Below are 111,657 nucleotides of genomic sequence, written 5' to 3'. Positions count from 1 at the left end.
CTGACCGACAAGATCAACGCCGAACGCGCCGAGCGCGGCGAAGCCCCGCTGTCGGAAGACACCGGCGGCCGTCCGAAGCGTGAAGGCGGCGGCGACCGCGATCGCGGCCGCAGCCGCCGGTAAGACCCGGCGTCAGTGACGGAATGAACGAGGGCCCCGGTGGAAACGCCGGGGCCCTTTTTCCTGCCCGCACCGGCGGCGCGCCGGTTGCGCAGGCGCCCGACCCGTCCGGGCGGAATAACCGGCCGCGCGCATTCCCCCTTGGAAACGCCACGATCCCGCGCTAAGTCTCTCGTGTCTCCCACCCAAAACGCACGCCTCGAACCGATCCGGTTCCTGCTTCGCGCGCGCTCAGGGCAGTGACGGTCGGGCCGGTCGCCCGTCGGACCACGGGGGCGACACCGGATTTCCGACACATCGTCAGCGGGGAAGGGCCCCGAACGAGCGGAAGACGAAACCCCAGGACGGATACCGAGCCAGACGCCCGGTCCGCCCCCACCATCAAGGCACGGTAGCGTCCGATGAGAGATTTCAAGGGCATGAAGCGTCAGCGCGGACGCAACAGGAAGCCCGGCGGCGGCAATAACAACGCCAACGCCACAAACCCGAACCGTTCCTGGGACTCGCAAGGTCCCGAGAACATCAAGGTCCGCGGCAACGCCCAGACCGTCTACGAGCGCTATATGCAGCTGGCGCGCGACGCCTCGGCCGGCGGCGACCGCGTTCTGGCCGAGAACTACACCCAGCACGCCGAACACTATTTCCGCGTCCTGCGCGCCCTGCAGCCACAGCGCTCGGTCTCCGAGATCGCGCAGCGCGAACTGGCCGGCCAAGGCTTCGACATCGATTTCGAGGACGAATCCGGCGCCCAGGCCGCCGCCATCATGGCCGCCCAGCAGGCCGAGACCGACCGGATCGCCCAGCAGGAGGCCCGCCAGCGCGAGGCCGAGGAACGCCAGAACGACCGCCAGGGCGACCAGCCGCGCCGCGAATGGCGCGACCGCGACGATCGCGAGCCGCGTGAACCCCGCGAACCGCGCGCCGAGGGCGCCGCTCCGGCCGCCGAGGGCGAAATCCGCGAAGGCGGCCGCCGTGAAACCCGCCGCGAGCGCTGGGAGCGCCGCCGCGAGGAACGCAACCGCCGCTTCGAGGGCGAAGAGGGCGAAGGCGCCGCGAACGCCGAAGCCGCCGCCGAGGTCCGCGAGGAACAGCCCGCTTTCGAACGCGAGCCCGAGGCCGCCGCCCCGGAACGCACCCGCGAGCGTCCGGCCCGTCGTCCGCGCCGCGAGGAGACCGAGGACGAGGCTCCGTCCGCCCTGCCCGGCTTCCTGACCCGTTCGGCCGCGCCCGTCGCCGCCGCCGCGCCGTCGGAGCCTGTCGAGGCCGCCGGCGACGAGGCCCCGGCCCCGAAGCGCCCCCGCGCGCCGCGTCGCAAGGCCGAGGCCCCCGCCGACGAGGGCTGAGCCCTTCGGACGACTGCGCCCCGCAGGGGAACGGCGGCTCGCCGAACCCCGGCGTCAGGCGAGGAAGCTTGACGTCGGCGACGCATACTGGCCCTTAAAGGCGGTCCGGGTATCGAGGACGTCCATGCTTCGTCTGTTCCGTCTTTCGGTGATCGTCTCCGTCGCCGCCGCCGTGCTGGCGGCGTGCGCATCGACGCCCCCGCCGCCCCCGCCTCCGCCGCCGCCGATCGCCACGCCGGGCGGCTCGACCGAGGGCGTGCTGCGCGACTGGCGCAGCATCATCACCCGCTTCGACCGCGACCGTTACAATCGCCGCGACGCCGCCTGGACGCTGGCCCTGCAACAGGCCCGGCGTCAGCCAGGCTCGGGCGACCTGCGCCCGCTCGGCGACCTGATCGTGCCCGGCGCCCAGCGCCCGCTGGTGACGCCGCCGCCCGGCGACTACCGCTGCCGCACCGTCAAACTCGGCTCCCAGGGGGGCGAGGAAGGACTGGGCTATGTCGTTTACGGCTGGTTCGCGTGCCGCATCGAGCAGACGCCGAACGGACTGAAATTCACCAAGCTGACCGGCAGCCAGCGGCCGTCGGGCCTGCTGTTCCCCGAGAACGAGCGTCAGATGGTGATGCTGGGCTCCATGGCCCTGGCGTCCGAACCGGCCGCCAACTCCTACGGCCAGCGCCCGGACCGCGATCTGGTCGCCGTGCTGGAGCGGATCGGCGAGCGGCGCTGGCGGCTGGTGATCCCGTGGCCGCAGAACGAGTCCAATCTGGACCTGATCGAACTGGTTCCCGCCGCCCCGCGGTGAACCCGAACGGGTTCCGACCGTTGGGATGGGCTCAGTCTTGTGGAGCCTTGCCGATGCGGACCCTGACCGCCGTCGCCGCCCTCGCGGCCCTTCTGTCCGCCTGTGGCGCGCCGACGCCGTCGCCCGAAGAGTCCGGCGGCGCCGTCGACCCGACGACGACCACTCCGACGCCCGAAGCGGCGGGCACGCCTCCGTCCGGAATGCCGACGCCGACCGCGCCGCCCGCCGCCGGCGAGCAGGGCGGTTCCAGCGACTGGCGCACGGTGGCCAATGCCGACGACGCCTCCCGGCTCGGGCGACTGGATCAGGCGTGGCGTCTCGGCCGGGCAGAGGCCGAGGACAAGGGCTTCGCCGAGAAGGTCGAGGCCCTCGGGCCGCTGGTCGATCCGAACGCCGGTCAGGCCGGACGCCTGCAGCCCGCGCCGGGGACCTATCGCTGCCGCAGCATCAAGCTGGGCTCGCACGACAATGCCGGCCTCGCCTATGTGGAATACCCCTGGTTCCGCTGCACCATCGAGCTGACGCCGGGCGGCGACCTGATCCTGACCAAGACGACGGGCTCGCAACGTACGCGCGGCCTGCTTTATCCGGACACGGATCGTCGCCTGGTCTTCATCGGCGCCCAGGCCCTCGGCGCGGATGAGACGAGCTATCCCGCGTACGGCGCCCAGCCGGTCCGCGACCAGGTCGGCGTCTTCGAACGCATCGGCCCGGAACGCTGGCGCCTGGCCATCCCCTGGCCGAAGGTGGAGTCGAAGCTGGAGATCCTCGAACTGGTGAAGTGAGGCTGGTCAGAAGGGGAGGAAAGCCTCTCCTTCCGGCCTCAGACCTTCGTCAGGCGCAGGTCGTGGAAGTCGTAGCTGAAGTCCGCGTCCGGGCTGACCGCCTTCATGGTCGCCGAAACCGGCGCGCCGTTCTCCAGCACGAAGGTGATGAACGTGTCCTCTTCCCGCCGGTCGGTGAAGCGCGTCCGCATGGTTTCGCCGTCGAAGGCTTCCAGCGGGCCGCTCAGCGACGGGGTGCGGGAGAAGGCCAGCCACAGGCCGGTCTTGCGGTTGCGGCCGCGGCCCGTCGCGCGGGTCTCGATGACGATGTCGCCGTACCAGGGATCGCGCCAGGCGCCGGCGTAGGCCTCGAGCGGCAGGGACGGCGGGGCGCCGGCGGCCTGTTTGGCGTCGATCTCGGCAGCGGCCTTCAGCGAGTCCGCATTTCCTTCCGTGGTCAGACGAACGGCGTCGGCGACCCAGTCGAAGCCGTCCTTGCCCATGACGATGTCGGCGATGCCGCTGCGCAGGGCGCGGGTCAGCTGGCTTTCCTCGGCATTGGTGAAATAGCTGAAGCCGGCGTTGCGTCCGGGCAGCAGCACCGTGCCCGAGAGGAAGCCCGGGGCCCCGCCGCCGTGGGTGATGAAGCGCTCGCCGCGATAGTCCTGCACCTGCCAGCCGGTGGCGTAGGTGGCGGCGATGGCGCGGCCCGGCAGCTCCGCCGTCGGCCCGGCCGAGTTGGAGATGATGATGTTGGGCTTCCACATCTCGTTGGCGCGCGCCTCGGACCACAGGCGGGTGCCGTCGGGCAGTTGTCCCTTGGCCAGCTGGACGGCGATCCATTTCGACCAGTCGACGGGGTTGGTGACGAAGCCGCCCGCGGCGCCGGCCGCGGCCCAGTCCCAGACCTCCTGGATCGACTGGCCGATGGTCTGCATCTCGCCCTGGTAGCGCAGCGGCGGCCCGATGCGGCCGTGCGGCAGGGCCGAGGTCGCCGGGTCGGCGGCGGTCATCAGCGGCAGGGTCTCGGTCATGCCCAGCTTGTCGAGGATGCGGGTCTGGACGAACTGCTCCCACGGCATGCCCGAGGCGGCGGCGACGACCTCGCCGGCGACCACGAACATCAGGTTGCAGTAGTTGTAGGTGGTGCGGAACTGACCCGCGATCGGCACATGCGGCACCGCCTCCATGATCTGCGCGCGCGTGCGGTCGCTGTTGGGCCAGAACAGAAGGTCGCCGGCGCCGAGGCCGAAGCCGATGCGGTGGCTGACCAGGTCGCGCACTGTGACCATGTCGTTCAGCTCGGGCTTCGACAGGCTGAAGCCGGGCAAGTACGTGCGCACCGGCTCGTCCCACTTCACCTTGCCCTCGTCGATGAGGATGGCCAGGGCGGCGCAGGTGACGGCCTTGGTGTTCGAGGCGATGGCGAAGCGGGTGTGCTCGTCGATCAGCGCCTTGTCGCCCTTCTTCCGCACGCCGTAGCCGCGGGTCAGCACGGCCTGGCCGTCCTTGACCAGGGCCACCGAAACGGCCGGCTGATCCGGGAAGGCGGCCATGGCGCGCTTCACGAAGGCGTCGACCTGGTCGGCCAGGGAGCCGCTGTCGTTCGCAGGGGTCTGCGCCCGGGCGATCGACGGCAGGGCGGCGGCGCCGGCGACAGACGAAACCAGCGCGCTGCGGCGCGTGAGGCGGATGGACATGGAGACGCTCCCGACGAACTTGCGGGGCGGACGCTAGCCCGGAGCGCGCCCGTCGTCATCCCCTGGGCGGGGGACGCAGACGGATGTTTGGGCGATGTCCAGAGAAGGCGACCAAAAAGTGACCGTCACTGTAGAAACTGTAATGAAATGAAGAAGATGTAACTCGGCCCGCGCCGTACGGCCTGTTAGCTGGACGGTTCGGGGGAACGGCAGCGCTTCCCTCATGCTGACCGGTGGGGGCCATGCCGAACCTGAAACTCATCCTGCTCGCAGGCGTCGCCCTGACGCTGCCCGCCGGCGCCGCGGCCGCCCAGACGCAGCCCGCCCCCACGCAGCCTCCGGCCCAGCCCGCACGGCCGGCCGGGACGGAGGAAGCGCCCGCCGCCCTGGAAGAGGTGGTGGTGCAGAGCCGCGCGACGGACATCCGCACCTCGATCGACTCGACCAGCTACAGCCTGAAGGATGACCTGCAGGCCCAGACCGGCACCCTTGCCGACGCCCTGCGCAACGTGCCCTCGGTGGACGTCGACCCCCAGGGCAATGTCTCGCTGCGCGGCGACGGCAACGTCACCATCCTGGTCGACGGCCGTCCGTCCGGCGTCTTCTCCGGCGAGAGCCGGGCCCAGGCGGTGCTGTCCCTGCCCGCCGACCAGTACAGCCGCATCGAGGTGATGACGAACCCGTCGGCGGCCTACAGCCCCGAAGGCTCGGGCGGCGTCATCAACCTGATCTCCAAACCCAACGCCGCCAAGGCCGGCGCCGTCTCCACCGGCTCGGTGCGCGCCAACGTCGGCGGCGGGGGCCGCTGGAACCTGGGCCTCAACGGCTCGACGACGCGGGGCGACCTGACCCTGTCCGGCGACGTCGGCACGCGTCACGACCTGGCCCGGCAGACCTTCGACCGGGTGCGCGAACAGCTGAACCCCGTCACCGGCGACCTCATCAGCACCACGCACCAGACCCAGGACGTCGACGGCGACTCCGACGTCCATTTCGGCCGACTGAACGCCGAATACCGCCTGACCGAACAGGTCCAGCTGACCGGCGAAATCCGCGGCAATCTGATCGACACCGGCGGCCGCGGGCTGGAGGTCTACGACACCACCGACGCGGCGGGCGCGCCCGTCAGCCTCTACACCCGCGACGGCGGCTTCGGCTTCGAGGGCGACAATCTCGGCGCCACCGCCCGCATCCTGCGCCGCTTCGGCGGCGAGCAGGGCCACGACTGGACCACCGAGCTGCGGGTCGACCGCAATCGCGGCCATTTCTCGATGGATTCCGCCTACGACTACGATCTGCCTGTCGCGCCGGCGGCGTTCGAGACGATCGACAACCGCAACCGGCTGATCCTGACCGGCTTCTCCAGCGCCTACGTCCGGCCGATGCCCGACGCCGGCAAGCTGCGCACCGGCTATGAGCTGGAAATCCGCGACTCGGCCTTCGACAACGCCGCCAGCCGCGGCCCCTCCCCCGACGCCCTGGTGCCGGACCCCTTCGTGACCAACCGGTTCGAGGTCTTCCAGCAGGTCCACGCCGGCTACATCACGTATGAGCGGCCGTGGGGCGACCTGTCGGCCCAGTTCGGCCTGCGTCTCGAATACGCCGATGTCGAGATGAACCAGGTCACCACCGACATCCTGACCAGCCAGCACTATTTCCGCGCCTATCCGACCCTGCACGTCAGCTACCAGCTGACCGAGGCCGAGCTGGTCCGCGGCAGCTACAGCCGGCGCATCCAGCGCCCGGTGCCCTTCCTGCTGAACCCGTTCACCAGCTACCAGGACCCGCTGAACCTGCGCTCGGGCAACCCGGACCTGGAGCCGCAGGAGACCGACGCCTTCGAGCTGATGTGGCAAAAGCGCGCCGGCCAGACCTTCTACCAGGCCACCGCCTACTACCGCGACACGCAGAAGGCCTTCACCGAAGTCGCCACCGACATCGGCGGCGGCGTGCTGCTGACCCGGCCCGAGAACCTCGGCTCGCGCCGCGACTACGGCGTCGAAGTGGTGGCCAACGGCAAGCTGCACGAGACCCTGCGCTACAACGCCAGCCTCAACCTGTTCCGCCAGGAGATCGACGCCGCCGGCATTCCGGGCGGCCAGGATCGCTCGGGCACGGTGATCACCGGCCGCGCCACCCTGAACTGGCAGCCGACGCCCGAGGACTTCGTCCAGCTGTCCGGCCTGTACCAGGGCGACCAGCTGCTGGCCCAGGGCGAGCGCGAGGCCGGCGGCATGCTGAACCTCGGCTATCGCCGCAAGCTCAGCGAGACCCTGGCCTTCCAGCTGACCGTGCGCGACCTGCTGGACGACTTCGGCGACGTCACCACCTACGACACCCCGACCTTCACGGACCGCACCGAGCGCACCTTCGGCGGCCGCGCCTGGTACGTCGGCCTGACGTACAGCTTCGGCGGCGGCCCGCGCCGTCAGCAGGATCCGCAGTTCGACTTCTCGGCGCCCCAGACGGGCGGCTGATCAGCCCAGCCGCCGGCTGACCTCGGCCCGCTCGGCCGGCGTCAGGTCCAGGACGGCGGCGGCGCGGTATTTCTCCAGCGCCTCGCGCTGCTTTCCGGTCGCCTCCAGCGCCCGGCCCCAGGCCAGTTGCAACCCGCCCCAGCGCGGCGCGCGTTCGGCCGCGGCGCGATATTTGCGGATCGCCCCGCGAGGGTCGCCGCCGGCGGCCAGGGCGTCGCCCTCGAACTTCAGCGGATCGGCCCAGCGCGGGGCCCTTTTCGCCGCCTGACGGAACAGGGCGATCGCGCCGGCCCGGTCGCCGCGCCGCAGCTTCGCCTCGCCCCAGGCCTGTTCGGCGCGCGGCAGCGACGGCCCCATCCGCACGGCGCGGGCGAACCAGCGATCCGCCCCCGCGCGGTCGCCGCGCAGTTCCGCGATCTTCCCCCGCGCAATGGCGCAGCGGTAGCAGTCCGCCCCGGGCGTCGAGAGCAACTGCTCCACCGCCGCCCCATCCATTCGCGCCAGCACCGGCGCCAGGTCGATGGACCAATAGGCCACGCTGCCGGCGCCTACGGCGTGCCAAGCATGGCGATCACCTCGGCGCCGAGACGCTGGACCGCCGCGGCGTCGCCCCGCTCAGAGGCCTCGACGAAATCGATGAGCAGGGCGGCCTGCGGAATCGCCCGAGAGGTCCCGTCGATCGGCGCCCGCGCCCGGCGCGCGCCGCTCACGTCATGCAGCCTGAGCCGGGCCTCCGCCGCGTAGTAGTGGGCGTTGACGCCGTTGTTCGCGTAGTCCGGCAGGCCGGTCATGATCGTCGCCTCCGCGGCGGCGGTGGCGAAGTCGCCTGTGGCCTCCGCGATGGAGGAGCGCACATTGTGCAGCACCTGTCCCTGCGACGCCTCCGTCACCCTGGGATCGCGCCGGCGCATCGCCCGCTCGGTCAGCCGGTTTTCCGCCAGCAAGTCCTCGTCGCGGCCCATTGCGAGGAGGGAGTCGCTCACGTTCCAGCGCGCCTTGTGGAAGGTGGGATCCAACTCCAGCGCCTGCCGGGCGAGGGTCTCGCCCAGAGCCGGATCGTTGGCGTCCAGCGCGTTCACGGCCTGCCCCACCAGCGCCCACAGCCGCTCGGTCCTGTCCGTGGACGCCGCCAGTTCGGCGAGAACCGGTGCGTCCATCCCGTTGCCCCTTCGGCTCACCCAGACGGCGTAACGGTAGGGTTGGGACTGCCGGTAGGCGGCCTCGGCCGACTGGTCCAGCAGCCGGTTCAGATCGGACTCCGGGCCGCTGACGGTGACCCCTGGCTGAGATCCGACCCGCACGGTGATCGCCAGCCCGTCGGCGGTGCGCACGACATCGCCGGTCAGTCGCGTCTCACGGCCCAGGCCGGCGCGCAGGGCGCCCCAGAGCTCGCCCGCCGACATGCCGGTCTGGGGCACCTCGACGGCCAGGTCGTCGCCCCAGTTGTTGCTGTAGCTGCTGGGCGCGCGCGAGCTGTCGGTCGCCGCCTGCATGGCGCTGAGCCGGTCCAGCAGCCGCGCCGCCAGCACCGATCCGTCCATCCCCTGCGCCGCCATCTCCGGCGGCACGCCCAGCGGCTCGACCACCAGCCCCTGCGCATTGCGCGCCGCCAGCAGCACCGCGCCCGCGCCCAGCACCAGCAGCATCACCGCCGCCGCCAGGGTCATGTCGCGCACCGCCTTGATGCGGTTCCTGAAGCGTTCGTTGCGGGCGAGGCCGATCTGCTCCTCGGCCAGGCGGATATGACTTTCCAGCAGCCGCCGGGCCGCGCCTTCTGGCGGCGCGCCCGTGGCCTCGGCCTCCATCGCGATCTCCACCGCGTCCGGCGTCGTCGGCTCGTCGCCGGCCGATCCCGCGCGCGTTTGCGCCTCTTCGAGCATGCTGTCCCCCGCAGTCCCGGCGGGAAACTGCCATGCTCCGGCGTCGATGAACATCGTTCACATGCAGTACGTCTTGCGGCCCCGGCCCTGTGCGCCCACCTCCCTCGCAACCGGACGGCGCGTTGCTTGCTTGTGAGGATGCAACCGTCCGCATTCCGCCTCATCAGGGGAAAGCATGAACCTCGATCTCTATTCCGACCGCGCCAAACAGGCGGTGCAGTCCGCCCAGTCGCTGGCGCTCGCCCGCCGTCATCAGCAGTTCGCGCCCGAGCATCTTCTGAAGGTGCTGCTGGAGGAGCGCGACGGCCTGGCGCGCAATCTGATCACCGCCGCCGGGGGCGACGCCGCGAAGGCGGAGACCGCGGTCGAGACCGCGCTGAAGAAGCGCGCCCAGGTCTCGGGCGGCTCCGGCCAGCTCTACCTGGACGGCGACACCGCCCGCGTCTTCGCCGCCGCCGAGGAGGCCTCGAAGAAGGCCGGCGACGCCTTCGTCACGACCGAGCGACTGCTGTCGGCGATCGCCCGCGAGGGCGGGGTCGCGGCCGAGGTGCTGAAGTCGGTCGGCGTGACCGCCGACAAGCTGGACGCCGCCATCAACGAGGTCCGCAAGGGCAAGACCGCCGACAGCGCCGCGGCGGAAGACGCCTATGACGCCCTGAAACGCTACGCCCGCGACCTGACCCAGGCCGCCGCCGACGGCAAGATCGATCCGGTCATCGGCCGCGACGAGGAGATCCGCCGCACCATCCAGGTGCTGGCCCGCCGCACCAAGAACAACCCCGTCCTGATCGGCGAGCCCGGCGTCGGCAAGACCGCCATCGTCGAGGGCCTGGCCCTGCGCATCGTCAACGGCGACGTGCCGGAAAGCCTGCGCGAGAAGAAGGTCATGGCGCTGGACATGGGCAGCCTGATCGCCGGCGCGAAATACCGCGGCGAGTTCGAGGAGCGGCTCAAGGCCGTGCTGAACGAGGTCTCGGCGGCCGAGGGCGGCATCATCCTGTTCATCGACGAGATGCACACCCTGGTCGGCGCCGGCAAAGGCGACGGGGCCATGGACGCCTCCAACCTGCTCAAGCCCGCCCTGGCCCGCGGCGAGCTGCACTGCGTCGGCGCCACCACGCTGGACGAGTACCGCAAGCACGTCGAGAAGGACGCGGCCCTGGCCCGCCGCTTCCAGCCGGTCTTCGTCGAGGAGCCGTCGGTGGAGGACACGGTGTCGATCCTCCGTGGACTGAAGGAGAAGTACGAGGTCCACCATGGGGTGCGCATCTCGGACTCGGCCATCGTCGCCGCCGCCACCCTGTCCAACCGCTACATCACCGACCGCTTCCTGCCCGACAAGGCCATCGACCTGATCGACGAGGCCGCCAGCCGCGTGCGCATGGCCGTCGACAGCAAGCCCGAGGCGCTGGACGAGATCGACCGCCGCCTGGTGCAGCTGAAGATCGAGCGCGAGGCGCTGAAGAAGGAGACGGACAACGCCTCGCAGCTGCGTCTCGACAAGCTCGAGGACGAGATCGCCGACCTGGAGGGCCAGTCGGACGACCTGACCGCCCGCTGGAAGTCGGAGAAGGAGAAGGTCGGCCAGGGCGCGCAACTGCGCGAGACGCTGGACCGCCTGCGCGCCGAACTGGCCGCCGCCCAGCGCGCCGGAGACCTGGGCCGCGCGTCCGAGATCGCCTACGGCCAGATCCCGCAGATCGAGCGCCAGCTGGCCGAGGCCGAGGCGGCCGAAAAGGACCCCGCCAAGGCGGGTCCGCTGACGCCCGAAGTCGTCGACGCCGAACAGATCGCCCAGGTCGTCAGCCGCTGGACCGGCGTGCCGGTCGACAAGATGCTGGAGGGCGAGCGCGAGAAGCTGCTCAAGATGGAGGACGCCCTGCGCGGTCGCGTGGTCGGCCAGGACGAGGCCCTGACCGCCGTCGCCGATGCGGTGCGCCGCGCCCGCGCCGGCCTGAACGACCCCAACCGCCCGCTCGGCTCCTTCCTGTTCCTCGGGCCCACGGGCGTCGGCAAGACCGAGCTGACCAAGGCCCTGGCCGAGTTCCTGTTCGACGACGAGCACGCCATCACCCGCCTCGACATGAGCGAGTATATGGAGAAGCACTCGGTCAGCCGCCTCATCGGCGCCCCTCCGGGCTACGTCGGTTATGACGAGGGCGGCGCCCTGACCGAGGCCGTCCGCCGGCGGCCCTACCAGGTCGTGCTGTTTGACGAGGTCGAGAAGGCCCACCCGGACGTCTTCAACGTCCTGCTCCAGGTGCTGGACGACGGCCGCCTGACCGACGGCCAGGGCCGCACCATCGACTTCCGCAACACCCTGATCATCATGACCAGCAATCTGGGTTCGGAGTATCTCGCCAGCCAGGGCGAGGGCGACGACGTCGAGACTGTGCGCCCCATGGTCATGGAGTCGGTCCGCGCGCACTTCCGCCCCGAGTTCCTGAACCGCATCGACGAGATCATCCTGTTCCGCCGCCTCGGCCGCGACCAGATGTCGGGCATCGTCCGCATCCAGCTGTCGCGGTTCGAGAAGCTGCTGGCCGACCGCCGCCTCACCCTCTCGCTCGACGACAGCGCCGCCGCCTGGCTGGCCGACAAGGGCTACGACCCGGTCTACGGGGCGCGGCCGCTGAAGCGGGTGATCCAGAAGGAGCTGGTCGACCCGATCGCGCGGAAGCTTCTGGCGGGCGAGATCGAGGACGGGAGCGTGATCGCCGTGTCAGCGGGGGCGGACGGGCTCAGCATAGGCAAAGCCCAGGTTCACTAGCCTCTCCCTGCTATCGTCATTCCGGGCGAAGGCGCGCGTCCGCGCGCCGGAGACCCGGAACAGGGCGGCGCCGTAGCGTAGCGGAGGCGACATGGATCCCCACCTGCGCCCGTGACAGCTTCGCGCTCCCGCGCGCCGCCATGTTCCGGGTCTCCGCTGCGCTGCGCCCGGAATGACGAAAGCGAAAAAAGCGCATAGGTTGTGCGGATGGAGACCCATCGCACCTTCATCGCCACCTACATCATGGCCAATGGCCGGAACGGCGCGACGTATCTGGGGATGACGTCGAACCTGACTGCGCGCGTGTGGAAGCACAAGACAGGGGCTTTTGAAGGCCACTCGAAGGCCAAGGGCTGCACCCGCCTCGTCTGGTTCCAGCGCTTCGCCTGGGTCACCGAGGCGATCCGGCGCGAGAAGCAGATCAAGAAATGGCTGCGCGACTGGAAGTTGAAGCTGATCGAGGACGCTAACCCCGACTGGCTCGATCTCGCCGCGGACTGGTACCCGGTCAACGACCCCGACTGGACCCCGCCGCCCGAGGTGGACTAGTTGAAGAACCGCCACCCGGCCCATGCCAGCAGCGCGCCTATCGACAGCGCGAAGAAGGCCAGGTTGATACGGATGTCCCACCGGGCCCGGGGCAGGGTGTGTTCCGGGTAGTCCACCGGCCACCACCGGGTCCGCGCGGCCTCAGTGAGCATGGCCAGGGTCACCGGAATGCGCGTGACCCGCTGGTTCGGCGGCTTGAAGAACACGCCGCCGAAGTTCTGTCCTTCCTCTTCGTGGTGGAAGTACCAGAGGTAGTTCGCGGCATCGACGCCGAACCGGTCGACGAACGCGTCCATGAACTCGGAGGCGTCATCGCCAGTGATGCCAAGCACATCGAACAGGTCGACGTCGTCCGCCAGAGGCGGCGTCGCCCCCCGGAAGTCTTCGACAAATGCCAGCACGGCGTCGCGCATCGCGCTCATGGCGATAGTTCAGTCCGCCCCCAACACCGGCATCACCTCCACCCCGTCGCAGGGGAAGATCGTCATGTGCGGGTGGCCTTCGAACAGCTTCACGGCCGCCTCGTGGGACTCCGCGCGGACGACCATGAAGACGGTCAGCAGGTTGACGACGTCGGTCACCTCGCCCGCCGCCGAGATGCGCTTCGTGAAGCCCAGCGGGCCGCCCTGGTGGACGATGACGTCGCGGTGGGCCTCGTCCCAGGCGAGGACCGCCGGGATGCCGATCGCCTGTTTCGCCGCCTTCTCCGCCTCGGTCAGCGCGTACCAGGCCTGCCATTGCGGGCCGGTCTTGTCGCTGGTGAAGACCGCCAGGTAGTGGCCGTCGGTGCTCATGCGGTTCTCCCGGGTGCAGGCGGAGGATAGGCCCGGCCGGGAGAGCGCGTCCAGGCGCCCTTCCTTTCGTCATCCCGGCGAAGGCCGGGACCCAGCGGCGCCGAAGCGCAGCGGAGGCGAAACCCCACACGCCGGCGCTTCCGACAGCTTCGCGCTCGCGCGCGCGCCGCTGGGTCCCGGGGTTCGCTGCGCGCCCCCGGGATGACGAAAGCATGGAGAAGCCGCTAACCTGCGCCCATGTGCGCCTCCTTCCAGGCCCGGTTCAACGTCACCCAGCTGGTGAAGGTGTTCGCCGATGCGCGGGCGCCGTTGCTGTTCGAGGGCGGGCTGCCGAACATCGAGCCGGTGGACGAGGTGCGGCCGACCGATCCGGCGCGGGCGGTGCGCGCGCTCGCCGGCGATCAGGCGGAGCTGGCGCAGATGCGGTTCGGGTTTCCGCCGCCGGCGCCGAAACGTCCGCCGGTGATCAATTTCCGCAGCGAGGGGCGGCGCTTCTCGAACGGGCCGAACGGCGGGCGCTGCCTGGTGCCGGTGTCCGGCTTCTACGAGTTCACCGGCGACAAATATCCCAAGACGCGCTGGCTGCTGTCAGGCGTGGACCAGCCCTTCCTGGCGCTGGCGGCGATCTGGCGGGCGGGGGCGGACGGGGCGCCGGACGCCTTTTCCCTGCTGACGGCCGAGCCGGGGCCGGACGTGGCGCCGTATCACGATCGCGGGGTGCTGCCGCTGGCGCCCGATCTGTGGGCCGACTGGCTGTTCGACCGACGCCCGGCGGAGGAGCTGCTGGCCCCGCCGCCCGCGGGCGTGCTGAAGGCCGAGGCGGCGCCCCGGCCCTGAGGTCTACATCTTGGGGATCGGATTGGTGCGCGGGTCGGGGCCGTTGGTGACGACGCGGTCACGGTCGGACAGGTCCTTGACCACGATGACGTTTTCGAAGCCCGCCGCCTCGAACAGCGCCTTGACCTGCGGGCCCTGGTCCCAGCCGATCTCGACCGCGAAGGTGCCGCCGGGCTTGAGGATGCGCATGATCTCGGGGGCCAGTTCGCGATAGGCCTCCAGCCCGTCCGGGCCGCCGTCGAGGGCCAGGTGCGGGTCGTGGTCGCGGACCTCGGGATCCAGGCCGGGGATGTCGCCGGACGGGATGTAGGGCGGGTTGGAGACGACCAGGTCGAAGCTGTGCTCGCCGAAGCCGGCGGCCCATTCGGTGCGGATGAAGTCGCAGCGGTTGTCGAGGTCGAGGTTGGCGGCGTTCTCGCGCGCCACGGCCAGGGCCTCGGTCGAGACGTCGGTGCCGACGCCGCGGGCGCCGGCCCGCTCGGCCAAGGTGGCCAGCAGGATGGCGCCCGAACCGGTGCCGAGGTCGATCAGGGTGAAGGCCTGGTGCGGCTGGAAGGCCAGCATGACGACGTCGAGGATGGTCTCGGTGTCCGGGCGGGGGCTGAGCACGTCGGGGGTGACGTTCAGCATGATCTTCCAGAAGCCCTTGCGGCCGAGGATGCGCGACACCGGCTCGCGCTTCAGGCGGCGGTCGATATAGCCGTCCAGCAGGGCCTGCTGGTCGGGGGTCACGACGCGGTATGGGTCGGCCAGGATGTCGGTGCGCGAACAGCCGGCGGCGACCTCCAGCAGCAGGCGGGCGTCGATCGACGGGCTGTCGATGCGACCGTCCTTGAGCCGGGCCTGCGCGGCCTTCCAGGCGGTGAGCAGGGTCGGGGCGGCGGGGGCGGCTTCGGTCATGGCCCCCGATTGGCGCGCCCGGCCGAGGATTTCAAGCGCCGCGGCGCCGGAACGTCCCGCCAGCGCAGCCGTTCTGGCGCGGATGCAACGACAGTCGGGACATCGGGGCGGTATCGGCCTGCGCGGGGTGATGGGCGCCGTCGCGGCGGGTCTGGCCGCGGGCGCGGCCGGGGCCCACCTGGTCTATCGCCACGGCCACAAATACGGGCTGGAGCTGCGCCGCCCGCGCCCTGAGCCTTCGCCGCCGCACATCCCCACGCCCGCGGATTTCGAGGCGAAGGAGCCCGGCCGCGGCCGCACCGCCCAACGCCCCGAGCAGATTCCGCACAAGGGCTGGACCGACATCTTCTGGCGCTGGGGCGCGTCCTATTTCGGCGACCGGGTGGGCTTCATTTCCGGCGGGGTGACCTTCTTCGTCCTGCTGTCCCTGTTTCCGACCCTGGCCGCCTTCGTCACCGTCTATGGGCTGTTCGCCGATCCGAACCAGGCGGTGGAGCGGCTGTATTTCCTCTATTCGGTCATGCCCCAGGGGGTGGCCGAGTTCCTGTCGGGCGAAATGCAGCGCCTGGCCGAGAACTCGAACTCGCAGCTGACCTTCACCCTGTTCTGGACCGTGCTGCTGTCGCTGTGGACCGCCAGCGGGGCGGTGAAGGTGCTCTTCTACGGGCTGAACATCGCCTACCACGAGGTCGAGAAGCGCCACATCGTGAAGTACAACCTGATGTGCCTGGCCATCACCCTGGCGGGCCTGGTGGCGGTCGGGATGTCGGGCGTGCTGGTGGTCGGCGTGCCTCTGGTTCTGGGCGTGCTGGGCGTCGGCGCCGAGTTCGCCCACCTGGCGCCGCTGCGCTGGCCCCTGCTGCTGGTGGTTTATGGCGCGACGCTCACGCTGGTCTATCGCATCGGGCCCTGCCGTCAGAAGGCGCGCTGGCGGTGGCTGACGCCGGGCGCGATCGCCGCATCGCTGATGAGCCTGGGGCTGTCGCTGTTCTTCAGCTGGTACCTGCAGACCTTCGTCCGCACCGCCTCCTACGGCCCGCTGGCGGCGATGATGGGCTTCCTGCTGTGGACCTGGCTGAGCGTGCAGATCATCCTGATGGGCGCCGAGCTGAACGCCGAGATCGAGCACCAGACGGCCATCGACACCACCACCGGCGAACCCTTGCCGATCGGCGAGCGCGGCGCCGTGGTGGCCGACACCGTGGGTCCGAGACGCGGCAACCCCGCGGCCCTGGCCTTCACCCTGAAGCACGCCGAAGCCCTGTCGGACCGGCTGCTGAGGCGGAAGATCAGGCCGCCGGAGAGCTGACGCGAATTTCCCCTCGCCTCCCCTGCGACATTTTGGCATGTACCGCGACAGGGGGAGACACCAGTCCATGTTCGTTCGTCTTTTCGCCGCGCTCGCCGCGGCGCTTTCGCTGTTCGCCGTCACGCCTGCGCTGGCGTCGCCCGCCGCCGAGGCGCCCACGCCGGAACAGGCCGAGCGCCTTCAGCAGCTGCAGGCCATCGTCGACAGCCTGCACCCGCAATACGACACGGTCGTCGTGCGTCAGGCCGACGTCACGCTGAACCTGGGCAAGGCGTACTATTTCCTGAACGCGGAAGAGGCGAAGCGCGTCCTGACCGAGGGCTGGGGCAACCCCGCCGACAGCGTCACGGACGTGATCGGGATGATCTTCCCGGCCGACAAGCTGTTCGTCGACGACACCTGGGGCGCGGTGCTGACCTATTCGGCCGACGGCTACGTCTCGGACGCCGACGCCAACAAGATCAAGCCGGACGAACTGCTGACCCAGCTGCGTCAGGGCGAGGACCAGGACAACGCCGCGCGCCGCGAGGCCGGTTTTTCGACCATCCATCTGGTCGGCTGGGCGCAGCCGCCCGCCTATGACGCGCAGAAGCACAATCTGATCTGGGCCAAGGAGCTGTCGTTCAGCGACGCCGGCGGCGCCCCGAACACCCTGAACTACGACGTCCGCGTGCTGGGCCGTCGCGGCGTGTTCAGCATGAACCTGGTGACCGGCATGGAGCACCTGGAGGCGACCCGCGCCGACGCCAACCGCCTGATGGCCACCGCCACCTTCAACGAAGGCGCGCGCTACACCGACTTCAAGGAGGGCGTCGACAAGAAGGCGGCCTATGGCGTGGCCGGGCTGATCGCCGGCGGCGCCGTGCTGGCCGTGGCCAAGAAGGCCGGCATCCTCGGCATCCTGTTCCTGATCCTGAAGAAGGGCGGCGTCTTCCTGATCGCCGGCGCCGGCGCGGCCTTCGCCTGGCTGCGCAACATGTTCGCGGGCAAGAAGGGCGGCGAGTTCCGCACCGCCTCGGCGCGCGTCGCTCCGGCCACGGTCGACGCCGAGCCGGACCCCGGCCTGGCCCCGATCGTCCAGGACGAGACGCCGCCGTCGACGGACGAGCGCGACAAGCCGCTCTAGATCGAAATCAGACGATCAGCCCGTCCCTGCAATGCGGGGACGGTTCGGGGCCTAGCCGAACTCGGCTTCCAGATCGGCCAGGCGGGCGGCCTGATCCTCGGCGATCAGGGCGTTCAGCAGCGGGTCGATGTCGCCTTCGAGGATCTGCGGCAGGCTGTGCAGGGTCAGGCCGATGCGGTGGTCGGTCACCCGGCCCTGCGGGAAGTTGTAGGTGCGGATACGCTCCGACCGGTCGCCCGAGCCGACCTGCGACTTGCGGGCGTCCGAACGCGCGAGATCCTTGGCCTGGCGCTGCATGTCGTACAGGCGGACGCGCAGGTTCTTCATCGCCTTGTCGCGGTTCACGTGCTGCGACTTCTCGGACGAGGTCACCACGATCCCCGACGGGAAGTGAGTGATGCGCACCGCGGAGTCCGTCTTGTTGACGTGCTGGCCGCCCGAGCCGGAGGCGCGGAAGGTGTCGATGCGGATGTCCTTGTCCTGGATGTCGATCTCGACGTCCTCGACCTCGGGCAGGACGGCGACCGTGGCGGCCGAGGTGTGGATGCGTCCGCCGGCCTCGGTGGTCGGCACGCGCTGGACGCGGTGGACGCCGGATTCGAACTTCAGGCGGCCGAAGACGCCGTCGCCGGTGACGGTGGCGATGATTTCCTTGTAGCCGCCGGCGTCGCCCTCGGTGGCGCTGTCGACCTCGACCCGCCAGCCGCGCGTGGAGGCGTAGCGCGAGTACATGCGGAACAGGTCGCCGGCGAACAGGGCGGCCTCGTCGCCGCCGGTGCCGGCGCGCACTTCGAGCACGGCGGAGGCGTTCTCGTCGGCGTCGCGGGGGGCCAGCAGCAGGGCGACCTCGCGCTCCATGTCCGGCAGGCGCTCCTTGAGGTCCTGCAGCTCGTCGGCGGCCATCTCGGCCATCTCGGGATCGGCGGCCATGGCCTCCAGATCGACCATCTCGGCGCGGGTGCGGGCCAGCGCCATGACGGCGTCGGCGACCGGCTTCATCTCGGCGTGCTCTTTCGACAGGCGCACGATCTCGGCGCCGTCGCTGGCCGCGCCCATGCGCGCCTCCACCTGGTGGAAGCGGTCGAGCACCTGATCGAGCCGGGCCTGCGGAAGTCTCACGTCGAACAGCTTTCAATTGCGGGAGCGGTCCTTACCCCGCCGCGCGCATCCCTGTCGATGAGCGGGGCCGCGGGCCGCTTTCCGGAGACCGTAACCTTCGGGCATCACGGCCAAAAATGTCGGTCGGGGAACGCAACCCCAGGCATGCCTCCACTGGACATTGGCCCCGCTATTGGAGTAGTCACGAAATCGTGTCCGGGTGTTTCGGACCATTCCTTTTGGGGGGAACCATTATGAAGAAGTCCATCGCGGCCGCGCTTTGCGCGTCGCTCGCCCTTGCTGCGTGCGCCTCGAGCCCGGAAAGCATTGAAGCCACCTACATCTCGCCGGCGACCTACGGCTCGCTGGACTGCGCCCAACTGGAGCAGGAACTGATCCGCGTCGGCAACCGCGTGAACGTGGTCACCGGCCGCCAGCGCAGCCAGGCGCAGAACGACGCCATGGTGATGGGCGTCGGCCTGGTCCTGTTCTGGCCCGCCCTGTTCTTCCTGAAGGGCAATGGCGGCGCGACCGAGCTCGGCCAACTGAAGGGCGAATATGACGCCCTGCACGCCAACGCGACGGAAAAGCGTTGCGGCTTCGAAGCTCGCACCGCCTCCTAAGCGGCGACTGACTAGCTAGATCCAAGGGGCGACGGTCGAGAGGCCGTCGCCCTACGGCGTTCTGGACCCTGAAAAATGCGACGGCTCGCCGGTCGCTATGCTCAGGCCGGACGCGTATCCGCGAAGCTGGCGCGAGCCTCCAGCCCGTCGCGCAGGGCGACCAGCCCCGGACGACCCGTCGCCCAGTCGTAATCGGGATGACGGAAGCCGATCCAGGTCACGGCCACGCCGGCGGTGATCGTCCCCACATTCAGATCGTCGGCGCTGAGCCCTTCGGCCTCCAGCGCATCCAGCGCACGACCCATGTTTTCGGTCCAGCGGGCCATCCATGAGGGCGAGCGCTCGGTCTCGGGCCGGCGCTTCTCCAGCAGCAGTTTCACGCCCATCTCCAGCGCGCCGTTGGCCATGGTCTCGATGCGGCGCACCCGCAGCCGCTCCGCGCCGTCCGCCGGGAGCAGGCGCGCGCCGGCGCCGAGGGTGTCGAGGTATTCGCAGATCACCGGGCTGTCGTTGATGGGCCGGCCGTCCTCGGCGATCAGAGTCGGCACCTGGACCACCGGGTTGGACGACAGCAGCTCGGGCGCATTAGCGTAGGGATCGACCGCGATCTCCTCGATCCGTCCGGCCAGCCCCTTCTCGCGGGCGACGATCCGGCATTTGCGGGCGTAGGGCGAAGGCGTGGTGATGTAGAGCTTCATGGAGCGGTCGGACCCGGGGCGACGCAGCGCTTGTCGCGCAACAGGGTCCATTCATCGCATTGGCGGCCGTCCGTGAAGACGCAAACGCCGTATTCGTCGCCGCTGGCGCTGCGGCGGACCTGGTGCGATCCGCCCTGGTTCACGCAGTTGACCGAGGCCGGGTTGGCCATGCCGAGGTTGGGTCGGGTTTCGGGCTCTGTCGCCGGCGCCGCGCAGGCGGCCAACACGAAAAGCAGCACTGGCAGGCAAGCGTTTCGAACCCGGGCCATCGGCCTTCCCCCTATTCCGCGGCGGTGCGCACCGCCTCTTGCGCCGCCCGCGCCGCTTCCAGCTCGGCGGCCTTGCGTTCGACCTGTTGGACGATCTCGTCGATCATCCCCTCATTGGCCTGTTTGTGGGCGATCTTGCCGTTCAGATAGACCATGCCGGCGCCCTTGCCGCCACCGGTGAAACCGACGTCGGTGTAGAGCGCCTCGCCCGGGCCGTTGACGACGCAGCCGATGATCGACAGCGACATCGGCGTGGTCACGTGGGCCAGCTTCTCCTCGAGGATGCCGACCGTCTCGATGACGTTGAAGCCCTGCCGCGCGCACGACGGACAGGCGATGATGTTCACGCCGCGATGGCGCAGGCCCAGCGACTTGAGAATGTCGAAGCCGACCTTGATCTCCTCGACCGGATCGGCGGCCAGCGACACGCGGATGGTGTCGCCGATGCCGGCCCACAGCATCGAGCCCATGCCGATGGCCGACTTGATCGTGCCGGTGCGCAGCGGCCCCGCCTCGGTGACGCCCAGGTGCAGCGGGCAGTCGATGGCCTCGGCCAGCTGCTGGTAGGCGGCCACGGTCAGGAAGGGGTCGGACGCCTTCACCGAGATCTTGAACTCGTGGAAGTCGTTGTCCTGGAGGATGCGGGCGTGGTTCAGCGCGCTCTCGACCATGGCGTCGGGACAGGGCTCGCCGTATTTCTCCAGCAGCTCCTTCTCGAGGCTGCCGGCATTGACGCCGATGCGCATGGAGCAGCCGTGGTCGCGGGCGGCCTGGATGACTTCGCGGACGCGGTCCGGCGAGCCGATATTGCCCGGATTGATGCGCAGACAGGCGGCGCCGGCCTGGGCGGCCTCGATGCCGCGCTTGTAGTGGAAGTGAATGTCCGCAACGAGCGGCACCTTGGCCTCGCGGGCTATGGTGCGGAAGGCGGCGGTGGAGTCCTCGTCGGGGCACGACACCCGCACGATGTCGGCGCCGGCCTCTTCCAGCTGGCGGATCTGGTCGATGGTCGCGGCCGCGTCGCTGGTCGGCGTATTGGTCATCGACTGGACGCTGATCGGCGCATCGCCGCCCACGGCGACGTTTCCGACCATGATCTGGCGGCTCTTGCGGCGCTCGATGTGGCGCCACGGGCGGACGTGGGTGTGATCCATGCTCATGCGAGGCGGAACATAGGCTCAGGATTGCGGCATGGCCACGACACGCGTCGTCGCGGCGTCGCTATTGCGGGGTCTGAAGCGAAACCGGCTGGAGCTGGGCCTGGGCGTTGGCCGCCTGGGCCTGAACCTGGGCCTGCGCCTGGGCGGCGGCCTGGCGTGCGGCGGCTTCGGTGCGGGCCGTGACCTCGGCCGCGGCCTGACGGGCCAGGGCCTGAGCGCGCTGGTTCAGCTGGACCAGCGAGGTCTGGGCCGCCAGCAGCGGACCGCCGTGCTCGCCGTTCAGATAGACGTCGAAGGCGGTGACGTCCTGAACGTCGACCACGGCCGCCACGCCCAGAGGGGCGCGCCAGGCGTCGCCGGCCGCCAGCTGGCGGGCGAACAGCACGCGGCCGTCGGCCATGCGCACGATCAGATAGGCCGACTTCTTCGCCTGCAGCACGACCTGCGAGGCGTTGGCCGACTCGCCGTAGATGGCGCCGCGCGGGTTGAAGGCCTTGGCCACCGGCGTCGCCGCAGCCGCTGCGGCGGCCATCGCCTCGGGCGAGGTCGGGTCGACGCCGGTCAGTTCGGTTTCGAGGCCCGGGGTGACGTAGAGGGCAGGCACGGTCTGGTCCGGCGGGGCCGGACGGGGCGCGGTCAGACGCATCGAAGCCTGCTGGCCGGGCACGGTGCCCAGACGCCAGCTCTCCGGCACCTCGGCGATGTCGGACGGTTGCGGCGCGCGCATCAGGCTGACGCGCTGGAAGACGTTCCAGCCGACCACGGCCACGACCAGCGCCAGGCAGGCGGCGATCAGGCGGGGCGAATAGCGCTTCACCTCCTCGAAGGCGACGCCGACCGGCGGCTGCAGCGGCACGGAGGGATCCGGGCTTTCGCGCTTGAACCGCTCGACCGCCAGCTGCTCGTCCAGGCCCAGGGCCGAGGCGTAGGCGCGGACATAGCCGATCGAGAAGACGCGGTTGGGCAGGACCGAGAAATCGTTCTGTTCGAGGGCGACCAGATAGCGCGAGGGCACGCGGGTCACGCTGGACAGCTCGGCCAGCGAGCGGCCGGACAGTTCGCGGGCTTCCCGCAGTCCGTCGCCCAGAGTCGATGCTTCCGTGATGGACGGGACGACGTCCCTCCAGTCGGCTTGCGATCCAAACTCTCCCGGGCCCTTGCCCGTATGCAGCGCCATAACGCCCGACCCCACGCTCGGCGACACGGAACTCCCGCCCGCCGTACTCGAACCCGGCCCCTGTATCATATCGGGATGACAGTCAGGGCCCGCCCCTGGGGCCCCATCGAATTCACCCTGTGGATAACTCATAAGGGTCGACCGATCAATGATTTGTTAAGCACCTCGGCCGTTCCGGCCCGGCACAGATCAGATCGCGACGTTCAACTTTCGGGCCAGGGTCTCGAGCTCGCCCCGGATGGAGGCGGAGGAGGATCCCAGCAGGTTCGCCATGCCCCGCCGGGCCGCGGCCAGATCGGCGGACAGGATCATGCGCTTGACCGGCCCGACGCCCCCGGCCGGGGCCGACAGGCGGGTGAAGCCCAGCGTCAGCAGGGCGAAGGCCTCCAGCGGCCGGCCCGCCAGCTCGCCGCAGACCGAGACCGGCGTGCCGGTGTCGGCGCATTTGCGCTGGATCTCGGCCAGGGCCCGCAGCGCCGGCGGCGACATCGGGTCGTAGCGATCCGAGACCAGCGGGTTCGTGCGGTCGGCGGCGAACATGTACTGGAACAGGTCATTGGTGCCGATCGAGACGAAGTCCGTCAGCGGCAGCAGGGCGTCGAGGTGCCACAGCAGGCTGGGGCATTCGATCATCGCCCCGACGCGCAGCAGGGCGGGAAGCTCGCGGCCGCGCCGCTTGGCCCAGGCGCATTCGACGTCGACCAGTTCGCGGGCGGCGCGGAACTCGTCGACCGTGGCGATCATCGGGAACATGACGCGCAGCTCGCGCCCGGCGGCGGCGGTCAGCAGGGCGCGCAGCTGAAGCCGCAGCAGGCCCGGCCGGTCGAGGCCCAGACGGATGGCGCGGCGCCCCAGGGCCGGGTTCTCCTCCCGCTCGGTCGTCTCGAGATAGGGCAGCACCTTGTCGCCGCCGATATCCAGGGTGCGGAAGGTGACCGGCCGGGTCCCGGCGGTGTCCAGCACCAGCTTGTAGAGGGCGGTCTGGCTGTCGAGACGCGGCAGCTCCTCCGAGACCATGAACTGGAACTCGGTGCGGAACAGGCCGATGCCCTCGGCCCCCGTCGCGTCCAGGTTCTCGAGATCGACGGCGAGGCCGGCGTTGGTGTGCAGGGTGATGCGCTGGCCGTCGGCGGTGATGGCGGGCGTGTCGCGCAGCTTGGCGAACTCGGCCTGGCGGTGGCTGCGCACCTCCATCCGCGACTGCACCGCCGACAGCATGTCGGGGCGCGGGCGCAGATAGGCCTCGCCAGTCTCGCCGTCGACGATGACCAGGTCGCCCTCGGACAGGCGGTCGCGCAGCCCCATAAGGCGGCCGACGCAGGGGATCTGCAGGGCGCGGGCGACGATGGCGGCGTGGCTGGCGGCCGAGCCTTCTTCCAGCAGCAGGCCGCGGATCTTGTGGCGCGGATACTCCAGCAGGTCGGCGGGGCCCAGGTTACGGGCGACCAGGATGGAGTCGGGCGGCAGGTCGCGCTCGCCCGGGCTGTCGCCGGCCAGAACCCGCAACAGGCGGTTGGCCAGGTCCTCGAAGTCGTGCAGCCGCTCCTTGATGTAGGGGTCGCGCGCCTTGGCGAAGCGGGCGCGGTGTTCGTTGCGGACGCGGTCGACGGCGGCTTCGGCCGTCAGGCCGGTGCGCACGGCCTCCTCCAGCGACCGGTTCCAGCCCCGGTCGTCGGCGAACATGCGGTAGGTTTCCAGCACCTCGAACGACTGGCCCGCCAGCTTGCCCTGCCCGCCTTCCAGCATGGCGTCGATGTTGGCCTTCAGCCCGATCAGGGCCTCGCGCAGACGGATCTCCTCGACCTGCTGGTTCTCGGCCAGCAGGTTTTCCGGCGGGACGGGGGCCTCGTGCAGGACGACGTGGCCATACGCCAGCCCTTCGGCGAAGGCTTGGCCCTTGAGACGTTCCGGTCGGTGGGGCGCGACCTCGATGTCGCGCAGCTCTTCCTGACCCAGCAGTTCGCCGGAGGCCACGGTCTCGGCCAGCACCATGGCGATGGTCTGGATGTCCTCGACCTCTTCCTCGTCGTAGCGCCGCTCGGAGCGGTTCTGGACGACCAGCACGCCGATGGCGCGGCCGCCGCGCAGCAGGGGGGCGCCGAGGAAGGCGTGGTACGGGTCTTCACCGGTTTCCGGGCGGTACGAGAAGCTGGGGTGCGACGGCGCGTCCGACAGGCTGATCGGGGCGGCCGAGCGGGCCACCTCGCCGACCAGGCCCTCGCCCGGACGCAGGCGGGTCTTGTGCACGGCCTCGGGCTTCAGGCCCTGGGTGGCGAACAGTTCGAGGTCGCCGGACGCCCGGCGCAGGTAGATGGAGCACACTTCGGCGACCATCGACTGGGCGATGATCCTGACAACGGTGTCCAGCCGATCCTGGGCCGGCGACGCTCCCGCCATAGCCTCGCGGATCTGGCGAAGGAGGTTACGCGGCCCCCTCGTCGTCAATCCGCCAACCGGCATGCCCCCTCCCGTTTCGAGCGCCCAATGTGGGTGCTGCCAAGCTTACAATCTAGACCGCTTCCAATCCGTAAGCCGAATGAAGCGCACGAACGGCCAGTTCCGCATAGGCCGCATCGATCAGCACGCTGATCTTGATCTCGGATGTCGAGATGGCCTGGAACTTCACGCCCTTGTCCGCCAGGGCCTTGAACATGGTCTGTGCGACGCCCGCATGACTGCGCATGCCGACCCCGACGACCGAGACCTTGGCCACGTCCTCGTCGACGCGCAGCTCCTCGAAACCGATCTCGGCTTGCGCGCCGCGCATCAACTCGGCGGCGCGGGCGGCGTCGCGACGGCCGGTGGTGAAGGTCAGGTTGACCGCCCCCTCGGTGCGCGCCTGCGACTGGACGATCATGTCCACGTTGACGTTGGCGTCGGCCAGCCGGGTGAAGACGTCGGCGGGCGCCTCGACCCGGTCGGACAGGCCCAGCAGGGTGATGCGGGCTTCGTCGCGGCTCATGGTCACGCCGGACACGATGCGTTTTTCCACGATTTCCTCCTCGTCGCAGATCAGGGTGCCGGACTTGACGGGCAGCACGCCGTTCTCGTCGGGTTCGATAAAGCTGGACAGGACCCGGACCGGGACCTGTTTCGCCATGGCCAGTTCGACCGAGCGCGTCTGCAGCACCTTGGCGCCCAGCGACGCCATCTCCAGCATCTCCTCGTAGGAGACCTTTTCGAGGCGGCGGGCGCGGGATTCGATGCGCGGGTCGGTCGTGTAGACGCCGTCGACGTCCGTATAGATATCGCAGGGGCACTCCAGCGCCGCCGCCACGGCTACCGCCGAGGTGTCGGAGCCGCCGCGGCCCAGGGTGGTGATGCGGCCGTCGCGGGTGACGCCCTGGAAGCCGGGGACCACGGCGATCTCGCCCTTGTCCAGCGCGGCGCCCAGCACCTCGCCCGGCACGTCCTCGATGCGGGCGCGGCCGTGGGCGTCGTCGGTCAGGATCGGAATCTGCCAACCCATCCAGCTGCGCGCGTTCAGACCCATGTTGCGGAGCGTCAGCGCCAGCAGGCCGGCGGTGACCTGTTCGCCCGAGGCGACGACGACGTCGTATTCGTCGTCCGACATCTCGATGCCCTGGGCGGGTCGACCGGCGCCGTCGGTCCAGGCGACCAGCTCATTGGTCTTGCCGGCCATGGCCGAGACGACGACGGCGACCTTCCTGCCGGCCTGCGCTTCGGCGGCGACGATGCGGGCTGCGCGCCGGATGCGTTCGAGGTCCCCCATAGAGGTGCCTCCGAACTTCATCACCAGTCGATCTGACTCTGGCCGCGTCATCCTGGCAGAAGGCTCCGTCTTGCGTGAAAGGGCGCAGCGGTTCATCGCTTGCGCCCATGGTCGCTTCTAACGGCACGGTATCGGCGCGGGAACCCCAAAGCGCCGGGGAATTCAACGATCAGGCGGCGGGACCGTCGATCGACCCCGCGGACGTGGCCCGCTTCTCGGCCCAGGCGGCCGAATGGTGGGACGCGAAGGGTCCGTTCGCCCCCCTGCATCGCTTCAATCCGGCGCGCCTGACCTTCGTGCGGGACCGCGCCGCCGAACGCTTCGGGCGCGACCCGAAGACCCGCGCCGCCTTCGAGGGCCTGACACTATTGGATGTCGGCTGCGGCGGCGGGCTGATCGCCGAGCCGATGCGGCGCCTGGGCTTCGCCGTCACCGCCGTCGACGCCTCCAGCGAGAACATCGGCACCGCCCGCGCCCATGCGCAGCAGCAGGGCCTGGACATCGCCTACCGCGCCGCCACCGTCGAACAGCTGGAGGCCGAAGGGGCCGGGCCGTACGACGTCGTGCTGACGATGGAAGTGATCGAGCACGTCGCCGATCCGGAGGCCTTCGTGCGCGCCTGTTCGCGGCTGGTGAAGCCCGGCGGCATGATGATCGTCGCCACCCTGAACCGCACCCTGAAGGCGCTGGCGCTGGGCAAGTTCGCCGCCGAGTACGTGCTGCGCTGGGTCCCGGCCGGCACCCACGACTGGCGCCAGTTCATCAAGCCCGACGAACTGCGCCTGATGCTGTCGCACGAGCCCGTGGCGGTCACCGGCCCCTACGGCCTGGCCTACGATCCGCTGTCTGACCGCTGGTCGGAAGGCTCTGACGCCGATATCAACTACATGATGATCGCCACGCGGGACTGATCCCGGACCGGGCGACGGAGAATTCCTGCTTCCATGTTCGCCATGCTTTTCGCCGGCCTGCTGGCCACCACGCCCGCTTCCGCCCCCGCGCCGCAGGCCGCGGCCGAACCGGCCACCGCCACGCGCGGCGCCGCCGGCGTCTGCATCCGCTGGTCCCGCAACCGCCAGTCGCGCGTCGCCGAGGCGGTGATCGCCAAATCGTCCGGCAACGCCGATTTCGACTCCATGATCACCCGCACCATCCCGTCGTGGGACTGGCCGGTGGGCGTCGACAACTATCGCGGCGAATGGGTCGGCATCTGGATGGCGCTCGGCGGCGCGCAAAGCCCGAACGAGCCCCTGCCCGACTGTTCGCACCTGCGCGACCGCGCCTGGGCCCCGGCCCCCGCTGCGACTACGCCAGCGGCCTGATCATGTAACGCGCGTCGGGGCCGTAGCTGGCGAGCTTCGCCGACATCCCCGGCGCGTCCGACACCGTGAAGCCGTGCCCTTCCCAGAAGCGCACGGCGTCATTGACCGCGACCAGGGCCAGGGCGGGCCAGCCGGCGGCCCGCGCCTGATCGGCCAGGGCCTCCACGATCGGCTTCGACGCGCCCGAGCCCCGCGCATCGGGATGGATGGCGAGGTCGTGCAGATACATGACCGCCGCGTCGTCCGGGATCGCCTCGATCAGGGTGTTCAGCGCCGGAGCGGAACCCGCGCTCCACGGATAGGCCACCAGATAGCCCAGCGGCCGGTCGTCGGCGCCGGCCAGGACGAAACAGCCGGGGGCGTTCAGGGCCAGACGGTTCTCGAAACAGTCGCGACCCTCGAAATGCTCGGGGAACCCGATGACGGCGATGTCAGCGACGGCGTCCAGATCGGCCGGCGTCATCGCCCGCCAGGTCAGGTCGGGCAGCGGGCGTTCAGTTCGGCCTTCCGGTAGCGCCATTCCATATCCTGCGGCTGGCCGTTCATCTGGCCGTCGATACGGGCGGTCAGGCGGTCTCCGTCGAGGGTGTACGTGATCCGCTGCGGGAAGTCGTTCTCCGGATTGACGAAGACGGCGCGCGTGGCGGTCACCTCGGTCGCCGGGAAGATCACCGGCGGCTGGCCGCCCGGCTGGGCGAAATAGGCGACGCCGCCCTCGTGCGGGGCGATGCGGAACATCTCGAAGCTGGCGCGGCCGCCGGCCAGGGTCATGCCGTGGCCGGCCAACAGGCCGCCGCGCGGATCGCTCCAGGTCTCGGACACCTCCTGGCCGTCCTCGCAGGTCAGCCAGTAGCCGCTGAACCAGGACAGGTCGGCGGCGGTCGGTTCGGCCAGGGCCGCGGCGGCGGCGAGTGCGGCGATGATCGGCATGTCGGATCCCCTCGGTGACCCCGCATGTCTAGGCCGGGACGGTGTCGCCCGGCTTGTAGGATTGCGACGCCATCAGCCGGGCCAGCTCCACCTGCTCGCGCGCCCATTCGGTGGCGGTGCAGCCGAGGAAGCGGCGGAAATCGCGCGCCATCTGCGGCTGGTCGAAATAGCCGGCGTCCAGACCGGCGCGCAGCCAGGCCCCGGCCTCCGGATCGGCGACCTGGGCGGCGTTGTTGAACACGCGGCGGAAGCGGAAGACCGAGCGGAGGGTCTGGGGCGGCACGCCGACGCGGTCGTGGAAGGCCCGCTGCAGGGCGCGCCGTTCGGCGGAGTTGCGGGCCGCACCCGGTTCGGCGGCCGCGGCGGCTTCGACTTCGGCGCGGACGACGGGATCGAGGGTCCAGGCGCGGGCGGCCGTCTGCAGCCAGTCGAGGATGGAGGGGACGTCCCAGGTCAGGCCGGCCGGGATCAGGTCCGACGCGTCGAGCGCCCGGTCGGTCGCTTCGGCCAGGGGACGCCCGAGGAAACCGCGCGCGCCGTCGGGCTGGAAGCGCACCGCGATCAGATCGACCGGACCGGTGGGTCGCAGCGCCAGCGGCCGGGTCAGCTGGCCGGCGAAGACGATGTTCGGCTGGGTCCGCCAGGCACCGTCGGGGCACAGCTCCTCGTAGGGTTCGCCGGATTCGAACACCAGTTCGGGACAGCCGTCCGGAGCGATGCGCTGCACCGCGCCCGAGGGGGCCGGCGCGACATAGGTCCAGATCACCCGGACGAAGGGCTTGAGCGCCTCCGGCGGCTCGATCTCCTCGTAGCGATCCTCCCCCGACACGCCCGGCGCCTAGTTCATCTTGGCCGGATCGGGCGGCAGCGACGGCAGCGGCGAGCAGGGGACGCCGTCGTCCTTCAGCTTCTTCACATCGGCGGGCGTGGCCTCGCCGTAGATCTCGCGCTTCTCGGAGCGGCCCTCGTGGATGTCGCGGGCCTCGCGGGCGAAGGCGTCGCCGACGTAGTCGAAATTCTGCTCGACGTGGGACCGAACCTCGCGGGCCATCTGCGTCATCATCGTCTGCATCTTCGCCGCCATGTCCGGCGCGGCGGACTTCTTCGTCCCGGCCACGGCGGGGGCCATGATCTGCTTGCGGACGGCGGTCGAGCCGCACATCGGGCATTCCACCAGACCGCGGCCGGCCTGGTCGTCATAGTCGGACGACGATCCGAACCACGCCTCGAAGCCGTGGTCGTGCTCGCAGGTCAGGGCGTAGCGGATCATGACGGCAGCACGAATTCGCGGTCGTGGGTCAGCTGCGGCACCGCATTGCGGGCGCGGGCGACCGCGTCGAAATCCAGGGTGGCGAACAGGACGCCGGGTTCGTCATTGTCGAGGTTGGCGATCACCTCGCCCCAGGGCGCGACCACGGTCGAACGGCCCCAGGTGCGGCGGCCGTCCTCGTGCGTACCGGCCTGCGCCGGAGCCAGAACATAGGCGCCGGTCTCGATGGCCCGGGCGCGCAGCAGGGTCTCCCAGTGCGCCTCGCCGGTCGGCACGGTGAAGGCGGCGGGGACGGAGATCATCACCGCTCCGGCCTTCGCCAGCGCCCGATGCAGCTGCGGGAAGCGGATGTCGTAGCAGATGGTCAGGCCGAGCTTGCCCCACGGCGTGTCGGCGATCACGGCGCCATCGCCCGGCCGGATCGAGGCGCTCTCGCGCCAGCGCTCACCCGTCGGCAGGTCGACGTCATAGACGTGCAGCTTGTCGTAGGTCGCAGCGACCTCGCCCGCGTCGTCGATCAGGATCGAGCGGTTGGCGGCGCGGTCGTCGCCGTCGTGGCCCGACTTCACGATGGCCGAGCCGATCAGCAGCCAGACGCCCAGCTCCCTGGCCAGGCCGCGCAGCTTCTGCACGACCTCGTCGGCGTCGGCCGTGGTCAACACGGCGTCGCGCTTCGCCCGGTCCTGGATGAGGAAATTGGTGGCCTCGGGCGTCAGGATCAGCTTCGCCCCGCCCGCCGCAGCCTCGCGGATCAGCGGCTCGACATGGGCGAACGCCGCCGCCGGCGAGGCCGGGGTGCGGGTCTGGATCAGGGCGATCGGCAGGGTGGTCATCAGGCCTCGAGCAATGGGTCCAGCTCGCCCTTGCGGTCAAGCGCATGCAGGTCGTCGGAACCGCCGACGTGTTTTCCGTCGATGAAGATCTGCGGGAAGGTCATGCGGCCGTTGGAACGCTGGATCATCTCCTGCTTCTTCGCCGGATCGGCCGAGGCGACGATCTCGACGAATTCCACGCCCTTGCGCTCCAGCAGGTCCTTGGCGGCGTAGCAGTAGCCGCAGCCCGGCTTGGTGTAGATGACGACTTCGGCCAACACATAATCTCCGTACACGGGCCAGAAACGGCGGCCCTCAACTCATTTAGTGATTTCGCGCGCCGTGCGCACCCGGGCGACGATCGCCAGGTCCACGGCGCGGGCGCCGGCCTCGATCAACGCGCGGGCGCAGGCCTCGGCGGTGGCGCCCGTGGTCAACACGTCGTCGACCAGAAGGATGCGGCGGCCCTTGATCCGCCGACGGCCCGCCTCGGTGACGGCGAAGGCCTTCTTCACGTTCAGCCGACGCCCCCGCGCCGACTTGCCGCCCTGGGAGGTGGTGTGGGTCTGTCGGACCAGGGCGTCAGGCAGATAGTCGAGGTCGGCGTCGCGGGCCAGCGGCCGGGCGATCTCGGCGGCCTGGTTGAAGCGGCGCGACAGCAGGCGGAAGCGGTGCAGCGGTACGGGCACGATGGCGTCCGCCTCCGCCAGCAGCGGCGCGGCCGAGCGACTGACCCAGCGGGCGAACAGGGGCGCGAACGGCTGGTGGTCGCCGTGTTTGAACTTCAGGATCAGGCCGCGCGACGCCTCGTCGTAGACACAGGCGGCCCTCGCCCGGGCGAAGGCGTAGGGCTGGGCCATGCAGGCGGCGCAGCGGTCGGAGGCGAAGGCCCCGCCGTCCATCTCGAACCCCGCCCCGCAGCCGTCGCAGACCGGATCCTCGAGAAAGACGACGCGGCTCCAGGCGTCCGCCGTCAGGCCGGCGGCGGCGGTCGCCTCCGGACTGTCGTGGGCCAGCGGCGGCAGCAGCAGATCGACCACGCCGCGCGCCAGAGTCCATCCCAGCGAACGTCCAACGCCGGTCGCGGCTTCCCATCGCTCGCGCCAGACCCCATCCTGAAGGCTCATGTCCCCCTCCTCCGGTCCCCCCGTCATCTTCGACAGCCAGCGCCGTACGGCAAGGCTTGAGCGCAGCGAAAAACGTTTCGCCGGCGCCGACTTCCTGCACGCGCGGGCGGCGCAGAACGCCGTCGACAGCTTGGACGCCCTGGTCCGCGAGTGGCCGGAGGTCGCGGACCTGTCCGCCCATCCGGGCCCGTTCGCAACCGCCCTGGCCGACAGCGACGCCGCCGCGCGCGTCGGTCCGGTGAAGACCGTCGGCGGTCGCGGCGAGCGCGCGGGGCCCGGCAACGCGCCGCTGGCCCTGCCCGACCAGTCCCAGGACCTGATCGTCAGCCTGATGAGCCTGCACTGGGCCAACGACCTGCCCGGCGCCCTGACCCAGATCCGCCGCGCCCTGAAGCCGGACGGCCTGTTCGTCGGCACCCTGCTGGGCGCCGGCACGCTGAAGGAGCTGCGCGCCGTCCTGACCGAGGCCGAGCTGGAGCAGCGCGGCGGGGCCCAGGCGCGGGTGTCGCCCTTCGCCGACGGCTTCGACGGCGCCGCCCTGCTGCAGCGCGCGGGCTTCGCCCTGCCGGTGTCGGACGTGGACCGGCTGACGGTGCGCTATCCGGACCTGTTCGCCCTGATCCGCGACCTGCGCGCCATGGGCGAGACCAATGTGCTGACCGGCGCCGGCCGCCCCCTGACGCGCGGCATCGTCGCCCGCGCGGCGCAGCTCTATGCGGAAAAGTTCGGCGAGCCGGACGGCCGCATCCCGGCGACCTTCGAGATCGTGCATCTGGCCGGCTGGGCCCCGCACGAAAGCCAGCAGAAGCCCCTGCCCCGCGGCTCTGCGAAGATGCGGCTGGCGGATGCGCTCGGCGTGAAGGAGCAGACGGGGGAGGAGTGAGCCCTAGCCGCCCATCGCGCTGTTGATCGCGGTCATCGCCTTCTGGAACAGGCCGTTCGTCGCGTCGCCGAAGGCGGTCAGCGAGCCGAGGATGGCCAGGAATATCAGGGCGATGATCAGGCCGTATTCGATCGCGGTCGCGCCGTCCTCGTCGTCCCGGAAGCGGGTCAGGAAACGTCCCATCGGCGCGGCCTTCGGCTAGAGCAGGTCGCGCAGCCAGGCGACCAGGGGTTCGTCGGCCGGGGGCATGGGATAGTCCGACAACTGGTTCGGCCGCACCCACTTCAGCGCCGAATGCTCGTGCGCCTGAACCACCCCTGACCAACGGCGGCACAGGTACAGTGGCATCAACAGGTGAAAGGACTCGTAAGCGTGACTGGTAAACACGAACGGGGCCAGGCAGGCCTCGTTCACATCGATGCCCAGCTCTTCCTTCAGCTCACGGATCAGGGCCTGTTCCGGACGTTCGCCGGGATCGACCTTGCCGCCCGGAAACTCCCACAGCCCGGCCAGCTGCTTGCCCTCGGGCCGCTGCGCGATGAGCACGCGGCCGTCGGTGTCGATGAGGGCGACGGCGACGACGAGGACGGTCTTCAGCGGCTCGCTCACGAGCGATAGTCGCCGTTGATCTCGACGTAGCGCTTGGTCAGGTCGCAGGTCCACACGGTGGCCGAGGCCCGGCCGGAGCCGACGTCGACGGTGATGTCGATCTCGGGCCGCTTCATGTAGGCGCTCATCTTCGCCTCGTCGTAGGCCGGCGACGGGGCGCCGTCGATGGCGGCGACGTGCGGGCCGAATTTGATCATCAGACGATCGCGGTCGACGGCTTCCTCGGTCTTGCCGACGGCCATGACCACGCGGCCCCAGTTGGCGTCCTCGCCGGCGAGGGCGGTCTTCACCAGCGGACTGTCGGCGATCGACTTGGCCAGTTTGCGGGCCGAGGCGGGCGAGGCCGCGCCGTCGACGGTGACACGGACGAATTTGGTCGCCCCCTCGCCGTCGCGGACCAGCTGGTGGGCGAGGTCCAGCATGACCCTGTCCAGCGCCTCGCCGAAGGCCTTCAGGCGACGGTCGCCGACCCGGCCGATGCGCGGCGCGCCGGACGTGCCAGTGGCGAACAGCAGGCAGGTGTCGTTGGTCGAGGTGTCGCCGTCGACCGTCACGCTGTTGAAGGTCGTGCGCACATGCAGACCCAACAGGGCCTGCAGCACGTTCGGATGGATGTTCGCGTCGGTGACGATGAAGGCCAGCATGGTCGCCATGTCGGGCGCGATCATGCCCGAGCCCTTGGCGATGCCGGCGATGCGCACCTTGTGCCCGTCGATCTCGCACTCGGCGTACGAGCCCTTGGGGAAGGTGTCGGTGGTCATGATCGCCGACCCGGCCGCGGCCCAGTTGTCGGCGTCCAGACGGGCCTCGATGTCCGGCAGGCGGGCGGCGATCTTGCGGTCGTCCAGCACCACGCCGATCACCCCGGTCGAGGCCAGCATGACGTCGCGCTGGCGGCAGCCGAAGCGTTTGGCGACCTCGGAAGCCGTGCGGCGGGCCGCGTCGGCCCCGGCCTTGCCGGTGAAGGCGTTGGCGCAGCCGGCGTTGACCACCAGGGCGCGGACGTCCCGGCCGCCGTCCTCGGCGCCCAGATGGCGCTTGCACCAGTCGACCGGCGCCGAGCCGACCTTGTGGCGCGTGAACACCCCGGCGCAGCTGGTGCCGCGCGCGAAGCTGAACACCACAAGGTCCTCGCGCTCGTGCTTGTAGAAGCCGGCGCGGCCGGTCGCGATCTCGACTCCGCCGATGGGCGGAATGGTCGGGAAGGGCACGGCCAGCGGCGACACCTGCAGGCCCGGCTTTCCGGGCGCGGCGGGCGCGGGCGTCTTCGGCGGCGTGGTGGCGCGCTTCAGCGCGGTCGCCAGCGGGTCCAGCGCCTTTTCGATAGCCTGTTCGATCTTCTGGCCGGTCGATCCCCGGCCGGGGGCGGGCGTCTTGCTCATGGGGCTTTCTTGGGCGCGGGGGCGGCGGTGGCGGACGGCGCGGGAGCCGGCGCCGCGGGGGCGGCCGGGCGCGGCGCGGACGCCGGTTCGGGCGAGTTCGCGCCCTCCGAACCCAGAAGCACCTCGACCTTCGCCTTGCCGCGCAGGTTCTCAAGCAACTCCCGCACGCCTTCATAGGTCAGGTAACGGACGATCTGCGGCCGCGCCTGCTCCAGCGTCGGCGGGGTTTCGCGGCGTCGGTCCTCGACACGCAGCACGGCCCAGCCGCCTTCGGTCTGGAACGGACCGACGGTCGAACCGGCGGGACGGTCGCGAAGGGCGTTGCTGTAGGCCTGCGGCATGACGTCCAGCGTCGAATAGCCGAGGTCGCCGCCGGAGAAGCGGGTCGCCTCGTCGATCGACCGCTCCATGGCCACGGCCTCGAAGGCGGCGCCCTGGTTCAGAATGCCGACCACGGCGTCGGCCTCGGCCTTGGTGCGCGACAGGATCAGGCGGGTGCGGATTTCCTCGGACGTCCGGGCGAGGCGCAGTTGCTCCTGGTACAGGGTCTCGACCGCGCGGTCGTTGATGGTGTTGTTGACCTGGGCCTCGACCAGCATGTCGCCGAGGATGCGTTCGCGGGTCGCCTCAAGCCGGCGCTGGGCCAGCGGCGAGTTGTCCAGACCACGGCGCTCGGCCTCGGCGGCCAGCAGCTTCTGGTCGATGACCTCTTCCAGCACGCGGCGGAACAGGTCGGACGAGACGTCCAGCGGCTCGCCCTCGCCGACCAGGCCCTGCGCCACCGCCTCGCGCTTCACGTCGGAGGCCCAGATGGTGTCGTCCTGGACCCGGGCCACGGCGCGATCGCCGGCCTCGGGCGGACGGTCGTCGCCCCCGCCGCGGCCGCAGGCGGCGACGGTCAGCGCAAGCGCCATCACGACGGGAAACAGGACGCGGGAAGGCCTCATGCAGGCGCGCTCCGTCTGCGGGCGGCAATAGCCCTCGCGTTGACAGGGATAAGGCCGGTGCTTAAGTCCCGGCTGCGCCCAAGTCGAGGGGTTTTCGAACGTTCGCGCGGCCCCACGCAACGTGCCTGTAAAAGGCGCTTCGGGCCGCCGTCGCCGAGGCCCCTCTGCGGCGTCAGACCGCCGCCCCTCCGGGACCTCGTACCAGAGCCATTTGTCGCTCGCCCGCCTTCGGATTTTCCATGCTCGGCATCGCCAAGAAGATTTTCGGCTCTTCCAATGACCGCAAGGTCAAGGACTTCATGGGCCGCGTTCAGAAGATCAACGCGCTGGAGGCGAAATACTCCGCCCTGTCCGACGACGAACTGCGGATGATGACCGAGGCGTTCCGCGACCGGCTCGCCGGCGGCGAAACGCTCGACAAGATCATGAACGAGGCCTTCGCCGTCGCCCGCGAGGCCTCGAAGCGCGTTCTGGGCCAGCGCCAGTACGACGTGCAGCTGACCGGCGGCATGATCCTGCATGACGGCGGCATCGCCGAGATGCGGACCGGCGAAGGCAAGACCCTGGTCGCCGTGGCCCCGGTGTATCTGAACGCCCTGCTCGGCAAGGGCGTGCACGTCATCACCGTCAACGACTACCTCGCCCGCCGCGACGCCGAATGGATGGGCCGCGTCTATCGCTTCCTCGGCCTGGACGTCGGCGTGATCGTCAACGGCCTGTCGCAGGGCCAGCGTCAGGCCGCCTACGCCGCCGACATCACCTACGGCACCAACAACGAGTTCGGCTTCGACTATCTGCGCGACAACCTGGTCTACGACCGGCGCGAGATGGTGCAGCGTCCGCACCACTTCGCCATCGTCGACGAGGTCGACTCCATCCTGGTCGACGAAGCCCGCACCCCGCTGATCATCTCGGGCCCGACCGAGGACCGTTCGGACCTGTATGTGACGGTCGATGCGATCATCAAGGAACTGGTCCAGGACAAGTCGACCTTCGACCTCGACGAGAAGCAGCGCCAGGCCCTGCTGACCGAGGAAGGCTCGGAGAAGATCGAACAGATCATGGAAGAGCGCGGCCTGTTCGCCGCCGACACCACCGGCCTGTACGACGCGGCCAACATCACCCTGGTGCACCACATCAACCAGGCTCTGCGCGCCAACACCCTGTACCTCAAGGACAAGGACTACATCATCAAGGCCGGCGAGGTGATGCTCATCGATGAGTTCACCGGCCGCATGATGCAGGGCCGCCGCCTGTCGGAAGGCCTCCACCAGGCCATCGAGGCCAAGGAAGGCGTCAAGATCCAGCCCGAGAACCAGACCCTGGCCTCGGTGACCATCCAGAACTATTTCCGCCTCTACGAGAAGCTGTCCGGCATGACCGGCACGGCCGCGACCGAGGCCCAGGAATTCCTCGACATCTACAAGATGGATGTCCTCGAGGTGCCGACCAACCGTCCGATCCAGCGCATCGACCACGATGACGAGATCTTCCGCACCGAGGCCGAGAAGAACGTCGCCATCGCCGACCTGATCGCCGAGTGCCACGTGAAGGGTCAGCCGATCCTCGTCGGCACCGTCTCGATCGAAAAGTCCGAGACCCTGTCCGAGCTGCTCAAGGTTCACCCCTATGAGGTCAAGCTGAAGACCCTGAAGCCCCAGCACGCCCATCTGCTGGACCAGGTGAAGAGCGAGGACCCGAAGGCCCGCGCCGCGGCGAAGAAGGCCTATCAGGCGCTCAAGGACGAAGACTTCGACATCGACATCCGCAGCGGCAAGGGCATCCCGCACAGCGTGCTGAACGCCCGCCAGCACGAGCAGGAAGCCTATATCGTCGCCGACGCAGGCCTGCCGGGCGCGGTGACCATCGCCACCAACATGGCCGGCCGCGGCACCGACATCCAGCTGGGCGGCAACCTGGAAATGCGCCTGCAGAAGTGGCGTCAGGAATTGCGCAACATGGCGCAGGAAGTGACCCCCGAGATGGAGGCCGCCGAGGAAGCCCGTCTGAAGGCCGACATCGCCGTCCAGAAGGACATCTCGCTGACCGCCGGCGGTCTGTTCGTGCTCGGCACCGAGCGCCACGAAAGCCGCCGTATCGACAACCAGCTGCGCGGCCGTACCGGCCGTCAGGGCGACCCGGGCGTGTCGAAATTCTTCCTGTCGTGCGAGGACGACCTCCTGCGCATCTTCGCCGGCGACCGTCTGGACGCCATCATGCGCAGCTTCGGCGTGGCCGAGGGCGAGGCGATCTCGCACCCCTGGCTGAACCGCGCCGTCGAGACCGCCCAGAAGCGCGTCGAGACCCGCAACTACGACATCCGCAAGAACCTGCTGAAGTACGACGACGTCGTGAACGACCAGCGCAAGGCCGTGTTCGAGCAGCGCCAGGAGTTCATGGACGCCACGGACCTGTCGGAGCTGGTCAACGAGTTCCGCGCCGACGTGATCTCCGACCTCGTCGAAAAGCACATGCCGCCCAAGGCCTACGCCGAGCAGTGGGACATCGAGGGTCTGGACGAGAAGGTCCGCTCGACCCTCGGCCTCGAACTGCCGCTGGCGGACTGGGCCGCCGAGGAAGGCGTGTCGAACGAGGAGATCGAGGAGCGCATCAACCTCGCCGCCGACGCCCGCGTCGCCGAGCGTCTGGAGATGGTCGGCCCCGAGCAGATCCGGAACCTCGAAAAGCAGTTCATGCTGCAGATGATCGACATGCAGTGGCGCGAGCACCTGGTGCACCTCGACCACCTGCGCGGCGTCATCGGCCTGCGCGGCTACGGCCAGCGCGATCCGCTGAACGAGTACAAGACCGAGGCCTTCAACCTGTTCGAGACGCTGCTCTATGAGCTGCGCCACAACGTCACCCGCTGGCTGATGACCGTCGAGTTCCGCTTCCAGGACGCGGCCCCGCCGCCGATGGAGATGCCCGAGTTCCAGGAAATCCACCTGAACCCCGGCACCGGCGAGAACGAGATGGCCAACCCCTCGGCCCAGCTGCCGGAAGGCATGCTGCAGGGCGAGGATCGCGCCCGCCTGCCGGTCGAGGCCCTGCCGGTCGGCTGGGAGCGCACGCCGCGCAACTCGGACTGCCCTTGCGGTTCCGGCCGCAAGTTCAAGCACTGCCACGGAAGCCTGGTCTAAGGGCGCTAACGCTCACGACGCGGTTGCTCGCTGCTTGAGCGCGACCGCGCTGAACCTCCAAGCTCTTTGCTTGAGCGTGGGTTGGCTGACGGCTAGGACCGGCGGTGTCGTATCACCGCCGGGAGTTTCCGATGGCCGCTCGCAAGGATCTGTTCTCCCGCGCCCTGTCGCTGGATCCCGAACGGCTGCATTTCGCGGCGCATAGCCATCACCTGTGGCCGGACGCCTCGTTCGACGGCCAGGTGCGGGCCTGGGTCGAGGCGAACCAGTTCGCCGACCGCAAATGGGATCTGATCTTCGGCGACGCCGTGCCCGAGGCGCAGAAGCACGTCGCGAAGGAACTGAACCTGCCGTCGCCCGACACGGTGGTGTTCGCCCCCAACACCCACGACTTCCTGCTGCGCATCTTCTCCGGCTTCGAGAAGAAGCCCGTCCGCATCCTGTCCACCGACGGCGAGTTTCACTCGTTCCGCCGCCAGGGCGAGCGCTGGGAAGAGGCCGGAGAGGCGGTCGTCACGCGCATCCCGCTGCATCCGTTCGAGACCTTCAACGAGCGCTTCGTCGAGGCCGCCCGCGCGGGCGACTTCGATCTGATCGTCATCAGCCAGATCTTCTTCAAGACCGGCCAGGTGTTCGACCGCGTCGAGGATCTGGCCGCCCTGGCCGACCCGCAGGGCCCGTGGGTGGTGGTCGACGGCTACCACAGCTTCATGGCCGTCCCGACCGACCTGTCGGCGGTGGCGGACCGCATCTTCTACGTCACCGGCGGCTACAAATACGCCATGAGCGGCGAGGGCTGCGGCATCCTGCATGCGCCGGACGGTTTCTGCCCCCGCCCCGTCTCGACCGGCTGGTTCGCCGAGTTCGGCAATCTGACCGGGCCGCCCAACGGCGTGCAGTACCGCGCCGACGCCGGCCGCTTCTGGGGCGCCACCTTCGAGGCCACGCCGGTCTACCGCTTCAACGGCGTGCGCCGGATGCTGGACGAGGCGGGGATCTCCACCGCCGACATCGCCGACCACGCGCGCGGCCTGATGCGCCGCTTCCAGGACGCCGTCGCCGCGGGCGAGGCCGGCAAGCTGGGCGAGGCCGAACTGCTGAACCCGGTCACCAACGAGCCGAACCGCGCCCGCTACCTCGCCTTCCGGCACAAGGACGCCCAGGCCTGGCGCAAGCGGCTGATCGACGCCAACGTGGTCACCGACGTGCGCGACGACACCATCCGCTTCGGCTTCGGTCTGTACCAGGACGACGCCGACCTCGATCGCCTGATCGAGATCTGCGACCGGATCCTGTGATCTAGAAGAAGGTGGTCTCGGCGCTCTGCGTCGCCTCGGGCGCCTTGCGCGGCGCAGCGGGGCGGGTCGAGGTCGGTCGGGGCGCTTCGGTCCCGGGCTCCGTCGCCGGGGCGGCCGTATCGACCACGCCTTCCGGCGGGGTGGCGGCCGCGGGCGGGCCCAGCACCGGATAGGGCAGCGCCGCCTCCGCCGCATCGGCCGGGAAGCCCTGTTCGGGATTCACCGCAGCCGGTGCGATCTGGTCCGGCGCGTCCAGGTCGTCGCGGATGAAGGTCCACGACCGTTTGTCCGAACAGGCGCAGGCCTTCATGAAGCCCTCGCGATCGCGCCAGATGATCAGCGGATACTGGATCTGCAGGCCGGCGTCGCCGAGGTTCCGGGACAGGGCGGCGACGAACTCGCGCCCCGCATCGACCACCGCCGCGCGCGCCAGATTGCCGTCCGCCGCCGGAATGCCCGCCGCCGTCCAGTTGCGCACCGGGGTGGCGGTCCAGCGCTGGTAAAGGGTCCAGTCGCGCGTCAGCCACAGGTCGGCGACGGTGGCCCGTTCGGCGGCGGTCGACTGGGCCAGGCCCTCGCGATCCGGACGGGCGAAGACGATGATCCGCACCTCGACGCCCGCGGCGCGCAGCTTGGGCGCTTCCTCGCGCTCGTAGTTCTGCATCGCCTGGGAGTCGCGATAGCCGATGACGTAAAGCGGCTCGCCCCCGCCGCCGGCCGAGATCCACGAGCTCTCGTCCAACAGCCGCTGGATCTCCGCCTGGTTGCGGGTCACCGTCACCGGCTGGAACCGGGCGTGGAAATTCCAGTACGCCCAGTAGCCTCCGCCGGCGATGACGAGGCCGATCACGGCCGCCAGGGCCGACCAGACGAAAAAGCGACGCATTCGGGGGGCGCTCCAGCTTCACTGTTCGCGGAGGTTAACGCCTATCATCGAATTGCGCTGCTGCGAACGCCGGAGGCGCGATTTGGGCGCGCCCCGGAGAGCGCGCCCGATGCGTCGTCAGGCCATCGTCGGAATGACGAAGCTCGAATCCGCGTGCTCCAGCTCGCTGTCGGGCCAGCGGGCCGTGACGGTCTTCACCTTGGTCCAGAATTTCAGACCTTCCATGCCGTGCTGGTTGGTGTCGCCGAAGGCCGAGCGCTTCCAGCCGCCGAAGGTGTGATAGGCGACCGGCACCGGGATCGGCACATTGATGCCGACCATGCCGACGTTGACGCGGGCGGCGAAGTCGCGGGCCGCGCGGCCGTTCTGGGTGAAGATGGCGACGCCGTTGCCGTACTGGTGCTTCGACGGCAGGCTCAGAGCCTCCTCGAAGCTGGCGGCGCGCATGATCTGCAGCACGGGGCCGAAGATCTCCTCCTTGTAGGACTCCATCTCGGGCGTGACGTGGTCGAACAGCGACGGGCCGACGAAATAGCCGTTCTCGTGGCCCTGCAGCTTGAAGCCGCGGCCGTCGACGACCAGTTCGGCGCCGTCCTTGACGCCCTGGTCGATCCAGCCCTCGACGCGCGCCTTGTGGGCGGCGGTGACGACCGGGCCGTAGTGGGCGCCGGCGTCGGTCGAGACGCCGACCCGCAGGGTGTCGATCTCGGCGACCATGCGCTCGCGCAGTTCGTCGGCGGTCTTCTTGCCGACCGGCACGACGACCGGCAGGGCCATGCAGCGCTCGCCCGCGCTGCCGAAGGCGGCCCCCGACAGGTCCTTGATCACCTGGTCCATGTCGGCGTCGGGCAGGACGATGCCGTGGTTCTTGGCGCCGCCCATGGCCTGAACGCGTTTCCCGTGGGCCGCGCCCAGCTGATAGACGTAGTGGGCGATGTCGGACGAGCCGACGAAGCTGACGGCGTGAACCTGCGGATGGGTCAGGATGGCGTCGACGGCGGTCTTGTCGCCGTGCACGACGTTCAGAACGCCGGCGGGAGCGCCCGCCTCCATCATCAGTTCGGCCAGACGCACCGGCACCGACGGATCACGCTCCGACGGCTTGAGGACGAAGGTGTTGCCGACGGCGATGGCCACGCCGAACATCCACATCGGGATCATGCCCGGGAAGTTGAACGGGGTGATGCCCGAGACCACGCCCAGCGGCTGGCGCATCGAATAGACGTCGATACCCGGACCGGCGCCCCAGGTGTATTCGCCCTTCAGCGCATGCGGGATGCCGCAGGCGAACTCGATGACTTCCAGACCGCGCTGGATGTCGCCCTTCGAGTCGGCGATGACCTTGCCGTGCTCGGACGACAGCATCTCGGCCAGTTCGCCCATGTTCGCCTCGACCAGGCGCTTGAACTCAAACATCACCCGGGCGCGGCGCTGCGGGTTGGTCGACGACCAGCCGTCGAACGCGGCCTGGGCGGCCTGCACCGCACGGTCGACCTCGCCGGTCGTGGCCAGCTGGACCCTGGCCTGGACCTCGCCGGTGTTCGGATTGAACACGTCCGAGAAGCGGCCCGAGGCGCCGGTGAAGGCCGAACCGCCGATGAAGTGGTTGATGTCGCGCATGGCGAGGCGTTTCCCTGAACTGAAGGCTTGTTCTTGTGGGCGGCGGTTTAGCCCGTGACGCCCCCGACCGCCAGCGACCCGGCGCATCAATGTCTCCGGACCGAAGTTCGCCACAATGCCTGCCCAGCGTCCGGGGCGGGATGAGGGAGCCGAATACGATGCTCAGAGGACTGATGGCGGCCGCGTTGCTCGTGGCGGCGGCGCCAGCCCAGGCCCAGGACATCGCGCAACAGGCCGACGCCTACATGGCCGCCCGTACGGACCTGGGCCAGTTCTCCGGCTCGGTGCTGGTCGCCCGGAGCGACGAGGTCCTGGTGAACAGCGGATGGGGCCTGACCGCGCTCAACGGCGAACGGCCGGACGCCTCGACGACCTGGCTGGCCGCCTCCCTGACCAAGCCCGTCACCGCGGCGGCCGTCCTGTTGCTGCGGGACGAAGGACGCCTGGCCCTGTCGGATTCCGTCTGCCGTTTCGTCCGGCCCTGCCCCGACGCCTGGGCTCCGGTGACGATCGAACACCTTCTGCGTCACACCTCCGGCGTCCCCGACTACGAGACGGCGCTGGAGCTGGGCTCCCCGGCCTGGACCGAACGCATGCGGAGCCCGGACAGCGCGGCGTTGATCGTCGCCGAGGCCATGGAGCGCCCGCTCGACTTCGCCCCGGGGACTTCCTTCGCCTATTCCAACACCGGCTACGTCCTGCTCGCCCGCATCATCGGCGCCGCGTCCGGCCAGAGCTATGAAAGCTACGTCCGGTCCAAAGTGCTCAACGCCGCCGGGATGAGCGACTCCTGGCTGGGCGGAGCCGCTCCCGATCGCAGGCCCTCGGCCGCCGGCATGACCGGACGCGGCGAGGCCTCCAGCGAAGAGCTCGCTCTCGGCCGTACGTTGGATGCGTCGTGGCTGGCCGCCGTGGAGCCTGTCGTGCCCGGCGTCGATCACGGCGACGCCGCCCTGGTCACCACGGCGGGAGACATGGGCCGGTTCGCGACCTGGTTCCTGAAGCGGTTCGCCGCCGATCTGGACCTGATCCGCCAGGACGAGCTGGGCGCCGACCACGGCCTCGGCTGGTCCCTGACGGCCGATGGCGAGCTCGCCCATAACGGCATCCTGCCCGGCTATGTCTCGCGCATCGTCGCCGACCCCGCCACCGGCCTGGTCGTCGTCGTCCTCGCCAACCTGGACGCGGCCCGGTTCGACGCCATCAGCCGGGACCTGATCCTCATCGCGCGCGGCCGTCCGTACGAAGCGCCGCGCAGCCACGTCATCGTGCCGCTGGACCCGTCCTGGGCCGAGGGCCTGACCGGCGCTTGGCGCATGGGCGGGGTGGATACCCGGGTCGTGTTCGAGGACGGGCGGCTGTTCCTGACCTCGGAAGGACGCTTCCGCGCCGGCCTGCTGCCCGAGGGGCCGGACGTCTACTACGCGCCACTGTTCGAGGGGACGGTGACCTTCACCCGCGACGAAACGGGCCGGGCGACCGGCTACGTCCTCGACTTCCGGGGCGAGAGCCACCCGGCGTCGCGGGCGGAACCCTAGACCGCCGCGTCGAACAGGGCGTCGCGGGCGACGTCGGCCTTCAGCATGGGGAAGAAGTGGGTGCCGCCCTCCACCGTCTCGACCGTCACATGCGGCATGCCGTGCGGGCTGGAGGTCGGGAAACAGGTCGAGCCGGCCTCGGCCTTCAGGATGCGCACCGGCCGATCCACGCGCTTCAGGGCACGCCACGGGTCGTGGGCCTGGGACGCATAGTTCGACGCCTCCCACTCCGGCTTGCAGACCAGTTCGAAGCCTTCGGCCGTCTCGACCAGGCCGTCGGCGAGGTAGTCGGCCAGCATCATCTCGGGCCAGCCGCGGAAGGCGCCGCGACCGGAATAGGCGGCCAGGGCCTGTTCGCGGCTTTCGAACACCGCGCGCCGCTTCAGGGCGTTCTTCACCAGCGGGATGCGCGCGGCCAGGCGGCTGGATAGCGGCAGCTTGAACAGGGCCACGCTCAGACGGCCCCAGATGACCGGATCCATCAGCACCAGTTGCGACACCCGATCCGGCCGCTCGGCGGCGGCCAGCAGGGCGGAGGTGCCGCCCATCGAATGCCCGGCCATCACCACCGGCGGGCCGTCGAGGGAATCCAGCAGGGCGATCAGGTCGTCGGCGTGATCACGCCAGCCGCGCCGTCCGGACAGCGAAGTCGGCAAGGTCGTATGGCCGTGGCCGCGCAGGTCGGGGGCCCACAACCTGAGACTGCCCGACAGGGGCGCCAGGAGGGTGCGGTAGGTCATGGCGTTGAAGCCGTTGGCGTGGACGAAGATCACGTCCACCGGACGCTTCGGATCGCCGAAGTCGAGCACGGCCATTTCCCCGGCGCCCCATCGATTATCGACAGGCAGGGTCAGGCGACGGGGCGGGGAGAGCCGGATCGCGTCCATGAACGGCAGATAGGTGATCCGGGATGCCGCCGCCAGTTGTGTCGGCGGAACGACGGTCGGCGGATCAGGCCGCCAGACAGGCCGGGCAGCGGCCGTGGGCCTCGACCGTGGTGCGCACGATGGCGTAGCCGGCCGCCCGCGCGGCGCGGTCCAGCCCCTCGGCCACCGGCGCGGCGACCTCTTCCGTGGCCCCGCAGCAGTCGCAGATCAGGAAGGCCGCCGAATGATCGATCGTCCCCGAACTGCACGCCACATAGGCGCTGATCGAGGCGATGCGGTGGGCCAGACCCTTGCGCTCGAGGAACTCCAGCGCGCGATAGACCGTCGGCGGCTTGGCCGGCTGGCCGTCGGTCCCGAAGCGGGCGATCAGATCATAGGCCTTCACCGGCTCGCCGGCGGCCAGCAGCAACTCCAGCACGCGCAGGCGGGCGGCGGTCATGCGCTCGCCCTCCGCGGTCAGGCGGGCGTCGGCGTCGCCGAGGGCGCGTTCGACGTCGGCCGCGGTCGGCGGGCCGTCATGATGATGGTGGTGGCAGGCTTCACCCATGGGCCAGAGCTAATGCTTCGCCGGACGCGCCGCAACCGATGCCGCTTGACTGCATGTGATGTTATCTCATAACACCACTGAAGTTTCTGCAGACGAGCTTGCCCATGACCGTTTCCGCCGTGTCCCGCGCCGCCCTGACCGCCGCCCTTGGATGGACCGCCCTCGCCGGCGTCGCCATGGCCCAGGAGGCGCCCGCCCAGGACGCGACCGAACTGCAGGAAGTGGTCGTCACCGGCGTGCCCTACGGCGTCACCCGCCGGGCCACGACCATCGCCACCACCGTCGTGGACGCGGAAACCCTGGCCCAGGCGCCCGCCGCCTCGCTGGGCGATCTGGTCAACGGCCTGCCCGGCGTGCGCTCGACCGACTTCGCCCCCGGCGCCAGCCGCCCGGTCATCCGCGGCCTGTCCGGCCCGCGCGTGCAGGTGCTGACCAACGGCATCGGCCTGATCGACGCCAGCTCCGTCTCGCCCGACCACCAGGTCGCCACCGACCCGGCCGAGGCCAACCGCATCGAGATCGTGCGCGGCCCGGCCACGCTCGCCTATGGCGGCACCGCTATCGGCGGCGTGGTCAATGTGCTGGACGACCGCATTCCCGACGCCCTGCCGGACGGCGGCGTCGACGGCCTGGTCTCGACCCAGGCCTCCAGCGTCGATGACGGCTGGTCGGCCTCGGGCCGCGCCACAGTCGCGCTCGGCCCGGTGGCCATCAATATCGAGGGCGTGAAGAAGGACGCCTCTGACTACGACATCCCGTCGCCCGCCATCTCGCAGCGGCTGGCCGACGCCGAAGGCATCGATCGCGGCCCGGGCGGGACCCAGCCCAACAGCTTCTCGCAACTGGAGAGCTGGGGCGTCGGCGCCTCGTGGATCGGCTCCGACGGCTACATCGGCGCCGCCTACAAGGACCTGTCCAGCAGCTACGGCGTGGTCGCCGAGCCGGAGGTCTATATCGAGCTGAAACAGACCCGCGAGGACGTGCGCGGCGAATGGCGGCTGGACAACGGCCCGCTGCAGGCGATCCGCGGCGCGTTCGGCCACGCCCAGTACGAGCACACCGAGTTCGAGGGCCCGGGCGAACCGGGCACCATCTTCAACTCCGACGGCCAGGAAGGCCGCATCGACCTGGTCCAGCGCGCCCGTGACGGCTGGAACGGCGCGGTCGGATTCCAGGCCCTGTCGCGCACGTTCGAGGCCATCGGCGACGAGGCCTTCGTGCCGTCCAGCGATGTCGAGGAGATCGGCGCCTACACCGTCCAGCGTCTGGATCGCGAACACTGGGGACTGGAAGGCGGCCTGCGCTACGACCGCCGCTCGGTCGCCGCCACGCCACTGTCGGGCGGATCGCGTCTGGACCTGACCTTCGACAACGTCTCGGCCTCCGCCGCCGTCTTCCTGCGCCCGACGCACGAGCTGTTCCTGGGCCTCGGCCTCGCCCACAACGAGCGCGCGCCGTCCGAGGTCGAGCTGTTCGCCGACGGCCTGCACATCGCCACCGGCGTCTATGAGACCGGCGACCCGACGCTCGACAACGAGACGGTCAACACGATCGAGGGCTCCGTCCACTACGACTCCGGCCGTTTCCGCGGCGACCTGCACGTCTACGCATCGCGCTACGACGGCTTCATCGACGAGCGCGACACGGGGACCGAGTTCATCGACGACGGCGAGGCCTTCCCGGTCTTCCAGTTCGTCCAGACCAATGCCGACTTCCACGGTTTCGAGGCCGAGGCCGAGTACGACCTGTGGAGCTCGGGCGACCGCAGCCTGAGCATCGAAGGCGCCGCCGACTATGTGCGGGCCCAGACCGACCTCGGCCCCGCCGCGCGCATCCCGCCGTACAGCATCACCGGCCGCCTGGTGTGGACCTCCACGCCCTTCGACGCGAAGCTGGAGCTGCGCCACGTCGGCGAGCAGGACCGACTGGCCGACAACGAGCTGGGCACCGACAGCTACACGATGCTGAACCTGTCCGGCGCCTGGCGCCCGTTCAGCGACCGCAACGTCAGCGTCTTCGCCGAGGGCCATAACCTGACCGACGAGGAGGCCCGCGAGCACGTCAGCTTCCTGAAGGACGTCGCCCCCCTGCCCGGCCGCAATTTCCGGGTCGGGGTCAGCTACCGGTTCTAGGGTATGCGCCGCGCCTCAGGGGCGAGCCTGTTTGCCGGTCCGGGACATCCGGGCTAGAACGCGCCCCTTCCTTCTTTCATCAGGGCCTGAATCGCGTCCATGACCGACACCACCGCCAACGCAAACGCCGCCCTGACGGGCAACGTCCTGTTCTACGGCCAGCCGGAACCGCTGTCGCTCGAGGCCCACGCCAATCTGGGCGTCGAGCCGGTCGACAAGCCGTACGCCTTCGTCGGCCAGACCAACATGGTGCCGCTGACGGTGACCGAATTCGCCCCGGCCGCCCTGTCCTACCCGGTGATCTTCGTCGGCGAGAACAAGCAGCCGGTGGCCGTCATGGGTCTCCGCGCCGGCGAGAACCTGTTCGTCAACGAGGACGGCGACTTCCGCGCCGAGGCCTACATCCCGGCCTACGTCCGCCGCTATCCGTTCGTGTTCGCCAATGACGACACCCAGAAGCGCCTGATCCTGTGCGTCGACCGAGCCGCGTCCTTCATCAAGGAAGGCGGCTCGACCCCGCTGTTCACCGACGGCCAGCCGTCAGCCTACACCCAGCAGGCCATGGAGTTCTGCAACAATTTCGAACAGGAGCGTCAGCGCACCGAAGCCTTCGTGAAGCTGCTGACCGACCTTGACCTGTTCGACGTCAAGGAAGCCGTCTTCACCCCGCGCAACCCGGACGGCTCGGCCGCCACGCCGCAAAAGCTGGCCGAGTATTTCGCCGTCTCGGAAGACAAGCTGAAGGCCCTGCCGGCCGAGAAGCTGGCCGAGCTGCGCGACAACGGCGCCCTGGGCCAGATCTACGCCCACCTGGTGTCGCTGCTGGGTTGGGACCGTCTGATCGCGCTGGCCTTCGTCCGCGCCGCCGCCCAGCCGACGGCCGCCAACGCCTGAGGCGTGGCTGGTGGCTAGTGGCTAGTGGCTAGTGGCTAGTGGCTAGTGGCTAGTGGCTAGTGGCTAGTGAAGCCGCTCCGCTGATCGATCCAAAAAGGAAGCCCCGTCCGGTTCGCCGGGCGGGGCTTTTTCGTACTCGATCTGGAAGGCCGTCCCCCGCTAGCCACTAGCCACCAGCCACTGCGGACGCGTCAGTCCGCCTAGCGCCGCGCCAGCAGCGAGCGGGTCAGGCAGGAGAAGACCAGCCGCCCCGCCTCGTCCAGCAGGTCGTGCTGGGCGATGAGGATGCCCTTTTCGTCGCCAACCGGGTCCTTGCCCATCACCGTCATCCGGCCGCGCATCAGCTCGCCCGCGGGCGGATTGCGCATGTAGCGCAGGCCGTCGACGGCCAGCACCTTGGACTGGGCCCAGCCCGAAGCCTTGTCGGCGAACAGCCGGCTCCACAACGCATAGACCATGGCGTCCGGCGCCCCGTAGGCGGGGTCCCACCCTGGCAGGAAGCGTTCGACGAACATCTCCAGCGCCACGTCGTCGACGGCGCAGGCCCCCAGCGGCACCACCTCGCCCACGCCCAGATCCTCGAAATGGACGTGCAGGGGCTCGGTCATTCTGGCTTCCCTCAGGCGGCCGGTTCTTCGGACACACGAACCAGCAGCTTGCCGTCGTGGTCGCCGGTGAACAAGCGGTTCAGCGAGTCGAGCGCGCCTTCCAGGCCGTCGTCGACGTGGACCTTCCACTTGATCTGGCCGTTCGCCAGCCACGGGCCCATTTCGGCGACCATCTCCTTCGCCCGGTGCTGATAGTCCAGCACCAGGAAGCCCTGCACCTGCAGCCGGTGGGTGATGATCCGGCTGAAGTTCGGCGACGGCGGCATGCGCGTGGCGTTGTAGGCCGAGATCAGACCGCACACGGCCATGCGGCCATGCACCTTCAGCCGGTTCCAGACGGCGATCATGATGTCCCCGCCGACGTTCTCGAAATTCAGGTCGATGCCGCCCGGCGCCAGGCGGTCCAGGGCGTCGCCGACGTCCTCGTTCTTGTAGTCGATGGCGGCGTCGAACCCGAGCTCCTCGGTCAGCCAGCGGCATTTCTCCGGCCCGCCGGCGATGCCGATGACCCGCGCCCCGCGCGCCTTGGCCACCTGGCCGGCGATCGAGCCCACGGCCCCGGCGGCGGCCGAGATCACCAGGGTCTCGCCCTCCTTCGCCTTCAGCACATCGGTGACGCCGAAATAGGCGGTCATGCCGGTCATCCCCATGACCGACATGTTGGCGGTCAGCGGCAGGCCCGGCGCGCGATGAACCCGCGACACGACGTTGTCGGCCACCGCCGCATAGTTCGACCAGCCGCCGGCCGCGGTGGAGACGATATCGCCCGCCTTGTGCCGCTCGGATTTGCTCTCCTCGACCACGCCCAGGGTCAGGCCGCGCATGACGCCGCCCAGCGGCACGGCGGGCAGATAGCCCTCGGCCTCGTTCATCCAGGTGCGGTTGGTCGGGTCCAGCGACAGGTAGATGGTGCGGATCAGCACCTCGCCGTCGTTCAGCGCCGGGATGGGCGCCTCGACCAGCTCCAGATCGCCCGGCTTGATCAGGCCCTGCGGCCGTTGACGAAGCACCCACTGACGGTTGACGCGAGCCATGACGATCCTCCGGGTTTTCTTTGTGGACGCGCATAGACCATTTTTGCTTCAGGTCGAAACGACCTGAAGCCAAAAAATGGTCCAGCATTATGCTGGAGCGAAATCTGAGCCTTGGTGGCCTGCGCCAGCAAGGCCGATTTCGCTCTAGTCATCACCCGCGTGCGCCTGTCCAGACGGGGCAAAGAAAAAGGCGGACCGCAGAGGGTCCGCCTTAAGTGGCATCATCGAGAATGAGGCGCGGAGGCGACAGACTGGCTGTGGCCAGTCTCAAGTCGGGGGGGCGTCGCCGCCTCCGCAGACCGATAACGGCATGCCCCGAACAGGGTTCCGCCCCAGGGCGATTTTTTTTCGCCCGGCCGACGAATTCGGAACGGCTCCGCTCGCGCCGGCGTTTGACGGCCAGACCCATTTCCATGCGGGAGGCGCGCCATGACCCATCAATCCCCCCACGACAAATCCGCCGACGCCGTCCACGAAGGCCGGCCCGTCGAAGCCCAGTACGTCCGCGGCGGACGCGGCGGTGTTCGCGTCCTGACCCTGCTGGTCATTTCGGCCGGTCTGACGGCGATCCTGCTGCTGGGCATGTGGTTCGTCAGCCAGGGCGGTTTCGCGCGCACCAACGCCAATATCGGCGACCAGGCGGTCGACGCCCAGGCCTTCGACAAGTCGAGCGACGCAGCCCCGTCGACGAAGTCGGATGCGCCACCCGTCACCGCCGGGCCGGTGGTTCCGCCCACCAGCTCGACGCCGCCGAACAAGCCGGCGCCCGCCTCGCCCTACTGAACCGGCGCCGCCCAAACGAAAGCCCCGGCCGATCGCTCGGCCGGGGCTTTTTGTCGTCCGACGCCTGGAAACCTACGCGGCTTCCCTCTGGCGCGACGGATGGAAGAACAGCGCCTGGCTGATCGCCGCCTTCACCGTCTCCGGCTGGAACGGCTTTGTGATCAGGAAGGTCGGTTCCGGACGTTCGCCGGTCAGCAGGCGTTCCGGGAAGGCGGTGATGAAGATCACCGGCACGTCGATCCGCTTCAGGATGTCCTTCACGGCGTCGATGCCCGACGAGCCGTCGGCCAGCTGGATGTCGGCCAGCACCAGACCCGGGCGGTGGCGTGCGACGGCGTCGACGGCCTCGTCGTGAGTGGTGGCGGTGCCGGTCACGCGGTGACCCAGCTCCTTCACCAGGCTTTCGATGTCGGCCGAGATGATGGCCTCGTCCTCGATGATCAGAACGTCGGTGGCCAGTTCGGCGTCGATGTCCGACTGGGCTTCCGAGATCAGGCGTTCGACGTCGGTGGCGTCGGCGTCCAGGATCTGGGCCGCTTCCGAAGGCGTGAAGCCTTCAAGGGCGGTCAGCAGGAAGGCCTGGCGCGAACGGGGCGCGATGCGCATCAGGCGGCCCGAAGCGTCGTCGCGACCTTCGATGCCGCTCTTGTCCTCCAACTGGGCGCCGGTCGAGGCCCAGATGGCGTGGAACACATGATAGAGAGCGACCCGCGGAGTCATCTCGGCGGGAAGCTGGCGTTCGCCGGCGGCGAGGGCCTCAAGGGCGACCCGGACGTAGTTGTCGCCCGTGGTCTGATCCCCGGTCAACGCACGCGCGTACCGACGGACATAGGGAAGGTGCGGCGCAAGGCGGGCCAACAGGCTCATACTTCGTAGTCCCCGACTGAGATTTCTTATCGGCCCCTGGCAACGGGACCCTTACAGTTCCGCTCAACGTATCAAATACGCCACGGTTCCCCCATAGTGCCGCAAGCTTGAGCATATTTCGGTTCCATATGAGGAACCCTCGGGACGGGCTGGCGTTTCTGCCAGTCTACAACAGCGTCAGGGTGGCGACCGTTTTATCAATGACAGAAAATCCAACCCCCCCGGGCAAGCCGCCCAAGGGCGCCGGCCTGGAGGAGGCTCGCCTTCGTCAGCAGGCCATCGGCGTCAAGCTGCGGCATATGTTCGACGAGGTCGTGAATGAGCCTGTCCCGGACGAGTTCCTGGACATCCTTCGTCGCGCGGACAAGCGCGCTTCAGGCGAGGGCGGCGCATGAGTGGCGTGTCCCCCCCGCCGCCCAAGCCTCCTTCCGCCGACGATAACGCTTTCAAGAAGGAGCTTGTCGCGCTGATCCCGCATCTGCGGGCGTTCGCGCGCACCCTGACGGGCGATCCGACGGCTGCCGACGATCTGGCGCAGGACGCCATGATGAAGGCCTGGGACGCGCGCGCCAGCTATCAGATGGGCACGAACATGAAGGCCTGGACCTTCATGATCCTGCGCAACCAGTTCTATTCCGAAAAGCGTCGCTCGTGGCGTCAGTCGCAGCTGGACCAGGAGGCGGCCGAACGCACCCTGGTGGCCGTCGACGATCCGGAATCGCCGGTGGCGCTGGACGAACTTCGCCTGGCCCTGGCCACCCTGCCGGAAGAACAGCGCGAAGCGCTGATCCTCGTCGGCGCGGGCGGCTTCGCCTACGAGGAGGCCGCCGAGATCTGTCAGTGCGCCGTCGGCACCGTGAAGAGCCGGGTCTCCCGCGCCCGCAAGGCGCTGCAGGCCACGCTTGAAAAGGGCGGCTACGCCCGCGACGGGCGCGCCGCCGGCGACGCCATGCGTTCCATTCTGGCAGATGCGGATCGCCTGAGCAGCGTCCGGGACTGATCGGGTGGTCCTGATTGGACGAGCGCTCGGACGGGGCCTGGCCCCGCCCAGATTCCAGGGCATTCGTTTTCGCCTTGGCGTCGCGCTCGCCCTCGCCCTGTTGCCAATCCTGCTGCTGGGCGCCTTCCAGGCCCAGGCGCAGTTTCGCGCCCAGGACATAGAACGCAGATCCGACCTTCAGCTGGCGGCCGAACGCACGGCCGCCAGCGCCAAGGCGCGCCTCGACAGCACCGGCGTCCTGCTTCAGGCCCTGCGGCCCGAGGCGCTGGAGATCTTCTGCGAGGCGCGGCTGTCGGCCCTGGTCACCCAGCTCGAGGGCCTCGACGGCCTCGCCCGACTGACGCCGACCGGTCAGACCGCCTGCGCCTCACAGGGCCTGGCCAGGGCTCCGCCCGCGTGGCTGGCCGAGGCCCGCAGCAGCATCTGGTTCCAGCGGCTTCGCGCGGGCGAAAGCACGGTGCTGGCGCGCGCGCCCGGGCAACCGGGCCAGCCGCCGCATCTGGTGGTGGCGCTCCGGCTGGAGCGTCCGCTGGGCGCCTTCGACGGGGCGATGATCGCCCTCATCCCGCTGTCGGCGCTGCAACCGAACGTCGCCGACCCGGCCCTGCCGCCGGACTCCGAAGCCGCCCTGACCGACGCCGACGGCAAGATCCTGACGGCCACGAACATGGAGGCCTTCACCCTGTCGGGGTCGCGCGGCCTGACCGGCTGGGTGCAGCGCGCCCGGGCCAGCGGATCGGCCATCTTCGAGGGCCGGTCGGACGGCCGCCACCGCATCTTCGCCGGCGCGGCCGTGGCCGGTCGCGACGTCTACGCCCTGCTGTCCGCGCCCGCGCCGGGGCTGCTGTCATGGGCGCGACTGAATCCGTTCAGCCTGGTGCTGGCCCCCCTGCTGGCCTGGGGCCTCGCCTTCGGCATGGTCATGTGGGTGTCCGAACGCATCATCGTGCGCTGGCTCGACTACCTGGAGCGCATCGCCGCCATCTACGCCCGCGGCCGTTTCTCCGTCCGCCCCATCCAGGCGGTGAACGCGCCGTCGGAAATCCGCGTGCTGGCCAAGACGCTGGACGAACTGGCCGAGACCATCACCACCCGCGACGCCGCCCTGCTGTCCTCGCTGGCGGAGAAGGACGCGCTGATGCGCGAGATCCATCACCGGGTGAAGAACAACCTGCAGATCATTTCGTCCCTGCTGTCGATGCAGCAGCGCGCGCTGAAGGACGCCCCGGCCAAGGCCGCCGTCGGCGACACGCGCCAGCGCATCGCCGCCCTGGCCCTGATCTATCGCACCCTCTACCAGAGCGCCGACCTGCGCTACGCCGACGCCCGCATCTTCCTGACCGAACTGGTCGGCCAGCTGATCGCCAGCGAAAGCGGCAAGGGCTACCTCGTCACCTCGTCGGTCGAGGCCGACTCCCTCGTCGTCGACCCGGACAAGCTGGCCCCGCTGGCCCTGTGGCTGGTCGAGGCGGTGACCAATGCGCAGAAGCACGCCTTCGCCGGACGTGGGGGCGATCTGAAGGTCCGCTTCAAGGTCAACGGCGACACCAGCGTGCTGGAGGTCCAGGACGACGGACCGGGCGTCAGCGAGAGCGTTCGCGCCGGCGTCGGCCGTACCCTGATGGGCGCCTTCGCCAAGCAACTGCGCGGCGAGGTCGACTTCCTGCCTGTCGAGGGCGGGGGCACGATCGCGCGCATGACCTTCGCCACGCCCGAGGCCGTGGTCCCGGTCGACCCCGCCGATCTGGGAACCCCGCCAGCACCAGGACGTTGATTGTCCGTAGCCTCCCCGGCCTCACGGAGCACTGAAACGATGCGCAAGATCTTCATTCTCGTAGCCACCGCCGCGGCTCTTACGGTCGCGGCTTGCAACACCGTCTCGGGTGTCGGCCAGGACGCCGCCGCCGCCGGCAACGCGGTCACCACCGCGGCCGAAGACGCCAAGCACTAACGACGAATACGGTTCCCGGGCAGCGGTTTCCCCCCCGACTCGCCGTCCGGATGAAGAAGGCCCGCCGGTTCCCCCCACCGGCGGGCCTTTGCTTGTCTGAAGCCCTCTTGCGCGGGCCGTCCCGCCCTCTAGCATCCGCCCTCGAAAGGCGTCCGTCAGAGACGCCCTGAGGGGAAGCGATCCATGACGACCGAAGCGGCGCAAGCCAAAGAGGGGCCCGGCCTCAAGACCGTGGTCACGGCCTCGGCCGCGGGCACGGCGTTCGAATGGTATGACTTCTTCGTCTTCGGCTCGCTGACCACCATCATCGCCCGCCACTTCTTCGCCGATGCCGGCGAGACCGTCGCCTACATCATGGCCCTGCTGACCTTCGGCCTGGGCTTCGTGGTCCGGCCGCTGGGCGCGCTGGTGTTCGGCTGGTTCGGCGACCGCACCGGCCGCAAGACCACCTTCCTGGTCACCATCACCCTGATGGGTCTGGCCACCGTGGCCATCGGCCTGCTGCCCGACTACTCGCAGATCGGGCTGGCCGCGCCGATCCTGCTGCTGATCATGCGCATGCTGCAGGGCTTCGCCCTGGGCGGCGAATACGGCGGGGCGGCCATCTATGTCGCCGAGCATTCCCCGATCAAAAAGCGCGGCTTCCTGACCGGCTGGATCCAGACCACCGCCGCCGCCGGCCTGATCGGCGCCCTTTCCGTCATCCTGATCACGCGCGCCGCGCTGGGAACCGAGGCGTTCGACGCATGGGGCTGGCGCATCCCCTTCCTGCTGTCGGCCCTGCTGCTGGCGGTGTCGCTGTGGATCCGGCTGAAGCTGAACGAAAGCCCGGCCTATCAGCAGATGGAGGCCGAAGCCTCCGACAGCGACCACCGCGCGCCCTATCGCGAGGCCTTCCTGACCTGGAAGAACGGCCGCTTCGTCCTGATCGCCCTGTTCGGCATCATGATCGCCCAGGGCGCCGTCTGGTACTGCGGCTATTTCTACACCCGCTTCTTCATGGAGCGGGTGCTGAGGGTCGACACCAACACCGTCGACCAGCTGGTGCTGGCCGTCACCGTCGCCTCGGCCTTCCTCTACGTCTTCTTCGGCTGGCTGTCGGACAAGGTCGGGCGCAAGCCGGTGATGCTGTTCGGCATGATCCTGGCCCTGATCGCCTTCTTCCCCGGTTTCGAGGCGCTGACCCGCGCCGCCAACCCGGCCCTGGCCGAGGCCCAGGCCGCCGCCCCGGTCACGGTCGTCGCCGACCCCGCCACCTGCGCCCTGCAGTTCGACCCCGTCGGCAAGGCCACCTTCGCCAGCTCGTGCGACCTGGCCAAGAGCGTGCTGTCCAACGCCGGCGTCTCCTACAGCAACGTCGCAGCCCCGGCCGGATCGCTGGCCGTGGTCCGCGTCGGTTCGACCGAGGTCGCCTCGGTCGAGGGAACGGGCCTGCCGCCCGCCGAGCTGAAGGCCGCCCGCACCGATGTCGAGACGCGCATCAAGGCGGCGCTCGCCGAGGCCGGCTATCCGGCGAAGGCCGATCCGGCGCGGATCAACATGCCGTTGGTGTTCGCCATCCTGATGATCTTCATGGTCGCCGCCACGGCCCTGTACGGCCCGCAGGCCGCGGCCCTGGTCGAGCTGTTCCCGACGCGGGTGCGCTACACGGCGATGAGCCTGCCCTACAACATCGGCACCGGCTGGGTCGGGGGGTTGCTGCCCGCGGCCAGCTTCGCTCTGGTGGCGTGGTCCGGGAATATCTATTTCGGCCTCTGGTACTCGATCGCCTTCACCCTGGTCGCAGTCATCGTCAGCCTGCTGTGGCTGCCGGAGACCCGGGGCCGGGACCTGAACACGATCGGCGACTGACGCGTTCTTTCCGTTCCTCCCCGAACTGGATACCGGCCAATGACGACCCAAGCCCGCGACGCCGGCCTCAAGCTGCTGCGCGAACACGCCCTGATCGCCGGCGAGGCCGTCACCGGCGCCTCGCGCATCGCCGTCGATGATCCCGCCACCGGCGAGACCATCGGCCACGTGCCCGATCTGGGCGTCGCCGAGACGGAGCGCGCGATCGCCGCCGCCGTCGACGCCTTCCCGGCCTGGTCACGTTCGGACCCGCACAAACGCGCCGCCTTCCTGCGCGAATGGGCCCGGCTGATCGACGAGAACGTCGACGGCCTGGCCGCCCTGATGTCGCTGGAGAACGGCAAGCCGTTCGAGGAGGCGAAGGGCGAGGTCGCCTATTCCAATGGCTTCATCAAATGGTTCGCCGGCGAGGCCGAGCGTCTGCTGGGCGAGACCCACGACAGCCCGCTGGGGCACGTCATCGTCACCTTCCGCGAGGCGGTCGGCCCCTGCGCCCTGATCACCCCGTGGAATTTCCCGGCCGCCATGCTGGCGCGCAAGCTGGGCCCCGCCTTCGCCGCCGGCTGCACCGCCGTGGTCAAGCCGGCCAGCCAGACCCCCTTCACCGCCATCGCCCTGGCCGAGCTGGCCGACCGCGCCGGCCTGCCCAAGGGCGTGCTCAGCGTCGTCACCGGCGACGCGGCGACCATCGGCGGCGCCCTGACCGCCTCGCCCGCCATCCGCAAGCTCAGCTTCACCGGCTCCACCCCGGTCGGCCGCAAGCTGGCCGCGCAGTGCGCCCCGACCCTGAAGCGGGTGTCGATGGAGCTGGGCGGCGCCGCGCCGCTGATCGTTTTCGCCGACGCCGATCTGGACCTCGCGGTGGCCGAAACCATCAAGGGCAAGTTCCGCAACTCGGGCCAGACCTGCGTCTGTCCGAACCGCGTCTATGTCGAGGCGTCGGTCGCGGAAGCCTATGCGAACAAGCTGGCCGAGGCCGTGGCGCAGATCCCCGTCGGCGCCGCCTTCGAGCCCGGCGTGAAGGTCGGTCCGCTGATCGAGGACAAGGCGCTGGCAAAGGTCGAGGATCATCTGAAGAAGGTGCAGGCCTCGGGCGGCAAGGTGCTGACCGGCGGCGGACGCCACGCGCTGGGCGGCCGCTTCTTCCAGCCGACCGTCACGCTCGGCGGCGACGACAAGCTGTTCCGCGACGAGGAGACCTTCGGCCCGCTGATCCCGGTCTTCCCGTTCGACAACGAGGACGAGGTTCTGGCCAAGGCCAACGACAGCGAGTTCGGCCTCGCCTCCTATCTGTTCACCCGGGACCTCGACCGCGCCTTCCGCATCGGCCGCCGCATCGAGGCGGGCATGTGCGGGATCAACACCGGCCTGATGTCGACCGCCGTCGCCCCGTTCGGCGGCGTGAAGTCCTCCGGCTACGGCCGCGAAGGCTCGACCCACGGCATCGACGAATACGTGGACATCAAGGCCCTGACCCTGGCGCTGAAGTAGGGATCAGACCTTCTTCAGGCCCCGACCGAAATCGGCGACATCCGACAGGTTCCAGCTTTCACCCTCAAACCAGAAGGTCGTAAGGGCCTCATGATTAAGGGCCACCCACTCAAGCGCCTTGGGCGCGACACGAGCCAGATCTCGCGGGTCAAGACTGCTCGCGAGGACGCGCGGGTTGGGGCCGATCGAGATGGAGGCGCTCGGCTGATGCCGGCCCGCCTTCAGGTACAGTTTGATGCGCGGTCCGTGCTGGCCCAGCGCGGTCGAAATGAAGATGGTGGCGAGCACCCCGGTCCAGTCGGGCGGGAGATTGGCCATTTCGAAAACATCCTCCTCGCCCAGCGCGCGCAACTCCTCGTCGAGGGTCGGCTCGCGATCCGTCCAGACAGCGATGTTCTCGTGCACGGCCATGCCGTGGATAAGGGCGCTCCCCCAAAGCGAAGTCAAACCCCGGCCGCCTATCCCAGATAGTCAGAGCCGGCGGAAATTCTGAAATTCCGGCCCGGTATTGCGTCATCCGGCCCTGGTCACCTGTGGGGTATCAGCCGCTGTCAAACCGGCAGCGCGCCCCGCTTGACCACCGTCCGCATGGCCACGCTGGAGGAGACACGGGTCACGCCCGGGATCCGCGTCAGCTCGCGCGAGTGGACCCGCTCCAGGTCGTCGACGTCGCGCACCACCAGCCGCAGCAGATAGTCCGAGCCGCCGGTCATCAGATAGCATTCGACCACCTCCGGCACGGTCGAGATGGCCGTCTCGAACGCCGTCAGCGAGGCCTCGGCCTGGGACGACAGGGTGACGGTGACGAAGACGCTGATCGGCAAACCGACCGCCCGCTCGTTGATGATGGCGGCGTAGCGGCTGATCACCCCCTCGGTCTCCAGCGCCCGCAGGCGGCGCAGGCAGGCGCTTTCGGACAGGTTCACGGTGCGGGCCAGATCGGCGTTGGTCATCCGCCCGTCGCCCTGCAGGGCGCGGATCATGCGCCGGTCGGTGTCGTCGAGGGTGATGGCGGAAATCGTCTTCAACGTCGGCCTCGTTCGCAGATTCTGCGAATGTACGCCGTTCAGTCGGCGAAAAGAACAGGAACCTGCGCGAGGACCGCCGCTAGATTGCGCGCGAAACGCGGTCGCCGCAGAGCGGCCCGTCATCGGTCAGGCAGAGGAAAAGCCCCATGCGCGTCGGCGTCCCCAAGGAAATCAAGAAGAACGAGCACCGCATCGGCCTGACGCCGACCGCCGTGCGCGAGTACGTGGCCCACGGCCACACCGTCTCGATCGAGACCGGCGCCGGCCTCGGCGCGGGCTTCACCGACGCCGACTACAAGAAGGCGGGCGCCCAGATCGTCGCCGACGCGAAGACGATCTTCGCCGACAACGACATGATCGTGAAGGTGAAGGAGCCGCAGAAGGTCGAGTGGGAGATGCTCCGCGAAGACCAGATCCTGTTCACCTACCTGCACCTGGCGCCCGACCCCGAGCAGACCAAGGGCCTGCTGGCGTCGAAATGCGCCGCCGTCGCCTATGAGACCGTCACCGACGCCAAGGGCGGCCTGCCGCTGCTGGCCCCGATGTCCGAAGTCGCCGGCCGCATCGCCGTCTTCTCGGCCGCCGAGACGCTGCTGAAGCACAACGGCGGCATGGGCCTGCTGTTCTGCGGCGTCCCGGGCGTGGCCCCGGCCCGCGTGCTGGTGCTGGGCGGCGGCGTCGTCGGCCTGAACGCGGCCCGCATGGCCATGGGCCTGGGCGCTGAAGTGGTCGTTCTCGAACGCTCGATTCCGCGCATGGCCTACATCGACGAAGTCACCCAGGGCCGCGTCATCACCCGCTACTCCTCGATCGGCGCGATCGAGGAAGAGATGGTCAAGGCCGACGTCATCGTCGGCGCCGTGCTGGTCCCGGGCGCCGAGGCGCCCAAGCTGATCAAGAAGGACCAGTTGAAGCAGATGAAGCCGGGCTCGGTCCTGGTGGACGTCGCCATCGACCAGGGCGGCTGCTTCGAAACCAGCCACGCCACGACCCACGAAGACCCGACCTACGTCGTCGACAACGTCGTCCACTACTGCGTCGCCAACATGCCGGGCGCCGCCCCGCGCACGTCGTCGGAAGCCCTGAACAACGCCACCCTGCCCTTCGGTCTGGCCCTGGCCGACCACGGTCTGGAAGCGCTGAAGAAGGACCCGCACCTCGCGCGCGGCCTGAACGTCCTCAAGGGCGAGATCACCTACCCCGCCGTCGCCGAGGCGATGGACATGCCGTGGAGCGATCCGTTCGGCGTGTGGGCCAAGGGCTGATCTACATTTCTAGCTTGTCGGCGTCCGTGTGCCGGACTGTCGAGAAGTCAGGGTGAGCCATCCAGTGGCCGTGGCGTTCGCTGAACGCCACGGTCGCTTCAATTTCGAGGCCAGGCTCATAGAGCTGGACCCTGTCGCCTTCCGCCAGGGGCGTGGGAAGCGCTGCGATGTCCTCAAGCGATCTGGACAGCCACAACGCATAGCGATCGCCGCCGCCACTCAAACCAGTAGCGACACCCCGCCGCCGGACAGATCGGCGCTCGCGTCCGCGATCCCGCGATCCATGGCGGCGACGACGCCCTTCAGCTCGCGGGCCTCGTCCGGCGACAGGGCGTCATCGTCGGTCGGCGCCTTGTCCGCCGCCTGCCGGACCAGCGCCTTGAGCTCCGCCGCCATGCGCCGGACCTCGCTCATGAAGTCGTTGTTCGCCTGGGCCTCGCCGCTACGGCGCGACATCTCCGCGGCGCGCGCGTTCGCCTCGTCGATGGCCTGCTGATAGGGGTTGGCCGACTTGCCGGCGGCCTCATCCTTGCCGTCCGCCTTCATTTCGGCGGCCGCTTCCTGGCCATCCGTCCCGGCTGGCGCGCCATCGGCGTTGGCCACGTCCCCGCCCTTGCCTTCCGTCGGCGTGCCTGCCGGAGCAGACGTCGGCGCCGCCGCAGCCGGAGCGCCGCCCGCGTCCATGCCCGACGTCACGCCCCCGGCCGCGGCATAGGCCTTCACCGCCGCGCCCAGCTCCCGCGCCAGCTGCGCCGCCAGCCGCGCCGTGCCCTTCGGGTCGACCGACGCCATGCCGCGCAGCATCTGCAGCCGCGCCTTCAGCTGCTCGATCTTCTGGCGCGCGATCGCCTTGCGCTCTTCGGACGCCTGGCTGTTGCGCTGCTTCAGACTTTCGACCGCCGCCTTCGCCTCGCGCAGCTTCGCCTCGGCCGCGGCGGCCTGGCGTTCCTCGCGCGTCTTCTCCGACGCTGTGGGCGTCGTCAGCATGTTAAACAGGCTGGCCGGGCTGATGTTCACGCGCCGGAGCGTCCGCTGATCCTGTCGGGCTGTAAACCTGTGACGCTTGCCTGCCTGTAAATCGCCGCTCTCTTGCGGCATAAGCCCGCGATGAAGTTTCTCGACCAGGCCAAGATCTATCTCCGCTCCGGCAACGGCGGCGCAGGCTCCGTTTCCTTCCGCCGTGAAAAGTTCATTCCGAACGGCGGTCCGGACGGCGGCGACGGCGGCAAGGGCGGCGACGTCTGGATCACGGCCGTCGACGGCCTGAACACCCTGATCGACTACCGCTACCAGCAGCATTTCAAGGCCCAGACCGGCCATCACGGCCAGGGCCGCCAGATGCACGGCGGCAAGGGCGAGGACGTGCTGCTGAAGGTTCCGGTCGGCACCCAGGTGCTGGACGAGGACAAGGAGACGGTCCTGCTCGACATGGACCGGCCCGGCATGACCGAACTGCTGCTCAAGGGCGGCAACGGCGGCTGGGGCAACGTCCGCTTCAAGGGCCCGCAGAACCAGGCGCCGACCTACGCCAACCCGGGCCAGGAAGGCCAGGAGCGCTGGGTCTGGCTGCGCCTGAAGCTGATCGCCGACATCGGCCTGGCCGGCCTGCCCAACGCGGGCAAGTCGACCTTCCTGGCGGCGGCGTCGGCGGCCAAGCCCAAGATCGCCGACTATCCCTTCACGACCCTGACCCCCAACCTGGGCATGGTCGACCTGTCGCCGTCCGAGCGCTTCGTCATCGCCGACATTCCCGGCCTGATCGAGGGCGCGTCGGAAGGCGCCGGCCTGGGCACCCGCTTCCTCGGCCACGTCGAACGCTCGGCCTCGCTGATCCACCTGATCGACGGAACCCAGGACGACGTCGTCGCCGCCTACGAAATCATCCGCCACGAACTGGACGCCTATGGCGAAGGCCTGGCCGACAAGACCGAACTGCTGGCGCTGAACAAGATCGACGCCCTGACCCCGGAACTGCGCGAGGAAAAGGCCGCCCAGCTGGAAGCCGTCGCCGGCCGTCGCCCCTACCTCGTCTCAGGCGTCTCCGGCGAGGGCGTCACCGAACTGCTCCGCGCCGCCTGGAACGAGGTCCGCAAGACCCGCGGCGAACTGATCCGCGTCGACGAAGAGGACGAGGGTGTCATCGAGACGCCGGGCGGCTGGACCCCCTGACGGTCAGGCCACCCGCGTCCATTCCATCACCCAGTTCCAGTCCCAGGTCTGACCGCCATCGCGCGAGACGCCCTGGCGCCAGCGGCATGAGGTCGGGGTGATCCGGTCCCAGCTGCCGCGATAGGTCACCGGCTTGCCGTCCTCGGTCTCGTTGGTGTCGAAATCGCCGACGCCGTCGACGAACCGGCCCGGCGTCCCTGTCGAGCCCGGCACGCCGACCTTGGCGTTCATCCAGAAGTCCAGCCAGACGCCGTTGGCGGCGTCCAGGGTCCGCAGACCCATGCCGCTGAAGTCGCGGGCCGGGATGCGCAGCTCCTCGACGCTGGCGGTTCCGCCGAGGATGCTCCAGCAGGTCGCCTCGCCCTCGAACGCATCCCACTCGCCGGGCGCCTTCAGGCGGCGGTGGCTGATCCTCCACTCGCCGGACAGGAAGTCGAACTCCCCGGCCCGCGCCGGCGGGGCCTGCATTGGCGCGGCGGCGAGCAGGGCGGGCGCGACGGCCAGGCCGGCGGCCGATTTCAACACGGCCCTGCGGCCCGGTTTCGATGCATCGGTCATGACGTCCCTCCTGTGGTCGGAAGGCATCCTCGCTCCGGTTCCCTGACATCGGGCGTCAGGTATTCCGGACGCCGCGCAAATTGGCCGGCGGGACGGGTCGCGACAGCTTCGCCGCCGCGTGTTAGGGCACAGGTGAGCATAAGTCCGCGCGAGCCCGCCTTGTCCTTCTTCCACGCCGGTCCTGCAGCCAACGCCTCCGGTCCCCGGCGCGGGGCCCTGCGTGACGGACTGGACCTGCAGCCCGGCATGACCGTCGGCGTCTTCGGCGGCTCCTTCAATCCCGCCCACGACGGCCACGCCCACCTCGCCGAAACCGCGCTCAAGCGGCTGGGTCTGGACCGCATCGTCTGGCTGGTGTCGCCGCAGAACCCGCTGAAGGACCCCCGCGACAGCGCCCCCCTGGCCGAGCGCATGGCCTCGGCGCGCAAGGCGGCGGCCCTCGCGGCGTCGGGCCCGTCCATGATCGTCTCGGACTTCGAGACCCGGGTCGGCACGCAGTGGACGATCGACACCCTGCGCGCCCTGACCGCCCGCCACCCCGGCGTCCGCTTCGTCTGGCTGATGGGATCGGACAACCTGGCGACCTTCCACCGCTGGCGCGGCTGGACCGACATCATGCGGCTGATGCCCGTCGCGGTGATCGCCCGCCCAGGCTCGCTGCAGGACAGCCGGACCGCTCCGGCCGCCGCCCGTTTCGCCTCCGCGCGGGTGCCGGCGGAGCACGCCCGCGGCCTCGCCCGGATGCCCGCGCCGGCCTGGACCTGGCTCTCCGCGCCGCTCAATTTCCGGTCATCGACCGCCCTGCGTCAGGCCGCCCGGCGGGGGGCGGGTGACGCCACGCCGGGTTCATGCTAGGTTGCCCCTTTAGTAACCACCCCCGGAGCCCTCCGCTGACCCCCTCGACCGCGCACGATGCGCACGACGCCGCCGTCTCCAATACGGCGCATGAGATGGACGCCATCGATCCCATCCGCCCCGAAGACGGTCAGCAGGCTCCTCTCCCCGTCGGCTCGACAGAGCTCGAACAGGCGATCCTTTCCAGGCTGGACGACGACAAGGCGCAGGACATCGTCCTGATCGACCTGCGCGGCAAAAGCCCCATGGCCGACGCCATGATCGTGGCTTCCGGCCGGTCGCACCGCCACGTCGGCGCCCTGGCCGATCACCTGCAGCGGCTGATGAAGGAACAGGGCCTCGGCAAGGTGAAGGTCTCGGGTCTGCCGCACTGCGACTGGGTGCTGCTGGACGCGGGCGACGTGATCGTCCACCTGTTCCGTCCGGAAGTGCGCACCTTCTACAACATCGAGAAGATCTGGTCGGTCGACAGCGGCCACCGCGTCGACACCCGCGCCTGATCCACTGACCGTATGAAGCTCGGCGTCATCGCCATCGGCAAGCCGGGGCGGGGGCCCGAAGCGACGCTGGCGGCCGACTACGCCGAGCGCGCGACCCTCGCCGGTCGCGCCCTTGGGCTCGGTCCGCTCGAGCTCATCGACCTCGAACCGCGCAAGGCCGGCAAGTCCCCCGAGGCCGAGCTGATCCTCAAGGCCGCCGAGGGCGCGCATCTGATCGCCTGCGACGAGCGCGGCCGGACCTTCTCCAGCCGCGCCTTCGCCGACCACATCGCCATGCTCAGGGACCGAGGCGAGCGCCGCCTGGTGTTCGCCATCGGCGGGGCTGACGGGCTGGACGAAAGCGTTCGCGCCGCCGCCGGCTCGACCCTCGCCTTCGGGCCCCAGACCTGGCCCCATGCCCTCGCCCGCGCCATGCTGGCGGAACAGCTGTATCGCGCCGTGACTATCCTGGCCGGATCGCCGTATCACCGCGACTGATGCGTCGCCCGCTGATCCTCATCGCCGCCTTCGCCCTCGTGGCCCTGCCCGTCGCCGCCAGCGCGCCGCAGACGGGCGACATCGCGCGCCTGCAGGCCGAGTTCCGGGACGAGCAGGCCCGCGCCCGCCGCCTGCGCGCCGAAGCCGACGACGCCGCCGCCGAGATCGCCGGGCTGGAGCGCGAACTGACGTCCCTGCGCAGCGCCGTCTCCGCCGACGACGATCTGATCGCCGCCCAGCGCGCCCGTCTGCGCGAACTGGGGACGCGGGAGGCCGCCCTGGTGGCCCAACTTTCCGTCGCCCGCGGCCGCCAGGCCCGTCTGCTGTCCGCCCTGCAGATGATGAGCCGCAAGCCGCCGCCGCCCCTGCTGGTGCCCGCCGACAAGGCCATCGACACCGTCCGCGCCAGCATCCTGATGCGCGCCGTCACGCCCGAGCTTCAGGCCCGGGCGAAAGCCCTGTCCGACCGCCAGGCCGAGATCATCCGCATCCGTCGCCTCGCCGCCCTGAACAGCGAGCAGCTGTTCACCTCGGAAAGCGCCCAGGGCGACCGCCGTGCCGGGATCGAGGCCCTGTCCGCCCGCAAGACCGCGCTTCAGGCCGTGCTTCGCGCCGAGGCCCAGCAGGCCGAACGGGCCGGCCGCGTGCTGGAGGCCCGCCTGCGCTCGCTGGGCGCCGCCGTGCCCGGACCGGAGACCGAGACCACGACCTCCGTCGCGCGCCTGCCCGCCGGGCGCAGCAGCCTGACCCCGCCGGTCGCCGGCGCGCCCTCGGTCCGCTTCGGCCGCGGCTCTAACGGCTGGCGCTGGCGCGCAGACGGGGCCGAGGCCCGCTCGCCCGCCGCCGGGCGGGTCGCCTATGTCGGTCCGCTGGAAGGCTGGGGCGAGGTCGTCATCGTCGACCTCGGGCCCGGCTGGCGCGCCATCGTGGCGGGCCTGGAGGAGACCTCGGTCGAGACCGGCGCCCGGGTCTCGGACGGCCAGGTCCTGGGCCGCAGCGGGGCGGACGGCGAGGTCATCTTCGAACTGCGCCGCGACGAGCGCGCCGTCGACCCCGCGCCCTGGCTGCGCTGATCCTCAGGTCGTCACCCGACAGGGGCGAATCCGCTTTCCATCGCTCGATGACGCTGATTTTATTCGGCCACCGGGCGTCGGCCACGATTTGGTCTTCGCGGGGTATGCTAACTGCCACCGACACGGCCGCCTTTCCGGCCCGCTGAAGAAGAACTCGAATGCGCAAGTTGCTGATGATCGGCGCCGCCGCCGCCACCGTGGTCGGTCTCGGAGCCGCGACCGCCGCGGGCCAGACGCCGCGCAACGAAGCCTTCCGCATGATCGGGCTGTTCGGCGACGTGCTGGGCATCGTCGAACAGGCCTATGTCGTCCCGGTCGACGACAAGAAGCTGATCGAGGCCGCGCTGCAGGGCATGATGGGCGCGCTCGACCCGCACTCGAACTATCTGCCGCCGGACGGCTATGGCGAACTGCGCGAGCGCACCGAGGGCCAGTATTCGGGCGTCGGCCTGACCATCACCTCCGAAGGCGGTCTGGTGAAGATCATCTCGCCGATGGACGGCGGCCCGGCCGCCCGCGCCGGCGTCCAGGCCGGCGACGTCATCTCGGCCATCGAGGGCCAGAGCGCCTCGGGTCTGACCGTCAGCCAGGTCTCCGAAAAGCTGCGCGGCGCCGTCGGCACCTCGATCCACGTCACCTTCCTGCGTGACGGCGAGGAGCCGCGCGACGTCACCCTGACCCGCGAGGTCATCCGCATCGAGTCCGTCACCGGCCGCGTCGAGGGCGACTTCGGCTATCTGCGCATCTCGACCTTCAATGAGAACACCGGCCGCGAGCTGACCGAGACCATCACCAGGCTCAAGCGCGAGAACCCCAACCTCAAGGGCTACGTCCTCGACCTGCGCAACAACGGCGGCGGTCTGCTGGATGCGGCCATCGCCGTGTCGGACGCCTTCCTCGAGCGCGGCGAGATCGTCAGCCAGCGCGGCCGCAAGCCTGATCAGATCATGCGCTACGCCGCCCGTCCGGGCGACCAGACCAACGGCCTGCCGCTGGTCGTGCTGATCAACTATGGCTCCGCCTCGGCGTCCGAGATCGTCGCCGGCGCCCTGAAGGACCACCAGCGCGCGACCGTCGTCGGCCTGACCAGCTTCGGCAAGGGTTCGGTGCAGACGGTCATCCCGCTGCGCGGCGGCGCCGACGGCGCCCTGTCGATCACCACGGCGCGCTACTACACGCCGTCCGGCGCCTCGATCCAGAAGATCGGCATCGAGCCGGATCTTGAGGTCGCCCGCAGCGAGGCCGAGGCGCGCATCGTCTCGCGGTCCAGCTTCATCTACTCCGAAGCCGCCTACGCCACGGCTCTCGACGCCTCCATCGGCGCCGAGCGCAAGGGCGCCCATACGCCCAACGAGGCCCCGGGCGAAGGCTACGACAAGGAGAAGGACTACCAGCTGGAGCGCGCCTTCGACGTGCTGCGCGCCGGCGGTCAATTGGCCCAACTGGGCGCCGCGCCGGAAGGCATCGTCGTCACCCCGCGCGATCAGCAACGCGCCGAGGTCGCTCCGGCGGAAACGCCCGCGGAATAACTCAGGCCGTCGAGGCCGGAGCCGCGGGGGCGCGGCACGCCACCTCCGTGCCCGGGGCCGGGTCGGTCTCGCCGGGCGGCAGCGGCGCGACCATTCCTTCGGTCATGCCCTTCGTCCACCATTGCAGGCCGTCGCCCTGGTAGCGCGCGCCGTCGGCCGAGATCACCGTCGTCATGGCGTGGGTCTTGCCGTCATAGACGACCGAGGCGTTCTCGCCCGTATAGGTCGCCACCAGCGTCTTGCCGTTGTCGCAGGTGTAGGTGACCGGGCCGGCCGGCGTCGGCGCGGGCGTTGGCGCTGGCGCTGGAGGGCTGGTCGTGGCGACCGGCGCCTCGACGGGGGCGGGCTCCGCCGGCGCGGCGGCGGGCTGACAGGCGGCGAGGGTCGCCGCAGCGGCGAGGACGATCAGGCGTTGCGAGGGGGCCATGGCGGGCGCTCCTGAATCGGGGATGGCCAACCAACGCACGAGGGCGGCGACGGCTCCGCTCCATGCCTAACGTCCCGTTAGGCTTTCTTAACCGACCGCAGGGCAATGTTACCCACAGGGGGGCCGCTTGCGCGGAACCCGTTCGAGCGTCCAGTCCAGCCCATGTTCGCCAAGCGCCAGTCCGTCCTCGCCGCCACTGCGGGCGCGCCTCCGGTGAAGGTTCCCCTTCGCGACCGGATGGCTCCGCTTGGCCGCATCCTGAAGAAGCCCCCGGTCGCCGTGGCCGGCGCAGGCCTTCTGCTGATGGCCGCGGCCGGTCTGTTCATCACCGTGCTGGGCGATCCCCGCGCCGGCGCGCCATCGGCCCGCGTCGAGCTGAAGCGCGAGGCCCCGGCCTCGGCCCCGGTTCCGACCGGCCTTGAAGCCTTCTCCATGGGCGCAGGCGGCGTCTACGCCGACCTGACCGCCGACGGCGCGCTCGACCCGACCCAGACTGGCGAGGCCGTCATCACCCTGCCCGACGGCGCGGTCATGTCCGGCAACGGCGCGGCCGTCACCGCCCCGCGCATCGCCGCACAGCCCCTCGTCGCCGCGCCGATCGCCGGCCTGCAGCAGCCGGGCCCGGACGGCGTCCTGCCGCGCATCGCCCCGGACGGCCGCGTCCCGGCCCAGGCCTACGCCCGCCCGTTCCGCTCCAACGGCAAGCCGCGCGTCGCCGTGGTCGTCGGCGGCCTCGGCCTCAACGCCGTCACCACCCGCGCCGCCATCGAACGCCTGCCCCCGGAAGTCACCCTCAGCTTCGTGCCCTACGCCGAAGGCCTGCAGGGCTGGATCGACCTCGCCCGCGCCCAGGGCCATGAGGTGATGATCGAGATTCCGATGGAGCCGACCGGCTATCCGGCCAACGATCCCGGCCCCTACACCCTGCTGGCCTCGGCCGACGCGCCCGACATCACCGCCAAGATGAACTGGCTGCTGGGCCGCGCCACCGGCTATTTCGCGGTCACCAACTACCTCGGCGACCGCTTCGCCACCTCCGACACGGGCATGACCGCCTTCCTCGGCGTGCTGCGCGCCCGCGGCGTCGCCTTCCTCGACGACGGCTCCATGAGCCGCAAGCCGGGCGCCTGGGCCCGCGCCAGCGCCAACCGTATCATCGATGAGCAGCAGTCGCCCGCCGCCATCGTCGGCCAGCTGAACGCGCTCGAGGCTCTCGCCAAGTCGCGCGGCCAGGCCATGGGTACGGGCTTCAGCTATCCGGTCACCGTCGAAGCGGTGGCCCGCTGGACCGCCGGCCTCGACGCCCGCGGCCTGCAGCTGGCCCCGGCCAGCGCGATGACCCAGCGACCGGGGCGCTAGGGATCAGGGTCGAGGGCTGAGGATCGAGGGGCGAGGGCACCCTCTGGACATCGGCACGTCCCGGGTGTCACTCACCTCGACCCCCGCCCCTGGACCCTCGGCCCTCCCCATGACCGACCTCTCCCGCTACCGCCCCAACGTCGGCGTGGTGCTGTTCCACCCGGACGGGCGCGTCTGGTACGGCCGCCGCGCCAACACCCCCGAGCCGCACAACTGGCAGTTCCCGCAGGGCGGCGTCGATGACGGCGAGGACTATGAGGCCGCCGCCCGCCGCGAACTGGCCGAGGAGACGGGCGTCGTCTCCGCCGAGCTGCTGGCGCAGACCCAGGAATGGATCGCCTACGCCTTCCCCGCCGACTACGGCGGCACGAAACAGGCGCGCGGCTGGCTGGGCCAGAAGCAGATGTGGTTCGCCTTCCGCTTCACCGGCGACGAGTCCGAGATCGACCTCGAACAGCATGACGAGATCGAGTTCGACGCCTGGCGCTGGGGCCGCCTCGACGAGGCCCCGAAACTCATCGTCCCGTTCAAGCGCAAGGCCTATGAGGCCGTCGTGGCCTGTTTCGCAACGCTGGTGGTCTGACAATCAGATCCGCTCATCCCGGCGAAAGCCGGGACCCAGTTCTTTGGGCGATTGGTGTGTGCGGTTCTTTCGGCGCAAATCCCCATTCACCGGCCCTGCAAAAGGTCTGGGTCCCGGCTTTCGCCGGGATGAGCGGAACAACTTACTGCCCGCACCCCGTCTTCAGCACCCGCTTCGTCGACGCCGGGTACTTCGCCAGCAGCCGCGCCGGCCGGATCGGCCGCGGTGCAAACCCGCCGCCGCAGTTCGGGCACGCGCCCTTCAGAACCCCCTCCACGCAATCCGCGCAGAAGGTGCATTCGAAGGTGCAGATGCGCGCGTCCGGACTGTCGAACGGCAGGTCGCGATCACAGCATTCGCAGTTGGGCCGAAGCTCGAGCATGGCCCGAGATTAGTGCGCGGCCCCGCCCGGAGCCAGTTTGAAGATGACCAGCCCGGCCAGCACCAGCAGCGCCGCGAACACCCGCATCGGGCTCAGATGCTCGCCCAGGAACATCACGCCGACCGCGAAGGCGCCGACCGCGCCGATGCCGGTCCACACCACATAGGCGGTGCCCATCGGCAGGTTCTTCATGGCCAGCGACAGCAGGGCGAAGCTGACGATCATGAAGCCGATCGTGGCCACGCTCGGCCACAGCCGGGTGAAGCCGTCGGACTGTTTCATGAAATACGCCCAGACGATTTCCAGCAGTCCGGCGATGAGAAGATAGACCCAGGCCATTGGTCGCGGCCCTCCTTGCAAAGGGCCGGGCCGTCCCGGACTTGGCCCTCGGCCTTGCGGCCGCCGGGGCGAGGACGTGGCCTCGTCTTGCGGGGGGCTATCTAGCGCCTGGGGCCCGGGGGTCAAGTCCCGGACGGCCCGGCAAGGGTCACGATCACGATCTCCGGCGGCGCCCGGAACCGCACCGGGAGGATCGAAACCCCGACCCCTCCGGTCACGAACAGCTTGCGGCCGCCCTCGTCGTAGAGCCCGCAGGCCCATCGCTCCGACATCCGCGACGCGTGCACCAGCCGTCCAAGGATCGGGAGGTTCACCTGCCCGCAATGGGTATGGCCCGCCAGGGTCAGGGCCACGCTGTCCGGCACGTCCACGAACGGGTCGGGCCAATGCGTCAGCACGATCATCGGCGCGCCGTCAGTGACCTCCCCGAGCGTGCCGGAGACCAACGGGGGCTGTCGGGGTGAATGCATATCCGCCAGGCCCGCGATCCAGAAGGGCGCGCCAGGGCGATCAACCCGGACCGCCCGGTTCTCAAGGACTGGAACGCCGGCGCGAGTCATGGCCCCGGCTATCGCGGCGTCGTCGAACCAGGAGTCGTGATTGCCCAGCACGCCGAACGTCCCGAGCGGACTGCGCAAACCCCGGAACGCCTCGACGCCCTTAAGGATCTCCGCCTGTTCGGCGGTCGGACGCGCGCCTGCGGCCGCGTGGCCTCCGGTGTAGTCGCCCAGCAGGACGACGACGTCGGGCCTCTCGGCGTTCATCCGGGCGACGATGCGCTCGACCCTCGCCACATCGACGTGCGGCGCCGCCACATGGGTGTCCGAGATCACGCCGATGCGCAGGGGCGGTCCCCGCCATTCGGCGCTCTCCACTGTCACATGGCGGACCGTCAGCGTGGCGGGCTCGACCAGGAAGGCCCAGACCCCGAGCAGCCAGGCCGCCCCGGCGACGGCCCCCAGGACGGCGGCAAGAAAAATCCGGCGGCTGCGAAGCAACCGCCGGATCAGAAGAAAGCAGATCAGGGGACCGGCGATTACGCCAATCCATACCAGGACCAGAACGCTGTCCGGTCCCGTCATGCCGTGATCAGGCCTGCGCCACTTCCGAGGCTTTCTCGGCCAGGATGGTCAGGCCGGCCGGGGTTACGTCGGCGAAGCCGCCGTGGACCTCGAACTGGCGGCGCGAGCCGCCGTCGATGACCGTCACCACGCCTTCGCGCAGGGCGGTCATGAACGGCGCGTGGTCGGCCAGGACGCCGAAGTCGCCCTCGACGCCGGGGGCGTCGACCTGGTCCACGAGGCCCGCGAAGACCTCGCGTTCCGGCGACACCAGCGAGAAGCTGAGCTTGCCGGCCATGACTTAAGCGGCTTCCGAAGCGAGCTTCTCGGCCTTGGCGACGGCCTCTTCGATCGCGCCGACCATGTAGAAGGCGGCTTCCGGCAGGTGGTCGTATTCACCGGCCACGATGCCCTTGAACGAGCGGATCGTGTCTTCCAGCGAGACGAACTTGCCCGGCGAGTTGGTGAACTGCTCGGCCACGAAGAACGGCTGCGACAGGAAGCGCGAGATCTTGCGGGCGCGCGAGACGACCAGCTTGTCCTCTTCCGACAGCTCGTCCATGCCCAGGATGGCGATGATGTCCTTCAGGGCCTTGTACTGCTGCAGCACTTCCTGGACCGAACGGGCGACGCGGTAGTGCTCCTCGCCGATGACCAGCGGGTCCATGATCCGCGAGGTCGAGTCCAGCGGGTCCACGGCCGGGAAGATGGCCTGGGCGGCGATGTCGCGGCTCAGAACGGTCTTGGCGTCCAGGTGGGCGAACGAGGCGGCCGGGGCCGGGTCGGTCAGGTCGTCGGCGGGAACGTAGATGGCCTGGATCGAGGTGATCGAGCCCTTCTTGGTCGAGGTGATGCGCTCCTGAAGGTTGCCCATCTCGGTGGCCAGGGTCGGCTGATAGCCCACCGCCGACGGGATGCGGCCCAGCAGGGCGGACATTTCCGAACCGGCCTGCGTGAAGCGGAAGATGTTGTCGACGAACAGCAGCACGTCCTTGCCTTCCTCGTCGCGGAAGTACTCGGCCTGGGCCAGACCGGTCAGGGCGACGCGGGCGCGGGCGCCGGGGGGCTCGTTCATCTGGCCGTACACGAGGGCGCACTTGGAGCCTTCGGTCGAGCCGTTGTTCTTGGCCGGGTCCACGTTCACGTTGGACTCGATCATCTCGTGGTACAGGTCGTTGCCTTCGCGGGTGCGCTCACCCACGCCGGCCAGAACCGAATAACCGCCGTACGCCTTGGCGATGTTGTTGATCAGTTCCTGCATGGTCACGGTCTTGCCGACGCCGGCGCCGCCGAACAGGCCGGTCTTGCCGCCCTTGGTGTAGGGGCACATCAGGTCGATGACCTTGATGCCCGTGACCAGGATTTCCGACGAGGTCGACTGCTCTTCGAACGAAGGCGCCTCCCGGTGGATCGGGCGGTACATCGTGGTCTTGATCGGGCCCTGCTCGTCGATTGGCGCGCCGACGACGTTCATGATGCGGCCGAGCGTGCCCGGGCCGACCGGAGCCATGATCGAGCTGCCCGTGTCGGTCACCGGCTGGCCGCGCGTCAGGCCTTCCGAGGTGTCCATGGCGATGGTGCGGACCACGTTCTCGCCGAGGTGCTGGGCGACTTCCAGAACCAGGGTGAAGGGCTGGCCGGTCTTCTGGTCGACGTTCTGCGTCTCCAGGGCCGAGAGGATGGCCGGCAGGTGACCGTCGAACTCAACGTCAACGACGGCGCCGATGACCTGGGCGATGCGGCCGGTGGCCACGGCGGCCGAAGCCTTCGTCGTGGTCGTGGCGGCGGCGACCTTGGGGGCCTTCGGAGCGGCGGGCTTCTTGGCGGCGGGTTTCTTCGGGGCGGCGGTGTCGGTCATCGGTTCGTTCCGTTCGGAAAGTCTTGTCTGTGCAGGGGTCGGATCAGAGCGCTTCAGCGCCGGCGATGATCTCGATCAGTTCGGTGGTGATCTGGGCCTGGCGCTTCCGGTTGTATTGCAGGGTCAGGCTGTTGATCAGGTCGCCCGCATTGCGCGTGGCGTTGTCCATGGCGCCCATCTGGGCCCCGAAGAAGCTGGCCTGGTTCTCGTACAGGGCGGCCAGCACCTGGGTCGTGATGTTACGCGGCAGAAGCGTCTCGAGGATTTCCTCTTCCGACGGTTCGTAGTCGTACACGGCGCCGTTCAGATTGATCGGGGCGGCGTCGCCGTCGACCACGGCCGGGATCAGCTGGCGCGGGGTCGGCACCTGCGAGATCACCGACTGGAAGCGGCTGTAGAACAGGGTCACGACGTCGGCGTTGCCGGCCTCGAACTCGTCCGAGATCAGCTGGGCGATCGGCTCCGCGGCGGGCAGGCCGATGACCTTGTGGTCCGACATCTCGAACGTCTTCACCAGCTTGTCGCCGTACAGACGCGACAGGCCGTCGCGGACCTTGCGGCCCACGGCGATGATGCGGACGTCCTTGCCGGCCGCCGTCAGTTCCTTGATGCGCTCGCGCGCAGCCCGGATGACGTTGGTGTTGAAGCCGCCCGCCAGACCCTTGTCGCCGGTGGCGACGATGATCAGGTGCTTCTGGTCGCGACCGGTGCCGGCCAGCAGCTTGGGCGCGCCGTCGCCGGAGACGCCCGCCGCCAGGTTGGCGATTACGGCGGCCATCTTCTTCGCGTAGGGGCGAGCGCTTTCAGCCTGCTCCTGGGCGCGCTTCAGCTTGGCCGCGGCGACCATGTTCAGGGCTTTCGTGATCTTCTGCGTGGACTTCACGCTGTCGATCCGATTGCGCATTTCCTTGAGGCTGGCCATCCGGCGCTACTCTCGCTTCTCGGTCAGTTCAGGCTCAGGCGAAGGTCTTGGTGAAGGCTTCCAGCACCGACTTCAGCTCGGCTTCGAGCTCGGCGGTGAGGTCCTTCTTCGTGCGGATGCCTTCCAGCAGGCCGGGGTTCGCCGACTTGATGCGGGCCAGCAGCTCGCTCTCGAAGCGGCCGATGTCGCCGACGGCGATGCCGTCCAGGTAGCCGCGGGTGCCGGCGTAAACCGAGACGACCTGCTCTTCCATGGTCAGCGGCGAGTACTGGGGCTGCTTCAGCAGCTCGGTCAGGCGGGCGCCGCGGGCCAGCAGGCGCTGGGTCGAGGCGTCCAGGTCCGAGCCGAACTTCGCGAAGGCGGCCATTTCACGATACTGGGCCAGCTCGCCCTTGATGGTGCCGGCGACCTTCTTCATCGCCTTGGTCTGGGCCGAGGAGCCCACGCGCGACACCGAGATGCCGACGTTCACGGCCGGGCGGATGCCCTGGTAGAACAGGTCGGACTCGAGGAAGATCTGGCCGTCGGTGATCGAGATCACGTTGGTCGGGATGTAGGCCGACACGTCGTTGGCCTGGGTCTCGATCAGCGGCAGGGCGGTCAGCGAGCCCGAGCCGTTGTCGGCGTTCAGCTTGGCCGAGCGCTCCAGCAGGCGGCTGTGCAGGTAGAAGACGTCGCCCGGGTAGGCTTCGCGGCCCGGCGGACGGCGCAGCAGCAGGGACATCTGGCGGTAGGCCACGGCCTGCTTCGAAAGGTCGTCATAGACGATCAGGCCGTGCATGCCGTTGTCGCGGAAGAACTCGCCCATGGCGGTGCCGGCGAACGGGGCCAGGAACTGCAGCGGGGCCGGCTCCGAGGCGGTGGCGGCGACGACGATGGTGTACTCGAGGGCGCCCGACTCCTCGAGCGTCTTCACGATCTGGGCGACGGTCGAACGCTTCTGACCGATGGCCACGTAGATGCAGTACAGCTTGGCCGACTCGTCGGTCGTGGCGTTGACCGACTTCTGGTTCAGGATGGTGTCGATGGCGACGGCGGTCTTGCCGACCTGACGGTCGCCGATGATCAGCTCGCGCTGGCCGCGGCCGATCGGGATCAGGGTGTCGATGGCCTTCAGGCCGGTCTGCATCGGCTCGTGAACCGACTTGCGGGGGATGATGCCCGGAGCCTTCACGTCCACGCGGCGACGCTCGGTGAACTGGATCGGGCCCTTGCCGTCGATCGGCTCGCCCAGCGGGTTCACGACGCGGCCCAGCAGGCCCTTGCCGACCGGCACGTCCACGATCTCGCCGAGTCGGCGGACTTCATCGCCTTCGGAGATGGCGGTGTCCGCGCCGAAGATCACGGCGCCGACGTTGTCGCGCTCGAGGTTCAGGGCCATGCCCTTCACGCCGGCCTTCGGGAATTCGATCATCTCGCCGGCCTGGACGTTGTCCAGACCGTGGATGCGCGCGATGCCGTCGCCGACCGACAGCACCTGGCCGACGTCCGAAACGTCGGCTTCAACGCCGAAGTTGGCGATCTGCGACTTGAGGATGGCCGAGATTTCGGCGGCGCGGATGTCCATTTGGATCTCTCTGTCTTCGTCTTTTGGTGCGCTTGTTCAGGGCGCCGTCGTTGTCAGGCGCGCTTGAGCGCGAATTTCATCTGGTCGAGCTTGGTCTTCAGCGAGGCGTCGAACAGTTTCGAGCCCACCTTGACCTTCAGGCCGCCGAGGATCGCGGGATCCACGCGGGTGGTCAGTTCCGGATCCTTGCCCAGCGAGGTGCGGAGCGCGGAAAGAATGGTCTTCAGTTGCGCGGCGGTCAGTTCCTGCGCCGACGTCACCTCGGCGGCGACCACGCCCGTCTTCTTCGCATACAGGGCGTCGAAGCCGGCGATCACGGCCGGCAGATCGCGCGAGCGGCCGTTCTGGGCCAGCAGGCCGAGGAAATTCTTGGTCACGCCGTTGAACTTCGCCTTGTCGGCGATGGCCACCAGGCCCTTGCGCTGATCGTCGCCCGCGATGACCGGCGAGGTCGCCAGCCGGCGCAGGTCGGCGCTCTCGTTCCAGGCGGCGCGCAGCGACTTCAGGTCGGCGCGCACGGCCTCCAGCGCACCGGTCTCGTCAGCGAGGTCGAACAACGCCTGTGCATAGCGTTCGCCGACTTCCGTCGTTCTGAATTCGTCAGCCACTTATAAGGTCCGCGCGGGTTAGCGTTCGGGTTGATCGACCGGTCGCGTCCCCGCACCGATCAAAGGCCTGAAATGCTTGAAGAAAGCACGCCGGGGACGCGCCTTGCGACGCGCCCCTCGGCTCAGCCGGGCGCCTGATAGCACTCATGCCCCTTCACCGCAACCGAGGCAGCAGGACGCACCACGACTCCGGCGTAACGAGATTTGACGTGCCGTTCCTGGGCGGTGGAGCGAGAAAACGTGCCCCACGCGTTGGAAGATCGACATGACCCTTGCGCGCAGCCTCTCCGCCCTCGCCGCCCTCGTCGTCCTGGCGACCGCCCTCCCCGCCCTCGCCGGCGACCCGGCCGCCATTCGGGTGATGAGCTACAACATCCGCGTCGACGTTCCGACCGACAACCCGACCTGGACCGAGCGCAGGCCCCACATGGCTCGCCAGATCGCCTTCACCGACCCCGACCTGCTGGGCGTCCAGGAGGCCCACTCGGCCATGGTCCAGTATCTGGCGGACCAGTTGCCGGGCTGGGACCGCTATGGCGTCGGTCGCGACGACGGCGGTCCGGTCGGCGAGACCACTACCCTCTTCTGGCGCCGCGACCGCTTCGACCATCTGCGCAGCGAGACCTTCTGGTGCTCGCCGACGCCGGAGGTTCCGTCGAAGGGCTGGGATGCGGCGTATCCCCGCACGGTGACCCGCGTCGTCCTGCGCGATCGCCGCGACGGGCGGCTGCTGGACGTCCGCAACACCCATTTCGACCACGTCGGGGTCGTCGCCCGCGAACAGTGCGCCGCCCTGGTCGCCGCCATGCCGGCGGTGGAGATCGACGGCGCCCCGGCCCAGGTCATCCTGATGGGCGACTTCAACACCGGCCAGGGCACGCCGCCGTACCAGCGCATCCTCGCCACAGGCCTGCGCGACGCCCGCACGGTCAGCCCCGTGGTCTTCGGCCCGGACGGCACCTTCAACAATTTCAACCTGGCCAGCGACAACGGCGGCGTGGCGATCGACCACGTCTTCATCGGCGACGGGCTGGCGGTCGAGCGGTTCGGCGTCCTGACCGACTCCTTCGGCGGACGGGTCATCTCGGACCATTTCCCGCTCGTTGTCGACATCGTGCCCGTCCGCCCCTGAATTCCGCGCGACACCCCCTGCGACCATCGCGCCGCCCCGGGCGGATTGCCGCGCCCGCAACCGCAACGGTAGAAAGCGGGTTCAGGCCTAAGGCTTCAGGACCACAAAACGATGCTCGACAGCATAACTCCGCTTCTCACCGACCCCGCCGCGTGGGCGGCGTTGATCACTCTCGTGGTGATGGAGGTCGTGCTCGGCATCGACAATCTGATCTTCATCTCGATCCTGTCGAACAAGCTGGCCCCGGAACACCGTCAGCGCACGCGTCGCATCGGCATCGCCCTGGCCCTGATCATGCGCCTGGGCCTGCTGGCCACGATCGGCTGGATCGTGGGCCTGACGAAGCCGGTCTTCGACCTCGGCATCGCCGGCGCGGGCTGGGACACGGCCTTCAGCTGGCGTGACCTGATCCTGATCGCCGGCGGCCTGTTCCTGGTCTGGAAGGCGACGAAGGAAATCCACCACGCCGTCGACGTCACCCCGTCCCACGCCCTGCTCGAGAAGGACAAGAAGGACGTCATCATCAACAACGTCGGCGCGGCGATCATCCAGATCATCATGCTGGACCTGGTGTTCTCGATCGACTCCATCCTGACCGCCGTCGGCATGACCGATCACGTGCCGATCATGATGGTCGCCGTCATCATCGCCGTGGCCTGCATGCTCTTCGCCGCCGATCCGCTGGGCAACTTCATCGACAAGAACCCGACCGTGGTCATGCTGGCCCTCGGCTTCCTGCTGATGATCGGCATGGTGCTGATCGCCGACGGCTTCGGCGTCCACGTGCCCAAGGGCTATATCTACGCCGCCATGGCCTTCTCGGCCCTGGTCGAGGGACTGAACATGATGGGCCGCAACGCCTCGATCAAAAAAGCCGCCCTCGAGGAGGCTCGTCAGGCGCAGCTGAACAAGGCCGAGACCGCCGAGCCGGGAGTCTGACCATGCGCGTCCTGGCCGTCCTGGTCGCGCTGCTCATGGCGCCGCTTCCAGCGGCGGCGCAGTCCGTCCAGCGGCTTCCGGGCGCGGTTCAGACACCGGTCTACGGCTACGAGGTCGTGCGCGAATACCCGCACGACTCCGCCGCCTTCACCCAGGGGCTGGCGTGGCGCGACGGCGTCCTGCTGGAGAGCACCGGCCGCTATCCCTCGACTGTCCGCAAGGTGCGGCTGGAGGACGGCGCCGTGCTCCAGCGTCGCGTGCTCGACAGCGACACCTTCGGCGAGGGCCTGACCGAGATCGGCGGCCGGGCCATCACCCTCACCTGGAAACAGGGCAAGGCCTTCATCTGGAACGCCGACGACCTCTCCCCCCAGGGCGAGTTCGACTACGAGGGTGAGGGCTGGGGCCTGACCGACGACGGCCGCCGCCTGATCCTGTCGGACGGCTCGGCCATGCTGCGCTTCTTCGACCCGACCACCCTGGTCGAGACCGGCCGCGTTCCGGTGACCCTCAACGGCCGCCCGGTGAACCAGATCAACGAGCTGGAGTGGGTCGATGGCGAGGTCTTCGCCAACGTCTGGCACACCGACTACATCATCCGCATCAACCCGGAGACGGGCGTCATCACCGGCATCATCGACCTCGCCGGCCTGCTGCCCGACCGCTCCGGCATGGATCCTGATGACGACGTCCTCAACGGCATCGCCTGGGACCCCGAAGGCCGCCGCCTGTTCGTCACCGGCAAGAACTGGCCGACCCTGTTCGAGATCAGGCTGACAGGACCGCGGTAAACCCGCTCCTGCCGGGAGGCGGTCCCGGTTTCCGCTTCACGCCCGTTCCGGCTATACGCGCGCGGATGACCACACTTCTCTATGGCCGCCCGCCGGCGGTGTTCGATCCGCCCGGCGCCGCCGTCCAGACCTCGCCGCTGATTCCGGGCTCGACGCAGCTTGAGGACGTGGCCGAAGGATCGGTCGACGACGTCATGATCTACGCCCCGCCGGGCGTGCTGGAGCGTCGCTATACCCTCGCTCTGTCGCTGCGGGCGCTGAAGACCGGCGGACGGCTGGACGTCATGGCGCCCAAGGACAAGGGCGGGTCGCGGCTGAAGAAGGAGCTGGAAGCCTTCGGCCTGGAGGTCGGCGAGAGCGCCAAGGCGCACCACCGCCGCTGCGTGGTTCTAAAGCCTGAACAGATTGACGGCCTGGACGAAGCCGTTGCCGGCGGCGCGCCGCGCGTCGTGCCGGGGCTGGAGGCCTGGTCGCAGCCGGGTGTGTTCGCCTGGGACCGGGTCGACGCCGGTTCGGCCCTGCTGGCGAAGAACCTGCCGCCGATGAAGGGCAAGGGGGCTGATCTGGGTTGCGGCTACGGGGCGCTGGCCACGGTGGCGCTGCGCTCGCCCGCCGTCACCGCCCTGCGTCTGATCGACCTGGACCGCCGGGCGATCGAGGCGGCGAAGAAGAACGTCGTCGATCCGCGCGTCACCTTCGAATGGGCCGACGTGCGCACGGCGCCGACCGAAGGCGACCTCGATTTCATCGTCACCAATCCGCCCTTCCACGACGGCGGCGCCGAGGACAAACGGCTGGGCCAGAACTTCATCCGCCAGGCCGCCGGCATGCTGAAGAAGGGCGGGGTCATGTGGCTGGTCGCCAACCGGCACCTGCCCTACGAGGCCGAGCTGAACGAGGCCTTCAAACGCATGCGCATGGTCGCCGACGCCGGCGGCTACAAGCTGTTCGAGGCGGTGAAGTAGGTGGCGAAGGTTCCGACCAGCCGTGTCGACAAACTGCTGGGCTCGCTGGGCTACGGCTCGCGCGCCGAGATGGCGCGGATGGGCAAGGCCGGCGGCATCGTCCTGGACGGCGTCGACATCACCGACGTGTCGAAACGCATCCCGGTGACGCCCGACCTGCCCGCGCGCATGGAGATCGACGGCGAGCCGCTGGACCCGCCGCACGGCGTCGTCATCCTGCTGCACAAGCCGCTGGGCATGACCTGTTCGCACAAGGAGGACGGGGCGCTGGTCTATGACGTCCTGCCTGGCCGCTGGCGCCGTCGCGATCCGGCCATCTCGACCATCGGGCGGCTGGACAAGGAAACGTCCGGCCTGCTGCTGATGACCGACGACGGCGACCTGCTGCACCGCGTGATCAGTCCGAAGAAGCTGGTGGCCAAGGTGTATCGCGCGCAGCTGGCGCGACCGCTGAACGGTACGGAAGCCGCCCTGTTCGCCTCGGGCGAGCTGCTGCTGGAGAACGATGACCGGCCGCTGAAACCGGCGCTGCTGGAGGTGCTGTCGCCGACCGAGGCGCGGGTGTCCGTGACCGAGGGCCGCTATCACATGGTGCGCCGCATGTTCGCGGCGGTGGGCAACCACGTCGAGTCGCTGCATCGCGAGCGGCTGGGGGGCCTCATGCTGCCGGACGACCTGCCAGCGGGCGAATGGCGGTTGCTGGACCAGGCCGAGATCGACTCCATCTTCACCTGACGTCGTGTGGGGCGGAACCGCCCCAGCTCCCGACCGCTAAGGCTCCGCTTCAACGGAGCGGACATGAGCGGCGCCACCATCAAGCGGGATTTGAGAACGGGACGTTCGCCGTGGGCGGACAGTCCGGGCCTCGGCGTGCCTGTGCGGCCGCTGCGGGAGGCGATCGCGGTCGACGTGGCCGTGGTCGGGGCCGGGATCAGCGGGGCCTTCATGGCCCATGAGTTGTCGCGTGATCATTCGGTGGCGGTGCTGGATCGACGGCCGCCGCTGATGGGCTCGACCATCGCCTCGACCGCCCTGCTGCAGTGGGAGGTGGACCTGCCGCTGACGGCGCTGGCGGAGCGGATCGGCACGGCGAAGGCACGGCGGGCGTATCTGCGCTCGCGCCGGGCGGTGGACGATCTGAAGCGGGTGGTGGCGGAAGAGGCCATCCGCTGCGGCTGCCACGACAAGGCGACCCTGTATCTGGCCGGAGACGCCTACGGCCATCGCGCGCTGGAAGCCGAGGCCGAGGCGCGGGCGGCGATCGGACTGGAGAGCGAATACGTCGGTCCGGCGGCGCTGCGCGAGCGGTTCGGCATCGACCGCACCGGGGCGATCCTCAGCCAGGGCTCGGCCAGCGGCGATCCGGCGCGGCTGGCGGCCGGACTGTTGCGCCGGGCGGATGCGGCCGGAGCCAGGGTGTATTCGCCGGTCGAGGTGATGGAGGCGGTGAGCGACCCGGAAGGCGTCACCCTGCTGACCGACGCCGGGCATGCCGTGCGGGCGAAGAGCGTGGTGTTCTGCTGCGGCTATGAGTTTCCGAAGGGCGTGCCGACGCCGGGGGCGACGGTGATCTCGACCTGGGCGATGGCGTCAAAGCCGCGGCAACCCTGCCCCGCCTGGCTGCGCGACACCCTGGTCTGGGAGGCGTCGAATCCCTACCTGTATCTGCGCATGAGCGGCGACGGGCGGCTGATCGTCGGCGGCGAGGACGAGCCGTCGCCCACGGCCCACGCCGACAAGGCGAAGCTGAAGCGCAAATGCGCGGCCATCGCCCGCAAGCTGAAGGTCCTGCTGCCCGGAGTCGAGTTCGACATCGACTACAGCTGGGCCGGCGCCTTCGGGGAGAGCGCCACAGGGTTGCCGTCGATCGGTCCGGTGCCCGGGATGGATCATGCCTGGGCGGTGATGGGGTTCGGCGGCAACGGCATCACCTATTCGGTCATCGCCAGCCAGGTGGTGTCGGCGGCGCTGCGTGGGCGGCCCGATGCGGACGCCGACCTGTACCGGCCTTGACCGCGACGGTGCGGCGGGGGCACCTGCGGCCATGGCCCTGGCGAAGATCTGCGGACTGACCACGCCCGAAACGCTCGACGCGGCGCTCGCCGGCGGCGCGGCCTTCGTCGGCGCGGTGGTGTTCCCGAAGAGCCCGCGCCACATCGAACCGCTGCACGCGGCGACCCTGTTCGAGCGGGTACGGGGCCAAGGACCTGGCAAGGCGAAGATCGTCGCGGTGACGGTCGACGCCGACGACGCCCTGCTGACCGAAATCGCCCTGATCCTGAAGCCGGACCTGATCCAGCTGCACGGGTCGGAGACGCCGGAGCGGGCGGCGCAGGTGAGGACCCTGACCGGCGCGGGCGTGATCCGCGCGCTGTCGGTGTGCACGGCCGCCGATATCGATGCGGCGGGCGTGTGGGAGCCCGTGGTCGATCATCTGATGTTCGACGCGAAACCGCCCGAGGGCTCGGCCCTGCCCGGCGGGGTCGGCGCCTCGTTCGACTGGACGCTGCTGGCGGGGCGGTCGTTCGCGAAGCTTTGGTTCCTCGCCGGGGGGCTGGACCCGGCCAATGTCGGCGAGGCGGTGCGGGTGACGGGCGCGCCGCTGGTCGACGTGTCCTCTGGCGTGGAAAGCGCGCCGGGTGTTAAGGACCCGGCCCTGATCGCGGCGTTTCTGGAGAGCGTCCGGTCAACCTGATTCCGCCGCTTCCCCCGCGCGAGATTGCCCGTGACCGCCATCCTTCCGAACACCTACGCCTACCCCGACGAAGAGGGTCGCTTCGGCCCCTACGGCGGACGGTTCGTCGCCGAAACGTTGATGCCGCTGATCCACGAGCTGAATGCGGCCTATGAGGCGGCGAAGGCGGATCCGTCGTTCCAGGCCGAGCTGGACGGCTTCCTGACCGACTATGTCGGCCGGCCCAGCCCGATGTATTTCGCCGAGCGGCTAACCGAGCACCACGGCGGGGCGGACATCTGGTTCAAGCGCGACGAGCTGAACCACACCGGCGCCCACAAGGTGAACAACTGCATGGGCCAGATCCTGCTGGCCATGCGCATGGGCAAGACGCGGATCATCGCTGAGACCGGCGCCGGCCAGCACGGCGTGGCGACGGCGACGGTGTGCGCGCGCTTCGGCCTGCCCTGCGTCGTCTACATGGGCGCCGCGGATGTGGAGCGGCAGTCGCCCAACGTGTTCCGCATGAAGCTGTTGGGCGCGGAGGTGATCCCCGTCACCTCGGGCCGCGGCACGCTCAAGGACGCTATGAACGAGGCGATGCGCGACTGGGTGACCAATGTCGCGGACACCTACTATCTGATCGGCACGGCGGCCGGGCCGCACCCCTATCCGGCCATGGTGCGCGACTTCCAGAGCGTGATCGGGCGCGAGGTGCGGGCCTCGATGCTGGCGCGGCGGGAGAAGCTGCCGGACGCCTGCGTGGCGGCGATCGGCGGCGGGTCGAACGCCATCGGCCTGTTCCATCCCTTCATCGAGGACGCGGGCGTGCGCCTGATCGGCGTCGAGGCCGCGGGCCGCGGGCTGGACGGGCCGGATCATGCGGCCTCGATCCAGGGCGGACGGCCGGGGGTGCTGCACGGCAACCGGACCTATCTGCTGCAGGACGAGGACGGGCAGATCCTCGAGGGGCATTCGATCTCGGCCGGGCTGGACTATCCCGGCATCGGGCCGGAGCACGCCTGGCTGAAGGACATCGGCCGCGCCGAATACCGCGCCGCCACCGACGTCGAGGCGCTGGAGGCGTTCCAGCTGTGCTCGAAGCTGGAGGGCATCATCCCGGCGCTGGAGCCCAGCCATGCACTGGCCCGCGTGGGCGAGATCGCCCGCGAGGTCGGCAAGGGTGGCGACGTGGTGCTGAACATGTGCGGGCGCGGCGACAAGGACATCTTCGCCGTGGCGACGCATCTGGGCGTCGAGCTCTAGAGGCGGTTTCCGCAAAGGCGCCTTTATCCCGGCCACTTGCTTGTGCTGAATGCGGTCGACGCGGCGGCCAGGCGTTTCCCGGGCGGCGCACATCATCATCGAGCCTGGAGCTCCCAAGTCCTATGAAGACCCTCCTTCTGGCCGCCGCGGCGGTTCTTTTCGCGGCCCCGGCCATGGCCCAGACCCAGGCCTCGACGACCGACACGGTCTCGGCCGACGCCCTGATCCTGCCGGGCGCGACGGCGGCGCCGGATTGCGGCGGTCTGTACGGCATGGCTGGACGCGCCTTCTGCGTCAGCGCCCCGCTGACCTCGATCGGGGCCCTGGCCGACGCTTATGTGGCCGACCTGCAGGGCAAGGGCTGGATCCCGGCCGACGGCGACGACAACATCGTCATCTTCGTGCGCCGCCGTGACGCGGGCGGCTGCGACGGCCTGCAGATGATGGCCTTCTACGACACCACCAAGCCGACCGACGATCCGGCCGCCCTCGGCTATCTCGGCTTCGGCGCCATTCGCGGCGACGTCTGCGCCGCCCCGGAAGCCCAGCCGGCGGCGCCCGCGCCCCAGCAATGACCACCACCCGCATCGACGCCCGTTTCGCCGCCCTGAAGGCGGAGGGACGGGCCGGCTTCGTCGCTTACGTCATGGCCGGCGACCCTACGCGCGACCAGGCGCTGGAGATCCTGCGCGGCCTGCCGGCGGCGGGGGCGGACATCATCGAACTGGGCTTCCCGTTCTCGGACCCGATGGCCGAGGGCCCGCCGATCCAGCGCGCGGCGCTGCGCGGGCTGAAGGCGGGGCTGACGCTGAAGGGCACGCTGGCGCTGGCCGCCGCCTTCCGCGAGGGCGACGCCGACACGCCGGTGATCCTGATGGGCTATCTCAACCCCATCGAGAGCTACGGCCATGAGGCCTTCGCCCGCGAGGCGGCCGCCAGCGGCGTGGACGGAGTGATCGTGGTCGACTGCCCGCCGGAAGAGGCCGGGCCGCTGACGGACGCGCTGGACGCCGCGCAGGTGTCGCTGATCCGTCTGGCCACGCCGACCTCGGACGACGACCGGCTGCAGATCATCGCCGAACGCACCTCGGGCTTCGTCTACTACGTGTCCGTGGCCGGGGTGACCGGCGTGAAGGAAGCCCAGGCCGGATCGGTCGCGCCTGCGGTCGAGCGCGTGCGCAACGCGTCGGGCCTGCCAGTCGCGGTCGGTTTCGGGGTCAAGACGCCCGAACGCGCCGCAGAGATCGCCCGCGTCGCCGATGCGGTGGTCGCGGGCTCCGTGCTGGTCGACGAGGTCGCCGCCGCCCTTGAGGCGAACGAACCGGCCCCCGCCCGCGTTCTGGCGAAGGTCCGCAGCCTGGCCGACGCCGTCCGCGGCGCGCGCGTCGGCGCAGCGGCCCTGTCCTGACGTAAACTTCCACACTTGCGAAGCTTCGCATCGCGTCCGAAAATGTTCTAAGGACCGCCCATGGTCGACAAGAACAAACCTCAGGCTGAGAAGCGCGGCGGCTGGCTGTCCCGCTTCGCCCCCGGCGTGCGCAAGATCGTCAGCCGGCGCGACACCCCGGACAATCTGTGGGTCAAGGACCCCGATACGGGCGAGATGCTGTACCGCTCGGACCTAGAGGCGGCCCTGTGGGTCACCCCGACCGGCCGGCACATGCGCATCGACGCGCCGACGCGCCTGCGCGTCACCTTCGACGGCGGCGCGTTCGAACCCATCGACACGCCCGAGGTCCCCGAGGACCCGCTGAAGTTCTCTGACGGCAAGCCGTACAAGGATCGCCTGAACGCCGCCCGCAAGGCCGCCGGCCGCAAGGACACCATGGCCATCGGCTTCGGCGAGATCGGCGGCGTCGAGGCCGTGGTCATCGTCCAGGACTTCACCTTCATGGGCGGCTCGCTGGGCATGGCCGCGGGCGAGGCCTTCATCGCCGCCGCCCACGCCGCCATCGCGCGCAAGGTCCCGCTGGTCTGCTACACCGCCGCCGGCGGCGCCCGCATGCAGGAAGGCGCGCTGAGCCTGATGCAGATGGCCCGCACGACGCTGGCTATCCAGGAACTGAAAGCCACCCAGTTGCCCTTCGTCGTGGTCCTGACCGACCCGACCACCGGCGGCGTCACCGCCAGCTACGCCATGCTGGGCGACGTCCACCTGGCCGAACCGGGCGCCCTGATCGGCTTCGCCGGCCCCCGCGTCATCGAGGCGACGATCCGCGAAAAACTGCCGCCGGGCTTCCAGCGCGCCGAGTACCTGCAGGAGAAGGGCATGGTCGACAAGGTCGTCAGCCGTCCCGACCTGCCGCGCGTCCTCGGCCAGGTCCTGTCAATGTTGATGGGTGGGAAGCGCCGGGCCGCCTGATCTTCAACCGCTCATCCCGGCGAATGCCGGGACCCAGATTGAAGAACTCGCATTCGACTGCTTGAACACCCGTGGGCAATGCGCTCCAGGGAGTCCTCGCATCTGGGTCCCGGCATTCGCCGGGATGAGCGGAGTTTTGTTTTGGATCCGATCCAGGAACGTCTGCGGGCGCGGCATCCGCAGCGCATCGACCTGTCGCTGGACCGCATGCGCGTGCTGTGCGCCGCCCTGGGCGATCCGCAACACCGCCTGCCGCCGGTGATCCATGTCGCCGGCACCAACGGCAAGGGCTCGACCGTCGCCTTCCTGCGCGCCATCGCCGAGGCGGCGGGTCTGCGCGTCCACGCCTACACCTCGCCGCACCTGGTCCGCTTCAACGAGCGCATCCGGCTGGCGGGCGAACTGATCACGGACGACCAGCTGAACGCCATCCTCGACCGGATCGAGACGGTCGGGACCGAGGCCACGGTGTTCGAGAGCACCACGGCCGCCGCCTTCCTCGCGATGAGCGAGACGCCCGCCGACCTGGCCATCATCGAGGTCGGCCTGGGCGGCGTGCTGGACGCGACCAACGTCATCGAGCGGCCGCTGCTGAGCGTCATCACGCCGGTCGACCTGGACCACGCGGAGTTCCTCGGCACGTCCCTGCGCGGGGTCGCCGTCGAGAAAGCAGGTATTCTCAAGCCCGGCGCGCGCGGCCTGATCGCGCGCCAGTCCGTCGAGGCCATGGATGCGATCGACGTCGCCGCCCTCGCCGTGGGGGCGCCGCTGACGGTCATGGGCGTGGATTTCGACGCCTGGGCCGAGCGCGGCGGCCTGGCCTTCCAGGATCAGGAACGCTTCCTCGACCTCCCCGCCCCCGCCCTGTCGGGGCCGCACCAGATCGCCAACGCCGGGCTGGCGGTCGCCGCGGCGCTTGAGCTGGACCTGTCGGAAAGCGCCATCGCGACCGGGATCAGGGCCGCGCGCTGGCCGGCTCGCATGCAGCGCCTGACCGCAGGGCCGTACGCCGAAACGGCGAAGGCGGCGGATGCCGAGCTATGGCTGGACGGGGGTCATAATCCGCACGCCGCGCGGGCGCTGGCGCAGACCCTGGCGGAGCGACAGGCGAAGGCCCCGCGGCCGACCGCCCTGATCGTCGGCATGCTGGCCAACAAGGACGCCGGCGGCTTCTTCGAGGCGTTGAAGGACTCCGACGCCGCGGTCTTCACCGTCGGCTTCGAGGGCGCGGCGGCCGAGCCGGAAGCCCTGGCGGCGGTGGCGCGCGGTCACGGGCTGGGGGCGCAGGCCTCCACCGGGGTCGCAAACGCACTGACGCACGCCCTGCGGCTGGGCGCGGGGCGTGTCGTCATTTGCGGGTCGCTGTATCTGGCCGGCGAGGTCCTGGGCGCGAGCCGCGAGACCTGGCCGGACTGATCGTCAGCCGACGTCCGGGGTCCGGACGCGCTGGCTGTCGCGCATGAAGTCGCGGGTCGCCTGGTCCTGCACGCCCTGACGCGGCACGTTGCGGCAGACGCGGGTGCGGCGGTTCGAGCCGACCACGGTTTCGAAGCGGCAAACCTGACGGGTTTCGGTCGCCGGAGCGGCCGGAGCGGCCTCGACCGGCGCCTGTTGCGGCGCAGCTTGTACGGGGGCCGAGCCCATGGCGAGCGCGGCAAGCGAAATCAACAGCATTTCGGGTCTGACCAAACGAGAGAATAAGCGGGAGGCCCGCAGCCTAACCGTTGATCACCGAAAATGGCAAGCGGAGCCCGTTCAGCCGACGTCGGGGGTGCGTACGCGCTGGTTGGAGCGCATGAAGTCCCGGGTCTGCTGATCCTGGAACTCGGTCCCGGCCGCCGGCACGTCGCGGCAGACGCGCTGCTGCATGTTGGAGCCGGTGGCGCGCTGGAGGCGGCAAACGCGGCGCGTCGGCACGGCGCCTTCGGCCGCGGCGTCGCGGCGTGCATCCGGCGCGGGCGCCGTGGTGATGACGGAAACCGCCTGACCGCCGTCAAACGAGAGGGCGGCGGCGAACAGGGCGATGGTCAGCATCGGAGCCTCCTGGGCCTTGGTGAAGGCTCAGAAGAACACCGATCGCCCTGTCACGCAAATCACGGTTGTCTCAGGCGACGTTCTGGCTGATGCCTGCCTCGGCCAGCCACTCGACGATCTTGCCCTTGGGCATGGCGCCGACCTTCATCGACGCCATCTGGCCATCCTTGAACAGCATCAGGGTCGGAATGCCCTTCACGCCGAGGCGCGAGGGGACCATGGGGCTGTCGTCAATGTTGACCTTGGCGATCGTCACCTGGCCGGCCAGCTCTTCGGCGATCTGCTCCAGCGCCGGGCCGATCTGTTTGCAGGGGCCGCACCATTCGGCCCAGAAATCGACCAGCACAGGCTGGGACGCCTTCAGGACGTCGGATTCGAAGCTGTCGTCGGTGACCTTGACGGTGGCCATGTATGTTCTCCGTTACGACGGCGGCCGGAGCCGTCCGCGCGCTTGACCAGGAGCCGGCATCCTGAGGTGATTCCGGCGTGTTGAAGCGGATGTGGGATGAACCGTCGCGCAAATCAACGCGCAGCGATGGCGGCGTCCATCAGGGCCTGTGACACCGGCGTCAGGCGCGGCCCGTCAGTCCAGACCAGGGCAGCCTCGACCGGCCGGTCCGGATACAACTGTCCCAACACCGAGACGTAGACCGCCATCTGTCGGATATAGGCCGGGTCGGCGTCCTCGGCGCGATCAGGGGCGGGACGGTTGGTCTTGTAGTCGGCGACCAGCACCCGGTCGGGCGTGACTACGAGCCGGTCCATCCGTCCCGACACCGGGACGCCGCCGAACACGCCGGTGATGGCCACCTCGGGCCGTGAGCCGGGACCGAACACCGGCGCGAAGCGGGCGTCCTCCAGCACGGCGAAGGCGGCGGCGATCATCTCCTCGCGCTGGACCTCGTCCAGATCTCGCTCGCGCGCCAGAAGACGCCGCGCCGCATCCGGCCGGTCGGCCGGGGCGATGTCGGGCAACCGCTCCAGCAGCCGGTGGATCAGGTCGCCGCGACGGAACCGGCCCAGCACTGCGCCGGGCGTCCCGCCGGTCGCCAGCGGCGAGGGCGCGGCCGCGCGCGCGGCCCCGTCCATGCGCGACGGCGACAGGGCGCCCTCGGCCAGTTCGCGCGCCGGCTCCGACGTCAGCCAGGCGGGCGGGGCGGCGGGCGGGGAGACGGTCGCCGCAGCGCGCTCCAGCCGGCGCGGCTCGCCGCCGAAGCGTCGCGCCGGACCCGACGCGGTCGCGACCTCACGCACGCCCTTCAGCGCGGCCAGGGCCGTATCGATCGGACTCCACCAGGCCCTGACGCTCTCCATCTTCGCCCTGGCGTTGACCCGCCCGCCGACGATCAGCCGGTCGCGGGCGCGGGTCAGGCCGACATAGAGCAGGCGCAGGGATTCCTCTTCGTTGCGCCGCTTGCGCAGCTCGCGCGCGGCGGCCGAGGCCTCGCAATCCCGCTTCGACGAGCCGCACCACAGGAAGCCGCCATCCTCGGTCTCCAGCAGCGCGTCGCCCTTCGGCTCGGAGAAGATGGTGTCGGGCAGGATGACGATCGGCGCCTCCAGCCCCTTGGACGAGTGGGCGGTCATGACCCGCACCTCGCCGCGCGGCTCGTCCATCTCGCGCTTCACGGTCTGGTCGATGGCGGCCAGGACGGCGCAGAACCGCTCCAGATCGGTGACGCCCCGCCCCTCTGCGGCGCGCGCCTGATCGAGGAAGGCGTCGAGCGCGTCGGCCGCCTCGCCGCCGAGCCGGGTCATAAAGCGCTGGCGCACCGTCAGGCCGCGCGCGGCGCGCCGGTTCAGCAGCCGGGCGAACAGGTCGAAGGGGGTGCGGGCCGCCGCTTCCTTGCGCATCCAGCGCACGAGGATGCGGGCCTCGGTCCATTCCGGGCGCTCGTCGGCGCGGGTCTTCAACGCCTGCCACAGACTGCCGGAGCGGCTCTGGGCGAGATCGAACAGGCCCTGCTCGTCGACGTCGCACAGCGGACTGCGCAGGACGCCGGCCAGGGTCAGGTCGTCCTCCGGGAACATGGCGGCGCGACCGAGCGCCAGCAGGTCCTCGAACACGGGATGCTCGGCCAGCTTCAGGCGGTCGGCGCCGGCCACGGGCACGCCGGAGCGTTTGAGGGCACGCAGCACCTCCTCGAACATGGCGCCGCGCTTCTTGACCAGGATCAGCACATCGCCCCAGTCGGCGGGCCGCCATCCCTTGCGGTCGGGCGAGGCCTTGTCGTGGACGCCCTCGCCGCCCTCGACGATGGCGCGCACCTCGGTGACGATCCGCTCGGCCACGCGACGGCGGGCGCCGCGCCGCTGGGCGACGTCCAGCGGCTCGTCCCAGGCCCGGCGTTCGTCGGAGTCGTCGTCGCGCTCGACCGGCCAGATGTCGATCGTGCCCGGACCGTCGTCGCGGCCGGCGGCGTGGCGGATGATGACGTCGGCGCGGTCGCCGATGAGACCGCGGCCTGGGCTGAGCGCCTGCGCGTTCTCTGCCGAGGCGAACACGCCGTCGACCAGCTCCAGCACCTCGGCCGTCGAGCGCCACGACTGCAGCAGTTCGACCGTCTCGAACCGCCGCCCGGCCCCCTCGGCGAGGCGGCGGTAGGTCTGGCTCTCGGCCAGCAGCCGCTCGGGCGCGGCGCCCTGGAAGGAGAAGATCGACTGCTTCTCGTCGCCGACGACGAAGACGGTGCGCTCGCGGCCGTCGGCGCGGGCGCCGGAGCCGGCGAAGAACTCCTCGGTCAGGGCGCGGGCGATGTCCCACTGCTCCGGCGAGGTGTCCTGGGCCTCGTCGATCAGCAGGTGGTCGACGCCGCCGTCCAGCTTGTAGAGTACCCAGGCCGCGCCCGGCCCGTCGGTCAGCAGGTTGCGGGCGCGCACGATCAGATCGGCGAAATCGAGCGAGCCGCTGGCCGTCTTGGCCGCCTCATAGGCCTGGGCATAGACGCCGGCCAGGGTCAGGGCGTGCAGGGTTTCGGTCGCCACACGCGCGGCGCGAGCCTGGTCGGCGGCGGCGACGATGCGAGCCTGTTCGCGCAGCAGCCAGTCGCCGAGACCGGGTTCGGCCTTCACCGCGGCGCTGCGGGTGACCCAGGTCGCGGGCGATCCGTCCTTCGTCAGCACCAGGGCCGCGAGGGCGTCGAAACCGGCCCCGCCGCTGCGGGTCGCCTCGACGAAGGCGTGAATGTCTCCGGCGCGGGACTTGTCGCCGGCCGCCTTGGCGCGGCCGAGGACGTTGGCCACCCACATCCAGCTTTCCGTGTCGATGCGGGCAGGGTCGGCGGCCGCAGCCTCGAAGACCTCCGCATCCAGATCGGCGGCGCCGGACAAGCCGACGGACCGGGCCACCGCGTCGGGCAGGCCCTCCAGGCCGTGGGACCGCTCGACATAATCGGCCAGCGCCGCGCGCCGGGCCTCGAACACGCCGAACATGGCCTCGAAGGCGTCGTGGTGCAGGCTCTCGCTCATCGCCGCATAGGCGTCGGACAGGCCCGGATACGCGCCGTCCAGCGACAGCCGGGCAAGGGCCTGGCGGGCCACGGCGGCGATGGCGCCGGCCTCGACGTCGTCGATGACGCGGAAGGACGGCGACACGCCGGCCTCGACCGGGAAACGGCGCAGCAGCTGTTCGCAGAAGGCGTGGATGGTCTGGATCTTCAGCCCGCCGGGGGTCTCCAGCGCACGGGCGAACAGGGCGCGGGCGCGGGACAGGTCGTCGGCGCCGTAGGTTGCGGCCGGCCGGCCCTCCAGCTTGCCCAGATCGGCCTGCAGGGCGGCGTCGCCCGCCACCGCCCAGGCGCCGAGGCGCTGGTACAGGCGGCGTTGCATCTCGGCGGCGGCGGCCTTGGTGAAGGTCAGGCACAGGATGGCGTCCGGGCGCGAGCCGGCCAGCAGCAGCCGCGCCACCCGATCGACCAGGGTGGTGGTCTTGCCCGAGCCGGCGTTGGCCATGACGAAGGCGTTGATGGCGGGATCGGCGGCGATCGACTGCGGGTTCATTCCTCGCCTCCCGCGTCGTCGTCGACGACCGACCATTCGCGCACCCGCGCCAGGTGGTCGTAGTCGGAGAAGGCGCGCTGGGCGAACTGCGGGGCGGCGCGGGACAGATAGGCCTGGGTGGGCCGTTCATAGTCGCCGATCAGCCGCTTCAGGCCGTCCAGCGCCTCCTCGACCGTCATCGCGACCGTCTGTTGCTTGTCACCGCTGAGGTCCACTTCCTTTGCAGGAGGCCTTCGTCCCGTTACCGTGACATAAAGCAATCTCTCCGGCTCTGGTGCGTCCAGGCCGGGGAAGCCTCCCGCTTGTGCGATCGCGGCAGTCAGCGATAGCTGGGGCGAGAAGCCGGTGCGGACCTGTCTCCACGTCGGCGCGCCGCCGGTCTTGAAATCGATGACGCTGAGACGGCCGTCGCGGGCCTCCAGCCGGTCGGCGCGGGCGCTGAGGCGGAAGGGCTCGCGCGGGGCGTCGATCTCCATGACGCCGCGCTGCTCGATCAGCACGCGAGTCCCGCCGGCGCGGTGGGCGGCCTCGAAACCGACCACCCAGTCGCCGGCGTTGCGCGCCAGCACCGCCTCGCGGGCCAGGGCCGTCTCGGGCATGCCCCCGTCACGCAGTTCCTTCAGATACAACTCCGCGAAGACGGTCGAGGCGGTCGTCGGGTTCAGCTCGGGCCACTGTTTGGCGAAGGCTTCCAGCGCGGCGTGGATGGCCGTGCCGCGAAGACGGGCGTCGACCTGTTCATCCGGCCGGGCCTGGGCGTCGAGCCGCAGGATGAAGCGGGCGTAAGTGGCGTAGGGATCGCGCACCCACTCCTCGACGCGGGTGACCGACAGCCGGCGTGGACGCAGATGCACCGGCGGCGTCGGAGCCGGACGCTGGGCAGGCTGCAGGCTTTCGGGCGGGGTTGCGTCGGCGGCGTCCAGGGCCCGGGCCATGGCGAGGACTTCCGGGCGGCCCGGCAGGCTGAGGCCGGCGCCGCCGACGAGGGTCTCCAGCCGCCACAGCCAGCGCGACTTGACCGACGGCTGGCCGCCGCGCCGCTCGGTGTGCAGCAGGATGACCTCGGGCGCGCAGGCGGACTGGGCGAAGTCGTGGGCCGACAGGCCGATGCGGCGCTCGGGCGGCGGCAGGCCCATGGCCTTGCGCATCGGACGGGACAGGAAGGGATCGACCGGCGCGCCGCGCGGCCAGACGCCCTCCTCGATGCCGGCGAGAATCATGCGGTCGGCCCGAGCCAGCCGCGCCTCGATGGCGCCGAGGATGCGCAGGCGGGGATGGGTCGCGCCGCCGGTGCGGACCACCTCGGCGGTCAGCAGGCCGGAGGTCATGCGTGCGAAATCGTGCCCCGACAGCGGCTGGAAGGCCGCGCCGTCGGTGATCAGGCCGGACAGCAGGCGGGATGCCGCCTCCCCTTCCGCACCGCGCCAGACGCCATCGGTGGCGCCCGCCTCGTCGCGCGCCAGCCGCTCCAGCGTCGCGGTCAGGGCACGGGCGGCGGCGTCGATGGCGACGGGGCCGTCATCGAACAGGGTCAGCCACGGATCCAGCGCGGCCTGCAGGGGCGCCAGCAGGGTCTCGCCCCGGTCGATCCGGCCAAGCACGAAGTCCGCCACCGGACGCTCGAAGCGCGGGAGCCGCTCCTTGGCCAGATGGGCCTCCACGGCCGCCCAACCGCCCGGGCGCGGGCCGCGCAGACCGTAGCGCTCCAGTTCGCGGGCGCGGTCGGACAGCTCGCGGGCGTCGAGGCCCAGATGAACCAGCGGATGCTTGAGCACTGCCAGCACGGTCGCGGCGCTAAAGGGCTCGGACGCCAGCGACAGCAGCAGCGCGATCAGGGTTCCGACCGGGGTCTCGGCCAGCGGCGCGCCGGCCGAGGAGTCAGCCTCCAGGCCCCAGCGCGACAGGCGGGCCTGCACACGACGCGCGAACAGGGGGTCGGGCGTGACCAGGGCGGTCGTCTTGTCCGGGGTCTCCAGCGCCTCCCGCATCAGCACGGCGGCGATGGCGGCGGCCTCCTCCTCGGCGCGGGCCGTGACGAGGGTCAGGCCGTCGAGGCCCTCAGCGACCGGATCGCCCGGCTCTTCCTCCATGCCGTCGATGATGCGGCGCCAGTCGGCGGTGGCCTTGGGCGGGGTTAGGGCCTCGCCGATCAGGCGGCGGCGGGCGGCGTCGCGCGGCGTGCCTACGGGCCGCCAGGCGCGCACGGCCTCGCGCGCGATCCCGTGCCGGTCCAGCAGCCGCTTCAGCGCGCCCTGGGGATGCTGTTCGTCGATCTCGTCCCAGGCGCGGCTTTCCGGGGCGATATCGAGACCGGGCAGGACAACGCAGCCGTTCGGCGCGCGGGCCGCGGCGCCCATGACGGCGGCGGCGGCCGGCACGGTGCCGGTCGAGCCGGCGACGATCAGCGGCTGGTGCGGCGGGTTCTCGTCCCAGCTTTCGGCCAGACGGCGCAGCAGGGCGGTCCGGCGCGCGGCCGGGTCCATCAGGCCCAGTTCGGCGAGGCGCGCGGGCCAGGCCTCGACGGCGATGGCGAGGAAGTCCGCCGACTGCTGCCAGTGACCCGCCATGTCGGCGTGGACGAGGCTTGCGACCTGTCCCGGGTCCGTGACTTCCTCGATCTGGCAGGAGTCGAGGAAGGCGCCCAGCGCATCCGCCATCTCCAGTGCGTGGAGGGGCGCGTTCGCCGCGACGGCGTCGTGGACGGCGATCATCCGCGCCATCTCGAAGCGGCGCGCCATCGGGCTGATGGCGGGCAGCAGGTCGAGCCCGATGTCGCCGGGCGAGAACGGCGGCTCATCCTCTTCCAGGTCGCCCAGCGGGCGGACCTGGGGCAGGAGCAGGCTGCGCCCGCCCGCCTGTTTCGACAGGGCGTCGGTGAAGGCCCGCGCGGCGCGACGGTTCGGCAACAGGATGACGGCGTCCGACAACGCCTCGGGCGGGTTGTCGCCCAGCCAGTCGAGGACCCCGACGGCCAGGTCCTCAAGGAACGGCCGGTGCGCCTCGATGGCGTACCAGCGCGGTCCCGGGACGGCGAAGGGATCGAAGGAACCAGCCATCAGGCTCCGGCCAGCCGGGCTTCGGACTCGTCGCGCGACTGCGGATCGCCGACGTGCATCCAGTCGCCGTCGAGGACGACGCCATACAGGCGGCCGGCCCTGGCCGAGTTGCGCCACAGGTCGGCGAGCGAGAAGGGTCCGTCCGGGCCGTCGGCGACGTAGTCGGGCTTCACGATGTGCACGCCCATGTAGGCGACCGGCGCCGAGGGGGCGTCGCCGCGGAATGTCAGGCGTCCATCGTCGTCCATAAAGAAGTCGCCGGCGCCCTCGAAACCGATGGATCCTTCGCGTCTCGCGAGAAGAAGCGCGACATCCATGATTGACGGATTCCACAGCTGCGCGAGTTGATTCAGGGCGTCCCCCCGGTCGATCCAGACACTGTCGATGTTCGCCACCCACACCGGGTCAGAACCCAGCAGCGGCCTGGCCTTCTTTAGCCCTCCGCCCGTCTCCAGCAGGGTTTCCCGCTCATCGGAGATGACGATTTCGGGGCCACGCGGAGCCCGTTCGGCGAGGTGATTCTGGAGCCGATCGGCGAACCAGTGGACGTTGACGACGGCCTTTTCGACACCCGCATCGGCCAGCCGGTCGAGCACATGGTCGATCAGGGCCCGTCCACCGACCTCCACCAGGGCCTTCGGACGGTCGTTGGTGAGGGGCCGCATGCGGGTGCCGAGGCCGGCGGCGAGCACCATCGCTGTCTTCGGCGCGGTCATTTGCGGCTGCCCTCCGGCACGTGGGTTTCGAACCAGGCGCGGACCGTCTCCAGCCCCGGCTTCTGCAGGTTGGCGTTCAGATGCGCCCACATGCGCGGCATGAAGTTGCGGTAGCGCGGCTTGCCGTCACGGACGATCAGGCGGGCGAAGATACCGAGGATGCGCGCCTCATTCAGCGCCGCCAGGCCGGCGTAGTCCTGCATGAACTCGGCCCGGTCGACGTGCGGGCGCAGGCTGAAATAGTGGTCCAGCGCCTTCGCCTCGAGTTCGGGCGGCACATCGCGCCGGGCGTCCTGCAGCAGAGAGTGCAGGTCCCACGAGGGGTGGGCGCGGACCGCGTCCTGGAAGTCGATCATGCCGACCATGGTCGCGCCCTCGCCGCCGAGGCGGATCAGGTTTTCGGCGTGATAATCGCGGTGGGCCATGACCGTGGCCCCGGCCGCGCCGCGCGCGACCACCGGGGCCCAGGCCGCGATCCAGGCCACCACCGCGGCCTCGTCGAACGACAGGGCCGGGTCGAACTTCGGCATCCATTCCACGAACAGGTCGGCCCCGCCCTGCAGAGCGGTCTCATCATAGGCCAGCAGCGGCCAGTCGCCGGCGGCTCCGGTCAGCACCTCGGGGGCCGGAACGGAATGAAGGGTCGCCAGCGCCTCGACGGCGGCGAGATACAGAGGCTCCTCGGCCACGCCGTCCTCGATCACCCGGGCGAACAGGTCGTCGCCGAAATCCTCCAGCACGGCCAGGCCGGCGACGGCGTCGACGGCCACGATCTCCGGCGCCGACAGGCCCAGCGACTTCAGATGGGCGGCTACGGCGGCGAAGGCCTCGATCCGTCCGGCCGACAGGCGGGCCGTGGCGTTCCAGCCTTCGGCCTTGCGCCGCTCGGGCGTCCAGGCCGGATCGGCGGGCGGGCTTTCGGCGGAGGCGGCCTGGTCCATCAGCATGAAGCGACGGCCGTCGGTGGTGGTCAGGCGTTCATAGCGGCGGGTGGAGGCGTCGCCGGGCAGCGGATCGCGCGCCGCGTCAGCCAGGCCGGCGGCTTTCAGGAACTCGATACGGAGGGCTTCGCGATCAGACATGCAGGTCCTTCAACTTCTTCTCCCAGCCGCCTACGCCAGAAACGGTCGCAACGCGGCCGTCGCCGTCGCTTTCGATCGTCACCGCCAGCCGGTCGGGCCCCAGCCAGTGGCCGGGATCGTCGCCCAGGCGCTCGGGCCATTCGATGACGGCGCAGCCCTCGTCCAGCGCCTCGTCCAGGCCGATCTCGGACGCCTCGGCGGCGCGGGTGAGGCGATAGAGGTCGAAATGGGCGACGGGCGGGTCGCTCTCGTAGAATTGCACGAGGGTGAAGGTCGGCGACGGCACGTCCTCGTCCGGCCGGGTCAGGGCGCGGATCAGGCCCCGCGCCAGGGTCGACTTGCCCATGCCCAGCGGGCCGTACAGCAGCACGGACTCGCCCGGCTGGAGCAGCGGGGCGATGGCCGCGCCGAGGCGTGCGGTGGCCTCGGCGTCGGCCAGCGGGATCGTCAGTCCGTCGTGGTCAGGCAAAGTCAGCGTCCGGCTGGCTGGGCAGAACCCGTTCGGTGAAGGCCTTCAGGGCATAGGTCGCCTTGCCCGCGTCGATATCGAGGCGCGACGACGGGACGGGCTTGCCGACCTTGAGGTGGAAGGCCTTGCGGCGCTTGTTGAGCAGCTCGTGGAACAGGGTGACGTCGCGCAGTTCCTGCGACACCCGGTCGAACCAGTGGAACAGGCGCGAATAGGGGCCCGACACATGGATCGGCACCACCGGCGCATTGTGTTTGCGGGCGAGAGACGCCGCCGTAGGAGCCCATTCGGGATCGGTGACCGAGCCGTCCTTGCCGATCCGCGCCAGGCGACCGGCGGGGAACATGACGACACAACGCTCGGCCTCGAACGCCTCCTTCGCCGCCTGCAGCGTAGCGCGGGTCTTTTCGCGGGTGCGCTTGGTGACCACCCACTCGACCGGGATCACCGCCTCGCCCAGGCGCGGAGAGACCCTGAGCGCATCGGCGTTGGCGAAGAAGACGGCGTCCTTGCGCCGGGCCCGGACAGCGTCGAACACGGCGATGCCGTCGGCGATGCCGGTCGGATGGTTGGCCACGATGATGCAGCGGCCGGTCTCCGGAATGCGGTCGGGGTTCATCACCGACACCTTCAGGTCCAGCAGGTCGCTCATATACTCCAGCGCTCCGGAGCCCGAGAGCGGCTTGACCGCGTCGGCCATGCGCACGGCCTGACGGTAGTTCAGCAGCCGGTAGAGAAACGGACGGACCACCGGCCAAAAGGCGGAGCCGGTGAGACGGGGCGCGCGCTCGGCGATCAGCACATCGCAGATGTGCGGCTCGCGGGTCGCGGACGGGAGGGCGGCGGCGGTCATTCGCACCGGTTGTCGCCGCTCGCGGGGCGCTCGGCAAGCGGCTTGGCGGGGGGCTGTGGCGTGTTAAGTCTGGATAGACAACGGGAGGGTGTGGAATGGCGATCAGGACCGGACTTCTGGCGGGCGCGGCGGCGCTGGCGATGCTGTCGGCGGGCGCTCCGGCTCTGGCGCAGACCCCGGCCGATGCGCCTGTGCTGCAGCCGACCGCGCACGGCGGCCTGAGCCTGGACCAGCTGGCGATGATGGAGCGGGTGTCGGATCCGCGCCTGTCGCCCGACGGCCGACGCGTTCTCTACAACGTCCGCACCACCGACTGGGCCGGCAACAAGGCGTCGGGCGCGGCCTGGATCGTCGAGGCCGATGGCGCGACGCGGCGGCTGGCGGCCTCGGACGGCGGCGTGTCGTCGGCGCGCTGGGCGCCGGACGGCCAGAGCATCTATTTCCTGTCGGCCCGCGGCGGCTCCAGCCAGGTCTGGCGCATGGACCGCGACGGCAATGCGGCGGTGCAGGTGACCACCCTGCCCGTCGACGTCACCGCCTTCCGCCTGAGCAATGACGGCCGGACCCTGGTGCTGGCCCTGCCGGTCTTCGTCGACTGCGCCAACCTGAACTGCACCCGCGACCGGTTGAAGGCGCAGGCGACTGCGGTGTCGTCAGTGCGCGGGTATGATCGCCTGCCGTTGCGGCCGTGGGACAGCTGGAATGACGGACGGCGCAGCCATCTGTTCGCGCTGCAGCTCAACGCCTCGGGCCTGGCCGCCGGCGAGCCGCGCGACCTGATGGCCGGGATGGACGCCGACACCCCCTCGCGGCCGCAGGGCGACGACGGCGAGTTCGCGCTGACGCCCGATGGCCGCAGCGTGATCTTCCAGACCCAGACGCAGGGCCGGACGGAGGCCTTCACCAACAACGTCGACGTCTTCAGCGTGCCGCTGGCGGGCGGAACGGCGGTCAATCTGACCGAGGCCAACACCGCGCCGGACACCAACGCCGTGGTCTCGCCGGACGGCCGCCGTCTGGCCTGGCTGGCCAATCGCCGCGAGAACGTGTTCGGCGACCAGGCCGTGGTCATGGTCGGCGATCTGGACGGCGGCAATGCGCGAGCCCTGACGCCCGACTGGGACCGCGGTCCCGGCAATCTGCGCTGGCGCTCGGACGGCAAGGCGCTCTACGTCCTTGCCTCGGACAACGGCCAGCAGAAGCTGTTCGAGATCGACGCGCGCTCGGGCGCGGTGCGAGCGATCAACGACGGCGGCACAGTATCCGGCTTCGACGAGGCGGGCGGCCGGGTGGTGCTGGCGCACGAAACCTTCGAAGGCCCGTCGCAGGTGGTCGAGGTCGTCAGCGGCGGCGTCAGCACCCTGACCCGGCACAATGCGGAGACCCTGGCGAACACCACCCTGACCGACGGCGAGCTGTTCACCTTCGCCGGCTGGAACGGCGAGCGGGTGCAGGGCTGGACCTTCAAGCCGGCGGATTATGTCGAGGGACGAACCTATCCGGTGGTCTATCTGATCCACGGCGGGCCCAAGTCGCCGTTCACGGACGGCTGGAGCTATCGCTGGAACCCGCAGGTCTACACCGGCGCCGGCTATGGCGTGGTGATGATCAATTTCCACGGCTCGCCGGGCTTCGGCCAGGCGTTCACGGACTCGATCAACGACCACTGGGGCGACCGGCCGCTGGAGGATCTGCAGAAGGGCTGGGCCGCGGCGCTGTCGGCCAACAGCTGGATGGACGGCGACCGAGCCTGCGCGCTGGGGGCGTCCTACGGCGGCTATATGGTCAATATGATCGCCGGCAAGTGGAACGGGCCGTTCGACTGCCTGGTCAACCACGCGGGCGTGTTCGACGTCGGCCAGCTGATGAACGCGATGGATATCGCGACCTTCATCGCCGAGTTCGGCGGATCGTCATGGGACCGGGCGGACCTGTACCGGGAGTTCAGCCCCAATACCTACGTGGGCGACTGGTCCAAGCCGATGCTGGTGCTGCACGGCTCGCGCGACTTCCGGGTGCCGGTGGAACAGGGGCTGGGCACCTTCTCGGCGTTGCAGCGGCGCGGCATCGAGAGCCGGTTCGTGCATGTGCCGGACGAGAACCACTGGGTGCTGAAGCCGCGCAACTGGGTTGAGTGGCAGCGCGAGATTCTCGACTGGACGGACCGTTACACGGCTGAGTGAGCCGCAAGCGGAGCCGCTTCCTCAGTCCGTCGCGCGGTGCTACGCCAGCGTCCGCAAGACATGAGGAAACCGTCCATGCGTCACCGCTCCCTGCTCGCGTCCGCCTGCGCCGCCCTGGCGCTGGCCGCAGCCGTGCCCGCCCTCGCCGAGGCCCCGGCCGCCCCGACTTCCGGCGCGGTCGCGAGCACGCAAGGCTCCACGGCCTTCAACTACAACGACATGATCTCGGCCAACCGGCTGGGCGATCCGCAGGTGTCGCCGGACGGCCGCTGGGTCGTCTATTCGGTGACAACCACGGACGTGGCCGCCAACCGCCGCGCGGGCGCCCTGTTCATGCAGGACCTGCAGAACGCCGGCGAGCCGGTGCGCCTGGCCATCAACGAGGGCGGCGCCAACACCGCGCGTTGGGGCTCGGACGGCAAGCTGTATTTCCTCTCGGGCCGGTCGGGGACCAGCCAGGTCTGGCGCGCCGACGCCGACGGGACCAACCCGGTGCAGGTCACGAACCTGCCGCTGGACGTCAACGCCTACCGCCTGAGCGGCGACGGTTCGAAAGTGGCGGTCTCCCTGGCCGTTTTCCCGAACTGCGCCGATCTGGCCTGCACGGTCGATCGCAACAAGGCCGTGGCCGACGATCCGGCGACCGGCCAGGTCTATGACCGCATGTTCGTGCGCCACTGGGACACCTGGGCGGACGGCACCCAGAACCACCTGTTCGTGGTCAACGCCGACGGCTCGGGCCAGCCGGTGCACGTGACCAAGGGCTTCGACGGCGACACCCCCTCCAAGCCGTTCGGCGACGAGAGCGAGTTCACCTTCACCCCCGATGGCCAGTCGATCATCTTCTCGGCCCGCGAAGCCGGCTCGAGCGAGCCCTGGAGCACCAATTTCGACCTCTACCAGGTCGCCGTCTCGGCTCCCGGCCAGTTCACCAACCTGACCGACAACAACGACGCCTGGGACACCGGCCCGGTGTTCTCGCCGGACGGCAAGACCATGGCCTATCGCGCCATGGCCCGCCCGGGCTTCGAGGCCGACAAATATTCGATCTTCCTGCGCGACGTGGCCTCCGGCGACGTGCGCCAGGTGGCCGCGAACTGGGACCGTTCGGCTGACAGCCTGCAATGGTCGAAGGACGGCCGGACCCTGTATGTCACCGCCGGCGACGTCGGCCAGACCCGCCTGTTCTCGATCGACGCCCGCAACGGCTCGGTCGTGCCGATCACCGGCGAGGGCCACGTCTCGGCCTTCCAGCAGACGCCGTCGGGCTTCGTCTTCGCCCAGGACACCCTGCGCCGTCCCAGCGAGCTGTTCGTGAAGACCTTCCGCGGCCGCGAGATGCCGCGCCAGATCACCAATGTGAACCCGCAGCTGGACGACAAGGTCTTCGGCGAGGCCGAGCAGTTCAACTTCCCGGGCTGGAACGGCGAGACGGTGCACGGCTACGTCATCAAGCCGGCCAACTACGTCGAGGGCCAGAAATATCCGGTCGCCTTCCTGATCCACGGCGGGCCGCAGGGTTCGTTCGGAAACAGCTGGTCCTACCGCTGGAACCCGTCGACCTACGCCGGCGCCGGCTATGCGGTGGTGATGATCGATTTCCACGGCTCGACCGGCTACGGCCAGGGCTTCACCGACGCGATCAGCCAGCACTGGGGCGACCGCCCGCTGGAAGACCTGCAGAAGGGCTGGGCCGCCGCCCAGGAGAAATACGCCTTCCTCGACGGCGACAACGCCTGCGCCCTCGGCGCGTCGTACGGCGGGTACATGATCAACTGGATCGCCGGCCAGTGGTCGGACGAGTTCAAATGTCTGGTCAACCACGACGGCGTTTTCGACATCCGCGGCATGGGCTACGGCACCGAGGAGCTGTGGTTCACCGAGTGGGAGTACGGCGGCACCCCCTATGAGAACCCCGAAGGCTACGAGCGCTTCAACCCGGTCCACCACGTGCAGAACTGGAAGACCCCGATGTTGGTCGTCCAGGGCGACCTGGACTTCCGCATCCCGACCGCCCAGGGCCTGTCGACCTTCACGGCCCTGCAGCGCCGCGGCATCGAGAGCAAGCTGATCGTCTTCCCCAACGAGAACCACTGGGTGCTGAAGCCGGCGAACAGCCTGCAATGGCACAACGAGGTGTTCGGCTGGCTGGATCACTATCTGAAGCCGGCGAGCTGATCGGCCTTCATGGCTGACGAAAGGGCGCTCCCGCGGGGGCGCCCTTTTGCGTTGTCGCGCGTTGTGAGAGCTCCGACGGAGCCGTACGCGTGTTTAACGCCTTGAATGAAAACCCGAACTGGTCGGCCTTCCGCGAGCGAGCGATGGGCCAGGCGGGGACGCGCGTGCGCGCATGGCGCGATTGGGTGGTCGAGAACGATCCCATCTACGCCGCCGTGCGCAAGCCAGGACCGCCCGAGAAGATCGCCGCCGCCATAGCCCTGATCGTGATCACGGCGGTCGTCCTGTTCCTGATTTTCTTCGACTGGAACATGCTGCGCGGACCGATCGGCCGCTGGGCATCGGCGAAATACGACCGCCAGATCGAGCTGAACGGCGACCTCGACGTCAATCTGTTCAGCTGGGAGCCGCGGGCGCAGATCCGCGACCTTCGTATCGGGGGACCGGACTGGGCCCGCGAGAAGGACACGCTGAAGATCGACGACATCCAGGCCTCGGTCCGCCTGCGGTCGCTGTTCGCCGGCCGGGTGGAAATGCCCCTGGTCGCCATCGCCCGGCCGGAGGTGGTGCTGATCTCCACGGAGGACGGCCGGAAGAGCTGGGTGCTGGACCCCGACAAGCTCGACACCGGCGAGGGCCTGAAGCTGCCGCCGATCAACCGCCTGATCATCCGCGACGGCCGCGTCTCGCTGGACGAGCAGAACCGCGACATCAAGCTGGAGGCCACGGTCAACGCCCGCGAGGGGTCGGACGGCGACGCCGGCTTCCACCTGGACGGCCAGGGCACGATCAACGGCACGCCGATGACCCTGATGGTGCGTGGCGGGCCCTTCATCAACATCCGGCGCGACCGGCCCTACGCCTTCCGCGGCGAGGTCACCGGCGTGGGCTCGAAGCTGGTGGCGAATGGATCGATCACCCGCCCGTTCGACCTGGGCCATTTCAATGCGACCCTGAGCCTGCAGGGGCGCGACCTGGCGGACATCTATCTGCTGACCGGCATCACCACGCCGAACACCCCGCCCTATCGGATCGAGGGAGCCCTCACGCGCAGCAATGCGAAATTCACCCTCAACGACTTCACCGGCCGGATCGGCTCGTCGGACGTGTCCGGAGACCTGACGGTCGACAAGGTCGGCGACCGCCGCCGGGTCGACGCAGTGATCAATTCGCGCCTGCTGGATATCGACGATCTGATGACGGTGCTGGGCGGCAAGCCGCAGGTCACCTCCGGCGGCAATACGGTGCTGACCTCTGGCCGGCCGGGCCGCCTGTTGCCGGACGCCCCTCTGAACGTCGAGCGCCTGCGGGTCATGGACGGCTCGCTGAAGTTCCGGGCCGAGCGGGTGAAGCGCAACAACCTGGATGTCCGCAAGGTCTCGGCCGACGCCGTGCTGAAGGACGGCGTTCTGGATCTGAACCCCGTCGCCTTCACCTTCAACCGCGGCGAACTGAACGGCACGGCGAAGATCAACGCCACCCGCGACGTGCCGTACAGCGCCATCGATTTCCGCCTGCGCGGTTATCCGCTGGAGTCGATCATCCCCGCCCGCAACGGCGCCCCGACGGTCACCGGCAGCACCCTGGGCCGGGCCAAGCTGGAAGGGCCGGGCAAGTCGGTGCACGACTTCGCCGCCAATTCGAAGGGTTCGATCAGCGTCATCGTTCCGCACGGCCGCATGCGCGCCGCCTTCGCCGAACTGCTGGGCATCAACGCCTCCGCCGGCCTGTTCAGGCTGCTGGGCGGCGACACCTCGACGTCCGAAATCCGCTGCGCGGTCGCCGATTTCGCGGTCAGCGGCGGCGTGGCCCGTACGCGCACCTTCGTCATCGACACCACGCCGGTGCTGGCTCAAGGGTCCGGCACGATCGACCTCAACACCGAGACGATGAATCTGAAGATCGACGGCGAGACCAAGGAGGCTCGGCTGATCCGTCTGTGGTCGCCGATCACCGTGTCGGGCCTGCTGACGGCGCCGAAGGTCGGCGTCGAGGCCGGTCCGGCCGTCGCCCAGGTCGGCCTCGGCGCCGCGCTCGCCGCCCTGGTCAGCCCGCTGGTCGCCCTGCTGCCCTTCGTCGATCCGGGCCTGGCCGAGGACGCCAACTGCGGCGCGCTGATTTCCGGCGCGCGCTAAGGTCAAGGTGTTGAGCCGCGCACATGCTTCGCGCCATATGGGCCATGACCCGACGCGGCCTGTTCGCCACCGCCCTCGGCGCGCTCGTCGCAGCCTGTTCCCCGCTGGGGCTGCTGAACGGCGTCGGCCCGCGCGATCCTGGCGTCCGTCGCATGGCGAAGGATCTGGCGTACGGTAGCGATCCCCGCCAGAAGCTGGACATCTGGGCCCCGGAGGCCGCCGCCGAACGGCCTCGCCCGGTGCTGGTCTTCTTTTACGGCGGCGGCTGGGATTCCGGCGACAAGGACCTGTACGGCTGGGCCGCCCAGGCGCTGGCCGCGAAGGGCTTCGTGGTCGCCATCGCCGACTATCGCCTGGTTCCGGACGTCCACTTCCCCGCCTTCGTCCAGGACGCGGCGGCCGCCACGGCCTTCTCCGCCACGGTGGCGGCGCGTTACGGCGGCGACCCGGCGCGGCTGGGCGTCATCGGCCACTCGGCCGGGGCCTATCTGGCCATGATGATCGCCCTGGACCGGCGCTACATGGCGGGACTGGATGCGCCGGACCTGATCCGTGCGGCGGCAGGTCTGTCCGGCCCCTACGACTTCTATCCCTTCGATGTTCCGGCCTCGATCAACGCCTTCGGCCGCGCGCCCGATCCGACCCTGACCCAGCCGGTGTCCTTCGTCCGCGCCGACGCCCCGCCGCTTTGGCTGGGACACGGTACAGAAGACGTCGTGGTCGAGCCGGTCGACACCACCATCCTGTGCGACCGCATGCGCGCCGCCGGCGGCCGCTGCGAGGCGAAGCTTTATCCGGGGCTCTCGCACCAGGACACTCTGGCGACCTTCTCGCCCCTGTTCCGCAAGAAGGCGCCCGTGCTGGCCGACGTGACCGCCTTCCTGCATCGGGAGCTGGATTGACGCCCAAGCTCCACCGTCTCGCCTTGGTCACGATCTTCCGTTAAGGGAGGTCATGACAGAAACGATGACAGCACAGGCGGCTCTGGACCGCCTCGAAACCCTCTACAATCAATCCGTCGCCAATCTGCGCGACGCCGTCAGGACCTTCCTGGACACAGGACAGCGGCCTGACCCCGTGGCCCGGGCCGAGGGCCTGTTCGCCTATCCCGAGCTGCGCGTCAGCTGGTTCGGCGATCGTCCGACCAACCTCGCCATCCGCGCCTACGCCCGCCTCTCGCGGCCGGGCATCTACGCCACCACCATCACCCGGCCGGACCTGTTCCGTTCCTATCTGAACGAGCAGCTGGCCCTGCTGGAGCAGGACTACGGTGCGACCTTCGACGTCGGACCGTCGCAGCAGGAAATCCCCTTCCCCTACGTTCTGGACGGCTCGGACGTGGTCCTGGACCCGTCGATGACGGCGGCCATCGCGCGGCATTTCCCGACCACCGACCTGGCCCACATCGGCGACGAAATCTCCGACGGCATGTTCGATCCGGCCGAGGATTTCCCGCTGTCGCAGTTCGACGGCCTGCGCACCGACTTCTCGCTGGCGCGCCTGCGCCACTACACCGGCACGCCGGTCGAGGACGTGCAGAACTACATCCTGTTCACCAACTACAACCGCTACGTCGACGAGTTCGTGCGCTGGGCCCTGGCCCAGCTGCAGGACCCGAACAGCATCTATGAGACCTTCTCGACCTCGGGCGGGGTGGTGGTCACTCGCGACACGCCGAACCCGGAGGCCGTCGTCGCCGACGCCGCCTGGAAGAAGCACCAGATGCCGGCCTATCACCTGACGGCGCCGGGCTGGAACGGCATCACCATGGTCAACATCGGGGTCGGTCCGTCCAACGCCAAAACCATCTGCGACCACCTGGCCGTGACCCGTCCGCACGCCTGGATGATGATCGGCCACTGCGGCGGCCTGCGCCCCAGCCAGACCATCGGCGACTATGTGCTGGCCCACGCCTATCTGCGCGACGACCACGTGCTGGACGCGGTGCTGCCGCCGGACATCCCGATCCCCTCGATCGCCGAGGTTCAACGCGCCCTGTACGACGCCGCCAAGATCGTCTCCGGTTCGCCGGGCGAGGAGATCAAGCGTCGCCTCCGCACCGGGACCGTGGTCACTACCGACGACCGGAACTGGGAGCTGCGCTATTCGAAATCGGCGCTGCGCTTCAACCAGAGCCGCGCCGTCGCCATCGACATGGAAAGCGCCACCATCGCCGCCCAGGGCTATCGCTTCCGGGTGCCCTACGGGACGCTGCTGTGCGTGTCGGACAAGCCCCTGCACGGCGAGATCAAGCTGCCGGGTCAGGCCAACCGGTTCTACGAGGGGTCGATCTCGGAACACCTGCAGATCGGCATCCAGGCCGTGGATCTGCTGCGCGCCGAAGGCAACCGCCTGCACAGCCGAAAGCTCCGCGCCTTCGACGAGCCGCCGTTCCGGTAGACAGCTACTTCCTCAACCGCTTCGCATTGGCGACGGCGGTGGCGTGGATCGGCTTCAGCGCATCGGCCTGACCCTTCAGCAGTTCGCTGGTCAGGCCGAGGGTCTGGTTCGCCGCCCGGCCCCACCAGCCGATCGCCCAGGCGTACTGGGCCTGGGCCAGGGCCGCGGGGCTGGACGCCGTCGTCATGGCCGAGGCGGCTTGCGAGGCATGGCTGAGTTCGCTCATGGCGCTGGCGCCGAGGCGGCCGCCGATCGTCCCCATGGTCTTCGCCATCGAGGACGCGGACTCCGACAGGGCCTCGACCTTTTCGGAGCCCATCAGCGACAGCTCCTTCAGGTCGGCCTTGCGCGGATCGGCCAGGCCGGCCGCCATGATCTCCATCCGCGCGGCGATCACGTCGCCGGCGGCCTTCATCATCTCGCCGCCGGACAGGGCGGTCGCGGCGGCCGAACTCGCATTGCGGGTCAGGCGGCGGCCGGTCTTCACGGCTTGATCGAATTGGGTCATGCGCCAGCCTTGGGCCCCAATCAGGCCCCCGGCAAGACCTCGTTGGAGAAGTCGGCCACGTCCTTCAGCAGGGCGGCCACCGAGGCGTCGATGATCTGCTGGCCCTTCTCCGGGCTGGCCTGGGCCGGGTCCGAGCCGATGCGGCCGTCGGGGAAGCGGGCGCGGTAGTCCAGGGCGTCGCGGATCGGGCCGACCGGCGCGATCTGCGGGCTGTAGTCGGCGATCTTGATGCGGTCCGGATAGGCGGCCTGGGTCACCGCGATCTCGGACGGCGTGGCGTGCATGCCGTGGCCGGTCGGGAAGATGCGGTTGCACAGGCTGTTGACGCCCGGCAGGTCCCACCAGTTGCGCAGCTTCAGCACGTACGGCGGTTGCTCCTCGACGAAGCTCCACTCGGCGTAGATCTCGGCGAAGGTAGCCTCGATGGTGGCGACATTGCCGCCGTGGCCGTTGAGGAAATAGATCCGCTCGAAGCCGTGACGGCTGAGCGACGACACCCAGTCGGTGATCGCGGCCATGAAGGTGGAGGGCCGGAGGCTGATGGTGCCGGCGAAGGCCAGGTGGTGCTGGGCCATGCCGATGTTGAAGGTCGGGGCCACCACCAGCGAGGCGTCCTGCTTCTCCGCCGCGTGGGAGATGATCTCCGGGCACAGCCAGTCGGTGCCCAGCAGGCCGGTCGGGCCGTGCTGCTCGTTCGAGCCGATCGGCACGACCACCGTCTTCGTGGTCTTCAGGGCCGCATCGATTTCAGGCCAGGACGACAGGTGGATCAGCATGGGCGCACTCTCAAAACAGGGACGAAAGGGCTCTACGCCGATCCCGTCCGGCCGTCATCAGGATCAGGGCGCGAAAGCCCGGATGAACCGCCGCGCCGTCTCCCGCGCGCGGGCGTCCCGGTCGAAGGGCGGATGGGGCACGTTCAGCACGCCGCGCAGGTGACCGTGGCCCAGCACCATGCCGGAGAACATCTCGGCCGCCGCGTCGGGATCGGGCACGGTCAGGCGGCCGGCGGCGTCCTGTTCCGTCAGCCAGGCCGAGAGGCGGCGCAGGCCCTCTGCGGGACCGGCGTCATAGATGGCGGCGGCGACGTCGGGCGCATGCGGCGACATCAGCGCCACGCCGCGCATCGAGCCGCGACCGTCCTTGCCGCAGAGCTTGTCCAGCATGCCGGCGGCCAGCGCCGTCAGCACGGTCTCGGGATCGCCGCCCGTGCGCAGGGGCGCGCTGATGGCGTCGGAGCGCCGCGCCGCCAACGCCCGGCCGATCTCGGCCTTGGACGGGAAGCGGTTGTACAGCGTCTGGCGCGACACCCCGGCCCGGCGCGCGATGGACTCCATCGACGCCGCCGCGCCCTTCTCGGTGAACAGCTCAAGCGCGGCGTCGAGGATGGCCTCGGTCTTGGTCTCGTCGATCTGTCCGGCGACGCGGGGCATCAGTGCGCCTCCACCGGCGGGGCGCCGGTCGGGATCTTCACCGGCTTGGCCAGCAGGGTGACGAAGGCGGCGAAGGCGCAGCCGATGGCCAGCATCGCGAAGGCGTCGCCGAAGGCCAGGGTCGTGGCCTGCTGGTACAGCATGCCGTGGATCGCCTTCATCGCCGCGCCGGCAGGATCGAGGGAGTCGGCGAACCGCTCCTGCATACCGGCCAGCATCGCCGTCATGCCGCCGTCGGTGTTCGGGATGGCCTGTGTCAGATCGCTCATGTGCCGCGCCGTATTGGTGGTCAGCGAGGTGTTCAGCAGGGCCAGGCCGAAGGCGCCGCCGACGTTGCGGAACAGGTTCACCAGGCCCGAGGCGTTCTTCACCATGTGCGGCGGCAGGGTCGACATGGTCACCTGCTGCGAGGCGATCATGGCCATCATGACGCCGACGCCGCGCAGGGCCTGGACCCCGGCGAACTGCCAGAAACCCCATTCCGTGGTCACGGCGTGGGCGTCCCACATGCCCCAGGCGCACATCATGAAGCCGGTGAACATCAGGACGCGCGGATCGACCGCCCGCACCAGCCGGCCCGCGAACGGACCGGTGGCGAACATGGCGAGGCCGGACACCACCATCGTCGTCCCGACCTCGGCGGCCGAGTAGCCGCGCACCCGGCCGAGGAACAGGGGCATCAGGAAGGTGCCGCCGAACAGGGCCGCGCCGACGGTGAAGGTCATCACCACCCCGACCATGAAGTTGCGGTTTTTGAAGGCGCGCAGCTCGACGATGGGGTTGTAGTAGCTCAGCGCCCGCCAGATGAAGGCCGGGCCGGTGATGGCCGCGACGACCGCCAGCAGCAGGATGTGGTCGTCGGAGAACCAGTCGTTCTTCGACCCCTCCTCCAGCACGAACTGCAGGCTCATGAGGAAGGACGCCATCAGCGCCAGTCCCCACCAGTCGAAGCCCTTGGCCAGGCTGGGGTCGCCCTTGTCGAAATTGGCGTAGCGGCCGACCAGGAACAGCACCAGCAGGCCTGGAGGCACATTGATGAAGAACAGCCAGCGCCAGCTGAGCTGCTCGGTCAGGTGACCGCCCAGGGTCGGGCCGACCGTCGGCGCCAGGGTCACGATCAGGCCCATGATGACGCTGGCGGTGATGCGATGCTTGGGCGGGAAGGCGGTGAAGGCGACGGCGAAGACGGTCGGGATCATGGCCCCGCCGACGAAGCCCTGCAGCGCCCGGAAGAAGATCATCATGTCGATCGAGGTCGACAGGCCGGTGGCCACGCTCATGGCCATGAAGCCTGCGCAGGACACGAGGAAGACGTTCCGCGTCCCCCATAGCCGCGACAGGTATCCCGAAAGCGGGATCATCACGACCTCGGGGATCAGATAGGCGGTCTGGATCCAGCTGATCTCGTCGGCCGAGGCGCCCACGCCGGCCTGGATCTGCGGCAGGGACGAGGCGACGATCTGGATGTCGAGGATGGCCATGAACTGGCCGATCACCATGCCGGCGAAGCCGAGCAGCAGGATCGTCCAGTTGACCTCCGGCGCCGGGGCGGCGGGCGCCGCGGTCATGGCGGGATTTGCAGCGGTCATGACATGAGTTCCGCGGAGGGTCCGGGAGCCGGGATCACCGGCTCGCCACCTCCGTCGTCGCCTCGGCGGTCTGCATGGAGCCCGTCGCGGCCTCGGCGAAGCTGAGGGTGCCGTCGCTCTTCAGGTCGACCTTGACCTCGACCGACAGGCCGGGACGCAGGGCGGCGCCTTCGCGGCGGTCGACGCGGATGCGCACCGGGACGCGTTGGGTGATCTTGGTGAAGTTGCCGGTGGCGTTCTCGATCGGGATCAGGGCGAACTCCGAACCCGTCGCCGGTGCGAAGCTGTCGATGTGGCCGACCAGCGGCTCGCCCTTGAAGGCGTCGGCCTTGATCTCGACCGTCTGGCCGAGGCGCAGACGGTCCATCTGCGTCTCCTTGAAGTTGGCCACC

Annotated in this window: 110 protein-coding genes (2 of these 110 only partly in view); 52 read left to right on the top strand and 58 right to left on the bottom strand. The window is 69.7% G+C overall.

The window, feature by feature from the left end:
• From pnp to GGR12_RS02790, 4 genes are all read left to right on the top strand, one after another.
• Positions 1-123, top strand: the 3' portion of a protein-coding gene (pnp, locus tag GGR12_RS02805) for a polyribonucleotide nucleotidyltransferase (RefSeq protein ID WP_183202667.1). 2,106 nt of this gene lie to the left of the window's left edge; 123 of the gene's 2,229 nt are visible here — the last part of the coding sequence; the start codon falls outside the window, past its left edge; the stop codon is at positions 121-123.
• 398 nt (positions 124-521) lie between these two features.
• Positions 522-1,463, top strand: coding sequence for a DUF4167 domain-containing protein (locus GGR12_RS02800; protein WP_183202665.1), 942 nt, complete (start codon positions 522-524; stop codon positions 1,461-1,463).
• A 124-nt stretch (positions 1,464-1,587) separates the two neighbouring features.
• The gene (locus tag GGR12_RS02795) at positions 1,588-2,268 is read left to right on the top strand and encodes a DUF4893 domain-containing protein (protein WP_183202662.1); all 681 of its coding nucleotides are present in this window, start codon (positions 1,588-1,590) and stop codon (positions 2,266-2,268) included.
• A gap of 53 nt (positions 2,269-2,321) precedes the next feature.
• Positions 2,322-3,053 carry a DUF4893 domain-containing protein gene (locus tag GGR12_RS02790; RefSeq protein ID WP_183202660.1) on the top strand — a complete coding sequence of 244 codons (732 nt, stop codon included), beginning with the start codon at positions 2,322-2,324 and terminating at the stop codon, positions 3,051-3,053.
• A 38-nt stretch (positions 3,054-3,091) separates the two neighbouring features.
• Here the strand turns inward: GGR12_RS02790 and GGR12_RS02785 are convergent, their stop codons facing one another.
• The gene (locus tag GGR12_RS02785) at positions 3,092-4,732 is read right to left on the bottom strand and encodes a serine hydrolase (RefSeq protein WP_183202658.1); all 1,641 of its coding nucleotides are present in this window, start codon (positions 4,730-4,732) and stop codon (positions 3,092-3,094) included.
• Between the two features lie 242 nt (positions 4,733-4,974).
• Here GGR12_RS02785 and GGR12_RS02780 point away from each other — a divergent pair, with 242 nt between their 5' ends.
• Complete coding sequence (locus GGR12_RS02780; RefSeq protein ID WP_183202656.1) at positions 4,975-7,209, top strand: outer membrane beta-barrel family protein; 2,235 nt, start codon at positions 4,975-4,977, stop codon at positions 7,207-7,209.
• Here GGR12_RS02780 and GGR12_RS02775 read toward each other — a convergent pair whose 3' ends face one another.
• Both GGR12_RS02775 and GGR12_RS02770 read right to left on the bottom strand, forming a co-directional pair.
• Entirely contained in the window at positions 7,210-7,746 is a 537-nt protein-coding gene (locus GGR12_RS02775) for a tetratricopeptide repeat protein (protein WP_183202654.1), read from the bottom strand. It abuts the gene before it with no gap.
• Between the two features lie 11 nt (positions 7,747-7,757).
• A complete protein-coding gene (locus GGR12_RS02770) occupies positions 7,758-9,089 on the bottom strand; it encodes a tetratricopeptide repeat protein (protein ID WP_183202652.1) in 1,332 nt (443 codons plus the stop codon).
• 175 nt (positions 9,090-9,264) lie between these two features.
• On the opposite strand from GGR12_RS02770, the gene clpB reads away from it, so the two are divergent.
• Together clpB and GGR12_RS02760 are read left to right on the top strand one after the other, a co-directional pair.
• The gene (clpB, locus tag GGR12_RS02765) at positions 9,265-11,859 is read left to right on the top strand and encodes an ATP-dependent chaperone ClpB (protein WP_183202649.1); all 2,595 of its coding nucleotides are present in this window, start codon (positions 9,265-9,267) and stop codon (positions 11,857-11,859) included.
• A 207-nt stretch (positions 11,860-12,066) separates the two neighbouring features.
• Complete coding sequence (locus GGR12_RS02760) at positions 12,067-12,408, top strand: GIY-YIG nuclease family protein (RefSeq protein WP_183202647.1); 342 nt, start codon at positions 12,067-12,069, stop codon at positions 12,406-12,408.
• On the opposite strand, the gene GGR12_RS02755 is transcribed toward GGR12_RS02760, so the two are convergent.
• Together GGR12_RS02755 and GGR12_RS02750 are read right to left on the bottom strand one after the other, a co-directional pair.
• Positions 12,405-12,830, bottom strand: a complete 426-nt coding sequence (locus GGR12_RS02755) for a DUF1493 family protein (RefSeq protein ID WP_183202645.1) — start codon at positions 12,828-12,830, stop codon at positions 12,405-12,407. The two genes, GGR12_RS02760 and GGR12_RS02755, sit on opposite strands and share 4 nt — an antisense overlap.
• Positions 12,831-12,839: 9 nt before the next feature.
• A complete protein-coding gene (locus GGR12_RS02750; RefSeq protein ID WP_183202643.1) occupies positions 12,840-13,202 on the bottom strand; it encodes a hypothetical protein in 363 nt (120 codons plus the stop codon).
• A 237-nt stretch (positions 13,203-13,439) separates the two neighbouring features.
• Here GGR12_RS02750 and GGR12_RS02745 point away from each other — a divergent pair, with 237 nt between their 5' ends.
• Positions 13,440-14,039 carry an SOS response-associated peptidase family protein gene (locus tag GGR12_RS02745; protein WP_183202640.1) on the top strand — a complete coding sequence of 200 codons (600 nt, stop codon included), beginning with the start codon at positions 13,440-13,442 and terminating at the stop codon, positions 14,037-14,039.
• Between the two features lie 3 nt (positions 14,040-14,042).
• Here GGR12_RS02745 and prmC read toward each other — a convergent pair whose 3' ends face one another.
• Positions 14,043-14,939 (bottom strand): peptide chain release factor N(5)-glutamine methyltransferase, encoded by an 897-nt coding sequence (gene prmC / locus GGR12_RS02740; protein ID WP_183202637.1) that lies wholly within the window; start codon positions 14,937-14,939, stop codon positions 14,043-14,045.
• Positions 14,940-15,021: 82 nt separating this feature from the next.
• Here prmC and GGR12_RS02735 point away from each other — a divergent pair, with 82 nt between their 5' ends.
• On the top strand, positions 15,022-16,248 hold the full coding sequence (locus tag GGR12_RS02735; protein ID WP_183202635.1) for a YihY/virulence factor BrkB family protein: 1,227 nt from the start codon (positions 15,022-15,024) through the stop codon (positions 16,246-16,248).
• A gap of 67 nt (positions 16,249-16,315) precedes the next feature.
• Positions 16,316-17,374, top strand: coding sequence for a DUF2167 domain-containing protein (locus GGR12_RS02730; protein WP_183202632.1), 1,059 nt, complete (start codon positions 16,316-16,318; stop codon positions 17,372-17,374).
• A gap of 51 nt (positions 17,375-17,425) precedes the next feature.
• Here GGR12_RS02730 and prfA read toward each other — a convergent pair whose 3' ends face one another.
• A complete protein-coding gene (prfA, locus tag GGR12_RS02725) occupies positions 17,426-18,493 on the bottom strand; it encodes a peptide chain release factor 1 (RefSeq protein ID WP_183202630.1) in 1,068 nt (355 codons plus the stop codon).
• 233 nt (positions 18,494-18,726) lie between these two features.
• Between prfA and GGR12_RS02720 the strand changes: the two genes are divergently transcribed.
• Positions 18,727-19,095 carry a hypothetical protein gene (locus GGR12_RS02720; RefSeq protein WP_183202628.1) on the top strand — a complete coding sequence of 123 codons (369 nt, stop codon included), beginning with the start codon at positions 18,727-18,729 and terminating at the stop codon, positions 19,093-19,095.
• Between the two features lie 101 nt (positions 19,096-19,196).
• On the opposite strand, the gene GGR12_RS02715 is transcribed toward GGR12_RS02720, so the two are convergent.
• The 6 genes from GGR12_RS02715 to GGR12_RS02690 all read right to left on the bottom strand — a co-directional run bounded on the left by GGR12_RS02715 (position 19,197) and on the right by GGR12_RS02690 (position 26,183).
• Positions 19,197-19,793 carry a glutathione S-transferase N-terminal domain-containing protein gene (locus tag GGR12_RS02715; RefSeq protein ID WP_183202626.1) on the bottom strand — a complete coding sequence of 199 codons (597 nt, stop codon included), beginning with the start codon at positions 19,791-19,793 and terminating at the stop codon, positions 19,197-19,199.
• Positions 19,790-20,062 carry a putative hemolysin gene (locus GGR12_RS02710; protein ID WP_183202624.1) on the bottom strand — a complete coding sequence of 91 codons (273 nt, stop codon included), beginning with the start codon at positions 20,060-20,062 and terminating at the stop codon, positions 19,790-19,792. The genes GGR12_RS02715 and GGR12_RS02710 overlap by 4 nt, the downstream gene beginning before the upstream one ends.
• 11 nt (positions 20,063-20,073) lie before the next feature.
• Positions 20,074-21,222 carry a flavodoxin-dependent (E)-4-hydroxy-3-methylbut-2-enyl-diphosphate synthase gene (gene ispG / locus GGR12_RS02705; RefSeq protein WP_183202622.1) on the bottom strand — a complete coding sequence of 383 codons (1,149 nt, stop codon included), beginning with the start codon at positions 21,220-21,222 and terminating at the stop codon, positions 20,074-20,076.
• 61 nt (positions 21,223-21,283) lie between these two features.
• A complete protein-coding gene (locus GGR12_RS02700) occupies positions 21,284-22,399 on the bottom strand; it encodes a helix-turn-helix domain-containing protein (protein ID WP_183202620.1) in 1,116 nt (371 codons plus the stop codon).
• Between the two features lie 189 nt (positions 22,400-22,588).
• Positions 22,589-24,796, bottom strand: a complete 2,208-nt coding sequence (ptsP, locus tag GGR12_RS02695; protein WP_425486203.1) for a phosphoenolpyruvate--protein phosphotransferase — start codon at positions 24,794-24,796, stop codon at positions 22,589-22,591.
• A 112-nt stretch (positions 24,797-24,908) separates the two neighbouring features.
• Positions 24,909-26,183: an aspartate kinase gene (locus tag GGR12_RS02690; protein ID WP_183202615.1), complete on the bottom strand. Its 1,275-nt coding sequence runs from the start codon at positions 26,181-26,183 to the stop codon at positions 24,909-24,911.
• Between the two features lie 56 nt (positions 26,184-26,239).
• Between GGR12_RS02690 and ubiG the strand changes: the two genes are divergently transcribed.
• Positions 26,240-27,043, top strand: coding sequence for a bifunctional 2-polyprenyl-6-hydroxyphenol methylase/3-demethylubiquinol 3-O-methyltransferase UbiG (gene ubiG / locus GGR12_RS02685; protein ID WP_183202613.1), 804 nt, complete (start codon positions 26,240-26,242; stop codon positions 27,041-27,043).
• 33 nt (positions 27,044-27,076) lie between these two features.
• On the top strand, positions 27,077-27,454 hold the full coding sequence (locus GGR12_RS02680) for a hypothetical protein (RefSeq protein WP_183202611.1): 378 nt from the start codon (positions 27,077-27,079) through the stop codon (positions 27,452-27,454).
• Here the strand turns inward: GGR12_RS02680 and GGR12_RS02675 are convergent.
• The 7 genes from GGR12_RS02675 to GGR12_RS02645 are packed head-to-tail and all read right to left on the bottom strand — an operon-like array spanning position 27,438 to position 31,593.
• Positions 27,438-27,974 (bottom strand): GNAT family N-acetyltransferase, encoded by a 537-nt coding sequence (locus GGR12_RS02675; RefSeq protein WP_246328715.1) that lies wholly within the window; start codon positions 27,972-27,974, stop codon positions 27,438-27,440. The two genes, GGR12_RS02680 and GGR12_RS02675, sit on opposite strands and share 17 nt — an antisense overlap.
• Positions 27,929-28,384 (bottom strand): DUF6265 family protein, encoded by a 456-nt coding sequence (locus GGR12_RS02670; RefSeq protein WP_183202609.1) that lies wholly within the window; start codon positions 28,382-28,384, stop codon positions 27,929-27,931. Before GGR12_RS02670 ends, GGR12_RS02675 begins: the two co-directional genes overlap by 46 nt.
• 28 nt (positions 28,385-28,412) lie before the next feature.
• Positions 28,413-29,213 carry a DUF6597 domain-containing transcriptional factor gene (locus GGR12_RS16815; protein WP_183202607.1) on the bottom strand — a complete coding sequence of 267 codons (801 nt, stop codon included), beginning with the start codon at positions 29,211-29,213 and terminating at the stop codon, positions 28,413-28,415.
• Positions 29,214-29,222: 9 nt separating this feature from the next.
• Positions 29,223-29,654 carry a DUF1178 family protein gene (locus tag GGR12_RS02660; RefSeq protein ID WP_183202605.1) on the bottom strand — a complete coding sequence of 144 codons (432 nt, stop codon included), beginning with the start codon at positions 29,652-29,654 and terminating at the stop codon, positions 29,223-29,225.
• The gene (locus GGR12_RS02655; RefSeq protein ID WP_221212184.1) at positions 29,651-30,487 is read right to left on the bottom strand and encodes a carbon-nitrogen hydrolase family protein; all 837 of its coding nucleotides are present in this window, start codon (positions 30,485-30,487) and stop codon (positions 29,651-29,653) included. The genes GGR12_RS02660 and GGR12_RS02655 overlap by 4 nt, the downstream gene beginning before the upstream one ends.
• On the bottom strand, positions 30,487-30,744 hold the full coding sequence (gene grxC / locus GGR12_RS02650; protein WP_183202603.1) for a glutaredoxin 3: 258 nt from the start codon (positions 30,742-30,744) through the stop codon (positions 30,487-30,489). The genes GGR12_RS02655 and grxC overlap by 1 nt, the downstream gene beginning before the upstream one ends.
• Positions 30,745-30,786: 42 nt before the next feature.
• Positions 30,787-31,593, bottom strand: coding sequence for a ComFC family protein (locus GGR12_RS02645; protein WP_183202601.1), 807 nt, complete (start codon positions 31,591-31,593; stop codon positions 30,787-30,789).
• On the opposite strand from GGR12_RS02645, the gene GGR12_RS02640 reads away from it, so the two are divergent.
• Entirely contained in the window at positions 31,592-32,476 is an 885-nt protein-coding gene (locus GGR12_RS02640; RefSeq protein ID WP_183202599.1) for a methyltransferase domain-containing protein, read from the top strand. The two genes, GGR12_RS02645 and GGR12_RS02640, sit on opposite strands and share 2 nt — an antisense overlap.
• 3 nt (positions 32,477-32,479) lie before the next feature.
• Here the strand turns inward: GGR12_RS02640 and GGR12_RS02635 are convergent, their stop codons facing one another.
• From GGR12_RS02635 to GGR12_RS02620, 4 genes are read right to left on the bottom strand one after another with little or no spacing between them, the layout of a single operon-like run.
• On the bottom strand, positions 32,480-32,659 hold the full coding sequence (locus tag GGR12_RS02635) for a Flp family type IVb pilin (protein ID WP_183202597.1): 180 nt from the start codon (positions 32,657-32,659) through the stop codon (positions 32,480-32,482).
• A gap of 15 nt (positions 32,660-32,674) precedes the next feature.
• Positions 32,675-33,073 carry an 8-oxo-dGTP diphosphatase MutT gene (gene mutT, locus GGR12_RS02630; protein ID WP_221212243.1) on the bottom strand — a complete coding sequence of 133 codons (399 nt, stop codon included), beginning with the start codon at positions 33,071-33,073 and terminating at the stop codon, positions 32,675-32,677.
• A gap of 8 nt (positions 33,074-33,081) precedes the next feature.
• The gene (gene argJ, locus GGR12_RS02625; RefSeq protein ID WP_183202593.1) at positions 33,082-34,467 is read right to left on the bottom strand and encodes a bifunctional glutamate N-acetyltransferase/amino-acid acetyltransferase ArgJ; all 1,386 of its coding nucleotides are present in this window, start codon (positions 34,465-34,467) and stop codon (positions 33,082-33,084) included.
• Positions 34,464-35,414 (bottom strand): peptidylprolyl isomerase, encoded by a 951-nt coding sequence (locus tag GGR12_RS02620; protein WP_183202590.1) that lies wholly within the window; start codon positions 35,412-35,414, stop codon positions 34,464-34,466. The genes argJ and GGR12_RS02620 overlap by 4 nt, the downstream gene beginning before the upstream one ends.
• A gap of 239 nt (positions 35,415-35,653) precedes the next feature.
• Between GGR12_RS02620 and secA the strand changes: the two genes are divergently transcribed.
• Together secA and GGR12_RS02610 are read left to right on the top strand one after the other, a co-directional pair.
• Positions 35,654-38,554 (top strand): preprotein translocase subunit SecA, encoded by a 2,901-nt coding sequence (gene secA / locus GGR12_RS02615; RefSeq protein ID WP_183202587.1) that lies wholly within the window; start codon positions 35,654-35,656, stop codon positions 38,552-38,554.
• A gap of 131 nt (positions 38,555-38,685) precedes the next feature.
• Positions 38,686-39,852, top strand: coding sequence for an aminotransferase class V-fold PLP-dependent enzyme (locus GGR12_RS02610; protein WP_183202585.1), 1,167 nt, complete (start codon positions 38,686-38,688; stop codon positions 39,850-39,852).
• A gap of 1 nt (position 39,853) precedes the next feature.
• Here the strand turns inward: GGR12_RS02610 and GGR12_RS02605 are convergent, their stop codons facing one another.
• The gene (locus tag GGR12_RS02605; protein ID WP_183202583.1) at positions 39,854-40,738 is read right to left on the bottom strand and encodes a hypothetical protein; all 885 of its coding nucleotides are present in this window, start codon (positions 40,736-40,738) and stop codon (positions 39,854-39,856) included.
• A 117-nt stretch (positions 40,739-40,855) separates the two neighbouring features.
• Positions 40,856-42,358 (bottom strand): CoA-acylating methylmalonate-semialdehyde dehydrogenase, encoded by a 1,503-nt coding sequence (locus GGR12_RS02600; protein WP_183202581.1) that lies wholly within the window; start codon positions 42,356-42,358, stop codon positions 40,856-40,858.
• Positions 42,359-42,516: 158 nt separating this feature from the next.
• Here GGR12_RS02600 and GGR12_RS02595 point away from each other — a divergent pair, with 158 nt between their 5' ends.
• Positions 42,517-43,896, top strand: a complete 1,380-nt coding sequence (locus GGR12_RS02595) for a serine hydrolase domain-containing protein (RefSeq protein WP_183202579.1) — start codon at positions 42,517-42,519, stop codon at positions 43,894-43,896.
• Here GGR12_RS02595 and GGR12_RS02590 read toward each other — a convergent pair.
• Together GGR12_RS02590 and GGR12_RS02585 are read right to left on the bottom strand one after the other, a co-directional pair.
• Complete coding sequence (locus GGR12_RS02590) at positions 43,893-44,783, bottom strand: alpha/beta fold hydrolase (RefSeq protein WP_183202577.1); 891 nt, start codon at positions 44,781-44,783, stop codon at positions 43,893-43,895. The genes GGR12_RS02595 and GGR12_RS02590 overlap by 4 nt on opposite strands.
• Before the next feature lie 64 nt (positions 44,784-44,847).
• Positions 44,848-45,330, bottom strand: coding sequence for a Fur family transcriptional regulator (locus tag GGR12_RS02585; RefSeq protein ID WP_183202575.1), 483 nt, complete (start codon positions 45,328-45,330; stop codon positions 44,848-44,850).
• Positions 45,331-45,434: 104 nt separating this feature from the next.
• On the opposite strand from GGR12_RS02585, the gene GGR12_RS02580 reads away from it, so the two are divergent.
• On the top strand, positions 45,435-47,462 hold the full coding sequence (locus GGR12_RS02580) for a TonB-dependent receptor (RefSeq protein ID WP_183202573.1): 2,028 nt from the start codon (positions 45,435-45,437) through the stop codon (positions 47,460-47,462).
• Between the two features lie 99 nt (positions 47,463-47,561).
• On the top strand, positions 47,562-48,356 hold the full coding sequence (locus tag GGR12_RS02575; RefSeq protein ID WP_183202571.1) for a SapC family protein: 795 nt from the start codon (positions 47,562-47,564) through the stop codon (positions 48,354-48,356).
• A gap of 200 nt (positions 48,357-48,556) precedes the next feature.
• On the opposite strand, the gene GGR12_RS02570 is transcribed toward GGR12_RS02575, so the two are convergent.
• The gene (locus tag GGR12_RS02570; RefSeq protein WP_183202569.1) at positions 48,557-48,964 is read right to left on the bottom strand and encodes a hotdog family protein; all 408 of its coding nucleotides are present in this window, start codon (positions 48,962-48,964) and stop codon (positions 48,557-48,559) included.
• An 11-nt stretch (positions 48,965-48,975) separates the two neighbouring features.
• Positions 48,976-49,998, bottom strand: coding sequence for an NADP-dependent oxidoreductase (locus GGR12_RS02565; protein ID WP_183202567.1), 1,023 nt, complete (start codon positions 49,996-49,998; stop codon positions 48,976-48,978).
• Between the two features lie 429 nt (positions 49,999-50,427).
• Here GGR12_RS02565 and GGR12_RS02560 point away from each other — a divergent pair, with 429 nt between their 5' ends.
• Positions 50,428-50,781: a hypothetical protein gene (locus GGR12_RS02560; protein WP_183202565.1), complete on the top strand. Its 354-nt coding sequence runs from the start codon at positions 50,428-50,430 to the stop codon at positions 50,779-50,781.
• 72 nt (positions 50,782-50,853) lie between these two features.
• On the opposite strand, the gene phyR is transcribed toward GGR12_RS02560, so the two are convergent.
• The gene (phyR, locus tag GGR12_RS02555) at positions 50,854-51,648 is read right to left on the bottom strand and encodes an anti-anti sigma factor/receiver protein PhyR (protein WP_183202563.1); all 795 of its coding nucleotides are present in this window, start codon (positions 51,646-51,648) and stop codon (positions 50,854-50,856) included.
• A gap of 128 nt (positions 51,649-51,776) precedes the next feature.
• Between phyR and nepR the strand changes: the two genes are divergently transcribed.
• From nepR to GGR12_RS02525, 6 genes are all read left to right on the top strand, one after another.
• Positions 51,777-52,043, top strand: coding sequence for an anti-sigma T factor NepR (gene nepR, locus GGR12_RS02550; RefSeq protein ID WP_425486212.1), 267 nt, complete (start codon positions 51,777-51,779; stop codon positions 52,041-52,043).
• Positions 52,040-52,648 (top strand): sigma-70 family RNA polymerase sigma factor, encoded by a 609-nt coding sequence (locus tag GGR12_RS02545; RefSeq protein ID WP_183202559.1) that lies wholly within the window; start codon positions 52,040-52,042, stop codon positions 52,646-52,648. The genes nepR and GGR12_RS02545 overlap by 4 nt, the downstream gene beginning before the upstream one ends.
• Positions 52,649-52,652: 4 nt before the next feature.
• Positions 52,653-54,422 (top strand): sensor histidine kinase PhyK, encoded by a 1,770-nt coding sequence (phyK, locus tag GGR12_RS02540; protein ID WP_484478982.1) that lies wholly within the window; start codon positions 52,653-52,655, stop codon positions 54,420-54,422.
• 39 nt (positions 54,423-54,461) lie between these two features.
• Entirely contained in the window at positions 54,462-54,599 is a 138-nt protein-coding gene (locus tag GGR12_RS02535) for an entericidin EcnA/B family protein (protein WP_183202557.1), read from the top strand.
• Positions 54,600-54,782: 183 nt separating this feature from the next.
• Positions 54,783-56,450, top strand: coding sequence for an MFS transporter (locus GGR12_RS02530; RefSeq protein WP_183202554.1), 1,668 nt, complete (start codon positions 54,783-54,785; stop codon positions 56,448-56,450).
• A 39-nt stretch (positions 56,451-56,489) separates the two neighbouring features.
• Positions 56,490-57,941 carry an NAD-dependent succinate-semialdehyde dehydrogenase gene (locus GGR12_RS02525; protein ID WP_183202552.1) on the top strand — a complete coding sequence of 484 codons (1,452 nt, stop codon included), beginning with the start codon at positions 56,490-56,492 and terminating at the stop codon, positions 57,939-57,941.
• 3 nt (positions 57,942-57,944) lie between these two features.
• Here the strand turns inward: GGR12_RS02525 and GGR12_RS02520 are convergent, their stop codons facing one another.
• Positions 57,945-58,352, bottom strand: a complete 408-nt coding sequence (locus tag GGR12_RS02520; protein ID WP_183202550.1) for a hypothetical protein — start codon at positions 58,350-58,352, stop codon at positions 57,945-57,947.
• A 140-nt stretch (positions 58,353-58,492) separates the two neighbouring features.
• Entirely contained in the window at positions 58,493-58,969 is a 477-nt protein-coding gene (locus GGR12_RS02515; protein WP_281378517.1) for an Lrp/AsnC family transcriptional regulator, read from the bottom strand.
• A gap of 146 nt (positions 58,970-59,115) precedes the next feature.
• Here GGR12_RS02515 and ald point away from each other — a divergent pair, with 146 nt between their 5' ends.
• Positions 59,116-60,234, top strand: coding sequence for an alanine dehydrogenase (gene ald, locus GGR12_RS02510; RefSeq protein ID WP_183202546.1), 1,119 nt, complete (start codon positions 59,116-59,118; stop codon positions 60,232-60,234).
• A gap of 219 nt (positions 60,235-60,453) precedes the next feature.
• On the opposite strand, the gene GGR12_RS02505 is transcribed toward ald, so the two are convergent.
• Positions 60,454-61,251 carry a hypothetical protein gene (locus tag GGR12_RS02505; protein ID WP_183202544.1) on the bottom strand — a complete coding sequence of 266 codons (798 nt, stop codon included), beginning with the start codon at positions 61,249-61,251 and terminating at the stop codon, positions 60,454-60,456.
• A gap of 90 nt (positions 61,252-61,341) precedes the next feature.
• Here GGR12_RS02505 and obgE point away from each other — a divergent pair, with 90 nt between their 5' ends.
• A complete protein-coding gene (obgE, locus tag GGR12_RS02500) occupies positions 61,342-62,403 on the top strand; it encodes a GTPase ObgE (protein ID WP_183202541.1) in 1,062 nt (353 codons plus the stop codon).
• 3 nt (positions 62,404-62,406) lie between these two features.
• Here obgE and GGR12_RS02495 read toward each other — a convergent pair whose 3' ends face one another.
• Entirely contained in the window at positions 62,407-62,961 is a 555-nt protein-coding gene (locus GGR12_RS02495; protein ID WP_183202539.1) for a hypothetical protein, read from the bottom strand.
• Between the two features lie 159 nt (positions 62,962-63,120).
• Here GGR12_RS02495 and GGR12_RS02490 point away from each other — a divergent pair, with 159 nt between their 5' ends.
• From GGR12_RS02490 to GGR12_RS02470, 5 genes are all read left to right on the top strand, one after another.
• Entirely contained in the window at positions 63,121-63,816 is a 696-nt protein-coding gene (locus GGR12_RS02490; protein ID WP_246328713.1) for a nicotinate-nucleotide adenylyltransferase, read from the top strand.
• A 95-nt stretch (positions 63,817-63,911) separates the two neighbouring features.
• Positions 63,912-64,316, top strand: coding sequence for a ribosome silencing factor (gene rsfS / locus GGR12_RS02485; protein ID WP_183202537.1), 405 nt, complete (start codon positions 63,912-63,914; stop codon positions 64,314-64,316).
• A gap of 12 nt (positions 64,317-64,328) precedes the next feature.
• Positions 64,329-64,793: a 23S rRNA (pseudouridine(1915)-N(3))-methyltransferase RlmH gene (rlmH, locus tag GGR12_RS02480; RefSeq protein ID WP_183202528.1), complete on the top strand. Its 465-nt coding sequence runs from the start codon at positions 64,329-64,331 to the stop codon at positions 64,791-64,793.
• Entirely contained in the window at positions 64,793-65,866 is a 1,074-nt protein-coding gene (locus tag GGR12_RS02475) for a murein hydrolase activator EnvC family protein (protein WP_183202526.1), read from the top strand. Before rlmH ends, GGR12_RS02475 begins: the two co-directional genes overlap by 1 nt.
• Positions 65,867-66,024: 158 nt before the next feature.
• Positions 66,025-67,395: a S41 family peptidase gene (locus GGR12_RS02470; RefSeq protein WP_183202523.1), complete on the top strand. Its 1,371-nt coding sequence runs from the start codon at positions 66,025-66,027 to the stop codon at positions 67,393-67,395.
• Position 67,396: 1 nt separating this feature from the next.
• Here the strand turns inward: GGR12_RS02470 and GGR12_RS02465 are convergent, their stop codons facing one another.
• Positions 67,397-67,822, bottom strand: a complete 426-nt coding sequence (locus GGR12_RS02465; protein WP_183202521.1) for an MliC family protein — start codon at positions 67,820-67,822, stop codon at positions 67,397-67,399.
• Positions 67,823-67,984: 162 nt separating this feature from the next.
• Here GGR12_RS02465 and GGR12_RS02460 point away from each other — a divergent pair, with 162 nt between their 5' ends.
• Positions 67,985-69,181 carry a divergent polysaccharide deacetylase family protein gene (locus tag GGR12_RS02460; protein ID WP_183202519.1) on the top strand — a complete coding sequence of 399 codons (1,197 nt, stop codon included), beginning with the start codon at positions 67,985-67,987 and terminating at the stop codon, positions 69,179-69,181.
• Positions 69,182-69,290: 109 nt separating this feature from the next.
• Positions 69,291-69,764: an RNA pyrophosphohydrolase gene (locus GGR12_RS02455; protein WP_183202517.1), complete on the top strand. Its 474-nt coding sequence runs from the start codon at positions 69,291-69,293 to the stop codon at positions 69,762-69,764.
• Positions 69,765-69,906: 142 nt separating this feature from the next.
• On the opposite strand, the gene GGR12_RS02450 is transcribed toward GGR12_RS02455, so the two are convergent.
• The 8 genes from GGR12_RS02450 to GGR12_RS02415 all read right to left on the bottom strand — a co-directional run bounded on the left by GGR12_RS02450 (position 69,907) and on the right by GGR12_RS02415 (position 76,501).
• Positions 69,907-70,146, bottom strand: coding sequence for a DUF1272 domain-containing protein (locus GGR12_RS02450; protein WP_183202515.1), 240 nt, complete (start codon positions 70,144-70,146; stop codon positions 69,907-69,909).
• A gap of 9 nt (positions 70,147-70,155) precedes the next feature.
• The gene (locus tag GGR12_RS02445; protein WP_183202513.1) at positions 70,156-70,485 is read right to left on the bottom strand and encodes a DMT family transporter; all 330 of its coding nucleotides are present in this window, start codon (positions 70,483-70,485) and stop codon (positions 70,156-70,158) included.
• A 122-nt stretch (positions 70,486-70,607) separates the two neighbouring features.
• Positions 70,608-71,567 (bottom strand): metallophosphoesterase, encoded by a 960-nt coding sequence (locus tag GGR12_RS02440; RefSeq protein WP_183202511.1) that lies wholly within the window; start codon positions 71,565-71,567, stop codon positions 70,608-70,610.
• Between the two features lie 7 nt (positions 71,568-71,574).
• The gene (locus GGR12_RS02435) at positions 71,575-71,844 is read right to left on the bottom strand and encodes an ATP synthase F1 subunit epsilon (protein WP_183202509.1); all 270 of its coding nucleotides are present in this window, start codon (positions 71,842-71,844) and stop codon (positions 71,575-71,577) included.
• Between the two features lie 3 nt (positions 71,845-71,847).
• The gene (gene atpD / locus GGR12_RS02430) at positions 71,848-73,404 is read right to left on the bottom strand and encodes a F0F1 ATP synthase subunit beta (RefSeq protein ID WP_183202507.1); all 1,557 of its coding nucleotides are present in this window, start codon (positions 73,402-73,404) and stop codon (positions 71,848-71,850) included.
• A gap of 43 nt (positions 73,405-73,447) precedes the next feature.
• Positions 73,448-74,326, bottom strand: a complete 879-nt coding sequence (locus tag GGR12_RS02425) for a F0F1 ATP synthase subunit gamma (RefSeq protein ID WP_183202505.1) — start codon at positions 74,324-74,326, stop codon at positions 73,448-73,450.
• Between the two features lie 34 nt (positions 74,327-74,360).
• A complete protein-coding gene (gene atpA / locus GGR12_RS02420; protein ID WP_183202503.1) occupies positions 74,361-75,893 on the bottom strand; it encodes a F0F1 ATP synthase subunit alpha in 1,533 nt (510 codons plus the stop codon).
• A gap of 53 nt (positions 75,894-75,946) precedes the next feature.
• A complete protein-coding gene (locus GGR12_RS02415) occupies positions 75,947-76,501 on the bottom strand; it encodes a F0F1 ATP synthase subunit delta (RefSeq protein ID WP_183202502.1) in 555 nt (184 codons plus the stop codon).
• 265 nt (positions 76,502-76,766) lie between these two features.
• Here GGR12_RS02415 and GGR12_RS02410 point away from each other — a divergent pair, with 265 nt between their 5' ends.
• The 12 genes from GGR12_RS02410 (at position 76,767) to GGR12_RS02355 (ending at position 88,046) form a co-directional block, all read left to right on the top strand.
• Entirely contained in the window at positions 76,767-77,633 is an 867-nt protein-coding gene (locus GGR12_RS02410; RefSeq protein ID WP_183202500.1) for an endonuclease/exonuclease/phosphatase family protein, read from the top strand.
• Between the two features lie 111 nt (positions 77,634-77,744).
• Positions 77,745-78,572 (top strand): TerC family protein, encoded by an 828-nt coding sequence (locus tag GGR12_RS02405; RefSeq protein WP_183202498.1) that lies wholly within the window; start codon positions 77,745-77,747, stop codon positions 78,570-78,572.
• A gap of 2 nt (positions 78,573-78,574) precedes the next feature.
• Entirely contained in the window at positions 78,575-79,363 is a 789-nt protein-coding gene (locus tag GGR12_RS02400) for a glutaminyl-peptide cyclotransferase (protein WP_183202496.1), read from the top strand.
• Positions 79,364-79,428: 65 nt separating this feature from the next.
• The gene (locus GGR12_RS02395) at positions 79,429-80,328 is read left to right on the top strand and encodes a class I SAM-dependent methyltransferase (protein ID WP_183202494.1); all 900 of its coding nucleotides are present in this window, start codon (positions 79,429-79,431) and stop codon (positions 80,326-80,328) included.
• Positions 80,329-81,063 carry a pseudouridine synthase gene (locus tag GGR12_RS02390; protein ID WP_183202492.1) on the top strand — a complete coding sequence of 245 codons (735 nt, stop codon included), beginning with the start codon at positions 80,329-80,331 and terminating at the stop codon, positions 81,061-81,063.
• Positions 81,064-81,126: 63 nt separating this feature from the next.
• The gene (locus tag GGR12_RS02385; RefSeq protein WP_183202491.1) at positions 81,127-82,341 is read left to right on the top strand and encodes an NAD(P)/FAD-dependent oxidoreductase; all 1,215 of its coding nucleotides are present in this window, start codon (positions 81,127-81,129) and stop codon (positions 82,339-82,341) included.
• A 31-nt stretch (positions 82,342-82,372) separates the two neighbouring features.
• A complete protein-coding gene (locus tag GGR12_RS02380) occupies positions 82,373-83,023 on the top strand; it encodes a phosphoribosylanthranilate isomerase (RefSeq protein ID WP_183202489.1) in 651 nt (216 codons plus the stop codon).
• A gap of 30 nt (positions 83,024-83,053) precedes the next feature.
• Complete coding sequence (gene trpB, locus GGR12_RS02375) at positions 83,054-84,268, top strand: tryptophan synthase subunit beta (protein ID WP_183202487.1); 1,215 nt, start codon at positions 83,054-83,056, stop codon at positions 84,266-84,268.
• Positions 84,269-84,390: 122 nt separating this feature from the next.
• Positions 84,391-84,843, top strand: a complete 453-nt coding sequence (locus tag GGR12_RS02370) for a hypothetical protein (protein WP_183202485.1) — start codon at positions 84,391-84,393, stop codon at positions 84,841-84,843.
• Positions 84,840-85,676: a tryptophan synthase subunit alpha gene (gene trpA, locus GGR12_RS02365; protein ID WP_183202482.1), complete on the top strand. Its 837-nt coding sequence runs from the start codon at positions 84,840-84,842 to the stop codon at positions 85,674-85,676. The genes GGR12_RS02370 and trpA overlap by 4 nt, the downstream gene beginning before the upstream one ends.
• 60 nt (positions 85,677-85,736) lie before the next feature.
• Positions 85,737-86,630 (top strand): acetyl-CoA carboxylase carboxyltransferase subunit beta, encoded by an 894-nt coding sequence (locus GGR12_RS02360; RefSeq protein ID WP_183202480.1) that lies wholly within the window; start codon positions 85,737-85,739, stop codon positions 86,628-86,630.
• Between the two features lie 141 nt (positions 86,631-86,771).
• Positions 86,772-88,046, top strand: a complete 1,275-nt coding sequence (locus GGR12_RS02355; RefSeq protein WP_183202478.1) for a bifunctional folylpolyglutamate synthase/dihydrofolate synthase — start codon at positions 86,772-86,774, stop codon at positions 88,044-88,046.
• A 3-nt stretch (positions 88,047-88,049) separates the two neighbouring features.
• On the opposite strand, the gene GGR12_RS02350 is transcribed toward GGR12_RS02355, so the two are convergent.
• The 9 genes from GGR12_RS02350 to GGR12_RS02310 form a co-directional block, all read right to left on the bottom strand.
• Positions 88,050-88,304 (bottom strand): hypothetical protein, encoded by a 255-nt coding sequence (locus tag GGR12_RS02350; RefSeq protein WP_183202476.1) that lies wholly within the window; start codon positions 88,302-88,304, stop codon positions 88,050-88,052.
• Between the two features lie 81 nt (positions 88,305-88,385).
• On the bottom strand, positions 88,386-88,664 hold the full coding sequence (locus GGR12_RS02345) for a hypothetical protein (protein ID WP_183202474.1): 279 nt from the start codon (positions 88,662-88,664) through the stop codon (positions 88,386-88,388).
• Between the two features lie 70 nt (positions 88,665-88,734).
• Positions 88,735-89,073, bottom strand: a complete 339-nt coding sequence (gene trxA / locus GGR12_RS02340) for a thioredoxin (RefSeq protein WP_183202471.1) — start codon at positions 89,071-89,073, stop codon at positions 88,735-88,737.
• Between the two features lie 113 nt (positions 89,074-89,186).
• Positions 89,187-92,663 carry a double-strand break repair helicase AddA gene (gene addA, locus GGR12_RS02335; RefSeq protein ID WP_183202469.1) on the bottom strand — a complete coding sequence of 1,159 codons (3,477 nt, stop codon included), beginning with the start codon at positions 92,661-92,663 and terminating at the stop codon, positions 89,187-89,189.
• Entirely contained in the window at positions 92,660-95,719 is a 3,060-nt protein-coding gene (addB, locus tag GGR12_RS02330; protein WP_183202467.1) for a double-strand break repair protein AddB, read from the bottom strand. The genes addA and addB overlap by 4 nt, the downstream gene beginning before the upstream one ends.
• Positions 95,719-96,435, bottom strand: coding sequence for an N-acetylmuramate alpha-1-phosphate uridylyltransferase MurU (gene murU, locus GGR12_RS02325; protein WP_183202465.1), 717 nt, complete (start codon positions 96,433-96,435; stop codon positions 95,719-95,721). Before murU ends, addB begins: the two co-directional genes overlap by 1 nt.
• A complete protein-coding gene (gene amgK / locus GGR12_RS02320) occupies positions 96,432-97,517 on the bottom strand; it encodes an N-acetylmuramate/N-acetylglucosamine kinase AmgK (RefSeq protein WP_183202463.1) in 1,086 nt (361 codons plus the stop codon). Before amgK ends, murU begins: the two co-directional genes overlap by 4 nt.
• Positions 97,510-97,986, bottom strand: a complete 477-nt coding sequence (gene tsaE / locus GGR12_RS02315) for a tRNA (adenosine(37)-N6)-threonylcarbamoyltransferase complex ATPase subunit type 1 TsaE (RefSeq protein WP_246328712.1) — start codon at positions 97,984-97,986, stop codon at positions 97,510-97,512. Before tsaE ends, amgK begins: the two co-directional genes overlap by 8 nt.
• The gene (locus GGR12_RS02310) at positions 97,979-98,839 is read right to left on the bottom strand and encodes a GNAT family N-acetyltransferase (RefSeq protein WP_183202461.1); all 861 of its coding nucleotides are present in this window, start codon (positions 98,837-98,839) and stop codon (positions 97,979-97,981) included. Before GGR12_RS02310 ends, tsaE begins: the two co-directional genes overlap by 8 nt.
• A 95-nt stretch (positions 98,840-98,934) precedes the next feature.
• Here GGR12_RS02310 and GGR12_RS02305 point away from each other — a divergent pair, with 95 nt between their 5' ends.
• From GGR12_RS02305 to GGR12_RS02285, 5 genes are all read left to right on the top strand, one after another.
• Complete coding sequence (locus GGR12_RS02305; RefSeq protein WP_183202458.1) at positions 98,935-101,022, top strand: alpha/beta hydrolase family protein; 2,088 nt, start codon at positions 98,935-98,937, stop codon at positions 101,020-101,022.
• 75 nt (positions 101,023-101,097) lie between these two features.
• Positions 101,098-103,200, top strand: a complete 2,103-nt coding sequence (locus GGR12_RS02300; RefSeq protein ID WP_183202456.1) for a S9 family peptidase — start codon at positions 101,098-101,100, stop codon at positions 103,198-103,200.
• A gap of 89 nt (positions 103,201-103,289) precedes the next feature.
• The gene (locus tag GGR12_RS02295; protein WP_343053062.1) at positions 103,290-105,335 is read left to right on the top strand and encodes an AsmA family protein; all 2,046 of its coding nucleotides are present in this window, start codon (positions 103,290-103,292) and stop codon (positions 105,333-105,335) included.
• 23 nt (positions 105,336-105,358) lie between these two features.
• Positions 105,359-106,237 (top strand): alpha/beta hydrolase, encoded by an 879-nt coding sequence (locus GGR12_RS02290; RefSeq protein WP_246328711.1) that lies wholly within the window; start codon positions 105,359-105,361, stop codon positions 106,235-106,237.
• 52 nt (positions 106,238-106,289) lie between these two features.
• Positions 106,290-107,735 carry an AMP nucleosidase gene (locus GGR12_RS02285; RefSeq protein ID WP_183202454.1) on the top strand — a complete coding sequence of 482 codons (1,446 nt, stop codon included), beginning with the start codon at positions 106,290-106,292 and terminating at the stop codon, positions 107,733-107,735.
• A gap of 4 nt (positions 107,736-107,739) precedes the next feature.
• Here the strand turns inward: GGR12_RS02285 and GGR12_RS02280 are convergent, their stop codons facing one another.
• The 5 genes from GGR12_RS02280 to GGR12_RS02260 all read right to left on the bottom strand — a co-directional run.
• On the bottom strand, positions 107,740-108,243 hold the full coding sequence (locus tag GGR12_RS02280; RefSeq protein ID WP_246328710.1) for a phasin: 504 nt from the start codon (positions 108,241-108,243) through the stop codon (positions 107,740-107,742).
• Between the two features lie 20 nt (positions 108,244-108,263).
• The gene (locus GGR12_RS02275) at positions 108,264-109,019 is read right to left on the bottom strand and encodes a creatininase family protein (protein WP_183202452.1); all 756 of its coding nucleotides are present in this window, start codon (positions 109,017-109,019) and stop codon (positions 108,264-108,266) included.
• A gap of 63 nt (positions 109,020-109,082) precedes the next feature.
• Positions 109,083-109,676: a TetR/AcrR family transcriptional regulator gene (locus GGR12_RS02270; RefSeq protein ID WP_183202450.1), complete on the bottom strand. Its 594-nt coding sequence runs from the start codon at positions 109,674-109,676 to the stop codon at positions 109,083-109,085.
• Positions 109,676-111,265, bottom strand: a complete 1,590-nt coding sequence (locus tag GGR12_RS02265; protein WP_183202448.1) for a DHA2 family efflux MFS transporter permease subunit — start codon at positions 111,263-111,265, stop codon at positions 109,676-109,678. Before GGR12_RS02265 ends, GGR12_RS02270 begins: the two co-directional genes overlap by 1 nt.
• A 34-nt stretch (positions 111,266-111,299) precedes the next feature.
• Positions 111,300-111,657 carry the 3' end of an HlyD family secretion protein gene (locus GGR12_RS02260; RefSeq protein ID WP_183202446.1) on the bottom strand. It continues 755 nt past the right edge of the window, so the window shows 358 of its 1,113 coding nt (coding positions 756-1,113); its start codon lies off the right edge, out of view; the stop codon is at positions 111,300-111,302.

This window comes from Brevundimonas lenta (genome assembly GCF_014196335.1).
Taxonomy (GTDB): domain Bacteria; phylum Pseudomonadota; class Alphaproteobacteria; order Caulobacterales; family Caulobacteraceae; genus Brevundimonas; species Brevundimonas lenta.
Note: the sequence above shows the minus strand (reverse complement) of the source record. Positions and strands in the feature narration are given on the sequence as shown.

Bases quoted from the DNA above. Each gene is read 5' to 3' on its own strand.
- GGR12_RS02350 (WP_183202476.1), bottom strand. From the start codon at position 88,304: ATGCTGTTGATTTCGCTTGCCGCGCTCGCCATGGGCTCGGCCCCCGTA.
- GGR12_RS02660 (WP_183202605.1), bottom strand. From the start codon at position 29,654: ATGATCCGCTACGCCCTGACCTGCGAGCACGACCACGGCTTCGAGGCG.
- GGR12_RS02380 (WP_183202489.1), top strand. From the start codon at position 82,373: ATGGCCCTGGCGAAGATCTGCGGACTGACCACGCCCGAAACGCTCGAC.
- GGR12_RS02645 (WP_183202601.1), bottom strand. From the start codon at position 31,593: ATGAGCCTTCAGGATGGGGTCTGGCGCGAGCGATGGGAAGCCGCGACC.
- ispG (WP_183202622.1), bottom strand. From the start codon at position 21,222: ATGAGCATGGATCACACCCACGTCCGCCCGTGGCGCCACATCGAGCGC.
- GGR12_RS02640 (WP_183202599.1), top strand. From the start codon at position 31,592: ATGTCCCCCTCCTCCGGTCCCCCCGTCATCTTCGACAGCCAGCGCCGT.
- GGR12_RS02800 (WP_183202665.1), top strand. From the start codon at position 522: ATGAGAGATTTCAAGGGCATGAAGCGTCAGCGCGGACGCAACAGGAAG.
- GGR12_RS02520 (WP_183202550.1), bottom strand. From the start codon at position 58,352: ATGGCCGTGCACGAGAACATCGCTGTCTGGACGGATCGCGAGCCGACC.
- GGR12_RS02460 (WP_183202519.1), top strand. From the start codon at position 67,985: ATGTTCGCCAAGCGCCAGTCCGTCCTCGCCGCCACTGCGGGCGCGCCT.
- phyR (WP_183202563.1), bottom strand. From the start codon at position 51,648: ATGAGCCTGTTGGCCCGCCTTGCGCCGCACCTTCCCTATGTCCGTCGG.
- GGR12_RS02785 (WP_183202658.1), bottom strand. From the start codon at position 4,732: ATGTCCATCCGCCTCACGCGCCGCAGCGCGCTGGTTTCGTCTGTCGCC.
- GGR12_RS02770 (WP_183202652.1), bottom strand. From the start codon at position 9,089: ATGCTCGAAGAGGCGCAAACGCGCGCGGGATCGGCCGGCGACGAGCCG.
- GGR12_RS02300 (WP_183202456.1), top strand. From the start codon at position 101,098: ATGCGTCACCGCTCCCTGCTCGCGTCCGCCTGCGCCGCCCTGGCGCTG.
- GGR12_RS02710 (WP_183202624.1), bottom strand. From the start codon at position 20,062: ATGGCCCGGGTTCGAAACGCTTGCCTGCCAGTGCTGCTTTTCGTGTTG.
- addB (WP_183202467.1), bottom strand. From the start codon at position 95,719: ATGGCTGGTTCCTTCGATCCCTTCGCCGTCCCGGGACCGCGCTGGTAC.
- amgK (WP_183202463.1), bottom strand. From the start codon at position 97,517: ATGTCTGATCGCGAAGCCCTCCGTATCGAGTTCCTGAAAGCCGCCGGC.
- GGR12_RS02790 (WP_183202660.1), top strand. From the start codon at position 2,322: ATGCGGACCCTGACCGCCGTCGCCGCCCTCGCGGCCCTTCTGTCCGCC.
- GGR12_RS02370 (WP_183202485.1), top strand. From the start codon at position 84,391: ATGAAGACCCTCCTTCTGGCCGCCGCGGCGGTTCTTTTCGCGGCCCCG.
- GGR12_RS02525 (WP_183202552.1), top strand. From the start codon at position 56,490: ATGACGACCCAAGCCCGCGACGCCGGCCTCAAGCTGCTGCGCGAACAC.
- GGR12_RS02720 (WP_183202628.1), top strand. From the start codon at position 18,727: ATGAAGAAGTCCATCGCGGCCGCGCTTTGCGCGTCGCTCGCCCTTGCT.
- GGR12_RS02385 (WP_183202491.1), top strand. From the start codon at position 81,127: ATGAGCGGCGCCACCATCAAGCGGGATTTGAGAACGGGACGTTCGCCG.
- GGR12_RS02580 (WP_183202573.1), top strand. From the start codon at position 45,435: ATGACCGTTTCCGCCGTGTCCCGCGCCGCCCTGACCGCCGCCCTTGGA.
- GGR12_RS02440 (WP_183202511.1), bottom strand. From the start codon at position 71,567: ATGACGGGACCGGACAGCGTTCTGGTCCTGGTATGGATTGGCGTAATC.
- GGR12_RS02760 (WP_183202647.1), top strand. From the start codon at position 12,067: ATGGAGACCCATCGCACCTTCATCGCCACCTACATCATGGCCAATGGC.
- GGR12_RS02700 (WP_183202620.1), bottom strand. From the start codon at position 22,399: ATGGCGCTGCATACGGGCAAGGGCCCGGGAGAGTTTGGATCGCAAGCC.
- GGR12_RS02595 (WP_183202579.1), top strand. From the start codon at position 42,517: ATGCTCAGAGGACTGATGGCGGCCGCGTTGCTCGTGGCGGCGGCGCCA.
- GGR12_RS02670 (WP_183202609.1), bottom strand. From the start codon at position 28,384: ATGCCGATCATCGCCGCACTCGCCGCCGCCGCGGCCCTGGCCGAACCG.
- ptsP (WP_425486203.1), bottom strand. From the start codon at position 24,796: ATGGCGGGAGCGTCGCCGGCCCAGGATCGGCTGGACACCGTTGTCAGG.
- GGR12_RS02280 (WP_246328710.1), bottom strand. From the start codon at position 108,243: ATGACCCAATTCGATCAAGCCGTGAAGACCGGCCGCCGCCTGACCCGC.
- GGR12_RS02570 (WP_183202569.1), bottom strand. From the start codon at position 48,964: ATGACCGAGCCCCTGCACGTCCATTTCGAGGATCTGGGCGTGGGCGAG.
- GGR12_RS02445 (WP_183202513.1), bottom strand. From the start codon at position 70,485: ATGGCCTGGGTCTATCTTCTCATCGCCGGACTGCTGGAAATCGTCTGG.
- GGR12_RS02735 (WP_183202635.1), top strand. From the start codon at position 15,022: ATGCAACGACAGTCGGGACATCGGGGCGGTATCGGCCTGCGCGGGGTG.
- prmC (WP_183202637.1), bottom strand. From the start codon at position 14,939: ATGACCGAAGCCGCCCCCGCCGCCCCGACCCTGCTCACCGCCTGGAAG.
- GGR12_RS02620 (WP_183202590.1), bottom strand. From the start codon at position 35,414: ATGAGGCCTTCCCGCGTCCTGTTTCCCGTCGTGATGGCGCTTGCGCTG.
- GGR12_RS02405 (WP_183202498.1), top strand. From the start codon at position 77,745: ATGCTCGACAGCATAACTCCGCTTCTCACCGACCCCGCCGCGTGGGCG.
- GGR12_RS02750 (WP_183202643.1), bottom strand. From the start codon at position 13,202: ATGAGCACCGACGGCCACTACCTGGCGGTCTTCACCAGCGACAAGACC.
- GGR12_RS02675 (WP_246328715.1), bottom strand. From the start codon at position 27,974: ATGGCGCTACCGGAAGGCCGAACTGAACGCCCGCTGCCCGACCTGACC.
- GGR12_RS02755 (WP_183202645.1), bottom strand. From the start codon at position 12,830: ATGAGCGCGATGCGCGACGCCGTGCTGGCATTTGTCGAAGACTTCCGG.
- GGR12_RS02310 (WP_183202461.1), bottom strand. From the start codon at position 98,839: ATGACCGCCGCCGCCCTCCCGTCCGCGACCCGCGAGCCGCACATCTGC.
- obgE (WP_183202541.1), top strand. From the start codon at position 61,342: ATGAAGTTTCTCGACCAGGCCAAGATCTATCTCCGCTCCGGCAACGGC.
- rlmH (WP_183202528.1), top strand. From the start codon at position 64,329: ATGAAGCTCGGCGTCATCGCCATCGGCAAGCCGGGGCGGGGGCCCGAA.
- GGR12_RS02635 (WP_183202597.1), bottom strand. From the start codon at position 32,659: ATGGGACGTTTCCTGACCCGCTTCCGGGACGACGAGGACGGCGCGACC.
- GGR12_RS02715 (WP_183202626.1), bottom strand. From the start codon at position 19,793: ATGAAGCTCTACATCACCACGCCTTCGCCCTACGCCCGCAAATGCCGG.
- GGR12_RS02435 (WP_183202509.1), bottom strand. From the start codon at position 71,844: ATGGCCGGCAAGCTCAGCTTCTCGCTGGTGTCGCCGGAACGCGAGGTC.
- GGR12_RS02530 (WP_183202554.1), top strand. From the start codon at position 54,783: ATGACGACCGAAGCGGCGCAAGCCAAAGAGGGGCCCGGCCTCAAGACC.
- GGR12_RS02305 (WP_183202458.1), top strand. From the start codon at position 98,935: ATGGCGATCAGGACCGGACTTCTGGCGGGCGCGGCGGCGCTGGCGATG.
- GGR12_RS02795 (WP_183202662.1), top strand. From the start codon at position 1,588: ATGCTTCGTCTGTTCCGTCTTTCGGTGATCGTCTCCGTCGCCGCCGCC.
- GGR12_RS02680 (WP_183202611.1), top strand. From the start codon at position 27,077: ATGTTCGCCATGCTTTTCGCCGGCCTGCTGGCCACCACGCCCGCTTCC.
- GGR12_RS02455 (WP_183202517.1), top strand. From the start codon at position 69,291: ATGACCGACCTCTCCCGCTACCGCCCCAACGTCGGCGTGGTGCTGTTC.
- ald (WP_183202546.1), top strand. From the start codon at position 59,116: ATGCGCGTCGGCGTCCCCAAGGAAATCAAGAAGAACGAGCACCGCATC.
- GGR12_RS02345 (WP_183202474.1), bottom strand. From the start codon at position 88,664: ATGCTGACCATCGCCCTGTTCGCCGCCGCCCTCTCGTTTGACGGCGGT.
- GGR12_RS02605 (WP_183202583.1), bottom strand. From the start codon at position 40,738: ATGCGTCGCTTTTTCGTCTGGTCGGCCCTGGCGGCCGTGATCGGCCTC.
- GGR12_RS02565 (WP_183202567.1), bottom strand. From the start codon at position 49,998: ATGGCTCGCGTCAACCGTCAGTGGGTGCTTCGTCAACGGCCGCAGGGC.
- GGR12_RS02585 (WP_183202575.1), bottom strand. From the start codon at position 45,330: ATGGGTGAAGCCTGCCACCACCATCATCATGACGGCCCGCCGACCGCG.
- trpA (WP_183202482.1), top strand. From the start codon at position 84,840: ATGACCACCACCCGCATCGACGCCCGTTTCGCCGCCCTGAAGGCGGAG.
- GGR12_RS02290 (WP_246328711.1), top strand. From the start codon at position 105,359: ATGCTTCGCGCCATATGGGCCATGACCCGACGCGGCCTGTTCGCCACC.
- GGR12_RS02360 (WP_183202480.1), top strand. From the start codon at position 85,737: ATGGTCGACAAGAACAAACCTCAGGCTGAGAAGCGCGGCGGCTGGCTG.
- argJ (WP_183202593.1), bottom strand. From the start codon at position 34,467: ATGAGCAAGACGCCCGCCCCCGGCCGGGGATCGACCGGCCAGAAGATC.
- GGR12_RS02655 (WP_221212184.1), bottom strand. From the start codon at position 30,487: ATGACCACCCTGCCGATCGCCCTGATCCAGACCCGCACCCCGGCCTCG.
- nepR (WP_425486212.1), top strand. From the start codon at position 51,777: ATGAGGAACCCTCGGGACGGGCTGGCGTTTCTGCCAGTCTACAACAGC.
- GGR12_RS02395 (WP_183202494.1), top strand. From the start codon at position 79,429: ATGACCACACTTCTCTATGGCCGCCCGCCGGCGGTGTTCGATCCGCCC.
- rsfS (WP_183202537.1), top strand. From the start codon at position 63,912: ATGGACGCCATCGATCCCATCCGCCCCGAAGACGGTCAGCAGGCTCCT.
- GGR12_RS02425 (WP_183202505.1), bottom strand. From the start codon at position 74,326: ATGGCCAGCCTCAAGGAAATGCGCAATCGGATCGACAGCGTGAAGTCC.
- GGR12_RS02590 (WP_183202577.1), bottom strand. From the start codon at position 44,783: ATGGACGCGATCCGGCTCTCCCCGCCCCGTCGCCTGACCCTGCCTGTC.
- GGR12_RS02495 (WP_183202539.1), bottom strand. From the start codon at position 62,961: ATGACCGATGCATCGAAACCGGGCCGCAGGGCCGTGTTGAAATCGGCC.
- GGR12_RS02600 (WP_183202581.1), bottom strand. From the start codon at position 42,358: ATGCGCGACATCAACCACTTCATCGGCGGTTCGGCCTTCACCGGCGCC.
- GGR12_RS02270 (WP_183202450.1), bottom strand. From the start codon at position 109,676: ATGCCCCGCGTCGCCGGACAGATCGACGAGACCAAGACCGAGGCCATC.
- GGR12_RS02465 (WP_183202521.1), bottom strand. From the start codon at position 67,822: ATGGCCCCCTCGCAACGCCTGATCGTCCTCGCCGCTGCGGCGACCCTC.
- GGR12_RS02265 (WP_183202448.1), bottom strand. From the start codon at position 111,265: ATGACCGCTGCAAATCCCGCCATGACCGCGGCGCCCGCCGCCCCGGCG.
- atpD (WP_183202507.1), bottom strand. From the start codon at position 73,404: ATGACCGACACCGCCGCCCCGAAGAAACCCGCCGCCAAGAAGCCCGCC.
- GGR12_RS02470 (WP_183202523.1), top strand. From the start codon at position 66,025: ATGCGCAAGTTGCTGATGATCGGCGCCGCCGCCGCCACCGTGGTCGGT.
- GGR12_RS02475 (WP_183202526.1), top strand. From the start codon at position 64,793: ATGCGTCGCCCGCTGATCCTCATCGCCGCCTTCGCCCTCGTGGCCCTG.
- GGR12_RS02690 (WP_183202615.1), bottom strand. From the start codon at position 26,183: ATGACGCGGCCAGAGTCAGATCGACTGGTGATGAAGTTCGGAGGCACC.
- clpB (WP_183202649.1), top strand. From the start codon at position 9,265: ATGAACCTCGATCTCTATTCCGACCGCGCCAAACAGGCGGTGCAGTCC.
- GGR12_RS02410 (WP_183202500.1), top strand. From the start codon at position 76,767: ATGACCCTTGCGCGCAGCCTCTCCGCCCTCGCCGCCCTCGTCGTCCTG.
- GGR12_RS02780 (WP_183202656.1), top strand. From the start codon at position 4,975: ATGCCGAACCTGAAACTCATCCTGCTCGCAGGCGTCGCCCTGACGCTG.
- secA (WP_183202587.1), top strand. From the start codon at position 35,654: ATGCTCGGCATCGCCAAGAAGATTTTCGGCTCTTCCAATGACCGCAAG.
- GGR12_RS02275 (WP_183202452.1), bottom strand. From the start codon at position 109,019: ATGCTGATCCACCTGTCGTCCTGGCCTGAAATCGATGCGGCCCTGAAG.
- addA (WP_183202469.1), bottom strand. From the start codon at position 92,663: ATGAACCCGCAGTCGATCGCCGCCGATCCCGCCATCAACGCCTTCGTC.
- murU (WP_183202465.1), bottom strand. From the start codon at position 96,435: ATGACCGCGCCGAAGACAGCGATGGTGCTCGCCGCCGGCCTCGGCACC.
- GGR12_RS02545 (WP_183202559.1), top strand. From the start codon at position 52,040: ATGAGTGGCGTGTCCCCCCCGCCGCCCAAGCCTCCTTCCGCCGACGAT.
- GGR12_RS02535 (WP_183202557.1), top strand. From the start codon at position 54,462: ATGCGCAAGATCTTCATTCTCGTAGCCACCGCCGCGGCTCTTACGGTC.
- GGR12_RS02560 (WP_183202565.1), top strand. From the start codon at position 50,428: ATGACCCATCAATCCCCCCACGACAAATCCGCCGACGCCGTCCACGAA.
- trxA (WP_183202471.1), bottom strand. From the start codon at position 89,073: ATGGCCACCGTCAAGGTCACCGACGACAGCTTCGAATCCGACGTCCTG.
- GGR12_RS02610 (WP_183202585.1), top strand. From the start codon at position 38,686: ATGGCCGCTCGCAAGGATCTGTTCTCCCGCGCCCTGTCGCTGGATCCC.
- ubiG (WP_183202613.1), top strand. From the start codon at position 26,240: ATGGTCGCTTCTAACGGCACGGTATCGGCGCGGGAACCCCAAAGCGCC.
- GGR12_RS02745 (WP_183202640.1), top strand. From the start codon at position 13,440: ATGTGCGCCTCCTTCCAGGCCCGGTTCAACGTCACCCAGCTGGTGAAG.
- atpA (WP_183202503.1), bottom strand. From the start codon at position 75,893: ATGGACATCCGCGCCGCCGAAATCTCGGCCATCCTCAAGTCGCAGATC.
- GGR12_RS02285 (WP_183202454.1), top strand. From the start codon at position 106,290: ATGACAGAAACGATGACAGCACAGGCGGCTCTGGACCGCCTCGAAACC.
- GGR12_RS02400 (WP_183202496.1), top strand. From the start codon at position 78,575: ATGCGCGTCCTGGCCGTCCTGGTCGCGCTGCTCATGGCGCCGCTTCCA.
- GGR12_RS02450 (WP_183202515.1), bottom strand. From the start codon at position 70,146: ATGCTCGAGCTTCGGCCCAACTGCGAATGCTGTGATCGCGACCTGCCG.
- GGR12_RS02575 (WP_183202571.1), top strand. From the start codon at position 47,562: ATGACCGACACCACCGCCAACGCAAACGCCGCCCTGACGGGCAACGTC.
- GGR12_RS02730 (WP_183202632.1), top strand. From the start codon at position 16,316: ATGTTCGTTCGTCTTTTCGCCGCGCTCGCCGCGGCGCTTTCGCTGTTC.